The organism is Acidimicrobiales bacterium (assembly GCA_033344915.1).
Taxonomy (GTDB): domain Bacteria; phylum Actinomycetota; class Acidimicrobiia; order Acidimicrobiales; family Aldehydirespiratoraceae; genus JAJRXC01.
On the sequence record JAWPML010000001.1, the window covers coordinates 398,840 to 510,104 of the forward strand.

117 protein-coding genes (2 of these 117 cut by a window edge) are annotated in these 111,265 nt (G+C 70.0%); 62 read left to right on the plus strand and 55 right to left on the minus strand.

The window, feature by feature from the left end:
- The 6 genes in view from R8F63_01850 to R8F63_01875 are tightly spaced (at most 13 nt apart) and all read right to left on the minus strand, a layout consistent with a single transcriptional unit that may run on beyond the window.
- Positions 1-477, minus strand: the 5' end (the start) of a protein-coding gene (locus tag R8F63_01850) for an MBL fold metallo-hydrolase (protein ID MDW3217331.1). Its footprint begins 519 nt before the window's first position; 477 of the gene's 996 nt are visible here — the first part of the coding sequence; the start codon lies at positions 475-477; its stop codon lies beyond the left edge, outside the window.
- Positions 478-1,053: a DUF4202 domain-containing protein gene (locus R8F63_01855; protein MDW3217332.1), complete on the minus strand. Its 576-nt coding sequence runs from the start codon at positions 1,051-1,053 to the stop codon at positions 478-480.
- Between the two features lie 13 nt (positions 1,054-1,066).
- A complete protein-coding gene (locus R8F63_01860) occupies positions 1,067-2,857 on the minus strand; it encodes a nitrite/sulfite reductase (protein MDW3217333.1) in 1,791 nt (596 codons plus the stop codon).
- Positions 2,854-3,624, minus strand: coding sequence for a uroporphyrinogen-III C-methyltransferase (gene cobA, locus R8F63_01865; protein ID MDW3217334.1), 771 nt, complete (start codon positions 3,622-3,624; stop codon positions 2,854-2,856). The genes R8F63_01860 and cobA overlap by 4 nt, the downstream gene beginning before the upstream one ends.
- A complete protein-coding gene (locus R8F63_01870; GenBank protein ID MDW3217335.1) occupies positions 3,621-4,268 on the minus strand; it encodes a bifunctional precorrin-2 dehydrogenase/sirohydrochlorin ferrochelatase in 648 nt (215 codons plus the stop codon). The genes cobA and R8F63_01870 overlap by 4 nt, the downstream gene beginning before the upstream one ends.
- Positions 4,265-4,972 carry a phosphoadenylyl-sulfate reductase gene (locus tag R8F63_01875; protein ID MDW3217336.1) on the minus strand — a complete coding sequence of 236 codons (708 nt, stop codon included), beginning with the start codon at positions 4,970-4,972 and terminating at the stop codon, positions 4,265-4,267. Before R8F63_01875 ends, R8F63_01870 begins: the two co-directional genes overlap by 4 nt.
- A 223-nt stretch (positions 4,973-5,195) precedes the next feature.
- Here R8F63_01875 and R8F63_01880 point away from each other — a divergent pair, with 223 nt between their 5' ends.
- Positions 5,196-5,456 carry a hypothetical protein gene (locus R8F63_01880; protein MDW3217337.1) on the plus strand — a complete coding sequence of 87 codons (261 nt, stop codon included), beginning with the start codon at positions 5,196-5,198 and terminating at the stop codon, positions 5,454-5,456.
- Positions 5,457-5,459: 3 nt separating this feature from the next.
- Here R8F63_01880 and R8F63_01885 read toward each other — a convergent pair whose 3' ends face one another.
- On the minus strand, positions 5,460-5,726 hold the full coding sequence (locus R8F63_01885; protein MDW3217338.1) for a hypothetical protein: 267 nt from the start codon (positions 5,724-5,726) through the stop codon (positions 5,460-5,462).
- Positions 5,726-6,514, minus strand: coding sequence for an SDR family oxidoreductase (locus tag R8F63_01890; protein ID MDW3217339.1), 789 nt, complete (start codon positions 6,512-6,514; stop codon positions 5,726-5,728). The genes R8F63_01885 and R8F63_01890 overlap by 1 nt, the downstream gene beginning before the upstream one ends.
- Positions 6,515-6,616: 102 nt before the next feature.
- Between R8F63_01890 and R8F63_01895 the strand changes: the two genes are divergently transcribed.
- From R8F63_01895 to R8F63_01910, 4 genes are read left to right on the plus strand one after another with little or no spacing between them, the layout of a single operon-like run.
- On the plus strand, positions 6,617-7,480 hold the full coding sequence (locus R8F63_01895; GenBank protein ID MDW3217340.1) for a CoA-transferase: 864 nt from the start codon (positions 6,617-6,619) through the stop codon (positions 7,478-7,480).
- The gene (locus R8F63_01900) at positions 7,477-8,232 is read left to right on the plus strand and encodes a CoA-transferase (GenBank protein MDW3217341.1); all 756 of its coding nucleotides are present in this window, start codon (positions 7,477-7,479) and stop codon (positions 8,230-8,232) included. Before R8F63_01895 ends, R8F63_01900 begins: the two co-directional genes overlap by 4 nt.
- Positions 8,232-9,377: an acyl-CoA dehydrogenase family protein gene (locus tag R8F63_01905; protein MDW3217342.1), complete on the plus strand. Its 1,146-nt coding sequence runs from the start codon at positions 8,232-8,234 to the stop codon at positions 9,375-9,377. The genes R8F63_01900 and R8F63_01905 overlap by 1 nt, the downstream gene beginning before the upstream one ends.
- A 4-nt stretch (positions 9,378-9,381) precedes the next feature.
- The gene (locus tag R8F63_01910) at positions 9,382-10,380 is read left to right on the plus strand and encodes an acyl-CoA dehydrogenase family protein (protein MDW3217343.1); all 999 of its coding nucleotides are present in this window, start codon (positions 9,382-9,384) and stop codon (positions 10,378-10,380) included.
- Between the two features lies 1 nt (position 10,381).
- Here R8F63_01910 and R8F63_01915 read toward each other — a convergent pair whose 3' ends face one another.
- The gene (locus R8F63_01915; GenBank protein ID MDW3217344.1) at positions 10,382-10,570 is read right to left on the minus strand and encodes a hypothetical protein; all 189 of its coding nucleotides are present in this window, start codon (positions 10,568-10,570) and stop codon (positions 10,382-10,384) included.
- Between the two features lie 138 nt (positions 10,571-10,708).
- On the opposite strand from R8F63_01915, the gene R8F63_01920 reads away from it, so the two are divergent.
- Positions 10,709-12,031, plus strand: coding sequence for an ABC transporter substrate-binding protein (locus tag R8F63_01920; GenBank protein ID MDW3217345.1), 1,323 nt, complete (start codon positions 10,709-10,711; stop codon positions 12,029-12,031).
- 12 nt (positions 12,032-12,043) lie between these two features.
- On the opposite strand, the gene R8F63_01925 is transcribed toward R8F63_01920, so the two are convergent.
- Positions 12,044-12,919 (minus strand): S-layer homology domain-containing protein, encoded by an 876-nt coding sequence (locus tag R8F63_01925; protein MDW3217346.1) that lies wholly within the window; start codon positions 12,917-12,919, stop codon positions 12,044-12,046.
- 172 nt (positions 12,920-13,091) lie between these two features.
- On the opposite strand from R8F63_01925, the gene R8F63_01930 reads away from it, so the two are divergent.
- Genes R8F63_01930 through murA form a run of 6 tightly spaced genes read left to right on the plus strand, consistent with a single transcriptional unit; the run spans position 13,092 to position 17,390 of the window.
- Entirely contained in the window at positions 13,092-13,847 is a 756-nt protein-coding gene (locus R8F63_01930; GenBank protein ID MDW3217347.1) for a hypothetical protein, read from the plus strand.
- 4 nt (positions 13,848-13,851) lie between these two features.
- Complete coding sequence (locus R8F63_01935; protein MDW3217348.1) at positions 13,852-14,565, plus strand: PaaI family thioesterase; 714 nt, start codon at positions 13,852-13,854, stop codon at positions 14,563-14,565.
- Positions 14,562-15,128, plus strand: coding sequence for a hypothetical protein (locus R8F63_01940; GenBank protein MDW3217349.1), 567 nt, complete (start codon positions 14,562-14,564; stop codon positions 15,126-15,128). The genes R8F63_01935 and R8F63_01940 overlap by 4 nt, the downstream gene beginning before the upstream one ends.
- Before the next feature lie 2 nt (positions 15,129-15,130).
- A complete protein-coding gene (locus R8F63_01945; GenBank protein ID MDW3217350.1) occupies positions 15,131-15,793 on the plus strand; it encodes an AzlC family ABC transporter permease in 663 nt (220 codons plus the stop codon).
- A complete protein-coding gene (locus tag R8F63_01950; GenBank protein MDW3217351.1) occupies positions 15,790-16,122 on the plus strand; it encodes an AzlD domain-containing protein in 333 nt (110 codons plus the stop codon). The genes R8F63_01945 and R8F63_01950 overlap by 4 nt, the downstream gene beginning before the upstream one ends.
- A complete protein-coding gene (murA, locus tag R8F63_01955; GenBank protein ID MDW3217352.1) occupies positions 16,122-17,390 on the plus strand; it encodes a UDP-N-acetylglucosamine 1-carboxyvinyltransferase in 1,269 nt (422 codons plus the stop codon). Before R8F63_01950 ends, murA begins: the two co-directional genes overlap by 1 nt.
- Here murA and R8F63_01960 read toward each other — a convergent pair.
- On the minus strand, positions 17,355-17,513 hold the full coding sequence (locus R8F63_01960; GenBank protein MDW3217353.1) for a hypothetical protein: 159 nt from the start codon (positions 17,511-17,513) through the stop codon (positions 17,355-17,357). The genes murA and R8F63_01960 overlap by 36 nt on opposite strands.
- A gap of 97 nt (positions 17,514-17,610) precedes the next feature.
- On the opposite strand from R8F63_01960, the gene R8F63_01965 reads away from it, so the two are divergent.
- Entirely contained in the window at positions 17,611-17,871 is a 261-nt protein-coding gene (locus R8F63_01965) for a NifU family protein (protein ID MDW3217354.1), read from the plus strand.
- On the opposite strand, the gene otsB is transcribed toward R8F63_01965, so the two are convergent.
- Positions 17,868-20,426, minus strand: a complete 2,559-nt coding sequence (gene otsB, locus R8F63_01970) for a trehalose-phosphatase (GenBank protein ID MDW3217355.1) — start codon at positions 20,424-20,426, stop codon at positions 17,868-17,870. The genes R8F63_01965 and otsB overlap by 4 nt on opposite strands.
- 106 nt (positions 20,427-20,532) lie before the next feature.
- Here otsB and R8F63_01975 point away from each other — a divergent pair, with 106 nt between their 5' ends.
- Positions 20,533-21,372 (plus strand): rhomboid family intramembrane serine protease, encoded by an 840-nt coding sequence (locus R8F63_01975; protein ID MDW3217356.1) that lies wholly within the window; start codon positions 20,533-20,535, stop codon positions 21,370-21,372.
- Between the two features lie 5 nt (positions 21,373-21,377).
- Here R8F63_01975 and R8F63_01980 read toward each other — a convergent pair whose 3' ends face one another.
- Positions 21,378-21,812, minus strand: coding sequence for an SRPBCC family protein (locus R8F63_01980; GenBank protein MDW3217357.1), 435 nt, complete (start codon positions 21,810-21,812; stop codon positions 21,378-21,380).
- Positions 21,813-21,902: 90 nt separating this feature from the next.
- Here R8F63_01980 and R8F63_01985 point away from each other — a divergent pair, with 90 nt between their 5' ends.
- Positions 21,903-22,409 (plus strand): hypothetical protein, encoded by a 507-nt coding sequence (locus R8F63_01985; GenBank protein ID MDW3217358.1) that lies wholly within the window; start codon positions 21,903-21,905, stop codon positions 22,407-22,409.
- A 5-nt stretch (positions 22,410-22,414) separates the two neighbouring features.
- Here R8F63_01985 and R8F63_01990 read toward each other — a convergent pair whose 3' ends face one another.
- Positions 22,415-23,155, minus strand: coding sequence for a class I SAM-dependent methyltransferase (locus R8F63_01990; GenBank protein ID MDW3217359.1), 741 nt, complete (start codon positions 23,153-23,155; stop codon positions 22,415-22,417).
- A 44-nt stretch (positions 23,156-23,199) separates the two neighbouring features.
- Here R8F63_01990 and R8F63_01995 point away from each other — a divergent pair, with 44 nt between their 5' ends.
- The gene (locus R8F63_01995) at positions 23,200-24,372 is read left to right on the plus strand and encodes an aminotransferase class V-fold PLP-dependent enzyme (protein ID MDW3217360.1); all 1,173 of its coding nucleotides are present in this window, start codon (positions 23,200-23,202) and stop codon (positions 24,370-24,372) included.
- A 6-nt stretch (positions 24,373-24,378) separates the two neighbouring features.
- On the opposite strand, the gene R8F63_02000 is transcribed toward R8F63_01995, so the two are convergent.
- A complete protein-coding gene (locus R8F63_02000; protein ID MDW3217361.1) occupies positions 24,379-25,401 on the minus strand; it encodes a beta-ketoacyl-ACP synthase III in 1,023 nt (340 codons plus the stop codon).
- 23 nt (positions 25,402-25,424) lie between these two features.
- Between R8F63_02000 and mnmA the strand changes: the two genes are divergently transcribed.
- Positions 25,425-26,492, plus strand: coding sequence for a tRNA 2-thiouridine(34) synthase MnmA (gene mnmA / locus R8F63_02005; GenBank protein ID MDW3217362.1), 1,068 nt, complete (start codon positions 25,425-25,427; stop codon positions 26,490-26,492).
- Between the two features lie 97 nt (positions 26,493-26,589).
- Here mnmA and R8F63_02010 read toward each other — a convergent pair whose 3' ends face one another.
- On the minus strand, positions 26,590-27,519 hold the full coding sequence (locus tag R8F63_02010) for a hypothetical protein (GenBank protein MDW3217363.1): 930 nt from the start codon (positions 27,517-27,519) through the stop codon (positions 26,590-26,592).
- A 68-nt stretch (positions 27,520-27,587) separates the two neighbouring features.
- Here R8F63_02010 and ligA point away from each other — a divergent pair, with 68 nt between their 5' ends.
- Genes ligA through R8F63_02030 form a run of 4 tightly spaced genes read left to right on the plus strand, consistent with a single transcriptional unit; the run spans position 27,588 to position 32,073 of the window.
- Positions 27,588-29,660: an NAD-dependent DNA ligase LigA gene (gene ligA, locus R8F63_02015; GenBank protein ID MDW3217364.1), complete on the plus strand. Its 2,073-nt coding sequence runs from the start codon at positions 27,588-27,590 to the stop codon at positions 29,658-29,660.
- Entirely contained in the window at positions 29,657-30,052 is a 396-nt protein-coding gene (locus R8F63_02020) for a hypothetical protein (GenBank protein ID MDW3217365.1), read from the plus strand. Before ligA ends, R8F63_02020 begins: the two co-directional genes overlap by 4 nt.
- A 2-nt stretch (positions 30,053-30,054) precedes the next feature.
- Positions 30,055-31,377, plus strand: a complete 1,323-nt coding sequence (locus R8F63_02025; GenBank protein MDW3217366.1) for an FAD-dependent oxidoreductase — start codon at positions 30,055-30,057, stop codon at positions 31,375-31,377.
- Positions 31,378-31,428: 51 nt separating this feature from the next.
- On the plus strand, positions 31,429-32,073 hold the full coding sequence (locus R8F63_02030; protein ID MDW3217367.1) for an HAD family phosphatase: 645 nt from the start codon (positions 31,429-31,431) through the stop codon (positions 32,071-32,073).
- Here the strand turns inward: R8F63_02030 and R8F63_02035 are convergent.
- The gene (locus R8F63_02035) at positions 32,066-32,491 is read right to left on the minus strand and encodes a hypothetical protein (GenBank protein ID MDW3217368.1); all 426 of its coding nucleotides are present in this window, start codon (positions 32,489-32,491) and stop codon (positions 32,066-32,068) included. The two genes, R8F63_02030 and R8F63_02035, sit on opposite strands and share 8 nt — an antisense overlap.
- 85 nt (positions 32,492-32,576) lie before the next feature.
- Between R8F63_02035 and R8F63_02040 the strand changes: the two genes are divergently transcribed.
- Positions 32,577-34,445 carry a PASTA domain-containing protein gene (locus R8F63_02040; protein MDW3217369.1) on the plus strand — a complete coding sequence of 623 codons (1,869 nt, stop codon included), beginning with the start codon at positions 32,577-32,579 and terminating at the stop codon, positions 34,443-34,445.
- Positions 34,446-34,452: 7 nt separating this feature from the next.
- Here R8F63_02040 and R8F63_02045 read toward each other — a convergent pair whose 3' ends face one another.
- Positions 34,453-34,896 carry a hypothetical protein gene (locus R8F63_02045; GenBank protein MDW3217370.1) on the minus strand — a complete coding sequence of 148 codons (444 nt, stop codon included), beginning with the start codon at positions 34,894-34,896 and terminating at the stop codon, positions 34,453-34,455.
- Positions 34,897-34,953: 57 nt separating this feature from the next.
- Here R8F63_02045 and gatC point away from each other — a divergent pair, with 57 nt between their 5' ends.
- The 3 genes from gatC to gatB are packed head-to-tail and all read left to right on the plus strand — an operon-like array spanning position 34,954 to position 38,164.
- On the plus strand, positions 34,954-35,256 hold the full coding sequence (gatC, locus tag R8F63_02050; protein MDW3217371.1) for an Asp-tRNA(Asn)/Glu-tRNA(Gln) amidotransferase subunit GatC: 303 nt from the start codon (positions 34,954-34,956) through the stop codon (positions 35,254-35,256).
- On the plus strand, positions 35,253-36,695 hold the full coding sequence (gene gatA, locus R8F63_02055; protein ID MDW3217372.1) for an Asp-tRNA(Asn)/Glu-tRNA(Gln) amidotransferase subunit GatA: 1,443 nt from the start codon (positions 35,253-35,255) through the stop codon (positions 36,693-36,695). Before gatC ends, gatA begins: the two co-directional genes overlap by 4 nt.
- A complete protein-coding gene (gene gatB, locus R8F63_02060; GenBank protein ID MDW3217373.1) occupies positions 36,692-38,164 on the plus strand; it encodes an Asp-tRNA(Asn)/Glu-tRNA(Gln) amidotransferase subunit GatB in 1,473 nt (490 codons plus the stop codon). The genes gatA and gatB overlap by 4 nt, the downstream gene beginning before the upstream one ends.
- Positions 38,165-38,271: 107 nt before the next feature.
- Here gatB and R8F63_02065 read toward each other — a convergent pair whose 3' ends face one another.
- Positions 38,272-39,606: an MATE family efflux transporter gene (locus R8F63_02065; protein ID MDW3217374.1), complete on the minus strand. Its 1,335-nt coding sequence runs from the start codon at positions 39,604-39,606 to the stop codon at positions 38,272-38,274.
- A 95-nt stretch (positions 39,607-39,701) separates the two neighbouring features.
- Here R8F63_02065 and R8F63_02070 point away from each other — a divergent pair, with 95 nt between their 5' ends.
- From R8F63_02070 to R8F63_02080, 3 genes are read left to right on the plus strand one after another with little or no spacing between them, the layout of a single operon-like run.
- The gene (locus R8F63_02070; protein MDW3217375.1) at positions 39,702-41,813 is read left to right on the plus strand and encodes an acyltransferase family protein; all 2,112 of its coding nucleotides are present in this window, start codon (positions 39,702-39,704) and stop codon (positions 41,811-41,813) included.
- Positions 41,810-43,888, plus strand: a complete 2,079-nt coding sequence (locus R8F63_02075; GenBank protein MDW3217376.1) for an acyltransferase family protein — start codon at positions 41,810-41,812, stop codon at positions 43,886-43,888. Before R8F63_02070 ends, R8F63_02075 begins: the two co-directional genes overlap by 4 nt.
- Positions 43,889-43,904: 16 nt before the next feature.
- Positions 43,905-44,864: a methyltransferase gene (locus R8F63_02080; protein ID MDW3217377.1), complete on the plus strand. Its 960-nt coding sequence runs from the start codon at positions 43,905-43,907 to the stop codon at positions 44,862-44,864.
- A 186-nt stretch (positions 44,865-45,050) separates the two neighbouring features.
- Here R8F63_02080 and R8F63_02085 read toward each other — a convergent pair whose 3' ends face one another.
- On the minus strand, positions 45,051-45,569 hold the full coding sequence (locus tag R8F63_02085; protein MDW3217378.1) for a hypothetical protein: 519 nt from the start codon (positions 45,567-45,569) through the stop codon (positions 45,051-45,053).
- A 191-nt stretch (positions 45,570-45,760) separates the two neighbouring features.
- Between R8F63_02085 and R8F63_02090 the strand changes: the two genes are divergently transcribed.
- The 3 genes from R8F63_02090 to ilvC all read left to right on the plus strand — a co-directional run bounded on the left by R8F63_02090 (position 45,761) and on the right by ilvC (position 49,172).
- Entirely contained in the window at positions 45,761-47,554 is a 1,794-nt protein-coding gene (locus R8F63_02090; protein MDW3217379.1) for an acetolactate synthase large subunit, read from the plus strand.
- A 3-nt stretch (positions 47,555-47,557) separates the two neighbouring features.
- The gene (gene ilvN / locus R8F63_02095) at positions 47,558-48,046 is read left to right on the plus strand and encodes an acetolactate synthase small subunit (GenBank protein ID MDW3217380.1); all 489 of its coding nucleotides are present in this window, start codon (positions 47,558-47,560) and stop codon (positions 48,044-48,046) included.
- 91 nt (positions 48,047-48,137) lie between these two features.
- The gene (gene ilvC / locus R8F63_02100) at positions 48,138-49,172 is read left to right on the plus strand and encodes a ketol-acid reductoisomerase (protein ID MDW3217381.1); all 1,035 of its coding nucleotides are present in this window, start codon (positions 48,138-48,140) and stop codon (positions 49,170-49,172) included.
- A gap of 7 nt (positions 49,173-49,179) precedes the next feature.
- On the opposite strand, the gene R8F63_02105 is transcribed toward ilvC, so the two are convergent.
- Positions 49,180-49,572 carry a hypothetical protein gene (locus tag R8F63_02105; protein ID MDW3217382.1) on the minus strand — a complete coding sequence of 131 codons (393 nt, stop codon included), beginning with the start codon at positions 49,570-49,572 and terminating at the stop codon, positions 49,180-49,182.
- A 43-nt stretch (positions 49,573-49,615) separates the two neighbouring features.
- Here R8F63_02105 and R8F63_02110 point away from each other — a divergent pair, with 43 nt between their 5' ends.
- The 3 genes from R8F63_02110 to R8F63_02120 are packed head-to-tail and all read left to right on the plus strand — an operon-like array spanning position 49,616 to position 52,538.
- Complete coding sequence (locus tag R8F63_02110; GenBank protein MDW3217383.1) at positions 49,616-50,527, plus strand: ABC transporter ATP-binding protein; 912 nt, start codon at positions 49,616-49,618, stop codon at positions 50,525-50,527.
- On the plus strand, positions 50,524-51,354 hold the full coding sequence (locus R8F63_02115) for an ABC transporter permease (GenBank protein ID MDW3217384.1): 831 nt from the start codon (positions 50,524-50,526) through the stop codon (positions 51,352-51,354). Before R8F63_02110 ends, R8F63_02115 begins: the two co-directional genes overlap by 4 nt.
- A 38-nt stretch (positions 51,355-51,392) precedes the next feature.
- The gene (locus R8F63_02120; GenBank protein MDW3217385.1) at positions 51,393-52,538 is read left to right on the plus strand and encodes a hypothetical protein; all 1,146 of its coding nucleotides are present in this window, start codon (positions 51,393-51,395) and stop codon (positions 52,536-52,538) included.
- On the opposite strand, the gene R8F63_02125 is transcribed toward R8F63_02120, so the two are convergent.
- Together R8F63_02125 and R8F63_02130 are read right to left on the minus strand one after the other, a co-directional pair.
- The gene (locus R8F63_02125; GenBank protein ID MDW3217386.1) at positions 52,529-52,867 is read right to left on the minus strand and encodes a hypothetical protein; all 339 of its coding nucleotides are present in this window, start codon (positions 52,865-52,867) and stop codon (positions 52,529-52,531) included. The genes R8F63_02120 and R8F63_02125 overlap by 10 nt on opposite strands.
- 2 nt (positions 52,868-52,869) lie before the next feature.
- Positions 52,870-53,667, minus strand: a complete 798-nt coding sequence (locus R8F63_02130; GenBank protein ID MDW3217387.1) for a hypothetical protein — start codon at positions 53,665-53,667, stop codon at positions 52,870-52,872.
- Positions 53,668-53,831: 164 nt separating this feature from the next.
- On the opposite strand from R8F63_02130, the gene R8F63_02135 reads away from it, so the two are divergent.
- The 3 genes from R8F63_02135 to R8F63_02145 all read left to right on the plus strand — a co-directional run bounded on the left by R8F63_02135 (position 53,832) and on the right by R8F63_02145 (position 56,979).
- Complete coding sequence (locus tag R8F63_02135; protein MDW3217388.1) at positions 53,832-54,479, plus strand: hypothetical protein; 648 nt, start codon at positions 53,832-53,834, stop codon at positions 54,477-54,479.
- Between the two features lie 51 nt (positions 54,480-54,530).
- Complete coding sequence (locus R8F63_02140) at positions 54,531-55,433, plus strand: alpha/beta hydrolase (protein ID MDW3217389.1); 903 nt, start codon at positions 54,531-54,533, stop codon at positions 55,431-55,433.
- A 112-nt stretch (positions 55,434-55,545) separates the two neighbouring features.
- Positions 55,546-56,979 (plus strand): aldehyde dehydrogenase family protein, encoded by a 1,434-nt coding sequence (locus R8F63_02145; protein MDW3217390.1) that lies wholly within the window; start codon positions 55,546-55,548, stop codon positions 56,977-56,979.
- Positions 56,980-57,020: 41 nt separating this feature from the next.
- On the opposite strand, the gene R8F63_02150 is transcribed toward R8F63_02145, so the two are convergent.
- The 5 genes from R8F63_02150 to cofC form a co-directional block, all read right to left on the minus strand.
- Positions 57,021-57,746: a mechanosensitive ion channel family protein gene (locus tag R8F63_02150; GenBank protein MDW3217391.1), complete on the minus strand. Its 726-nt coding sequence runs from the start codon at positions 57,744-57,746 to the stop codon at positions 57,021-57,023.
- Complete coding sequence (locus R8F63_02155; protein ID MDW3217392.1) at positions 57,743-58,051, minus strand: hypothetical protein; 309 nt, start codon at positions 58,049-58,051, stop codon at positions 57,743-57,745. The genes R8F63_02150 and R8F63_02155 overlap by 4 nt, the downstream gene beginning before the upstream one ends.
- A complete protein-coding gene (locus R8F63_02160; GenBank protein ID MDW3217393.1) occupies positions 58,048-58,707 on the minus strand; it encodes an RNA polymerase sigma factor in 660 nt (219 codons plus the stop codon). The genes R8F63_02155 and R8F63_02160 overlap by 4 nt, the downstream gene beginning before the upstream one ends.
- A 215-nt stretch (positions 58,708-58,922) precedes the next feature.
- Positions 58,923-59,654, minus strand: coding sequence for a PIG-L family deacetylase (locus tag R8F63_02165; protein MDW3217394.1), 732 nt, complete (start codon positions 59,652-59,654; stop codon positions 58,923-58,925).
- Positions 59,654-60,247: a 2-phospho-L-lactate guanylyltransferase gene (gene cofC / locus R8F63_02170; GenBank protein MDW3217395.1), complete on the minus strand. Its 594-nt coding sequence runs from the start codon at positions 60,245-60,247 to the stop codon at positions 59,654-59,656. Before cofC ends, R8F63_02165 begins: the two co-directional genes overlap by 1 nt.
- Before the next feature lie 197 nt (positions 60,248-60,444).
- Here cofC and R8F63_02175 point away from each other — a divergent pair, with 197 nt between their 5' ends.
- Positions 60,445-61,446 carry an NAD(P)H-dependent glycerol-3-phosphate dehydrogenase gene (locus tag R8F63_02175; protein MDW3217396.1) on the plus strand — a complete coding sequence of 334 codons (1,002 nt, stop codon included), beginning with the start codon at positions 60,445-60,447 and terminating at the stop codon, positions 61,444-61,446.
- Complete coding sequence (locus R8F63_02180; protein ID MDW3217397.1) at positions 61,446-62,861, plus strand: hypothetical protein; 1,416 nt, start codon at positions 61,446-61,448, stop codon at positions 62,859-62,861. The genes R8F63_02175 and R8F63_02180 overlap by 1 nt, the downstream gene beginning before the upstream one ends.
- Positions 62,862-62,872: 11 nt before the next feature.
- Here R8F63_02180 and R8F63_02185 read toward each other — a convergent pair whose 3' ends face one another.
- The gene (locus tag R8F63_02185) at positions 62,873-63,199 is read right to left on the minus strand and encodes a hypothetical protein (GenBank protein ID MDW3217398.1); all 327 of its coding nucleotides are present in this window, start codon (positions 63,197-63,199) and stop codon (positions 62,873-62,875) included.
- Positions 63,200-63,244: 45 nt separating this feature from the next.
- Between R8F63_02185 and R8F63_02190 the strand changes: the two genes are divergently transcribed.
- From R8F63_02190 to R8F63_02200, 3 genes are read left to right on the plus strand one after another with little or no spacing between them, the layout of a single operon-like run.
- Positions 63,245-63,946, plus strand: coding sequence for a ribonuclease HII (locus R8F63_02190; protein ID MDW3217399.1), 702 nt, complete (start codon positions 63,245-63,247; stop codon positions 63,944-63,946).
- 22 nt (positions 63,947-63,968) lie between these two features.
- The gene (locus tag R8F63_02195; GenBank protein ID MDW3217400.1) at positions 63,969-64,325 is read left to right on the plus strand and encodes a hypothetical protein; all 357 of its coding nucleotides are present in this window, start codon (positions 63,969-63,971) and stop codon (positions 64,323-64,325) included.
- A gap of 13 nt (positions 64,326-64,338) precedes the next feature.
- Complete coding sequence (locus R8F63_02200; protein ID MDW3217401.1) at positions 64,339-64,668, plus strand: hypothetical protein; 330 nt, start codon at positions 64,339-64,341, stop codon at positions 64,666-64,668.
- Positions 64,669-64,777: 109 nt separating this feature from the next.
- On the opposite strand, the gene R8F63_02205 is transcribed toward R8F63_02200, so the two are convergent.
- Positions 64,778-65,152 carry a hypothetical protein gene (locus R8F63_02205; GenBank protein ID MDW3217402.1) on the minus strand — a complete coding sequence of 125 codons (375 nt, stop codon included), beginning with the start codon at positions 65,150-65,152 and terminating at the stop codon, positions 64,778-64,780.
- Between the two features lie 722 nt (positions 65,153-65,874).
- On the opposite strand from R8F63_02205, the gene R8F63_02210 reads away from it, so the two are divergent.
- Complete coding sequence (locus R8F63_02210; GenBank protein MDW3217403.1) at positions 65,875-66,243, plus strand: cupin domain-containing protein; 369 nt, start codon at positions 65,875-65,877, stop codon at positions 66,241-66,243.
- A 42-nt stretch (positions 66,244-66,285) separates the two neighbouring features.
- On the opposite strand, the gene R8F63_02215 is transcribed toward R8F63_02210, so the two are convergent.
- On the minus strand, positions 66,286-66,936 hold the full coding sequence (locus R8F63_02215; GenBank protein ID MDW3217404.1) for a dihydrofolate reductase family protein: 651 nt from the start codon (positions 66,934-66,936) through the stop codon (positions 66,286-66,288).
- Positions 66,937-67,011: 75 nt separating this feature from the next.
- Between R8F63_02215 and R8F63_02220 the strand changes: the two genes are divergently transcribed.
- Positions 67,012-67,557, plus strand: coding sequence for a helix-turn-helix domain-containing protein (locus R8F63_02220; GenBank protein ID MDW3217405.1), 546 nt, complete (start codon positions 67,012-67,014; stop codon positions 67,555-67,557).
- Here R8F63_02220 and R8F63_02225 read toward each other — a convergent pair.
- From R8F63_02225 to R8F63_02235, 3 genes are all read right to left on the minus strand, one after another.
- A complete protein-coding gene (locus tag R8F63_02225; GenBank protein ID MDW3217406.1) occupies positions 67,529-68,389 on the minus strand; it encodes an SDR family oxidoreductase in 861 nt (286 codons plus the stop codon). The two genes, R8F63_02220 and R8F63_02225, sit on opposite strands and share 29 nt — an antisense overlap.
- A 94-nt stretch (positions 68,390-68,483) precedes the next feature.
- On the minus strand, positions 68,484-69,128 hold the full coding sequence (locus tag R8F63_02230; protein ID MDW3217407.1) for an RNA methyltransferase: 645 nt from the start codon (positions 69,126-69,128) through the stop codon (positions 68,484-68,486).
- On the minus strand, positions 69,125-70,453 hold the full coding sequence (locus R8F63_02235; GenBank protein MDW3217408.1) for a M48 family metalloprotease: 1,329 nt from the start codon (positions 70,451-70,453) through the stop codon (positions 69,125-69,127). Before R8F63_02235 ends, R8F63_02230 begins: the two co-directional genes overlap by 4 nt.
- 80 nt (positions 70,454-70,533) lie before the next feature.
- Between R8F63_02235 and R8F63_02240 the strand changes: the two genes are divergently transcribed.
- The 5 genes from R8F63_02240 (at position 70,534) to R8F63_02260 (ending at position 74,066) form a co-directional block, all read left to right on the plus strand.
- Positions 70,534-71,082, plus strand: a complete 549-nt coding sequence (locus tag R8F63_02240; protein ID MDW3217409.1) for a hypothetical protein — start codon at positions 70,534-70,536, stop codon at positions 71,080-71,082.
- Positions 71,079-72,242, plus strand: a complete 1,164-nt coding sequence (locus tag R8F63_02245) for an S-layer homology domain-containing protein (GenBank protein ID MDW3217410.1) — start codon at positions 71,079-71,081, stop codon at positions 72,240-72,242. Before R8F63_02240 ends, R8F63_02245 begins: the two co-directional genes overlap by 4 nt.
- Entirely contained in the window at positions 72,239-72,934 is a 696-nt protein-coding gene (locus R8F63_02250) for a hypothetical protein (GenBank protein ID MDW3217411.1), read from the plus strand. Before R8F63_02245 ends, R8F63_02250 begins: the two co-directional genes overlap by 4 nt.
- 74 nt (positions 72,935-73,008) lie before the next feature.
- A complete protein-coding gene (locus R8F63_02255) occupies positions 73,009-73,614 on the plus strand; it encodes a hypothetical protein (GenBank protein MDW3217412.1) in 606 nt (201 codons plus the stop codon).
- Entirely contained in the window at positions 73,614-74,066 is a 453-nt protein-coding gene (locus tag R8F63_02260; GenBank protein ID MDW3217413.1) for a hypothetical protein, read from the plus strand. The genes R8F63_02255 and R8F63_02260 overlap by 1 nt, the downstream gene beginning before the upstream one ends.
- Here the strand turns inward: R8F63_02260 and mutM are convergent, their stop codons facing one another.
- Complete coding sequence (mutM, locus tag R8F63_02265) at positions 74,067-74,888, minus strand: bifunctional DNA-formamidopyrimidine glycosylase/DNA-(apurinic or apyrimidinic site) lyase (protein ID MDW3217414.1); 822 nt, start codon at positions 74,886-74,888, stop codon at positions 74,067-74,069.
- 25 nt (positions 74,889-74,913) lie between these two features.
- Here mutM and R8F63_02270 point away from each other — a divergent pair, with 25 nt between their 5' ends.
- The 3 genes from R8F63_02270 to R8F63_02280 all read left to right on the plus strand — a co-directional run bounded on the left by R8F63_02270 (position 74,914) and on the right by R8F63_02280 (position 80,908).
- Positions 74,914-76,062 carry a hypothetical protein gene (locus R8F63_02270; GenBank protein MDW3217415.1) on the plus strand — a complete coding sequence of 383 codons (1,149 nt, stop codon included), beginning with the start codon at positions 74,914-74,916 and terminating at the stop codon, positions 76,060-76,062.
- 36 nt (positions 76,063-76,098) lie between these two features.
- The gene (locus tag R8F63_02275; GenBank protein ID MDW3217416.1) at positions 76,099-78,519 is read left to right on the plus strand and encodes a DNA topoisomerase (ATP-hydrolyzing); all 2,421 of its coding nucleotides are present in this window, start codon (positions 76,099-76,101) and stop codon (positions 78,517-78,519) included.
- Positions 78,520-78,598: 79 nt separating this feature from the next.
- Positions 78,599-80,908, plus strand: coding sequence for a DUF2157 domain-containing protein (locus tag R8F63_02280; GenBank protein MDW3217417.1), 2,310 nt, complete (start codon positions 78,599-78,601; stop codon positions 80,906-80,908).
- A 1-nt stretch (position 80,909) separates the two neighbouring features.
- Here R8F63_02280 and R8F63_02285 read toward each other — a convergent pair whose 3' ends face one another.
- Complete coding sequence (locus R8F63_02285) at positions 80,910-82,148, minus strand: aminotransferase class III-fold pyridoxal phosphate-dependent enzyme (GenBank protein MDW3217418.1); 1,239 nt, start codon at positions 82,146-82,148, stop codon at positions 80,910-80,912.
- Entirely contained in the window at positions 82,145-82,813 is a 669-nt protein-coding gene (locus R8F63_02290) for a GNAT family N-acetyltransferase (protein MDW3217419.1), read from the minus strand. Before R8F63_02290 ends, R8F63_02285 begins: the two co-directional genes overlap by 4 nt.
- Before the next feature lie 26 nt (positions 82,814-82,839).
- Here R8F63_02290 and R8F63_02295 point away from each other — a divergent pair, with 26 nt between their 5' ends.
- Positions 82,840-84,216 carry an FAD-binding oxidoreductase gene (locus tag R8F63_02295; GenBank protein MDW3217420.1) on the plus strand — a complete coding sequence of 459 codons (1,377 nt, stop codon included), beginning with the start codon at positions 82,840-82,842 and terminating at the stop codon, positions 84,214-84,216.
- A gap of 112 nt (positions 84,217-84,328) precedes the next feature.
- On the opposite strand, the gene speB is transcribed toward R8F63_02295, so the two are convergent.
- The 8 genes from speB to R8F63_02335 form a co-directional block, all read right to left on the minus strand.
- Entirely contained in the window at positions 84,329-85,297 is a 969-nt protein-coding gene (speB, locus tag R8F63_02300; GenBank protein MDW3217421.1) for an agmatinase, read from the minus strand.
- A gap of 28 nt (positions 85,298-85,325) precedes the next feature.
- Entirely contained in the window at positions 85,326-86,429 is a 1,104-nt protein-coding gene (locus tag R8F63_02305; GenBank protein MDW3217422.1) for a spermidine/putrescine ABC transporter substrate-binding protein, read from the minus strand.
- Positions 86,430-86,493: 64 nt separating this feature from the next.
- Entirely contained in the window at positions 86,494-87,336 is an 843-nt protein-coding gene (locus tag R8F63_02310) for an ABC transporter permease (protein ID MDW3217423.1), read from the minus strand.
- Positions 87,333-88,259, minus strand: a complete 927-nt coding sequence (locus R8F63_02315; protein ID MDW3217424.1) for an ABC transporter permease — start codon at positions 88,257-88,259, stop codon at positions 87,333-87,335. Before R8F63_02315 ends, R8F63_02310 begins: the two co-directional genes overlap by 4 nt.
- A gap of 4 nt (positions 88,260-88,263) precedes the next feature.
- Entirely contained in the window at positions 88,264-89,337 is a 1,074-nt protein-coding gene (locus R8F63_02320) for an ABC transporter ATP-binding protein (protein MDW3217425.1), read from the minus strand.
- Positions 89,334-90,428, minus strand: a complete 1,095-nt coding sequence (locus R8F63_02325) for a C45 family peptidase (GenBank protein ID MDW3217426.1) — start codon at positions 90,426-90,428, stop codon at positions 89,334-89,336. Before R8F63_02325 ends, R8F63_02320 begins: the two co-directional genes overlap by 4 nt.
- A gap of 53 nt (positions 90,429-90,481) precedes the next feature.
- Positions 90,482-90,646: a hypothetical protein gene (locus R8F63_02330; GenBank protein ID MDW3217427.1), complete on the minus strand. Its 165-nt coding sequence runs from the start codon at positions 90,644-90,646 to the stop codon at positions 90,482-90,484.
- A 144-nt stretch (positions 90,647-90,790) separates the two neighbouring features.
- A complete protein-coding gene (locus R8F63_02335; protein MDW3217428.1) occupies positions 90,791-91,240 on the minus strand; it encodes a hypothetical protein in 450 nt (149 codons plus the stop codon).
- 139 nt (positions 91,241-91,379) lie between these two features.
- On the opposite strand from R8F63_02335, the gene R8F63_02340 reads away from it, so the two are divergent.
- Positions 91,380-92,036 carry a peroxiredoxin gene (locus R8F63_02340; protein ID MDW3217429.1) on the plus strand — a complete coding sequence of 219 codons (657 nt, stop codon included), beginning with the start codon at positions 91,380-91,382 and terminating at the stop codon, positions 92,034-92,036.
- Between the two features lie 79 nt (positions 92,037-92,115).
- The gene (locus R8F63_02345; GenBank protein MDW3217430.1) at positions 92,116-94,176 is read left to right on the plus strand and encodes a DNA topoisomerase IV subunit B; all 2,061 of its coding nucleotides are present in this window, start codon (positions 92,116-92,118) and stop codon (positions 94,174-94,176) included.
- A gap of 7 nt (positions 94,177-94,183) precedes the next feature.
- On the opposite strand, the gene R8F63_02350 is transcribed toward R8F63_02345, so the two are convergent.
- The gene (locus R8F63_02350; protein ID MDW3217431.1) at positions 94,184-95,578 is read right to left on the minus strand and encodes a YhjD/YihY/BrkB family envelope integrity protein; all 1,395 of its coding nucleotides are present in this window, start codon (positions 95,576-95,578) and stop codon (positions 94,184-94,186) included.
- Positions 95,579-95,633: 55 nt separating this feature from the next.
- Here R8F63_02350 and R8F63_02355 point away from each other — a divergent pair, with 55 nt between their 5' ends.
- On the plus strand, positions 95,634-96,542 hold the full coding sequence (locus R8F63_02355; GenBank protein MDW3217432.1) for a PD-(D/E)XK nuclease family protein: 909 nt from the start codon (positions 95,634-95,636) through the stop codon (positions 96,540-96,542).
- 22 nt (positions 96,543-96,564) lie between these two features.
- On the opposite strand, the gene R8F63_02360 is transcribed toward R8F63_02355, so the two are convergent.
- Positions 96,565-96,867: a hypothetical protein gene (locus R8F63_02360; protein MDW3217433.1), complete on the minus strand. Its 303-nt coding sequence runs from the start codon at positions 96,865-96,867 to the stop codon at positions 96,565-96,567.
- Positions 96,857-97,726 carry a ParA family protein gene (locus R8F63_02365; GenBank protein MDW3217434.1) on the minus strand — a complete coding sequence of 290 codons (870 nt, stop codon included), beginning with the start codon at positions 97,724-97,726 and terminating at the stop codon, positions 96,857-96,859. The genes R8F63_02360 and R8F63_02365 overlap by 11 nt, the downstream gene beginning before the upstream one ends.
- Before the next feature lie 160 nt (positions 97,727-97,886).
- On the opposite strand from R8F63_02365, the gene R8F63_02370 reads away from it, so the two are divergent.
- Entirely contained in the window at positions 97,887-99,365 is a 1,479-nt protein-coding gene (locus R8F63_02370; GenBank protein MDW3217435.1) for an MFS transporter, read from the plus strand.
- 22 nt (positions 99,366-99,387) lie between these two features.
- Here R8F63_02370 and R8F63_02375 read toward each other — a convergent pair whose 3' ends face one another.
- On the minus strand, positions 99,388-99,696 hold the full coding sequence (locus R8F63_02375) for a hypothetical protein (GenBank protein ID MDW3217436.1): 309 nt from the start codon (positions 99,694-99,696) through the stop codon (positions 99,388-99,390).
- A 95-nt stretch (positions 99,697-99,791) separates the two neighbouring features.
- The gene (locus R8F63_02380) at positions 99,792-100,784 is read right to left on the minus strand and encodes a ferrochelatase (GenBank protein ID MDW3217437.1); all 993 of its coding nucleotides are present in this window, start codon (positions 100,782-100,784) and stop codon (positions 99,792-99,794) included.
- A gap of 132 nt (positions 100,785-100,916) precedes the next feature.
- Here R8F63_02380 and R8F63_02385 point away from each other — a divergent pair, with 132 nt between their 5' ends.
- Positions 100,917-101,810 carry a transglycosylase family protein gene (locus tag R8F63_02385; protein MDW3217438.1) on the plus strand — a complete coding sequence of 298 codons (894 nt, stop codon included), beginning with the start codon at positions 100,917-100,919 and terminating at the stop codon, positions 101,808-101,810.
- A gap of 1 nt (position 101,811) precedes the next feature.
- Here the strand turns inward: R8F63_02385 and R8F63_02390 are convergent, their stop codons facing one another.
- The 3 genes from R8F63_02390 to R8F63_02400 are packed head-to-tail and all read right to left on the minus strand — an operon-like array spanning position 101,812 to position 103,675.
- A complete protein-coding gene (locus tag R8F63_02390) occupies positions 101,812-102,144 on the minus strand; it encodes a glutaredoxin domain-containing protein (GenBank protein MDW3217439.1) in 333 nt (110 codons plus the stop codon).
- A gap of 12 nt (positions 102,145-102,156) precedes the next feature.
- On the minus strand, positions 102,157-102,855 hold the full coding sequence (locus R8F63_02395) for a crotonase/enoyl-CoA hydratase family protein (GenBank protein MDW3217440.1): 699 nt from the start codon (positions 102,853-102,855) through the stop codon (positions 102,157-102,159).
- Between the two features lie 10 nt (positions 102,856-102,865).
- The gene (locus R8F63_02400) at positions 102,866-103,675 is read right to left on the minus strand and encodes an SGNH/GDSL hydrolase family protein (GenBank protein MDW3217441.1); all 810 of its coding nucleotides are present in this window, start codon (positions 103,673-103,675) and stop codon (positions 102,866-102,868) included.
- Between R8F63_02400 and R8F63_02405 the strand changes: the two genes are divergently transcribed.
- Positions 103,676-105,436: an ABC-F family ATP-binding cassette domain-containing protein gene (locus tag R8F63_02405; protein ID MDW3217442.1), complete on the plus strand. Its 1,761-nt coding sequence runs from the start codon at positions 103,676-103,678 to the stop codon at positions 105,434-105,436.
- A gap of 63 nt (positions 105,437-105,499) precedes the next feature.
- Positions 105,500-106,141 carry a NifU family protein gene (locus tag R8F63_02410; protein MDW3217443.1) on the plus strand — a complete coding sequence of 214 codons (642 nt, stop codon included), beginning with the start codon at positions 105,500-105,502 and terminating at the stop codon, positions 106,139-106,141.
- A gap of 13 nt (positions 106,142-106,154) precedes the next feature.
- Here the strand turns inward: R8F63_02410 and dxs are convergent, their stop codons facing one another.
- Positions 106,155-107,999, minus strand: a complete 1,845-nt coding sequence (gene dxs, locus R8F63_02415) for a 1-deoxy-D-xylulose-5-phosphate synthase (protein MDW3217444.1) — start codon at positions 107,997-107,999, stop codon at positions 106,155-106,157.
- A 39-nt stretch (positions 108,000-108,038) separates the two neighbouring features.
- Positions 108,039-108,875, minus strand: coding sequence for a phosphatase PAP2 family protein (locus R8F63_02420; GenBank protein ID MDW3217445.1), 837 nt, complete (start codon positions 108,873-108,875; stop codon positions 108,039-108,041).
- A gap of 87 nt (positions 108,876-108,962) precedes the next feature.
- On the opposite strand from R8F63_02420, the gene R8F63_02425 reads away from it, so the two are divergent.
- Together R8F63_02425 and R8F63_02430 are read left to right on the plus strand one after the other, a co-directional pair.
- Positions 108,963-110,354, plus strand: coding sequence for a TldD/PmbA family protein (locus R8F63_02425; protein ID MDW3217446.1), 1,392 nt, complete (start codon positions 108,963-108,965; stop codon positions 110,352-110,354).
- Positions 110,355-110,360: 6 nt separating this feature from the next.
- Positions 110,361-111,265, plus strand: the 5' portion of a protein-coding gene (locus R8F63_02430) for a TldD/PmbA family protein (protein MDW3217447.1). The gene runs 439 nt beyond the window's last position; only the first 905 of its 1,344 coding nucleotides appear in the window; the start codon lies at positions 110,361-110,363; its stop codon lies off the right edge, out of view.

Below are 111,265 nucleotides of genomic sequence, written 5' to 3' on the forward strand. Positions count from 1 at the left end.
CTGGTCCGGTACGAAGTCGACGTCCGGGAGGTGTTTCTCGTGGTCGGCCCTGGCCTTCGCCTTCTCCTCGTCGGTCAGCTCCTTGCGTTCTTCGCCGGTGTCCCAGTCGGCGTCGTCCGCCACGTCCTCGTCACCCTCGCTGGTGGCGACCGACGGATGCGGCCCGAAGCCGAGGATCGGTGCGCCGGTTGCGTCCTTCACCGCAGCCGCGGCCGGAGAGTGATCGCCGTGGGTGTGCGTGATCAGGATCGAGTGAACCCGCTCGCCGTCGAGGGCGGCGAGCAGGGCGGCGACATGCTCGTCGTCGCGCGGGCCCGGGTCCACGATGGCGACGTCGCCGTGGCCGATCACGTAGGTGCCGGTGCCGTGGAAGGTGAACTTCGACGGGTTGTTGCACACGATGCGGCGCAGGAGGGGAGAGACCTCGACGAGCTCGCCGTGGTTCGGCTCGAAGTCCGTGTCGAAGAGCGGCGGCATCTACTCGGTGGCCCGATCGACGGCTCGGCGCAACAGGTCGGCCGAGCGGTCATCGAGTGCGATGGTGGCCGCGGCGGCGTGACCGGACGGGCTCATCTTCCGGAGTGTCTTGGCGACGACGTCGACCATCTTCTGGTCGTCGCCGAGCTTGTCGGCGGTGGCCAGGAACTGGGTCTCGATGAAGGTCAGACACACGGCGTCCTCGAACACCTGCACCTCGGGGTCGGACCCGAGTCCCCGCTTCTGGACGATCGCCGCCGCCCGCTCGACGAGCGCGGCGTCGGCTCCCGCCAGGAGCGTGCCGAGTCGCGCCGCGTGCGCCTTCTTCTGGTCCCGCCGCCAGCGGAGGTAGCCGTCACGGCCTTCGGGATAGTCGGACCGGGGCATCTCCCAGCGGCGGAGATGGTGCGCCCGCGCCGCGACGCGCAGGGCGTCGGCTGCGGCGGGGTCGAGCCGGGTGACCCACGCGTCGGCCATCTGCCCCTGTGCCTGCGCAAGGGGTCGGCCGTCGAAGGTGTTGGGATCGTCGGCGTTGTCCGCGTCGATCGCGGCGAGGAGGTCGGCGAGCGCGGTCACCCTCGCAGGCTACTCAGGTGGCGCACTCCGACTCGCCGATCTCGGCCGAGTAGGGGCCGGTCTCGTCGAAGTCGACGTAGAAGTCCGGGTTGTCGTCGTAAGCCGGGAACTCGTCGAGATCCTTGAGGCCCTTGCCGACCTCGGCGGCGCCGCCGGCCCGCTCGAGCCAGCCGCGGAAGGACTCGCCCGCCGTGCGCTCGTCGTTGAACTGACGCACGACCCGCACCGCGGCCTGGGCGGCAGCCTTGGCCGGAAGGCGGGTCGCCTTCTCGCCGAAGTGCATCCGCTCCTGGCCGACATAGCCGCCGAGCAGCATCTGGTAGCCCGGCGCCGATCGGCCGTTGGCCCGCCGCTCGGCCCCGAAGAAGCCGATGTCGGACGCATGGTGCTGGCCACACGAGTTGGTGCAACCGGAGATGTTGATCCGCAGGCCACCGATGGTGCCGAGGCCCTCGGCGTCGAGCGCATCACCGATCGCCTTGGCGAGGCCCCGGCTCTGGGTGACGGCCAGGTTGCACGTGTCGGCGCCCGGGCAGGCGACGACGTCACGCACCAGCTCGGCGCCCTCCTCGGCCATGCCGATGTCGGAGAGCAGCTCGTAGAGGCGGGGGAGATCGGACCCGTCGAGACCGCGGATGATCAGGTTCTGGCGGTTCGTGAGCCGGATGTCGGCCTCGAACTCGCGCTGGATCGCCGCGATGCCGCGGAACTGGTCGGCCGTGATGTCGCCCAGCTGGGCCCAGGCGTAGGCCGAGACCTGCCCGGAGGCGATGCCGCGCACAACGTTGGCCTCGAACCAGCGGTCGTACGGCGAGGCGCCACCGATGCTGACCGGCGTGCCCTGACCCATCTGGGTGACGACGGCACCGTTGCCGATCCCGGCCGGCGCGTCGCCCGCGACCCGCACCTCGGTGGGGAGACCGCCGGGGTACGACGACGAGGCGAGCAGGAACTTGCGGGTGTTGAGGATGCGCCGCTGGACCTCTTCGAAGCCGAGGTTCTCGACGACCCACTTCAGGCGGGCCCGCAGCTTGTTGTCGCGGTTGCCGGTCTGCTCGAAGATGCGCAGGATCGCCTCGAGCGTGGGGAGCAGCTCTTCCTTCGGTGTGAAGTCCTCGAGCGCCATGGCGGGGAACGGTGTGGTGCCGAGCCCGCCGGCGATGAAGACGCGGAAGCCGGCCTCCACGGTGCCGTCGTCGAGCGTGCGGGTGGTCGCGATCACGCCGGCGTCGTTGAACATCGCCTGGCCGCAGTCCGTCTCGCAGCCCGAGAAGTTGATCTTGAACTTCCGGGGGAGTCGCTGCCCCAGGGGGTTGCGTACGAAGTGCTGATACGCCGCCTCGGCCCACGGTGTGATGTCGAGGTTCTCGTGGGGGCAGGCGCCGGCCAGGTGGCAGCCCTGGATGTTGCGCACCGTGTCGCCGCACGCTTCGCGGGTGGTCAGACCGACGTTGGCGAGGTGCTGCATCACGTCCGGGATCTGATCCAGCTGGACGTAGTGGAACTGGAGGTTCTGACGCGTCGTGATGTGGCCCCACCCGCGGCTGTAGCGCTCCACGAGGTTCGCGATCATGTCGAACTGCTCGGGCGTCATCGAGCCGTAGGGCACCTTGACGCGCACCATCTGGTTGGTGCCGCCCTGGCGCTGCCCGTAGATGCCGTTGGTGAGACGGAAAACGCGGAACACGTCCTCGCTCACGTCGCCCGACTGATAGCCGGCGAGGACCTCGCGGAACTTGTCGATGTCGGCCTGGATGTCCGGGTCGATGTCGGGGGTGGTGACGTCGGGTTCGAGAAGGGTCATCGGATCGTGCCTTCCTGGGTGAGTTCGGTGGGCTGGGCGGTGGTGGCGTGGGTGGCGATTTCGAGGACGGATTCGGCGGCCACGGCGCCGACGACGAGCGTCGACGGGTTGGTGACGGTGCGTTCCGGCAGGCCGGCGAGCGTCGTGCGCTGCACGTCCTGCGTGGTGGTCGTGGCCGCGTGGACGACGGCGACCGGCGTGGTCGGGGCGAGCCCGCCCGCGATGAGTCGTTCGCTGATCATCGCGGTGCGGCTCGCGCCCATGAGGATGACGAGCGTCGTGCCGGTCTGCGCGAGGGCGTCCCAGTCGAGCCAGCGGTCGGCGTAGGGGTCCTGGTGGGCGGTGATCACGGTGAAGCCGCTGCTGATCCCGCGCATGGTGACCGGGATGCCGGCGGCTGCCGGTGCGGCGATGGCGGAGGTGATGCCGGGGACCTCGGTGACCTCGATGCCGGCGGCTCGCAGCTCCAGTGCTTCCTCACCGCCCCGCCCGAAGACGAACGGATCGCCGCCCTTCAGGCGCACGACACAGTCGAAACGGCGGCCGCGGTCGAGGAGGATGTCGTTGATCCGGGCCTGGGCGTCAGAGGGAGCGCCGGGGCGCTTACCGACGTCGACCATCTCGGCCCACGGTGCGGCCAGTGCGAGAATCCGCGGGTCGACCAGTCGGTCGTAGACCACGACGTCGGCTCGCTCGAGCAGCTTCAGTGCCTTGACGGTGAGGAGATCCGGATCGCCGGGGCCGGCGCCGACCAGATGCACGGTCACGATGCCACCTCCGTGCGCTCGGCGTCCGTGATGCCGAGCGAGTCGAGCAGGACCAGACGCGCCTCGTGGATCCGGCCGCTGCGCACGAGCCCGAGCACGTCGGCGTCGAGGGCGTCGTCCCAGCCGGGGATCTCCGAGGTGCCCCGGATCGCACGGACCTCGGCGCGGACCTCGGCGAGGAGGTCGAGCAGTTGGTCGTAGCCCGCGCTCAGCTCCCGCTCGTGGCGCTTGCGGAGCCAGCGGGCCAGGGCGGGGCTGCGTCCGTTGGTCGAGATCGCCACCTGGACGTCGCCATGGCGGGCGACCGCGGGGAGGGTGAACGAGCAGTTGGCGGGGTCGTCGGCGGAGTTGACGAACACGCCCGCGGTGTCGGCATCGTCGGCGACCTGTGCGTTGACGTCGGCATCGTCCGTCGCCGTGATGGCCAGGCGATACGAGGCGACCTCGCCGCGCTGGTAGGGACGGGCGTACCAGCGCACGTCGGGGTCCTCCGCGATCTCGGGGATCGCGTCGGGGGCAACCACGGTGACGACCGCGCCGGCCCGGAGCAGCCCGGCGATCTTGCGAGCCGCGACGCGGCCACCGCCGACCACGAGGACGGGCCGACCAGTGAGGTCGAGGTTGACGGCGTAGCCCGCGTTCATGCGTGGAGCCCGCATTCGGTCTTGGCCGAGCCCGACCAACGGCCGGCCCGGGGATCGGCGGGGTCGGCGGGGTCCGTGCACGGCCAGCACCCGATCGAGGGATAGCCCTCGAAGGCGAGCGGGTTGATGAGCACGTCGTTCGCGAGGACGTAGCGCTCGACGTCGGCGGTGTCCCAGCCGGCGAGCGGGTTGATCTTCACGAGGCCCCGCAGGTCGAGATCCACGATCGGGGCGTCGGCCCGCCCCGGCGCGTCGTCGCGACGCAGGCCGCTCATCCACGCGTCGGCGTTGGCGACGAGATGACGCTCGAGCGGCGCGACTTTTCGGCTGCCACAGCAGGTGTCGACACCGTGGGTCCAGACGTCGGCCGCCGTGGGCAGCGGCCGCAGGACGGTGAGGTTCAGCGCGTAGCGGGCCATCGCCCGACGCACGGTGGCGAGGGTCTCGGCGAAGTGGAAGCCGGTGTCGATGAACACGACCTCGATGTCGGGGTCGACGTCGACCGCGAGGTCGATGAGCAGCGTGTCGGCGAACGACGCACTGAGTGAGAGGCGGGTCCCGAACTCCTCGACGGCCCAACCGATGATCTCGGACGGGTGGGACCCCTCGAAGGACTCCGACATCGCGGCCACGTCCGTGGCGGTGAAACGGCGGCCGGTGCGCAGGGCGACCGGCGTGTCCAGCGTGGTGTCGAGAAGCGTCATTGGGGCCAATCCAGGAAAAGATGATCAGGACAGTCGGGATTCCGTTCGGCCACCATATGAGCAGCACTGAGGTCAATGCACATAATTCCGATCATTTTTGTCAGGTATTAGTCCGGACATTGTTCCCCTCGAGCAATCTCTGGTCACGAAAGGGTCGAAGAATTCGGTCCCGCCCGCCCGGGATCGACCCTTTCGTGACCAGAGATTGCGATAGGAAGCAGGGATGAAGCGATCGATCGACGACTATCCGGCCACGCCCGATGACATTCCGCCGGGGTGGGAGGACGATCTGGCGCCCGTGTCGTGGGCCATCCAGATCTCCGACGACTACGACGACGCCGAGCCGCGGGTCGTGCTCACGGTCGAGGAGGTCGGCCGTCCGGCCGAAGGGCTGATGACGCACCTGGCCCCGGCGCAGGCGCGCCGATTGCGCGGCGCTATTCGTGATGCGTTGGCCGAGATCGGCGAGGATCCCGGGGTCTGAGGTTCAGGCGCGTTGCGCCGCCGTGGCCCTCGCCGTGCGGACGACGCGCCAGGTGATGAAGCCCATGCCGCCCACCAGCCCGCCGAACAGCAGGAGCTGGGCGTAGCCGCCACGGTCACCGGGGTTCTCGGGCTTCGGACCGGCATCGGCACAGCCGATGATCGTGCGGCACTGGTCGGCGACGTCGTCGGTCTGCGCACCGGCGGCGTTGGTCAGCAGGAGCAGGGCGAAGGCAACGACGGCGACCGCAGTCAGCGTGCGGCGGGTCATCATCCGCCCTGCGTGACTTCGCCGGTCGACGCGCCGAGATACGAGGGCTTGTCGTCGCCGCCGTGGACCGGAATCGTGCAGCCGCTCACCCACCGAGCGAGGGGGGACGCGCAGAACAGGACGACGTCGGCGACCTCCTCGGGCACGCCCATGCGGCCGAGGGCGATGGTCTCGCCGACCGCAGCGATGCCCGCGTCGTCGCCGTAGAAGAGATGGGCTTCTTCGGTGACGATGAGTCCGACGACCGGGGCGACGACACGGATCTTGGGTCCCCACTCGTGGGCCAGCGTCTCGGTGGCGTTGATGAGACCGGCCTTCGCGGCGCCGTAGGCGACACCGGCCGGATTCGGTCGGGTGCCCGACACCGAGGCGATGTTGACGATGACGCCGCCGTCGTCCTGGGACTGCATCTGGTCGTGCACCGCCTGGGCGAACGTCAGCGGTGCCAGCAGGTTCAGCGCCACGATCTTCTCGTTGAAGCGGGGGGAGACCGTGGCGGAGTCCGCGGGTGGGGCGCCGCCGGCGTTGTTGACGAGAACGTCGATGCGGCCGGTGGCCTCGATCGTCGCGGCGACCACGGCCGCGACCTGCTCGGGCTCGCGCACGTCGCAGGCGATGAACCGCGCCGACCGACCCTCCGCCTCCACCGGCGCCTCGGGTTCGCGGCGGGCACAGATCGTCACGTCGGCACCCTGCTGGAGGAACCGTTCGGCGATGACCTTGCCGAGTCCCTTGGTGCCGCCGGTGACGATCACGGAGCGGCCGGTCATGTCGAGCGGATCGGTCATGCGCGAAACCCTACCCGCACGTGTTCGCACGACTCGCAGTCGTGGCCTACCGTTCGAGACGATTTCTGACAGACCGTCAGGTCGCCCGACAGGGGAGGCGCGGTGCCCGACAAACGCATGACCGAGGACGAGGTCGTCGCCGAACTCGAGAGTGGGATGACGCTCGGTATCGGGGGCTGGGGCTCGCGCCGCAAGCCGATGTCGCTGGTGCGCGCCATCCTCCGCAGTGATCTCACGGACCTGCACATCGTGAGCTATGGCGGCCCCGACGTCGGCATCCTCACGGCGGCGGGCAAGGCGAGCAAGGTCACCTACGGCTTCGTCTCCCTGGACTCGATCCCGCTCGAGCCCCACTTCCGCGCCGCCCGTCAGGCCGGCTCGCTCGATGACTTCATGGAGCTCGACGAGGGCGCGTTCTACCTCGGCCTCATGGCCGCCGCCCACCGGGTTCCCTTCTACCCGACCCGGGCCGGACTCGGTACCGCGATGCTCAGCGAGAACCCGAGCCTCAAGACGGTGCGCTCGCCCTACGACGACGGTGAGGAGCTCGTCGCGATCCCCGCCTTCGAGATGGACGCCGTGCTGCTCCACATGAACCGGGCCGACGCCAAGGGGAACGGCCAGTTCCTGGGCCCGGACCTCTACTTCGACGACCTGTTCGCGATGGCCGGGGCGAAGACCTACATGTCGGCCGAGAAGATCATCCCGACGGACGACTTCCTGAAGGAAGGACCGGTCCACACCCTGCGGATCCCCCGGATCCACGTCGACGGTGTGGTGGAGGCGCCCATGGGCGCCCACTTCACCGAGTGCCCGCCGGACTACGACCGCGACGAGGTGTTCCAGAAGGAGTACGCCGCGACCGCCAAGGACCCGGACGCGTGGGCCCAGTTCCGCGCCGATTGGTTGGAGCTCGAGTCACACGAGGCATACCGAGCCAAGCTCGAGGAAAGGGGGAACTCGTGAGCGACGTCACCCTCGACGAGATCTGTGTGGTCGCCATCGCCGAAGCCTTCCGGGGTGATGGCGAGGTGCTCTGCAACCCGATGGGCCCGGTGCCCGTCATCGCGGGTCGTCTCGCCCGCGCCACGTTCGAACCGGACCTCGTGCTGACCGACACGATCGCGTACGCCATCGAGGGCAACCTGCCCTTCGGTGGCGATCCGAGCGACGCGGTCATCGAGTCCTACATGCCGTTCCGATCGATCTTCGACCAGGTGTGGTCGGGCAAGCGGCACGTCGTGATGGGCGCCAGCCAGATCGACCGCCACGGCAACCAGAACTTCGCCGCCATCGGTGAGTACCGCAAGCCCAAGGCGCAACTGCTCGGCATGCGGGGCGCGCCGGGCAACCTCATCAACCACGCGACGACCTATTGGGTGCCGAACCAGGCGCGGGCCTTCTCGGAGACCGTCGACGTCGTGTCCGGCCCCGGCTACAACCGCATTGCGGAGCTCCCCGAGGCGAGCCGTTCGAACTTCGAGATCCGCCGCGTCGTCACCGATCTCGGCGCCTACGACTTCGAGTCGGCGGACCGCACCATGCGGGTGCGGAGCCTGCACCCCGGCGTCACCCTCGAGCAGGCGCAGGAGGCGTCGCCCTTCGAGCTGACGGTGACCGGCGACGTGCCGGAGAGCCGACTGCCGACGGACGAGGAGCTCGCACTGATCCGCGACGTGTTCGACCCGAACGGCGTGCGCAAGGGCGAGTTCCGCTGATGGAACTCGACCTCGCCCCGCGCTACGTCGACTTCCGCGAGCAGTGTCGCAGCTGGCTCGAGGCGAACAACCCGGGTCGTCTCGCGTCGATGGACACCGCAATCGGGTTCGAGGAGCACCGCGAATGGGAACGGGTCCTGTTCGAGGGCGGCTGGTCCGTGCCGGGCTGGCCGAAGGCCTACGGCGGCCGAGACTGCGACCTGATCGAGTGGCTCATCTACGAGGAGGAGTACTGGCTGTCCGGCGTGCCCGGCCGGGTCAGCGCCAACGGGGTGAGCCTCCTCGCGCCGACGATCTTCAACTTCGGCACCCGGGAACAGCAGGACCACTTCCTGCCGAAGATGGCGAGCGGCGAACACATCTGGGCCCAGGGTTGGAGTGAGCCCGAAGCCGGATCGGACCTGGCCGCGATCAAGACCAAGGCGATCCGCGACGGCGACCACTATGTGCTCAACGGGCAGAAGACCTGGTGCAGCCGGGGCGCCTTCGCCGATTGGATCTTCTGCATCGTGCGCACCGATCCCGAGGCCGAGCGGCACGCCGGGCTCACCTACCTGCTCGTGCCCGCCGACGCGCCCGGCTTGGAGCGCCGTCCCATCGGCCGCCTCGACGGCGAGCCCGGCTTCGCCGAACTGTTCTTCGACGACTGTCGCGTCTCGGTGGACCACGTGCTCGGTGAGGAAGGCCAGGGGTGGGCCGTGGCGATGGCGGCGGCCGGCTCCGAGCGCGGCCTGAACCTCCGCAGTCCCGGTCGCTTCATGGCCGCGGCCGAACGCCTCACCGCCCTTGTGCGCGATCTCCAGGCCCAGGGTCGTGACGTCGACGTTCGTCTCCGCGACGAGGTCACCGACGCATGGATCAAGGCGCAGGCGTACCGCTGGCAGACCTACATGCTCGCGGCCGGTCTCATGGACGGCGCCGAGATCGGCTCCGAGGCCAGCCTCGGCAAGGTCTTCTGGTCGGAGCTCGACCTCGAACTCCACGCGACCGCTCTGCGGCTGCTGGGCGACGGCGGCGAGCTCGTGCCGGGCAACGACTGGCTGGACGGTTACGTGTTCGCCCTCTCCGGTCCGATCTACGCCGGGACGAACGAGATCCAGCGCAACATCATCGCCGAGCGCGTGCTCGGCCTGCCGCGGAGGTAGGGACATGCAGTTCGCGTTCACCGAAGAACAGGACATGTTCCGCGACACCGTGCGCGACCTCTTCGCCGACGTGTGCCCCCCGGAGGCCGTGCGGGCGAGCTGGGACAACGACGACGGACGGGTACCCGGACTCTGGGACGCGCTGGCGGAGATGGGTGTGCTCGCGGTCCTCGCCCCGGAGGAAGCCGGAGGTCTCGGCATGGACGAGGTCGACCTCGTGCGCATCCTCGAGGAAGCCGGCTACGCCGGGGTGCCCGAGCCGCTCATGGAACACGCCGCGGTTGCCGTACCGGCCCTCGCACAGGCGGGGAGCCTCCACCTCGACGCGGCGATCGGCGGTGGCTCCCGCTACAGCATCTCGCTGTCGACCGGTGGTGGCCCCGTGCTCGCGGCCGGATCCGTCGATGCGTTGGTCGCGGAGGACGACGGCCTGCTGGCCGAGGTGGCCCGCGAGAGCTACGACGTCGTCCCCGTCGAGTCGATCGACCAGTCCCGGCGGTTGGCCCGCGTCGAGCTCACCGGTGACCCCACCGGGCTGTCCGGTGCCGACGCGGCGCTCGCCAACGATCGCGCCGCGCTCGGCACCGCCGCTCAATGCCTTGGTGTCGCCCGTCGGCTGCTCGACGCGACGGTCGAGTACGTCGGGGAGCGCCACCAGTTCGGCAAGCCGGTCGGCTCCTACCAGGCGGTGAAGCACCATCTGGCCAACGTGCGCATCGCCAACGAGTTCGCGGCGCCGCTCGTCTATCGCGCCGCGTGGTCGGTGGCGCATCCGGAGACGCACGACGAGGTCACCCGGGGGCGCGATGTCTCCATGGCGAAGGCCACCGCATCCGACGCGGTGGATCTCGCCTGCCGGGCGGCCCTCCAGTGCCACGGCGCGATCGGTTACACGTTCGAGTACGACCTGCAGCTCTGGTTGAAGCGGGGCTGGGCACTGGCCGCGGCCTATGGCGACGCGCGCCGACACCGCGACCGGGTGGCCGCGGCCCTGGAAATCTGACTCAGCCGACGAGGGCGGCGGCCGGTCGCACGACCTTGCTGCTCGCGTAGCCGAGGTTCGTCTTCACGAGGTGTGATCCCTTGCGCGCCTCGCAGTCGTCGCACGTCACGGCGTAGCGGCCGAGCCGGCCGTCGCGTCGTCGGGCGTGGCGGTCGCCGCACAGGTTGCAGGTGGTGTGGTGGCTCGTCATGGTCGTGCTCCGTCGTGAGTTCCCTTCCATGCGTCGGACCGATTGCGGCGTCGGTGAATGGGTCGCTCGGCCCGCTTTGTCCCGGAACGGGAGGTGGCCATGAGCCGTTTGGCCCAGCCGATGTGGTAGCTCCAGGGGATGCGCAGCCTCTCGATCGTCGTTCTCGCTGCGCTCCTGGCGGTCGGGTGCAGTGCCGACGACGGTGCTCCGGCGGCCGAGCCGGGACCAGCGACGGACGAAACGTCGTCCTCGGTGGGGGCCTCGACCACGACCACGACCACGACACTGCGTCCACCCGTCCCCACCGATCCGCCCCGGCCGCCGGCCGAGATGATCGGTGACCTGGTGCTGCCCTGTTCACCGACCGACCTCACCCCGATCGTCGACGCGGTCGGCATCACCGACGCGAGCATCACGATCGGCACCGGCTCTGATCGAGGCGGCATCGGCACGCCGGGTGCCGGCGTCGGCATCATCGAGATGATCGAGGCGCTCGCGGACCACTGCAACGCCCACGGCGGCCTCCACGGTCGGGACATCCGGGTTATCGAGTACGACGCGGCCGCGGTGGAGACCGTCGACCGGGTTCGCCGGGCGTGCGAGGAGGTGTCCGCCCTCGTCGGGCACGCCTTCCTCCAGTTGATCGAGGAGGCACTCACCGCGATCGACTGCGGGCTCGCCCGCTACCCGACCGGCCCCGGCCTGCTGCCGCCCACGCCGGTACGGCTCCACGGCCACCTCACGGCGGCGTTCGCCGACCCTGCGGCGAGCCGAATCGTGCTGGTCGGGCCCGACACCCCCGTCGAGGCTGCCGCTCGTGTCGCCCATGAAGCCGCGGTGACGGCCGCCGGCGGGGTGCTGGAGGTCGTGGGGACGGTCCCGTATCCGATCGACCGGGTGCCGGACTGGGACCGCCTCGTCGGCGAAGCCCGGGCGACCGGCGCCGGGCAGGTCGTGATCGTCGGCGGCTGCGATCAGGCGGTCGTCCCGTTCATCGAGGTGGCCGATCGGGCCGGCTGGGCCCCCATGATCCTGGCCTCGGCCGCGGCCTACGAGGCGGGATGTCTCGGTGTGGCGACGCCGGAGCGTCTCCTGCTGGAGTTGCCGTTCCTGCCGTTCGAGGACGGCGACGCGGCCCCGGCGGCCGCGGCCCACGAGGAGCTGCTCGCGTTGACGGCGGCGCCGCGCACCGGCACCGGGCTGCTGGCAGCCTCGGCGTTCTGGCGGTGGGCCGTCGACACCGCGGCCTGTCCGACCTCCGTCGGCGAGGAGTGTGCGTCGCCGCTGGCGGGACTCGACTGGAGCGCCGGCGGGCTGCACCCTCCGGTGTCGCCGGACGGCACGTCACCCGGTTGCGCGGTGGTCATGGGCATCGAAGACGGCGCGTTCGTGCGCCGGCTCCCGGTCGAGCCCGGCACCTACGAGTGCGAGCCGGTGTTCAGCGCGCCGTTGCCCGGCTGACCGGGACCGGGATCAGAGGAAGATGCGGCTGAGGTCGGCGACGCGGTCCGGCGTGAGGCACGCCTCGCCGACGGCGGCGGCGGCGATGATCAGGCCGATCGAGGCCGTGGCCCGGTCCTCGGCGACGGCGAGCAGGTAGTCGACCTCGAAGCCCACCAGGAACGGCACGGCGCAACGGGACTCGGTGCCCGTCAGCCCCGCCGCCTCGAGCGTGAGTCGGAGCTCGCGGGTGCAGTCCACGCTGGCGACGGCCGGCGGGATCTCGTCGGGGTCGACATAGCGGAACAGGAAGGTGGCGGCCTCGGCGCGGGAGACGACGGCATTCGGCGAGAACGTGGTCGCGCTCGTTCCGGTCGTGATCAGGTTCTCCGACATCCAGGAGATGGCTTCCTGCTGGTAGCTGCGGGTGACATCACGGAACGGATGCCGGGTCACGGCGTCGGGTTCGCCGGCGTAGCGCCACAGCATCACGGCGAAATCGCCGCGGGTGATCGAGGCATCGGGGTCGTACGTCCTCGCCGAGACGCCGGTGGTCAGCCCGGTGGCGTACAGCCAGCCGACGGGCTCCTGCTGATACGACGCCGTGACGTCGACGAACGGGTGCGGGCCGCTCTGGGGGTTGTTCCCCAGGCTGCGGTCGAGCCGATGGAGGAAGGCGGCGACCTGGCCGCGGGTCACATCGACGTCGGGGCCGAAGCAACCGATCTCGATGCCCTCGGTGATGTCCTCACCGACCATCCACTGGACGGCTTCGGTGTAGAAACGATCCGACTCGACATCGCCGAACCCGGCGGCGGCGCCGGCGGTGCCGGTCTGCGTGGCCAGGATGCCGATCACGAACGTGATCAGGACGATGAGGCGGGAGCGCGTGCGCGTGTGACTTCGCATGATGGGGGGAACATCCTTGGTCGAGGAGGCCGTCGGCACATCGGACCCCGCCCGCAGGAGTGCGGACCCGGGGAGTGCCGAACGGTGGACACTGGTCGATTCGACCGCCAAGGGTACCGGTAGGACCCGATTCGACTCCCGACGCGTGACCAACGTCACCTACGCTCCCGGCGTGCCGTCCCCGCCCGTCCCCGTTCCCGTGCGCCGTGTGCTCATCGTGATGGCGATGGAGATCGAGGCCGCCCCGCTGCGAGAGGCCCTCGGCGCGGCCCCTGTGGCCTCGCCGGACTGGGCGGACGCCCTCCCGTGCCGCCTCGCGACCTCGCCGGCGACGGCGTCTCGTCCCGAGGTGCTGCTCGCCGTCAACGGTGCTGATCCGCTGACGGGTGTGCCGTGCATCGGCACCACCGCGGCCGCGCTGACGACCCAGGTGGCGTTGACGGCCGGTCCGCCGCCGGACCTGGTGCTCTCCATCGGCACGTGTGGCGGATGGGCCCGTTCCGGCGCATCGATCGGCACCACGTATCTCGCCTGGCCCCACTTCTCCTGCCACGATCGGCGCATCGCCCTGCCGGGGATGCAGGCGTTCGCCGACGGTGACCTCGCGGCGGCCGACCTGCGGGTCCACGCCGCGCCCCTCGGCTGCGAACTGGGCATCGTCACCACCGGCGACAGCCTTGACGAATCGCCGACCGACCGCGAGCGCATCCTCGCGAACGGTGGTGTCGCCAAGGAGATGGAGGCCGCGGCGGTGGCATGGATCGCCCATCTCCACGGGATCCCGGTGAGCGGGGTCAAGACCGTGACGGATTTCGTGGACGCCGACGAGCCGACCGCCGAGCAGTTCACGGCGAACCTCGCGGCGGCGTCGTCGGCGCTGCAATCCACCACCCTCGCGTTGCTCGGCCGTCTCGCCGGTCCAGAATGATCCGATGCCCGATCCCGAGGTGACTGACGAGCAGATCGTGGAGACGCTGCGCGGCATCGGCCGGTCGATCCACGCCCGCGAGCCCGACGCCGACGCATGTGCGGCGATCGCCGGCCACCTCGCGGCCGTGCAGGCCCTGCTCGACGACGGCGAGCCTCGACGGCGCTGGTACGAGATGCCTCCCGAGGATCGCGACAACCGCCGGTTCTACCGCCAGCTCTCGACGTTCTCGGGGCGCCTCAACACGATCGCGCCGCCGATCGTCATCACGTCCGGCTCGATGCCGGACGGCGCGCCGGCGCTCATCGGGGCGGTGCGGCTCGACCGCCGCTACGAGGGTCCTCCGCGCGCGGTCCACGGTGGGATCCTCGCCGGGCTGTTCGACGAGCTGCTGGGTGGCGGCCAACGCCTCACGGGTGGGCCACCCGGGATGACGGGACGCCTCACGGTGCGCTATCGGCGCCCGACGCCGCTCGACACGGACCTGCAGTTCCGCGCCTGGATCGCGGACGAGCGCGAGCGCCGGGTCACCGTCAAGGCCGACTGCCGGGTGCTGACCCACGGTGCGCGCGACGGAGAGGCCGACGATGCCGCGCCGCCCACGGCCGAAGCCGAGGCGATCTTCCTGCGGGTCGACTATGACGGTCTCGAGCGGGTTCTGCGCGAACGCGAGGACGGCGCCGCGCCGGCGCCCGCACCCCGCGTGGAGCCGTCATGACGGATCACGTGGTCCTCGAGGCGCCCCGACCCGACGACGACCCGACACGGCCGCTCGTGTACTTCCTGTGCACGGGGAACGCCGCCCGCTCCGTGATGGGGTCCGCCATGCTGCGACTCCGCCTCGGGGCGGAGCCGCCGGTGTCCGTGGCGAGTGGCGGCACCCATGTGCTGCCGGGGCAGGTCATGAGCGTGCGCACCCGCACGGCGCTGGAGCGACATGGCATCCGCGACCCCCACCATCGCAGTCACCAGATCACCAGGTCCGACATCGAGCGGGCGACCGTCATCCTCTCGATGGAGCCCGACCATCTCCGGTGGATCCGCCGCATGCACCCCGAGGCGGCGCCGACGACCGGCAGCCTGAAACGGATCGTCCGTGATCTGGGTGGGCCGGCGGACGGCCCGCTCGAGGCACGCGTTGCCGCTTTGGGCCTGGCGACCGTCGAGTTCGAACCCTGGGAGGAAGTCGTCGATCCGGGCGGGGGTGAGCAGCCGGACTTCGACGTGGCCGCCGACGAGATCGCCGACCTCGTCGACCGACTCCACCGACTCCTGGTCTGACGATGCCGGAGCATCGTCGGCAGGGCCTGACGCTCGCGATCGCGGTCGGGGTCGTGGCGATGACGTTCGGTGTCCTCGCCGACGCGGCCGGACTGTCGCTCCCGCAGATCCTCGTGATGTCCGCGCTCGTCTTCACCGGCGCGTCGCAGTTCGCCGCCGTCTCGGTGATCGACGGCGGCGGTTCGGGTGGAGCGGCCGTCGGCTCGGCGATGCTGCTCGCCGCCCGCAACGCCCTGTACGGCCCGGTGCTCGCGAAGATCCTGCCGGGCCGGGGGCTGTCCCGGATGGCCGCTGCGCACCTGACGATCGACGAGACGACCGCGATGGCAACGGTGCAGGACGACGCGGAGACGGCGGCCGACGCCTTCTGGTGGACCGGGATCTGGCTGTGGTCGCTGTGGGTCCTCGGTTCGCTCGGTGGGGCGCTGATCGGCGCCGCGATCGGCGAGCCGGAGACGTGGGGACTCGATGCGGCGTTCCCCGCCGCGTTCATCTCGCTGCTCGCGCCCCATGTGCGCACCGCGCCCGGCCGCGTCGCCGCGATCCTCGGCGCCGGCCTCGCCATCGCGATGGTACCGATCTCGCCCGCCGGCGTACCGCTGCTCGTGGCGGCACTCGCCGTCGGGCCGGCGCTCGCCTGGAAGGTCAGGGAGGAAGACCGGTGAGCTGGTCGGCGATCATCGTCCTGGTGGCGGGGAGCTTCGGGTTCAAGCTCTTCGGACACGTCGTGCTGGCGAGGTTCGCCGTCGACGAGGGCTCCCGGAGCGGGGTCCTGCGCTGGTTCCCCGACCTCGCCGGCCTCATCCCGGCCGCGCTCTTCGCCGCCCTCATCGCCGTGCAGACCTTCAGCCTCGACGAGTCGCTCACGATCGACGCCCGGGCCGCCGGCCTCGTCGCCGGCGCCATCGCGGTCTGGCGTCGGGCCCCGTTCGTGCTCGTCGTGATCCTGGCGATGACCGTCACGGCCGCGATTCGCTGGCAGACTTCTGGGTGATGACCGAGCCCCAGCGCATCGTCGTGACCGGTGGCCACCGCTTGGAGGGGACCATCCGGGTCGGTGGCGCCAAGAACAGCGCGCTCAAGCTCATGGCTGCCACGCTGTTGGCCGAGGGCACGTACCGCTTCGGCAATGTTCCCCGCATCACGGACGTCGCGCTGATGTCCGATCTGCTGCGGGCCACCGGTACCGAGGTCGGGTGGGACGAGTCGGGTGACGAGCCGATCCTCGAGATCACCGTCCCGGGCACCATCGAACCGGTGGCGCCCTACGAGCTCGTCGAGCAGTTCCGAGCCTCGATCGTGGTGCTCGGGCCGATGCTCGCTCGCTGCGGCGAGGCACGGGTGGCCCTGCCCGGCGGCGACGACTTCGGCCCGCGGCCGATCGACATGCACATGCGGGGGCTCGCCGAGCTCGGCGCGGACTTCGAGACCCGCCACGGCTACATCCACGCGAGCGCGCCCAACCTCCTCGGCGCCCGTGTCCTGCTCGAGTACCCGAGCGTCGGCGCCACCGAGAACCTGCTGATGGCCGCCGTGCTCGCAAAGGGGACGACGGTTGTCGACAACGCGGCCCGTGAGCCGGAGATCGCGGACCTCTGCGAGCTGTTGAACAAGATGGGCGCCCGCATCGAAGGGTCGGGGTCCTCGACGCTGGTGATCGAAGGCGTCGAGACGCTGCATTCGTCCGACCACACGGTGATCCCGGACCGTATCGAGGCCGCGACGTACCTGGCCGCGCTCGGGATCGCCGGCGGCGAGGTCACCGTGGCCGGGGCCCGCCACGACCACATGGCCATGCTGTGTCAGAAGTTCGGCGAGATGGGCATGCGCATCTCGCCCGACTCCGGCGGCATCTGGGCGTTCGCCGGCACTCGGCTGCGGTCGAGCGACTGCTCGACCCTGCCGTATCCGGGGCTCGCGACCGACTTCAAGCCCTTCCTCGTCGCGGCGCTGGCCACCGCCGACGGCGTCGGCATCGTGACCGAGAACGTCTTCTCCGGTCGCTTCCGCTATGTCGACGAACTCCGACGCATGGGTGCCGACATCCGCACCGACAGCCACCACGCCGTGGTGCGCGGGGTCGAGCGCCTGTCGGGCGCGCCGGTGAAGGCCCACGACATCCGCGCCGGCGCCGCGCTCGTGATCGCAGGATTGGCGGCGGAGGGAGAGACGGTGGTGGCCGAGGCGCACCATGTCGCCCGCGGCTACGACGACATCGCCGGGAAGCTAAACGCGCTCGGAGCCGACGTCCGGGTCATCTGACGCCTGGGCGAGGGCGCGGCGGCGGGCGACCCAGAGCAACAGGGCGAAGACGGAGACCGGCCCGGCGACGAGGATGATCTCGTCCCATCCGCCCTGGTGGGCCAGCAGCAGTCCCGTCGCCATACCGCCACCCTACGGAATACCGTGCCGATGTCGGTGTTGAGGAAGGTGGCTGCCACACTTGGAGGCGTCCACCCCCGTTCGGATCCGGAGTGCTGCGTTGCGCGAGCAGGTCGAGAAGGTCATCACCGCCATCCGTCCGGCCATTCAGGCGGACGAGGGCGACATCGAGTTGATCGAGGTCGACGAGGCCTCCGGCGTCGTGACCGTCGAACTCAAGGGCGCGTGCGTCACCTGCCCGGCCTCGACCCAGACACTGAAAGCCGGCATCGAGCGGATCATGAAGGACCGCGTGGACGGCGTCACCGAGGTCGTCGAGATCAACGCCCTCGGAATGAGCGAGAGCGCGGTCTCGCTCTAGCGGGAGCGCACCGCGGCGAGATTGCAGGCGTTGTTGATCAGACCGAGGTGGCTGTAGGCCTGCGGATGGTTCCCGAGCCCGCGACCGCTCACCGGGTCGACCTCCTCGGGAATCAGGCCGGTGGGCCCGGCGAGCTCCACATAGGCGGCGAAGAGCTCCTCGGCGCCGTCGACGTCGCCGATCAGGAGCTTGGCGTCGATCAACCAGCTGGTCATGAGGTTGAAGCCGCCCTCCTCACCGGGCAGGCCGTCCTCGTGCTTGTAGCGGTAGACGGTGTGGCCGCTGCGCAGCCAGGTCTCGACGGCGTCGACGGTCGCCCGGAAGCGGGAATCGTCGGCATCGACGAGCCCGAACAGGCCGATGGCGAGCACCGAGGCGTCGAGGTCGGTGCCGTCGTACGCGGTGGTGAACGAACCCACCTCGTCGTTCCAGCCGTTGGTGAGGATGTCCTTCTCGATCTGGTCGCGCAGCGTGATCCACTCCGGCCGCTCCCGGCCGAACACGGTCTCGGCGATGCCGATCGCCCGGTCGACCGTGACCCAGCACATCACCTTCGAGTTGGTGTGGTGGCGCGGCGCCGAACGCACTTCCCAGATCCCCTGGTCGGGCTCCATCCAGCGCTGGTTCACCGCGGCGACGAGATCCTCGACGAGACGCCAGTGTCTCGTGGAGAGCGGGGCGTTGATCTCGCCGAGCTGGTGGATGAGTTCGAGCACCGGGCCGAACACGTCGAGCTGTACCTGGTGGTCGGCCGCGTTGCCGACCCGGACCGGTCGGGAACCGGCATAGCCGGCCAGCTCCTCGATCGAGGCCTCGGGAGGCAGCGACTGACCGTTGACGGTGTAGAGCGGTGACAGCCGCTCCGGGCCGACATCGCTCGTCTCGATGACGCGGAGGAGCCAGTCGAGCAGGTCCATCGCCTCGTCGATCGAGCCGAGACGCACGAGCGCGCCGGCCGACATGGACGCGTCGCGGATCCAGCAGTAGCGGTAGTCCCATTGGCGCACGCCGCCGATGTGCTCGGGCAGGCTGGTCGTGGCGGCCGCGAGGATGGCACCCGTCGGGCCGTAGCAGAGCGCCTTGAGCGTGAGCGCGGAACGGCGGACGAGGTCGGGTTCGACGACGGGGAGGTCGAGCCGGGCGGCCCACTCGGCCCAGAACGCGATCGTGCGATCGCGCCGGTCCGCCTCATCGCTGCGATCCGGCCGCATCGATGCCGTGCCACACCGCAGCTCGAGGATGACCGGCCCGTTCGCCAGGTCGACCTCGGCCGTCGCCGTCTGGTGCATGCCATGGTCGATGACCTGCCAGTCGACGCCCGGCGCTCGGAGCACGACGAGGTCCTGCGCGTTCGTGACCTCCAGGCCGCCGTCCCGCAGTTCGAGCTGGGTGGGGAACCGCCCGAAATCGAGCCGAGGGGCGAACTCGACGATCGCCGTGCCCGTGCCCTCGATGACCCGGACGAGATCGGTGCGGCCGGAGATCCGATGCGGCCGGCCGTCCGAACAGTCGAGATAGTCGGTGACGGACATGGACTCCCAGGACGTGCGCAGGACGAGCGAGTCGTCGTCGTAGACCTGGACGGGATCGCCGTCCGGTGTCGACGGGCGCACCGAGAAGTGACCCGCCGGCGGACCCCCGAGCAGTTCGGCGAAGATCGCGCTCGAGTCGATGCGGGGGACACAGAGCCAGGTGATGCGGGCGTCCGGGGTGACGAGGGCCACGGTGCGCTGATCCGAGAGGATCGAGTGGTCCTCGATGGCGGTGATGCCGGCGCCGGCCAACCACTCGGACCGCCGGGTGAACAGGGCCGCGAGGAGGACGGCGACGTCGTCGGGGGTGTCGACCCGGAAGCCGGCGGAGGTCTCGCCCTCGCCGACCTTCACCCCGACGTCGGGTCCGGCGAGCGTCGCGAACGCGTCCTCGTCGGTGACGTCGTCGCCGAGGAACAACACCGCGCCGGCGCCCACGCTCTGACGCACGGTGGTCAGCGCCAGGCCCTTGTCGGTCGGCACGAGCAGCAGCTCGCACACCATCTTCCCGTGGCGGACGGTCAGCTCGCCGACACGCCCCGCGATCTCGTCGAGCTCGGCCAGCACCCCATCGATCGCGGCCTCGTCGACGTTGCGATAGTGCACCGCCACGGAGGCGGGCTTCTTCTCGAGCGACAGGCCGTCATGGCGGTCGACGAGGGCGCGGAGATCGTCGAGGAGCGCCGAACGGCGCGCCCGGAGATCGGGATCCAGGTCGAGGGCGAAGTCGATGTCGAACTCCGTGCCGTGCGAGCCGACCAGATGGACTTCGGCCGGAAGCCGCGAGAGTGCGGCCAGATCGCGCAGTGAGCGGCCGGAGATCACCGCCACCTCGGTCTGGGGCAGCGCCGCGAGGTTGCGGAGGGCGACGCTGGTCTCCCGCAACGGGAGCGCCTTCATCGGATCGTTCACGATCGGGGCGACCGTGCCGTCGTAGTCCGAGGCGATCAGGAGCACCGGCTGCTGGGCGAGCTGGTCCAGTCGGGCGACCAGATCGGGGTTGGTCATGAGATCGCCGGCCACGGGCTCAGACGCTACCGGCGCGGCGCCGTCGTTCGTGGTGATCCGGCGGTGGTTCCGGCGCCGCACGCGCCCGGTAGCCCCACCGGCACCCGGTACCGTGGGGCCAGTGAGCGATTCGTCCCCCGACACTGACGTCACCAGTTGCTATCGGCACAAGAACACGCCGGCGGGAGTGATCTGCCAGCGTTGTGACCGGCCGATCTGCACCCAGTGCATGCATCAGGCCTCGGTCGGGTTCCACTGCCCGGAATGCGTGAAGGGTGGCAAGCAGCAGATTCTGCGGGGTGCGCCCACGTTCGACCCGATCGTGACGAAGATCCTGATCGGGCTGAACGTCGTGATCTTCGTCCTGGCCCAGGGCCGGGCCGGCGCCGACCTCGATTTCGGGCTCATCGGCCGGGGGTTCGTGTCCGGCGAGGGCTTCATCGGGGTGGCCGAGGGCGAGTACTACCGCCTCGTGACCTCGGGTTTCATGCACGCCGGTCTGATGCACCTCGCCTTCAACATGTACGCCCTGTGGATCCTCGGCCCCCAACTCGAACGGGTCTTCGATCGGCCCCGCTTCATCGCGCTCTACATGGTGTCGCTCTTCGGCGGGGCGGCCGGCGTGATGCTGCTCGACCCCAACGCGATCACGGTCGGCGCGTCCGGCGCGATCTTCGGCCTGTTCGGTGCCATCGCGGTGATCCAGCGATCGATAGGGATGAACATCTGGGCGAGCGGCCTCGGCCCGATCCTGGCGCTCAACCTCTTCATCACCTTCGCCATTCCCCGCATCTCGGTGGGTGGTCATCTGGGCGGCCTGGTGGCGGGCGGTCTCGTGGGGCTGCTCTACATCGCCGCCATCCGCGCCCGCCAGAGCCCGTGGGTCGCGCTGGGTGCGGCCACGGTTTTCGGCCTCGCGCTCGCCGCGGTGTCGATCCAGCTCGCGCTGAACCCGATCTGATCGCGTCAGGCGAAGCGCTCGGCCAGCAGTCGCAGGTTGCGCTTCCAGACGAGCTTGAGGATGCGCCCGCCGACGATTCCGCCGAGTGGACCCCCCATCCACCACGGGAAGCGCAGCTCCTCCTCCCAGACGAACGACGTGTGGTCGTCGCCGAGTGGGGTGAGGGTGAAGTGGCCGGTGCCCTCGACGAGGCCGACATGGCGGACGCCCATGACCTCACCCGGCTGCCAGTCCGTGATCTCCATCTTGTCCATCAGCCGGATCGGGCCGATCTTCGTGGCGCAGTCGAACGTCGTGCCGACCCCGGCCGTCGTGTCGGAGGTGAACGTGATGGCTTCCGCGTCGTGCATCCACTCGACATGGGTCGAGATGTCCTCCACGTCCGCCCACACGGCGTCGGGTGGGGCGGCGATATCGGTCTCGACTCGGATTCTGGCCATTGTCGAACCCTACGATCCCGCACCCCTCGGCGGATGCACGAGCAGGTGCCCACTTGTGGGGTGCCGCGCCCGGGCGGCGACACTGGGTGGGTGAAACGCAACGAACCCGCTCGCAAGGTGCTCGCCAAGGAGATCCCCGCAACCGACCTGTTGGTCGTCCTCCCGCTCTCGCAGAAGGTGGGTGTCGCCGGCGCGAGTTCCGACGGTGCGGCGCGGTCGGGCTCGACGGTCTACTCGTTGCCCTACGCCAGGGGGCTTGGAATCGACCACACGACGCGCGGGCACCGTCTCGACCTCGTCGACTCGTGGCTCGTGGTGACGCCCACCGAACTGCGGTTCTACGGCATCAACCAGTGGTCGCTGACGGGCAAGCCGAAGGGCCACCGCGAGACGATCGCGCGCGACGGCGTCTCTCTCGGATGGTTCGACACCAACGCGCTCACGATGGTCAACCGGGTGCTCCACTTCCACTTCCCCGACGGCACCCACCTCCTCTCGGCGACGATGTTGCGAGCCGGGTCGAGCAAGAAGACGTACAACGACGAACCACAGCTGCTCGTCGAGCAGTTCGGTGACGCGGCGACCGAGGTCGGCTGAGCCGTTCAGTCGATCGAGCGGCGATACACCGTCACGTGGACGTCCGCGTCGGCGGTGAACGGCTCGCCCCGCCAGCCGCCGTCACGCCGCTCGACCGTGAAGCCCGCCGCCGTGAACAGGTCGTCGAGCTGGTCGGGCGTGCGGTAGTGGAGCTCCCAGGGACGCATCCGCACTCCGGCCCCGGTGACGTCGATGTGTTGGCCGCGGATCACCTGGGCGTCGGCGTCGTGCTGTGAGGCGCTGATCACCGCCCGGTCCGTGGTGATCTCGCGCACGGACACCCCGCCGTCGGTGAGCCCGTCGGCCGGCGGGACGAAGCCCTCGATGACCACGCAGCCACCCGGCTGGACCGCCGTGGCGAGAACCGCCGCACAGCGCGCCTGGGCGTCGGTCGAGGTGAGGTTGAAGAAGGTGTTGAACGCGGCGAACGCCACGGCGAACGAATCGGGCTCTACCGGCGGATCCGCCATGTCGGCTTCGAGGACCGTGATCGCGTCGGCGCCCGGCTTGGCCCGGAGTCGGTCGAGCATCGCCCGTGACGCGTCGATTCCGGTCACCGCCAGCCCGGCCGCGGCGAGCGGCAGGGCGAGTCGGCCGGTGCCGACGCCGAGTTCGAGCACGGGACCGCCGTCGGCGAGCGCGGTGATCCCGGCCACGGTCGCGGCGACATCGCTGACGTCGCCGTACCAGTCGTCGTACACGTCGGCGAAGCTCTCGCCGTAGGTCTCCGGTCCGTACCTCTGCACGCTCGCAGTCTGCCGTGGCCGGGCCGAGTCCGTAGGCTGAGGCGATGGACACCGGCGGCGCCACGCCCGAGATCTACCTCGACCATGCTGCGTCCACGCCGGTGCGCCCCGAGGCTCGGGACGCCTGGCTCGCGGCGACCGACACCCACCACGCCAACCCGACCGGGTCCCACAAGGCGGCGCGCGCCGCCCGCCGGGCCCTCGACGACGCCCGCGACGCAGTCGCCGCGGCGTTGGGTCGTCCGCCCGCCGAGTTGATCTTCACCAGCGGCGGCTCGGAGGCCGACAATCTGGCGGTGCGGGGCGTCCTGGCCGCGCGTGGCGGTGTGGCGGTGTGCTCGGCGGGGGAGCACCATGCCGTGCTCGAACCGGTCGAACACGCGGGCGGCGTGACGGTCGGTCTCGACGAGACCGGGCGGGTCGCGCCGGACGACCTGGCCGACCTGCTCGACGGGCGCGACGACGTGTCGATCGTGTCGCTCATCGCGGTCAACAACGAGACCGGCGCGGTCAACGACCTGCCGGCGCTCGCCGCGGTCGTGCGCGACCACGCGCCCGGTGCGCTGATCCACACCGACGCGGTGCAGGCGTTGAGCTGGGTCGACGTCGCGGAGGTGGCGGCCGACGCCGACCTCGTGTCGATCACCGGCCACAAGGTGGGAGGCCCGATCGGCACCGGCGCTCTGTTCGTGCGCCAGGGCGTGGAACTCGGGGCCCAGATCCTCGGCGGCGGTCAGGAACGGGGGCGGCGGGCGGGCACCCCCGACGTGGCCGGTGCCGCGGCGTTCGCGGCCGCCGTGGAGGCCACCGTCGAGCGGCGTGAGTCCGAGGTCGCCCGGCTGGGTGCGCTCCGCGACCGTCTGATCGCGGGGCTGGTCGACGAGCTGGGCGACGTCGTCACCCCCACCATCGCCCGACCGGGTGACGTCGCGCGGGTCGCCGCGGGGATCGCCCACGTGATCCTCGCGGACATCGAAGCCGAGGCCCTGCTGTTCCTGCTCGACCAGCAGGGCATCCGCGCGTCGGCCGCCTCGTCGTGTTCGTCCGGCGCGCAGGACCCGTCGCACGTGCTCGCCGCAATGGGCGTGCCCCGGGAGGTCGCCCAGGGATCGCTACGGCTGTCGCTCGGGTGGACGTCCACCGAGGCCGACGTCGACGCGGCGCTCGCGATCATCCCCGACGCGGTGCATCACCTCCGCGCCCACGGCGGCGGCTGACGGGGCTCAGCCCCAGCGGACCAGCGAACTCGCCCAGGTGAACCCGGCGCCGAACGCGGCGATGCAGACGAGCATCCCCGGTTCGAGCTTGCCGGCCTTCAGCGCCTCGTCGAGCCCGATCGGAATCGTCGCGGCCGTCGTGTTGCCGAACCGCTGGATCGTGTTGAAGACCTTGTCGTCGTCCTCGATACCGAGCTGCTTGGCGGCGAAGTAGTTGATGCGCATGTTGGCCTGGTGGAAGATCCAGAGGTCGACGTCGTCGACCGTGAACCCGTTGGTGTCGAGCGCCTCCATGGCCACCTCGGGCATCCGGGTGACGGCGTGCTTGAACACGGTCTTGCCGTTCATGCGGGGGTACTGGGCCTTGCGTTCGAGCCAGTCGTTGTCCCACCGGTTGGGCGCGAACGTCATCGACGGACCCTCGGTCCACAGCTCCTTGGCGTAGCTGCCGTCGGCGTGGAGGTGCGACGAGTAGATGTGGGGCTGCGTCGCGGGGTCGTCGACCTCGGTCGCCCGGAGAACCGCGGCGCCGGCACCGTCACCGAACAGCACCGTGATGTCGCGGCCCTCGGTGGAGACATCGAGGCCCTTGGAATGGATCTCGGCGCCGACGAGCAGGATCGTGTCGGCCATGCCGCCACGGATGAACATGTCCGCCTGGGCCATGCCGTAGACGAAGCCGCTGCACTGCTGGCGGACGTCGATGGCGGGGATTTTCGGGCAGTCGAGCTTCGCCTGGAGGAAGCAGGCGGTGCCGGGGAACTCGTGGTCGGGTGAGAGCGTCGCGAAGAGGATCATGTCGAGGTCGGCCGGGGTGATGCCGGCCGCGGCCATCGCCTTGTTCGCCGCCTCCAGGCCGAGGTCGCTCGTCGTGGTGTTGTCCGGCTCGACCCAGTGGCGTTCCTCGATGCCCGAGCGGCTCTGGATCCACTCGTCCGAAGTGTCCATCCATTGCGTCAGGTCGTCGTTCGTCACCACACGATCGGGAACGAACGAACCGACTCCGGCGATGCGAGTGCGTCGAGTCATGGTCGAGAACTTACGCTGGTCATGTGCCTTCTGACCGCATCGCCCCCGCCGGGGTTACCGACGACGGACCCGTCATGGTGATGATGTCCGGCGGCGTCGACTCGTCCGTCGCCGCGGCGCTGCTCCAGCAGGCCGGCCACGAGGTCGTCGGGGTCACGATGAAGCTGTGGGGCGGGCCGAGCGACACCGGGTGTTGCGCGGTGAGCGACGTCGACGACGCCCGCCGGGTCGCGGATCGGCTGGGGATCGAGCACCACGTGTTCAACTTCGGCGACGACTTCGAACGCGACGTGGTCGGGCCGTATGTCGCCGATCACGCGGCGGGGCGCACGCCCAATCCGTGCATCGAGTGCAACCGGCATCTCAAGTTCGACCGGCTCCTGCGCCGGGCGGACGCGCTCGGCTTCACCCGGGTCGCCACCGGGCATCACGCCCGCGTTGTGGCGACCCCCGACGGGCCCCGGCTCGGGCGGGGCGCGGACGCGGCCAAGGACCAGTCCTACGTCCTCCATGTGCTCGACCAGGACGTGCTCGGGCGGCTCGTGCTGCCGCTCGGGGGGATGACGAAGGCGGACGTGCGGGCGCTCGCCGCGGACCTGGATCTGCGGACTGCACACAAGCCCGAGAGCCAGGACGTCTGCTTCATCACGAACGAGCACGGCCGGGAGACGTTCCTCGGTGATCGGATCCCGCTGCGGCGAGGTCGTGTCGTCGATCGGGACGGCGTGGAGGTCGGGACGGTGCCGGCGATCGAGATGGTCACGATCGGACAGCGCAAGCGCCTCGGGCTCGCCGGCGGCACGGACCCCCGCTATGTCGTCGACGTGGACCCCGCGAGCAGCACGGTGACCGTGGGCGAGAAGGCCGACCTGACGGTGGACCACACGCCGCTGGACAGCTGGACGTGGATCGGGCGCCCCATCGACGGTGAGGTGATGCTCCAGTGCAGCGCCCACGGTCGCGCCGAGCCCGGCCGGGTCGTCGACGGTCGGGTCGAGTGGACGGCCGGCCACCGCAGGATCGCCCCCGGCCAGAGCGTCGTCGCCTACGTCGATGACCTCGTCACCGGCGGCGGCATCGCCACTCGCTGAAGTGAAGCGGGGGTCAGACCCCTGCTTCACCCGGGAGAAAGTACGGGGGTCTGACCCCAGAAAGTACGTAATGGGGTCTGACCCCAGAAGGTATGGGTCAGGTGATGGGGAAGCCGCGGGTCTGGGCGACGCGGAGGACGGATGCGGGGCGGGTGGGGGAGATGAGGATCGATCGAAGGGTCTGTTCCTCGGTCGTCGTGCGGCCGGTCACGACCGGCAGCTCGATCGGCGTGCCGAACTTCAGTTCGACGGCGAGGCCGAGCGCGGCGCTGGTCATGTCGGCCGCCGTCGTGTGGGCGAGGGCCGGTGCGATGCCGGCGATCTCGCGCTTCTGGAAGAGCACGGGCTCGCGCATCACGGTGAGGTCGTGGACGACGAGGCCATTCGGCACGAACACGAGGAAGCGCCGCGTGAGGTTGTCGAGCGTCCGGCCGGCGAAGAAGGCGATCGTCCACCCGAGCGCGGTGACGACGCTGCCGAGGACCCACTGTTCGTCGCCGAGCAGCAACGGTCCCGCAAGGGCACCGGCGACGGTGACCATCCAGGTGGGTACGACGAGTCCGATCAGGACCGGCCCGGGCGGCCGGAGCGCGAATCGGCGTTCGTCGCCGTAGCTGGCCCCGTCGATGAAGCGATCGCCGAACGCCGAACTCAGGACGAGCCCGCTGACGACGACGGCGGCGACGAGACCGATGACCGTCGCCGTGGTGTCGTCGGACTGGGTCGCGGCCCACAGCGCCACCGGGATCGTGCCCGGCACCGCGATGCGAGCCGCGGTGAGCGTCACGGGCGCCGGGAGGGTCAGCGAGGTCAGCACGCCGACGAACCAGACGCCCTGTACCGCGAGGTCGATCACCAGCGTGTTGTGGTCCCAGTCGGCGAGTCCGTCGTCCAGGGCCGCCCCGAGGACGAAGAACGTCACGATCCAGGCCGCGATCGCAGCCCAGTGGACGAGCCGCTCGGGCTCCGTTCGGAGACGGTCCAGCATCGCCGGAAACGCTCCCACACCGGCCCGATCCGTGCCCACCCGTGAAACGGTACGGAGCGGTCGCTCGGCGCGGCCCGGTGTCAGTGGGTCGCACTAGGGTCGCGCCGATGGCTGCCCCGACTCCCGCCGAACGGATCGCCGAGCTCCGCGAGGTGATCAACCGACACGCCGAGGCGTACTACGAGCAGGACACGTCCGAGATCCCGGATGCGGACTACGACCGCCTCCTGCGCGAGCTCTTCGAACTCGAGGAAGCGCATCCCGAGCTCGCCACGGGCGACTCGCCCACCCGCCGGATCGGTGGCCAGGTCAACACCGCGTTCGCGCCGGTCGTCCACGAGGTGCGGATGATGTCGCTGCACAACGCGTTCGACCTCGACGAGCTGGCGGCCTGGAGCCAACGCGTCGAGCGGCGCCTGGAGGGCAAGCCGGTGCCCGCCTACTCGGTGGAGCTGAAGTTCGACGGGCTCGCCATCAGCCTGCGCTACGAGAACGGCGCACTGGTGCGCGGCGCAACCCGGGGCGACGGCGCCGTCGGGGAGGACGTCACCCACAATGTGCGCACGATCGGCGACATCCCGACCGAGCTCCCGAAAAGCGCGCCGCCGGTGCTGGAGGTGCGGGGCGAGGTGTACATGAAGTTGTCGAGCTTCGCCGCGCTCAACGAACGCCAGCGGGCCGAGGCGGAGGCCGCCGGGCGGGAGCCGAAGCTCTACGTCAATCCTCGCAACACCGCGGCCGGCTCCCTCCGTCAGATCGACGCGGGGATCACCGCCGATCGCGAGCTGTCCTTCTTCTCGTACCAACTCGGTCTCGTCGACGGCGGCCCGGACCTGCCGACCCACACGGCAACGCTCGACTGGCTCGGCTCGCTCGGTTTCCCGGTCAACGAGCACACCGTCACGTGTTCGACCATCGACGAGGTCAGCGCCCGGGTCGAGGCGCTCAACGCGATGCGCCACGACCTGGACTACGAGTTCGACGGCGTGGTCGTGAAGGTGGACGATCTCCGACTCCAGCGCGAGCTCGGCGCCGATGCGAAGGCGCCCCGGTGGGCGATCGCCTACAAGCTGCCTCCTGAGGAGCGAACAACGACCCTGCTCGACATCGAGGTGTCGATCGGGCCCTCCGGGCAGGCGACGCCGTTCGCCGTGCTCGATCCCGTGTTCGTCGGTGGCGTCACCGTCGGCACGGCCACGTTGCACAACCAGGATCAGGTGGCGGAGAAGGACGTGCGCCCCGGCGACCGGGTCATCGTGCGCCGCGCCGGTGACGTCATCCCCGAAGTCGTCGGCCCCGTCCTCAGCGAGCGGCCCAAGGGCTCCAAGCCGTGGGTCTTCCCCAAGAACTGTCCGGTGTGCGGTCAGGCGCTGGTGCGGCCGGCCGGTGTCGCCGCCACCCATTGTGTGAACTTCGCGTGCCCGCGGCAGGTGCGCGGGCGCATCGAACACTGGGCCGGCCGCTACGCGATGGACATCGAGTTCCTCGGCGAGAAGAACGTGGACCGGTTCGTGACGGCCGGGCTGCTCGAGGACGTGGCCGGGCTCTACTCGCTCGACTTCGACGCGATCCTGGCGATGGAGGGATTCAAGGAGAAGTCCGTCGACAACCTTCGGGGCGCCATCGAGGCGTCGAAGGAGAAACCGCTCGGCAACGTCCTGTTCGGTCTGCGGATCCCCGAGATCGGCCAGGTGAACGCCCAGACCCTCGCCTCGGCGTTCGGCACGATCGATCGGATCATGGACGCGTCGGTCGAGGAGATCGCCGCCGTCGACGGCTTCGGCACCGTGATCGCGGAGGCGGTCCACGCCTGGTTCGCCCAGGACGCGGCCCGCGACCTCGTCGACCGGCTCCGCGCCGCGGGACTCACCCTCGAGGCCGCCCGGGTCGACGACTCGCTCGAGAAGACGCTCGACGGCCACGCGGTGGTGGTCAGCGGCACGTTGGAGGGCTTCACCCGCGACGGCGCCAAGGAGGCCGTGGTGGCCCGGGGCGGGAAGTCGCCCGGCAGCGTCTCGAAGAAGACGCTCGCGCTCGTCGTCGGGGCCGAACCGGGCGCGTCCAAGGTCACCAAGGCCGAGGAGGCCGGCGTGCCGGTGATCGACGAGGCGGCGTTCGTCGCGCTGCTCGAGACGGGGCAGCTGCCCGAGGAGTTCCGATCCGACGAAGGAGAAGCATGACCTACACCACCTCCGTCAAGGAGTTCAGCGATGCGTGCAACGACGGCACCAATCCGAGGACGCCGCAGCTGATGGACGCCACGGCGGTCGAGTTCATCGCCGAGATGGTGAACGACGAGCTCGACGAGCTGCGAGAGGCGACCGACCACGCCGAACAGGCCGACGCGCTCGTCGATGCGATCTACTACATCTGTGACACCGCGGTCCGTCACGGTCTCAACCTCGATCGCGTCTTCGCCATCGTCCACGGGGCCAACATGCAGAAGGTCGTCGACGGTCGTGTCATCCGTCGCGACGACGGCAAGATCCTGAAACCCGAGGGCTGGCAGGATCCGGGTCCGCTGTTGATCGACGAGATGGCGCGTCAGACGCGCGACGGAAGTTGGAGCTGACGATGTCCGACACAGCACCCACCGAATCCGCCGATGTCGTCATCATCGGCGCCGGAGTCATCGGTTGCGCCCTTGCGCTCGAGCTCTCGCGTCGTGGTCACGCCACCGTCAACGTGGACAAGGCCGCCGCGGCCGGCAGCGGGTCGACCATCAACTCCTGCGCCATCATCCGCTTCAGCTACTCCACCGAGGAGGGCGTGAACTTCGCGTGGGAAGGGGGCCAGTACTGGCCGAACTGGGCGGACCACATCGGCACGGACGACGAGCTCGGGCTGATCGAGTACCACGAATGCGGCCAGCTCGTCATGACCTCGGAGACCGATCCCCGGGCCGAGCGAGTGGCGGAGTTGTGGGCGAAGCTCGACATCCCCTTCGAACGGCTCGACCTCGACCAACTGTCGACACGGTTCCCGTGGCTCGACCACGGTATGTACGGGCCACCGAAGCGGCCCGAGGACCCCACGTTCTGGGACGACCCGAAAGCGACGATCACCGGCGCGATCTACACCCCCAACGGCGGCTACGTCTCCGACCCGCAGCTGTCGTGCCACAACCTCCAGCGGGGAGCCGAGGCCCATGGCGCGCGCTTCCTGTTCAACCGCGAGGTCGTGTCGGTCGACCGCACCGACGGGCGGGTCAGTGGCGTCACGTTCGCCGATGGGGGTCGAGTGGCGGCCCCCGTCGTCGTCAACGTCGCGGGGCCCCACAGCGCGGTGATCAACCGGATGGCCGGTGTCCTCGACGAGATGAACATCAAGACCGCAGCGTTGCGCCACGAGGTGCACCACGTGCCGTCACCGCCGGGGATCGACTTCGAGGCGAGCGGTGTGGTCGTGGCCGACGACGACGTCGGGTTCTACTGCCGACCCGAGGTCGGCAACCATGTGCTGCTCGGCAGCGTGGACGCGGCCTGCGATCCCCGCGAGTTCGTCGATCCCGACGACTACGACCGTTCGATCGGCGAGGAGCAGTGGCACATGCAGGTGCTGCGGGCCAACCGGCGCATCAACGATCTGGGTGTTCCCCACGAGCGCAAGGGCATCGTGGACCTCTACGACGTGAGCGACGACTGGCTGCCGATCTACGACCGCACCGCGCTCGACGGCTTCTACGTGGCGATCGGCACCAGCGGCAACCAGTACAAGAACGCCGGGGTCGCCGGTCAGGTCATGGCAGACCTCATCGAGGCCGTCGAGGCGGGTCACGACCACGACCACGATCCGGTCGTCAGCGTCGGTCGCTACACGGGTCGGGATCTGAACGTCGGGTTCTTCAGCCGCAACCGCGAGATCAACGCCGACTCGTCCATGTCGGTCCACGGCTGACGGATCGTCCGCCGATTTGTCTGCGTCGCCGAGGCCCGCCAACCTGCCGCCATGATCGAAGCGGTGTGTTGGGACGTCGGCGGCGTGTTCTCGGGTCGGCCGGTCGATGCCGTCGCCCACCTCGCCGCAGAGCACGCCCTCGACCCGGACGAGGTGTTCACCGCGGTGTTCGGGCCGTATCACCTCGACGGCGACCACACCTGGCATCGGGTCGAGCGGGGTGAGATCCCGCTGAAGGAGGCGTGGGCCGAAGTGGAGGCGGCGGTCGCCGCGCTCGGCGTCGAGTTCACCCTGATGGACTTCTTCGCCCGGTTCGGCAACGACCCGGCTGATCGAACGGTGGTGACCGACACCGTCCGGCGTCTCCACGGACGGGGGATCGCCCAGGCGATCATCACGAACAACGTGCGGGAGTTCTCGCAGTCCGACACCGGCGGATGGCACAGCATCGTGCCGATGGATCTGATGTCCGTCGTGATCGACAGTTCGGCGGTCGGGATGCGCAAGCCCGACCCCGCGATCTATCACCACACGCTCGGCGAGTTGGGCGTTGCGCCGGAGCGGGCGGTGTTCCTCGACGACATGGACGCCAACGTGGCGGCCGCTCGCGGCATCGGCATGCACGGCATCGTCGTCGGTGCGGATCCTGCGACGGCGATGGACGAGTTGGTGGCCCTCGTCGACCGGCTCAGTTGACGGTGAACGACCACTCCACGTCGAGCAGTTCGCCCGGACGTTGGAGGTCCTCGAAGATGATCTGGACGCAGTTGGCGTCAGGCGCCAGCTGGGTGACGGGCTTGCCTTCGTCCGGCTGATAGACGAAGAGGTTGAGGCCCTCGGTGTAGCGGCCGAAGTCGACGACCTCGACCGGCGTGGTGCAGCGAGCATCGGACGAGATCGTCATCGACCGGACGACGTAACCCGGTTCGAGGTCGATGCCGACCCGTTGTTGCTGGAGCACTTCGTCGCCCCGTTCGGGGATGAGCCCCTCGATGCCGGGGATCCGCAGCGCCGCGTCCGGCGGGTCGCTGCGGCCGATCAGCCCCGCCACCACGAAGAACCCGATGCCGGTCAGGACCATCGCCGCGAAGATGAGCTGCTGTTTGCGCTGCACGGCGACAATCCTCGCAGATCCGGCCGGACAATCTCGTGCCGGGGGGAGCCACCGTCCGTGGTCGGGCGGCTTGTACGTTGTCGCGATGGTCTCCGCCGCTTCGCCTTCCTCCGACGGTTCCGTCGGTCGCGTGCTCGGCGGGCGCTATCGCATCATCTCGCCGATCGGGGTCGGCGCCTCCGCCCAGGTGTTCCTGGCGGACGACATCACCCTGCGACGCCGCGTCGCCGTCAAGGTGCTCCACGAGGCACTCGCCGCGGATGACGGGTTCCTGCGGCGGTTCCGCGCCGAGGCGCAGGCCGCCGCCTCGCTGAACCATCCGCACGTCCTCGGCGTGTACGACTGGGGCAACGACGACGTGCCCTATCTCGTCAGCGAGTACCTGGGCGGCGGTTCGCTCGAGTCGATGATCCGGGCGGGGCACCGTCTCACCACGTCGCAGGGACTGCTCGTCGGGCTGGAGGCCGCCCGCGGTCTCGAATACGCCCACGGCGAAGGTCTCGTCCATCGCGACATCAAGCCGGCCAACCTCCTGTTCGGCGAGGGCGGACGCCTCCGCATCGCGGACTTCGGCCTGGCCCGTGCCTTGGCCGAGGCGGGGTGGACCGAGCCCGACGGGTCGATGGTCGGCACCGCGCGCTATGCCGCACCCGAGCAGGCCCGGGGCGAGAAGGTCGGTCCCGCGGCGGATGTCTACGCATTGGCGCTGACTGTCAACGAGGCCGTGAGCGGTGAGCTTCCGTTCGTGGCGGACACCGCGATCGCGACGCTGATGGCGCGGGCGGACACCCCGTTCGAACCGCATCCGGATGTCGGTCCGCTCGGCGCGACGCTGCGGCGAGCGGGCGCGATCGACCCGGACGACCGGCCGACCGCGGCTGAGTTCGTGCGGGGATTCCTCGAGGCGGCGGAGGACCTTCCCCGCCCCGGGATGCTCCCGCTCGTCGGCCCGACGATCGACCCCTCGGCCGGGGACCGGACACAGCTCGTCGCCGATCCCGTCGCCACGTCGACCCCGCCGGAGCCGGTGCCCGCGCTTCCTGCGGAGGACGACGACAGCGATCGGCGGTGGCCGCTGATCGTGGTCGCCGTCCTCGCGCTCATCGCGGGCGTGGTCGGCGCCGTGTTCGCCATCCGGGACAACCAGACGCCGGCGATGGCCGTGCCCGATCTGGTCGGCGGCACCGCGGAGGACGCCTCCAGCGCCGCGCTCGAGGGCGGTTGGGTGCTCAGCCTCGAGGACGGGCGACAGGACGGCAGCACGGCCGGCGAGGTGCTGCGGGTCGACCCGCCGCCGGGCACGGAGCTCGAAGAAGGCGAGATCCTCACCGTCGTGGTCTCGAAGGGTGAGGAGCTCGTGCGCGTCCCCGAGCTGATCGGCGAGACCGAGGTCTCGGCCGAGGCCCTGCTCGAGAGCGTCGGGCTCTCCGTCGGCCGTGTGATCGCCGAGGAGAGCGAGACCGTCGAGAGTGGCCTCGTGTTGGAGGTCCGGCTCGAACCCGGACAGACCGAGGTCGAGCCGGGCTCCAGCGTCGACATCGTCGTGTCGGCCGGACCGTCACAGCGTCAGGTGCCGGCCGTCCCCGAGTCGCTCGACCTCGAGGAGGCCCGTCAGGTGCTCGCCGACCGCCGTCTGGTCGCCGAAGTCGTGGAGGAGCCCTCCGAGGACGTGCCCGTGGGCGCGGTCGTCGAGTTCCGTCCGGGGCCCAGTGCCTGGGTCGACGCCGACTCGGTGGTCGAGGTCGTCGTCTCCACCGGACCTCCGCCCCGGCCGGTCCCCAACGTGATCGGTCTGACCGTCGGCGAGGCGACCGAGGAGCTGAAGGCGAGCGGCTTCGAGGTCCCGGGAGTGATCGGTGATCCGGCCCTGCCCGTGCTGGCCACGGATCCGCCGGCGGGTGAGGTGCACGACTTCGGCACGCCGGTCCGGATCGCCACCGAGCTCATCGGCTGAGGCCGAGTCAGTCCTCGGGCTTGGCGGTGATGTCGTCGATCCGGCGCACGACCTCGCGGGCGAGCGACGTGGACTCGGACTCGGGATCCGGCGGCGCCGCCATGCCGGCGAGGCCGAGGATCTTCGACGAGTCACCGGTGAGCTTCACCTGACCACCCACGAGGATCGTCATCAGTTGTTGCGGGTCGCGATCGACGAAGATCTGGTGGGCGACCTCGTAGGTGGCCTCGAGCGCGAAGTCGCCGTCGTCGAGATGGCCGAGCTCCAGGGTGATGGCGCCGCCGCTCGTGTCGATGTGCCCGACGATGGTCGATTCGGCGAACGGCGCGTCGGTGATGGTGACGTTGGCCCTGATCGGGAAGTCCGACGACGGGATCCGGTCGCGGTACTCGTCGCGGATCTCGGTGACGGCCTCGATCCAGGCGGGGCTCAGAAACGGGTGGGGTGACACGAAGGGCACGATAACCCCCCGGGGCGTCCGGGCATCTGCTGCGTATCCTCTGTCTCCATGTCTGAACGAATCACCCGCGGCGACGTGGAGCACGTCGCCCGGTTGGCCCGCCTGGAGCTCACCGACGAGGAGATCGACCTCTTCACCGGCCAGCTCGGCGACATCCTCGAGCACGCGGCCGACATCGAGGCGCTCGACGTCGGCGACATCGCGCCGACCTCGCACCCGTTGCCGATCGTGAACGTGCTGCGCCCCGACGAACTCGTGCCGTCACTCGACCGTGACGAGGTGCTCGACCAGGCCCCGCTCGCGGAGTCCGGGCAGTTCCGGGTGCCGCCGGTGCTGGGGGAGGAGCCGTGAGCGCGCTCGACATCGCGGCCGCAGTGCGGGCCGGCGAGCGCCGCGCGGTCGATGTCCTCGACGAACACCTCGCCCGCATCGAAGCCGGCGACGGCGCCATCCACGCGTTCAACCTCGTGACCCCGGATGCGGCCCGCACGGAGGCCGAAGCGGTCGACGCGGCCGTCGCCCGGGGCGACGACCCGGGCCCGCTCGCCGGGGTGCCCGTCGCTCTGAAGGACAACATGTGCACGCGGGGCATCCCCACCACGTGTTCGTCGAAGATCCTGGAAGGCTGGCAGCCGCCCTACGACGCCACGGTCGTGACTCGACTCCGGGCGGCCGGCGCGGTCGCCGTCGGCAAGACGAACCTCGACGAGTTCGCGATGGGCTCGTCCACCGAGAACTCCGCCTTCGGCCCCACGCACAACCCGCGGGATCTCACCCGCGTGCCCGGCGGGTCGAGCGGGGGCACGGCGGCATCGGTCGCCGCCGACTTCACGCCCCTCGGGATCGGGAGCGACACGGGTGGATCGATCCGCCAGCCCGCCGCGTTCTGCGGTGTCGTCGGCATGAAGCCGACCTATGGCGCCGTCAGCCGCTACGGACTGATCGCCTTCGCCTCGTCGCTCGACCAGATCGGCCCGTTCGCGAACTCGGTGGCCGACGCCGCCGCGATGTTCGACGTGATCGCCGGGCCCGACCCGCTCGATTCCACGTCCATCCGGGACTACTCGCCGGGCGCGTCGAACGCGCTCGAGCGGGGCGTCGACGGCCTGCGGGTCGGCATCATCCGCGAGCTGTCCGGCGGGGCCGGCACCGTCGACGGCCTGTCGCCCGATGTGCTCGCCCGGACCCGGGAAGCGGTCGAGGCCCTCGCCGCGGCCGGCGCCACGGTCGAGGAGATCTCGGTGCCCTCCGCCACGCTCGGTCTCAGCGCCTACTACCTGGTCGCGCCGGCCGAAGCGTCCAGCAACCTCGCCCGCTACGACGGTGTGCGCTACGGCCTGCGGGTCGACGCGCCGACGACCGGGGAGATGAACACCGCCAGCCGCACCGCCGGGTTCGGACCCGAGGTGAAGCGGCGCATCATGCTCGGCACCTACGCCCTGTCGGCGGGCTACTACGACGCGTTCTACGGCAAGGCGCTGAAGGTGCGCACGATGATGCTGCGCGAGTTCGCCGAGGCCTACGAGAAGGTCGACGTGCTCGTCACGCCGACGGCGCCGACCACGGCGTTCCCGCTGGGGGAGCGGACGGCGGATCCGATGATGATGTACGTCAACGACGTCTGCACCATCCCCTCGAACCTCACCGGCCACCCCGGGATCTCGGTGCCGTACGGCGTCGGCGACGATGGTCTGCCGGTCGGCGTGCAGGTGCTCGCCCCGGCGCTCGGCGACGAACTGACGTTCCAGGTCGCCGCGGTGCTCGAAGCCGCCGCGGGAGGTGCGTCGTGACCGATTTCTTCGCCGATGCCGCCACGGACGACACGCCGATCGAACCGGCGCTGCCCGATGGATGGGAGCTGGTCGTCGGCCTCGAGGTGCACGTCGAGCTCGACACGGCCACCAAGCTGTTCTGCGGGTGTGCGAACCGCTTCGGGTCCGAGCCCAACACGAACGTCTGCCCGACCTGTCTCGGTCTGCCCGGCTCGCTGCCGGTCATGAACGAGCATGCCGTCGAGCTGGCGATGCGTCTCGGCCGTGCCCTCGGGTGCGACGTGAACCGTTCTGTCATGGCCAGGAAGAACTACTTCTACCCGGACATGCCGAAGGACTTCCAGACAACCCAGTACGACCAGCCGACCAACACGGACGGCCGCGTCGTGCTCGGTGACGGCTTCGTCGTCGGCATCGAGCGGGCTCACATCGAAGAGGACACCGGCAAGTCCACTCATGTCGGCGGTGGCGGTCGGATCAACGACGCCGAGTACTCGCTCGTGGACTACAACCGGGCCGGCGTCCCCCTCGTCGAGATCGTGAGCCGCCCGGATGTGCGGACGATCGAGCACGCCAAGGCCTATGTCGAGGAGTTGCGGGGAATCCTGCTCGCCACCGGCGTGTCCGACGCGCGGATGGAGGAAGGGTCGATGCGGGTCGACGCGAACGTGTCGGTGCGGCCCCACGGGTCCGCCGAACTGCGCACCCGCTGCGAGATCAAGAACATCAACTCGGTGCGTTCGCTCGGCCGCGCCATCGAATACGAGGCGCGCCGCCACATCGATCTGTGGACGAACGACGGCGCCCCCGATCAGGAGACCCGGCACTGGGACGAGGAGGGCGGACGCACCACGTCCGGTCGTTCGAAGGAGGACGCGGACGACTACCGCTACTTCCAGGAGCCCGATCTCGTTCCCCTCGAGCCGAGTGCCGAGACCATCGCCGCCATCGACGCGGCGATGCCACCGCTTCCGGCGGCTCGACGGGCCGCGCTCGTCGAGGCGTCGGGGGTCGACGCCAGCGCGGTCGGGATCGTGGTCGAACGCGGGCAGGACGGGTTGGCCCTGGCGGCCATCGAGGCAGGTGCGGACCCGGAGAAGGTCGTCACCCGACTCGTGAACGATCTCGCCGTCGAGGACTGGTCGAAGGTCGAGGGTGAGGCGTTCGCCGAGCTGATCCGCATGGAGTCCGCCGGCGAGCTGAGCGCCACGCAGGCCAAGCAGATCCTCGGCGACCTCGTCGAACAGGGCGGAAGTCCGGCCGATCACGCGGCCGCCCGTGGCTTCGAGGCGATGGACACCGGCGAGCTCGAGTCCCTCGTCGACCAGCTCATCGCCGACCATCCCGACGAATGGGCCCGTTTCACCGGCGCCGACGACGGCGACCGCAAGAAGATGCAGGGCTTCTTCACCGGCCAGATCATGAAGGCCACGAAGGGTCAGGCCGACGGCAAGGCCGTCGCCCAACTCCTCGCCCAGAAGTCCTAAAACCGGGAATCTCTGGTCACGAAAGGGTCGTTCCCAGGGGCCCTGGGCCGGCGATTTCGACCCTTTCGTGACCAGAGATTGCTCGGGGGTCAGAGATTCCTCGGGGGTCAGTGGCGGGTTGCGCCGGTGATCTGCCAGGCGGGGGTGCGGAAACGGAGGACGAGGGTGATCGCGCGGACGGTGATCCAGGCGTGGAGGCAGACCCAGAGCCAGCCGATGCCGGCGTCGACGGCAAGGACGAGGAGGGCGCCGCCGATCAGGACGACGGCCGCCGTCCACATCGCCCAGGCGAGGTAGCGGAGGTCACCGGCGCCGATGAGGACGCCGTCGAGCGCGAACACGACACCGGCGACCGGCTGGGCGAGCGCGACATGGATGAGCAGGAACGTCGTGAGCCCGAGCACGGCTGGGTCCTCGGTGAACACGTGGGGGAGCACGGGCGACGTCACCAGGACCAGGGCACCGAGCGCGGCACCGCAGGTGAGCCCCCACTGCGTCATGCGCCGCCCGAGGGCGCGGGCCCGTCGCGGGTCGCCGGCACCGAGTTCGCGGCCGATCATCGCCTGCGCGGCGATCGCCACAGCGTCGAGCGTCAGCGCCATGAGGTTCCAGATCTCGAACGCGATCTGGTGCGCCGCTAGGTCGTCGTCACCGATACGGGCGGCGACGGCGAGGGTGATGGTGAGCGACCCGCGCAGCGCCGCCGTGCGCAGGAACAGGTCGACGCCGTCTCCCGCGACCTCACGGATGACGGCCGCGTCCGGGCGCAGGCCGACGCCCTGTCGTGCGACGGCCTGACGGATCCACCAGACGAACACCCCGGCCGCCACCCACTGGGCGACGACGGTCGAGAGCGCGGAGGCGCCGATTCCCTGGTCGAACCCGTAGATCAGCACGAGTTCGAGCACGAGGTTGAGCAGGGCGGTCGCGAGCGCGACGTAGAACGGGCGGGCGGTGTCCTGGAGCCCGCGTAGGTACCCCACGCCGGCGAGGCCGATGAGCATCGCGGGCACGCCGAACAGGCTGATCCGGAGATAGACCTCCGCGTTCGCGGCGACCTCCCCCGTGCCGCCCATCGCCGAGATCAGCGACGGCCCGGCGGCCAGTCCGGCGAGGAGGAGGCCGACACCTACGAGGCCGGCGAGCCACAGCGACTGCACGGCCTGATGGGCGGCTCGGCGGTGCTCGCCGGCGCCGAGCAGGCGGGCGACCGCCGAGGTCGTCCCGTACGCGAGGAAGATGAAGACGGCGTGGCCGATCAGCAGCAGCGACGACGCGAGGGCGAGCCCGCCGAGTTGGGCGGTGCCGAGCCGACCGACGACCGCCGTGTCCGCGAGGATGTAGAGCGGTTCGGCGACCAGGGCTCCCAGAGCGGGGAAGGCGAGACGTAGAATCTCGCGGTCGTCGGGGGTCCACCACGCTCGACGACTCGGGGAGGCCATGGGGTCGCAGGGTATTGCCGTCTGGTTCGTAGCGGCGCCCGGGCCACTAGCGTCCCCACGACCCGGACCATGTTCGCCGCCGAGAGTGCCCTGCCGTGACCGACTCGCCCACCCAGACCGCGCCTGACGCGGCCGCGGCGCGCAAGCGGTTCAAGTACATCCCCGCGCTCGACGGCATGCGGGGGTTCTGGGTCGTCTTCGGGCCGCTGCTCTACCACGCCCGTCCCGAGAGCGTGCAGGGCGGTCCGGACATCCTGCCCGGCGGCATCCTCGGCGTGGACATGTTCTTCGTCCTCTCGAGCTACCTGATCACCGGGATCGCGCTCAACGAGATCGAGTCGACGGACCGGATCGACCTCGTCGCCTACGCGGGGCGACGGGTCCGGCGACTCTTCCCGGCGCTGTTCACGCTCATCGCCTTCCTCGCCCTGTACCTGGCGCTGAGCGATCCCGATCTCGTTCCCCGTTGGACGGGTGCGATGGTGTCGGCGCTGCTCTACGTCGCCAACTGGTACGAGATCGGCAGTGGCGTCGACTACTTCGAGCAGTGGACCAACCCGTCGCCGCTGAAGCACGTCTGGTCGTTCTCGATCGAGGAACAGTTCTATCTCTTCGCGCCCCTGTTCATCATCGCCCTGCACCGCTGGTTCCCCAGCCGGTTCCGGCAGGCCCTGCTGATCACCTCGGTAGCGGGCGCCCTGCTCTCGGCCTGGTGGATGTCACGGGTCCACACCGACGTCGACTCGATCAGTCGGGCGTACTACGGCACCGACACCCGGGCCCAGGCGTTCTTCGTGGGCATCGCGATGGCCGTCATGGTGCGCATGTGGGGACCCGTCCGCAGCGCGCTCAACAGCAGGCTCGTCGCCGTCCTCGCCTACCCCGCGACGATCTGGTTCTTCTGGGCGGTCACGAACGTGTCGGAGCGCGATGCGTGGATGTTCGACCAGGGCGGATTCCTGCTCGCCGCGGTGATGTCGGCGATCATCCTCCACGGACTGTCGCAGGACGCGCCGTGGAGCCCGCTGCACCGGATCTTCGAGTCGCGGCCGTTCATCTACGTCGGCCGGATCAGCTACGGGCTGTACCTGTACCACTGGCCGGTGTACCTGCTCGTCACCCGCGAGCGGGCGAGCCGGTGGACGGGCATCGAGGATCCGAGCGGCTACGTCCTGCTCGCGATCCATCTGGTGATCACCTTCATGGTGGCCATCGCGTCGTTCCACCTGATCGAGCAGCCGTTCACGAAACGGCGGTTCCCCTGGACCGGCGTCTCGCTCGACATGCGCAATGGCGCGCTGGCCGGCGCGATCGCCATCATCGCCATCCTCGGCGGACTGCTCTGGGCGAACAGCGACCGTCCGAACGACATCGAGCAGGTGATCATCGAGGTGCCGGTCGAAGCCGACGACGAGGTCGACTTCGGACGCGACGACATCGCGGGCGCGGACGTCGGCGAAGGGATCGACAACGACGCCGCGCTGAACGCGGACGACACCGACGCGCCCCGGATCCTCGTCGTGGGCGATTCGGTGATGGCGCAGATCGGCTGGGCGCTGCACCTCTACGGCGAGGACACGGACGCCGATGTCGTCGTGTTCAACGAGAGCCACCTCGGCTGTGGCGTCGTGCGCTACGGCGACAAGCGGGTGAACGAGACGGACGAGGGTCCCGTGGGCGACGTCTGTTCGAACTGGAACGTGCCGGTCGCTCCGCACGAGGTCGCGGCCGCCGAGGTCATCTCCTGGCCGACCGCCATCGAGCTGTTCCGCCCCGATGTCGTGCTCGCCCATGTGTCGTCGTGGGACGTCGCCGACCGCATCGTGCCGGGCGTGGCGGAGGACTGGGTGTCCATCGGCGACCCGGCCTACGACGCCTACGTGCTCGACGAGTACACGCTCGCCAACGAGGTGCTGACGGCCTCGGGCGCGGACGTCTACTGGATGATGTCGCCGTACCTGAACCGGGGACTGCTCCCCGAGGACCACCGGGACCGGGTCGACGGGATCAATGCCCTCGTCACCGAGTCGATCGAGGCCGTCGTCGCCGAGACCGGGGCGTCCATCACGCAGATCGACTATCCGGGTTGGATCGGCCCCGTCGGCGAGGCGCGCGACGCCGACCTGCGCGATGACGGTGTGCACCTCACCCAGGCCGGGCTCGACGAGATCGCGCCGTGGCTCCTCGCGGCGATGGGTCTCACGTGACGGCACCCGAGCGGCCCCGCTTCCGCTACATCCCAACCTTCGACGGGATGCGGGGCTTCTGGGTGATCATGGGGCCGCTGCTGTACCACGCCCGTCCGTCGTCGATCCAGGGCGGCCCCGACATCGTGCCGGGTGGCATCCTCAGCCTCGACCTCTTCTTCGTGCTGTCGAGCTACCTCATCGTGAGCATCGCGCTGAGGGAGTGGGACGGCACCGGCGGCATCGATCTGGGGGCCTACGCCGGCCGCCGGGTGCGACGACTGTTCCCCGCACTGTTCCTCGTGCTGGGGTTCCTCAGCATCTATCTCGCGATCGTGAGCGATCCCGAGATCGTGGATCGCTGGACGGGGGCGATCGTGTCGGCGCTGACCTACAGCGCGAACTGGCACGAGATCGCCGCCGATGTCTCGTACTTCGAGCAGTTCGGCGCGCCGTCGCCGTTGAAGCACGTCTGGTCGTTCGCGATCGAGGAGCAGTTCTACCTGTTCGCGCCCCTGTTCATCATCGCCGGACTGCGGTGGGGCGGCCGTCGCGGCCGGGAGATCCTGCTGGCGTTGTCGGTCGCCGGCGCGCTCGCGTCCGCCTGGTGGATGACCCGCGTCCATGTCGAGGGAGAGGACCCGAGCCGCGCCTACTACGGCACCGACACCCGGGCCCAGGCGCTGTTCGTCGGCATCGCGATGGCGCTGGCGATCAATCTGTACGGGTCGCCCCGCACCCGACTCGGCACGCGGCTCGCCGCGCTGCTGGCGTATCCCGCCACCGCGCTGCACCTCTGGGCCGTGCTCACCGTGAGCGAGCGCGACGCGTGGCTCTTCGAGAACGGCGGGTTCCTGCTGATCGCGGTGGCCGCCGGTGTGGCGATGTTCGGCATGGCCCAGGACGCACCGTGGAGCCCGCTACACCGACTGTTCGCGTCGCTGCCGTTCCGCTACGCCGGGCGGATCAGCTACGGCCTGTACCTCTATCACTGGCCGATCTACCTGTTGGTGACGCCGGGGCGGGCCGGCGCCCTGTTCGGCGTGGACAATGTCACCGGCTACCCGCTCCTCGCCTTCCACCTCACGCTCACCGTGCTGGTGTCGGTGGCGTCCTTCCACCTGATCGAGCAGCCCTTCGTCAAGCGCACGTGGCCGTTCTCGTTCCGGCCGCTCGTGCCGTCGACCGCCTGGTTCGCCGGGGCCGGCGCCGTGGTGGTGATCCTCGGTGGGCTCCTCCTCGCCTACACGCGGGTGCCGCCGGAGATCGTCGAACGCATCGTGATCGTCGACGAGGCCGCCGCGGAGCCCGTGGACGGGCTGGGCGCGTCGCCCGCCGAATCCGACATCGGTGCCGAGGTCGACGGCGTGCCCGACGAGGGTGACGGCACGGTGCGCATCCTGACGGTCGGCGACTCGGTCGTCGACCAGATCGGGGTCGCCCTCGTCGACTGGACGCTCGAGAACCCGGACGCCGGCATCGTGGCGTTCAACGAAGCCCACATCGGTTGCGGAACCATCCGGGAGGGCCTGAAGCGGGTGCCCGAAGGGCTCGAGGGGCCGGTGGGGGACATCTGCTCGGACTGGGCCGACCCGGTCGATCCCGCTGTGGTGACCGAGTACAACGTCGTCTCGTGGCCGACGATCCTCGAGGAGTTCCGACCTCACATCGTGATCACCCACGTGTCGCCGTGGGACGTGACGGATCGGCTCGTGCCCGGACTCAACGACGACCAGTGGACCCACGTCGGCGAGCCGGTCTTCGACGACTACGCGCGATCGGAGTTCACCGAGGCGATCGATCTGCTCACCAGCACCGGTGCGTCGCTCTACATCCTCGAAGGGGCAGCGCTGAACCGCGAGGTCACGCCGCAGAACGACCCCGCCCGCATCGAGTCGCTCAACGCGCTGGTGGGGGACGTGGCCGATGCCGCCGGAGATGACGTCCTCATGCTGGACTATCCGTCCTTCATCGGGCCGGTCGGGAGCGATCAGGAACTCTCCCGCCGCGACGACGGGGTGCACCTGAGCGACCGGGGCATCGACGAGGTCCTGCCGTGGCTCTTCGAGCAGATCGGTGTGGACGCGTCGGGCTGACCTACGCTCGACGGCCATGGACGTCGCCGCGGCAGCCCGCTCGCTGAACGAAGTCGCCTACGGCTACATCGGCTCGTGGTCGTTGCTCACCGCGAGCAACCTCGGACTGTTCGACCGGTTGCCGGCCCGCGTCGACGATCTGGTCGACGAGTATCCCGATCGCGGGCTCACCGCGACCTGGCTGACCGTGCTCGCGGACAACGACGTCGTGGTCGAGGACGACGGTGTGTGGTCGCTGGCCCCGGGAATGGACGTCCTGCTCACGGGCGAGGGCTCCTACGCGGAATACCTCGGCGGACAGATCATCGATCAGGTGGCGCCTCGTCTTCTGCTCGGCCGCCCGGGGATCAACGAACTCGCCACCGTGCTGCGGGACCCGACCGGCCGCGGGGGCTACGAGGCGTGGTTCGCGGACGATGCGGAGGCTCGTGCCTATCAGGCGTCGCAGTTCGCCGGGTCGGTGCTGCCCGGGCGGGGGATCGCCCGAGCGATTGAACCGACGGGCCCGGTGCTCGACCTGGGTGGCGGCTGGGGCGCGGTGGCGGCCGCCATCGCGGCGCGTCACGACGTGGCGGTCGACGTCGTCGATCTCGAACCCGTGGTCGCGTCGGCTCCGCCGCAGGACGGTGTGCGGTACCTGCCCGGCAGCGCCCTCGACGCGTCGACCTGGCCGGACGGCGACTACGACGGCGTCGTGCTCAGCTACCTGCTGTCCTCGGTGCCCGGCGAGTTCCACCAGCCGCTCTTCGACCAGCTCGCCGCGCGCGGCGTCCGTTGGGTCGCCGTCCACGACTTCCTGCTCGGCGGGGGCGCACTCGCCGCCGCCTGGTCACTGCAGCATGCGGTCTTCGTCCCCGACCATGTCAGCCGCACCATCGACGAGGTCGGCGCCATGCTCACGTCCTGCGGCTTCACCGTCGCCGACCGCCGGCCGCTCGTCGACGACATGACGACCCTCGTCCTCGCCTCCACCTGACCGGCTCCAGGGGAATCTCTGGTCACCAAAGGGTCGAGTTCCGGGCCGAAACCCTGGAATCTCTGGTCACGAAAGGGTCGTACCTGGCGCCCGTGGTCGCGCCTTTCGTGCACAGAGATTGCTCGTGGGGCCCGATGTCGGGCTGATCGCCGCGCCTTTGGTGCCCAGAGATTGCTCGGAGGTGGGTCACCAGTGGCCGGAGGCGCGGGCGGCGTCGGTCATCCACTCGGTGCGGCCCGCCCGGGCTGCGGACGAGCTGATCGCGAGGAGGTCGTCGGCCACGGGCAGTCGATGTTCGTCGGGGATCTCGTGGGGCGGACGGGGCGCCAGTGCGAGACGGGGAAGGCGGGCGAGTGCGGCGTCGCGAGCTGTGTCGTCGTCGCCGTACCACGCGGGGTCGTTGACCTGGGCCCACTTGTCGGCCCCCATCACCACGACGTCGTAGCCGCGGGAGATGTCGGCGATCAGTTGCGCCTCGGTGACGACGACGCCGAGTCCGTCGATCTCCTCGATCGACGCCCGAATCACATGGATGCGCTGAGCCAGCGTGGGACGGGCGACATCATCCTTGCCGAGGGCGACCGCGCTGATCGCGAGATCGACGCGGCTCAGCCCGTGGGTGTCGCGCGCCGCGAGGGCGATCTCGACGTGGGCCCGGGTCGGCGGGTTGAACGAGCCGGGATAGACGCCGATCCGGGAGGACATCGAACCACCCTATTTCCAACCGCGTTGCCATTCGCCCGCCCAGTGGTCATACTCGTGCCCGTGAACACGTCGCTCGCCCCCGTCCTCGTAGTAGGCCTCGGCTAGCGCACGTTCGCGACCAGAATTTCTCCGGAATCGTGCGCCTCGACCTCCCCAAGGGAGGTCGTTTCGTTTTTTCCGACCATACTTCCGTGTCCAAGCAAGCAATGAGCACAGCCATGAGCGACAACCAGCAGATCTCGGGCGGCGAGGCCCTCGTCAAGAGCCTCGAGCACGAAGGCGTCTCCTCCATCTTCGGCTACCCGGGCGGCGCGATCCTTCCCGTCTACGACCCGATCATCGACAGCTCGATCCGTCACATCCTCGTGCGCCACGAGCAGGGCGCCGGCCACATGGCCGAGGGCTACGCGCACGCCACCGGAGAGCCGGGCGTCGCCATGGTCACGTCCGGCCCGGGCGCGACGAACGTCGTCACGCCGCTGGCCGACGCGTTCCTCGACTCGGTCCCGATGGTCTGCATCACCGGCCAGGTGCCGTACGCGGCGATCGGCACCGACGCCTTCCAGGAGTGCGACACCACCGGCATCACGATGGCGGTCACGAAGCACAACTTCCTCGTGACCGAGGCGCAGGACATCCCTCGCATCATCCACGAGGCGTTCCACATCGCGACGACCGGGCGCCCGGGGCCCGTGCTCGTCGACATCCCGAAGGACATCGTCGACCCGACGAACCCCCGCTCGGCGATGAACTGGTACACGGCCACCGATGCCGACATGGAACTGCCCGGCTACTCCCCCCAGATGGAGGGCGATCGGGAGCTGATCCGCCAGGCCGCCGAACTCATTCGCGATGCCGAGCGCCCGGTGCTCTATGTCGGTGGCGGCGTTCTCAAGGCCCGCGCCGCGGAAGCTCTCATGGAGCTGGCGGAGATGGTGCAGATCCCGGTCGTCACGACGTTGATGGCCCGCGGTGCCTTCCCCGACAGCCACGAACTCTGCCTGGGCATGCCCGGCATGCACGGCAACTACACCGCCGTCACCGCGATGCAGCAGAGCGATCTGCTGATCTCGCTCGGCGCCCGCTTCGACGACCGCGTCACCGGCAAGCTGGACGGATTCGCGCCCGACGCCAAGATCATCCACGTCGACATCGACGCAGCCGAGCTCGGCAAGGTCCGTCAGTACAACGTCGGCATCCAGGGCGACTGCCGCGTCGTCATCGAGGGCATCAACCATGCCCTGCGCGATCTCGGCGGCACCGAGGCGCAGGCCGACCGCAGCGCCTGGCGGTCGACGGTGTCGGGCTGGCAGGAGAAGTTCCCGCTCACCTACGAGCAGTCGGCCGCGGGCGACAAGCTCAAGCCCCAGTACGTCATCGAGGAGCTGCGCGACGGCAACCCGGCCGACACGATCGTTGCGTCAGGCGTCGGTCAGCACCAGATGTACGCCAGCCAGTGGTGGAAGTTCGATCACCCGTACACGTGGGTGAACTCCGGGGGCCTCGGCACCATGGGGTTCTCCATCCCCGCCGCCATCGGGGCCAAGGTCGGCAAGCCCGACAGCCGGGTCTGGGCGGTCGATGGTGACGGGTGCTTCCAGATGACCGCGCAGGAGCTCGTCACCGCCTCGGTCGAGAACATCCCGATCAAGGTGGCCCTGCTCAACAACTCGTATCTCGGCATGGTCCGCCAGTGGCAGGAGATGTTCTACGAGGAGCGCTACAGCGAGGTCTACCTCCAGGAGCGGGTGCCGGACTACGTGAAGTGGGCCGAAGCCATGGGCTGCGCCGCGATCCGCGTCGAGGCGCCCGAAGAGGTCGCTCCGGCGATCGCCAAGGCGAACGAGATCAATGACCGTCCGGTCGTCGTCGAGTTCGTCACCGATGCAGGGGAGAACGTGTTCCCGATGGTGCCGGCCGGCAAGTCGAACAGCGAGGTCGTCGTCGACCCGACCCAGCAGCACCTGCTCGGCGGGGAGGGCTGACCAATGGCGGAGCGTTTCCACACCATCGTCACGACGGTCGAGAACAAGCCGGGCGTCCTCGCCCGCGTCGCCGGGCTCTTCAGCCGGCGCGGCTTCAACATCGAGTCACTCGCCGTCGCTCCCACCGACGACGACCGGTTCAGCCGCATCACCTTCACGGTCGACGTCGAATCGGCGCCGCTCGAACAGGTGGTGAAGCAGCTCAACAAGTTGATCAACGTCGTCGAGATCCGCGAGCTCGACCCGGAGAAGTCCGTGTCGCGCGAACTCATGCTGGTGACGGTCTCGGCCGACGCCACCCATCGCAAGGAGCTCATGGAGCTCATCGACGACTGGCGGGCCTACGTCCTCAACGAGAACACCGAGCAGATCATGCTGTCGTTCTCCGCTCGCCCGGCCCGCCTCGAAGAATTCGAAGAGAAGTTGCGCCCGTTCGGCATCGCCGAGATCCAGCGCACCGGCCGAGTGGCCCTCCAGTCCCTCGCCGACTAGTCCCAGTCCATGCTTCTGTGAGTAGAACCCAGCACCAGGTGCTGACTTCTACTCACAGAACGAAATCCACCAACGAGAAGAAGGTTCTGCTGTGGCGAACATCTACTACGAGAAGGACGTCGACCGTTCCGCGATCGCCGACCGCAAGGTCGCGATTCTCGGCTACGGCTCACAGGGCCATGCCCACGCCCTCAACCTGAAGGAGTCGGGCATCGACGTGCGCGTCGGCCTGCGTGAGGGCTCCGGCTCGGTCGCCAAGGCCGAGGCCGCCGGCCTCACCGTGCGCTCGATCGCCGACGCGACGGCCGAGGCCGACGTCGTCATGATGCTCATGCCCGACACCGAGATGGCGGAGATCTACGAACAGCACGTGGCCCCGAACCTCCAGGAGGGTGACGCCCTCTTCTTCGCCCACGGCTTCAACATCCGCTTCGACCTGATCGACCCGGCCGACAACCTCGACGTGTGCATGGTCGCCCCGAAGGGTCCGGGCCACCTCGTGCGTCGCACCTACACCGAGGGCGGCGGCGTGCCGGCGCTCATCGCGGTGGAGCAGGACGCCTCCGGCGGCGCCAAGGCGCTCGCCCTCGCCTACGCGGACGCCATCGGCGGCGCCCGCGCGGGCGTGATCGAGACCACCTTCACCGAGGAGACCGAGACGGATCTCTTCGGCGAGCAGGCCGTGCTCTGCGGTGGCACCACCCGCCTCGTGCAGGCCGGATTCGAGACGCTCATCGAGGCCGGCTACCAGCCCGAGGTCGCGTACTTCGAGTGCCTCCACGAGCTGAAGCTCATCGTCGATCTCATGTACGAGGAGGGCATCGCCGGGATGCGCTACTCGGTGTCCGACACCGCGGAGTGGGGCGATCTCACCAGCGGTCCCCGCGTCGTCACCGACGACACCAAGGCGACCATGAAGCAGCTGCTCACCGAGATCCAGGACGGCACGTTCGCCGCCAACTGGGTCGCCGAGAGCCGCTCCGGTCGCGAGACGTTCCACGCCCTCGAGCAGGCTGGTCACGACCACCCGATCGAGAAGGTCGGCAAGGAGCTGCGCGCGATGATGCCGTGGATCTCCGCGGGCAAGCAGTCCGTCGCCGAGACGTCCGGCGGCCAGGGAATGTAGGTCGGGCCTACGGGAACAGCCCGCGGGTCAGCCAGAGCAGGTGGAGGAACGCGGCGATCGCGATCGGACCGACGAAGGTGACGAGCAGCAGGATCGTGGTGCGCCGGATCCACAACGGCCGGTCGACGAATCGACGCTGGTGGAACGCGGCGTCGAGCGCCTCGGCCTCGTGATCCGGTGGCCGGTCGTCCGACAGCACGGCTCGGGCGTGGTCGACGATCTCGTCCATCACGACCAGCTGGAAGACCCGCTCGGTGACGTGATGGGGGGCGACCGACGCCGCCGGGTCGCCCATCACGACCGACTCGAGACCGGCGTCCGCGAGCCGGGCCTTGGCCAGGTCCGCGTCGAACTGCGCACCGAATTCGGCGACGATCGACCTTCCCGGGAGTGGGCGCATGCCACAACAGTAGGGTGACCCGGATGCCAACGAGCGACGAGCCATGAGCGCGGTGATCGAGGTCCGTGACCTCGTGAAGACCTACGGCGACACGCGGGCGGTCGACGGGCTGTCGTTCTCGGTCGAGGAGGGTGAGGTCTTCGCCATCCTCGGGCCGAACGGGGCCGGAAAGTCCACGACGGTCGAGGTGCTCGAAGGGCATCGGACCCGCACGTCCGGAGAGGTCACCGTGCTCGGGGTGGACCCCGGCACCGCCGGATCGAGCTTCCGCGATCGGCTCGGCATCGTGCTCCAGTCCGCCGGTATCGACCGCGAACTCACGGTGCGGGAGGTGCTCGAGTACTACCGCACGGCCTACAGCCGTCCCCGCGAGGTCGACGAGCTCATCGACCTCGTCGAGCTCGGCGAGAAGGCGGACGACCGGGTCGGCACCCTCTCGGGTGGACAGCAGCGCCGGGTCGATCTCGCGCTCGGCCTCATCGGCGACCCGGACCTGATCTTCCTCGACGAGCCGACGACGGGATTCGACCCGGCGGCCCGGCGTCGCAGCTGGGAGCTCATCCGCAACCTGACCTCGCTCGGCCGCACCGTCGTGCTCACCACGCACTATCTCGACGAGGCCGAGAACCTCGCCGATCGCGTCGCCGTGCTCGCCGGCGGTCGGATCGTCGCGGCGGGCACGCCGGCCGCGCTGCGTGATTCCCTCGGCGAGGGCACCCGCATCAGCTTCGAACTCCCCGCCGTTGACGGTTCGCTCAGCTCGTTGCTCGACCCGCTCCAGGGCACGAGTCGGGGACGGGACCGCCGCATCGAGATCACGACCAACGCGCCGACGGCCGACCTCGCCCACGTCACTGCCTGGGCCGTCTCGCGGGGGGTCGAGCTCGGCGGGCTGCAGGTCACGTCCACCGAGCTGGAGGACGTCTATCTCCAGCTGGTGGGGGAGGGCGCATGAGCCGGAACCTCCGACTGCTCGTCCAGCAGGTGCGCGCCCAGAACCGCTTCTTCTGGCGGGTGCCGGTGGGCGCGTTCTTCACCCTGATCCTGCCCATCATCATGCTCGTCCTCTTCGTCGCCCTGTTCGGCAACGACATCGACTTCGACGGCCCCACCGGGGCGTCGGTGAGCGCCGCCCAGTTCTACACACCGGCCCTGGCCGTCTTCGCCGTCGGCTCCGCGACCTACACGAACATCGCGATCAACCTCTCCACCCGCCGCGAGGACGGCATCCTGCGGCGGGTGCGGGGCACGCCGCTGCCCCCGTGGGTCTACATGGCCGGCGCGATCCTCTCCGCGGTGTGGATAGCCCTGGTGTCGGCGACGATCATGGTCCTGCTCGGCGTCGTCGCCTACGACGTCAACATCGAGCTGGCGAAGGTGCCGGCGATGGTCGTCGCGTTCGCCGTCGGATCGGCCACGTTCGCCACTCTCGGCGTGGCACTCGCCGGCGTGGCCCGGTCGGCGTCGTCGGCATCCGCGCTCGCCAACGCGACGATCCTCCCGATGGCGTTCATCTCCAACATCTTCATCGACCTCGGTTCGGACCCGCCCCGCTGGCTGCGCATCGCGGCCGACCTGCTGCCGCTCAAGCACTTCGGGGTCGCCTTCTCCGAGGCGATGAACCCGTGGTCGGAGGCGCCCGCGTTCGTCTGGGACCGTCTCGGCGTCCTGGCGCTCTGGCTCGTCGTCGGTGCGCTGGTCGCCCGCCGGCGGTTCCGCTGGGACCCCCTTCCCGGATCCACCGGACGCTCGACCAGGCGCACGCGGCGCGTCGACGCCTGAGCTGGCGCCGCCCGGAACGAACTGCGAACCTGCCGGACATGGTCCTCAGCAAGTTCGACGATTTCCCGATCCATCAGACACCCGATCCGATCGCGCATCCGGCGAGCAGCGACAAGGACGTCTACGAGCGCTACTGGTTCAACGGCTACTCCCGCGCCGGTGACATGTACCTCGGCATCGGCACCGCGCTCTACCCGCACCTCGGGATCCAGGACTGTGGCATCTCGGTCGTCTGGGAGGGCCGCCAGTACGCGTTCCACGCGTCCGCCCGCGCCACGCCCGAGCCGAGCGAACTCCGAGTCGGTCCGTTCAACATCGACATCTTCGAGCCCATGAAATCCCTCCGCGTCACGCTCGATGCGAACGAGACGGACTGGACGTGTGACCTCCTCTGGGAAGGCCGCACCGGCAACGTCGAGGAACCCCGCCACCACTTCGGCAGCGGCGGGCTCCGCAAGACGATGGACACGACGCGGTTCGCCCAGCTCGGCCACTGGTCGGGCTGGATCGAGTTCGAGGGCAACCGGCTCGAGCTCGACCGGGCGCAGACGTGGGGCACCAAGGACCGCTCGTGGGGGATCCGTCCACTCGTCGGCGGCGACACTCGCGGGGCGCCGAGTCCGCCGAACCCCAACGGTGGCCTCTTCTTCCTGTGGGCACCGATCAACTTCGACGATCTGTGCCTGCACTACCAGCTGTTCGAGGACTGGAAGGGCCGGCCGCTCTTCAACGTCGGCGCGAAGCTGCCGGTCTACGACTCGGTCGACGACCTTCCCGGCGTCGAGGACGAGGCGGCCGAACACATGCGGGCGCTCGAGCACCAACTGTCGTTCAAGTCCGGCAGCCGGATGGTGAAGGAGGCGACGATCGCGATGACGTCGATCGACAGTGGTGAGCGCCACGAGGTGCATCTCGAACCGATCTTCACCTACCGGATGAAGGGCATCGGCTACATGCACCCGACGTGGGTCCACGGCCAGTGGCACGGCGAGCTCGCGATGGAAAGTGAATCGTGGGCGCTCGCCGACGTCGACGAGACGGTGTACGAGAACCAGCACGTGCAGCATCTCGTGCGGGCGACCTACGGGGATCGTGTCGGCATCGGCGTGCTCGAACAGGTCATGCTCGGGCCGTACCGGCCCTACGGCCTCGAGGGCGCGTTCAGCGCCCCGAGCTACGACTGATCGAGCAGCCGGTCGGGCACCGGCAGGTTCGTGATCCAACGGTCGAACGGACCGTCGTCGAACTCGATCACGCTTCCGGGCGCCTTGCCCCGCACGATCACGAACGACTTCGATCCTCGCTTGCGCCAGGTGCCGAGCAGGAGTCGACGGGGCACGCCGGTGCCCGGCGCCCGCAGCCCCCGCACCTCGGCGTAGGCATTGTCGACGGCGCGTGCCGCGCGGATCGCCGAGATCGGCATCCGCAGCTCGCCGAAATGGAACGCGCCCAGCCGTTCGCCGCGGGTGAGCTCCAGCACGATCGAGTCGCCGTCGAAGTGGTACGCCGCCATGGTCAGCTCGTCGGGTAGTCGGGCGGGCGGGTCGTGGTGGTCGGCACGACCACCGGATAGGTCGGCCCGCTGCGCAGGAAGTCGCGGATCTCGGCCGACCCCTCGATGCCCTCGCCGGAGACGGCGTCGAGTCCGAGAACGCCGGGGATCGTGTCGACGTCGACCACGTAGGCGAACACCTGCACGTCGGTGGGGCCGTCGAGCAACGGGACCGAGGTCTGGCTTCCGTCGCCGTGCTCGATCGTGAGACGGATCACGCTCGCGTCGGCTCGGCCCCACAGGTAGCCGATCGTCTTGTCGCCGTCGACGGTGCCGACATCGACGCTGAGGCCGCTGTCCATGTCGTCCAGTCCGCCGGATGGGGAGAGACAGGACGTGAGCCCCTCGCCGAGTGCGGCCGCCTCGTCCGGATCGGCATGGGTGAGCTCGGCATCGAAGCAGAGGGACGCGCCGTCGCTGGAGAGCTCCCAGGTCGCGGTGAGGCCGGCCGCCGTGGTGACGGTGCCGTCGGCGAGCACGCCCGTGGGGCCGGCCGGTGGCTGGGTGGTCGACGGTGCCGCGGTCGTCGTGGTGGGGTTCGCTGGCGCGCCGCCGGTCGTGGTCGTGGTGGGGGCGTCGTCCTCGCCGGCATCGTCTTCGCCGGCATCGTCGCCGGTGTCGTCCTCGCCCCCGTCGTCGGCCGGACCCGCCGTGGTGGTCGTGGACGACGGGTCGTCCTCGGGGTCGGCGCCGGAGTCGTCGCCGCACGCTGCGAGCAGCAGGGCAGCGGTGAGCAGGGGGATCAGGAGTCGGGTCCGCACGGACGTCACGATACGCACCGTTTCTTCCCGTGCGCTGTCATAGATCGGCGGTCGTGCGGCGTCGTAGGGGTGTCGGCTCGCTGCGGTGGGCTGATCCGGTGCCCGGACGATCCGGGGTGGGCGTTCACCGGTCTCGAGTCATCACCCAGGAGTCCACCCCGTTCATGCGACGTTTCCTCGTCTTCCTCTGCATCCTCTCGACTGCCGCCGTCGGCGCGTGGGCGCTGCCCGCGGGTCATGCCGACACCTCGCTCGACGCGGCGGCCGCCGGGGGCGACGCTCCCGCCACGCTGGATCCGCTCGAGGAGCCGCGTCTGTCGGCTTCGTCGGCCGCGCGCGAGCTGCCGCCACTCGAGGCGCACCCGATCGATCCGGTCGTCGCCCCGCAGGAGACCGCGCCCGCGTCGGAGCCGGTCGTGCCGGCGAGCGACGGACCGCAGCACCTGAGCCACGAGGTGACACCGGCCGCCGACAGCGACCCAGCCCCGATCGTCACCACGACCACCGCGGCACCGACCACGACGACCGCGGCGCCGGTGGTGACCGTCGCCTTCACGGCCGGCCAGGCGTACGGCTCGTGCGGTGAGAACGTGCCGTACGACATCTTCAGTGGCGCCGCCAGCCCCGGATCGACCATCACCATCTCGTCGCCGTACGGCTCCGGGACGACGACTGCCGACGGCCACGGCCACTGGGAGCGCACGGTCGAGTTCCCGTCGGCGCCCCGCGGCGAGACGTTCTCGGTGTCGGTGAGCGGTCTCGGTGGCTCGAAGACGTTCAGCTTCACCGCGACGGGCGGCTCGCACGGCTGAGCGGGGCCGGGCTTCTGGTCCGGTCCGACCGGGCCGGGTACGGTCCCGGCCGTGAGCGAGACCCCGGCCTACGACGAGTTCGGCCTGTTCCACGAGAACGCGGCCGAGTACGACCTTCCCTTCGATTCGGCTCCCGTCGTGCGGCGGGAGACGATCGCGCTGGAGCGGGGCATCGACCTCTCGGCGCTCGTGTGGGGCGACGCCGACCCGGAGCTCGTCCTCATCCACGGCGGCGCCCAGAACGCGCACACGTGGGACACCGTCGCCATGAAGCTCGGGCGCCCACTGGTGGCGATCGACCTCCCCGGCCACGGTCACAGCGACCACCGTCCCGAACACGACTACCTGCCGACCACGATGGCTGATGACGTTGCCCAGGCGGTCCGCCGGCTGGCGCCGAACGCCGAGGCCGTCATCGGGATGTCGCTCGGCGGCATGACCGCGATCTGTCTCGCGGCGGACCATCCCGAGCTCGTCAAGCGTCTCGGGGTCGTGGACGTCACGCCGGGAACGGATCACGCGAAGGCCGAGCCGATCATCACGTTCGTGGACGGACCCGAGTACTTCGCCGACTTCGCCGAGATCCTCGCCCGCACCGTCGAGTACAACCCGGGGCGCAGCGAGTCGTCCCTGCGTCGCGGCATCCTCCACAACGCCTACGAGATGGACGACGGCCGTTGGACCTGGCGCTACGACCGGATGCGGGACTGGAAGATCGGCGGCGACGACGCACCGTCGTTCGATGACCTGTGGGACAAGGTCGACCAGGTCAAGGTGCCGATCACCCTCTGGCAGGGCGGCAAGTGGAGCGTCATCGGTGACGAGGACGTCGAGGAATGGCTGAAGCGGCGCCCCGACACGATCCACATCGTCGTCGACGGAGCGGGTCACTCGATCCAGGGCGACAAGCCCATGGAAATGGCCGCCCTCATCGAGGATCTCCTGGCGAGATGAGACGGCGGGGTCAGAGTCCCGTCCCACCTTCGACCGGCGGTCCGACCTTCCCACGAACGCGTCGCGGGCGGTAGCGTCGCATCAGCCCGCCATCCCAGCAACGGAGCACATCGTGATCAGCGAGAACACCGGCAAGTTCTACATCGACGGAGCCTGGGTGGAGCCCAGTACCGACACCACGCTCGAGGTGATCAACCCGGCGACCGAGGAGCCCATCGCGTCGATCGCGATGGGAGGGGCCGCAGACGTCGACGCGGCCGTTGCCGCGGCGAAGGCCGCCTTCGACACCTGGTCGCTGAGCACCAAGGAGGAGCGGTTGACGATCCTCAACAAGGTGGTGGAGCTCATCGGGGCCCGGGCCGAGGACCTCGCCAACGTGATCAGCGCCGAGATGGGCGCGCCCGGCTTCCTCGCGAAGGCGGCCCAGGCACCGACCGGCCTGATGCACTTCCTCACGACCGCCGGAATCCTGGAGAACTTCGAGTTCGAGGAAGAACTCGGCACGACGCTGCTCGTGAAGGAGCCGGTCGGCGTGGTCGGGATGATCACGCCGTGGAACTGGCCGCTGAACCAGATCGCCTGCAAGGTGGCCCCGGCCCTGGCCGCCGGTTGCACCATGGTCCTGAAGCCGTCGGAGGTCGCCCCGCTCAACGCCCTGTTGCTCGCGGAGATCCTCGATGAAGCCGGTGTGCCGGCCGGCGTGTTCAACCTGGTGAACGGGGACGGGCCTACCGTCGGCTCGCATCTCTCCGCGCACCCGGATGTCGACATGATGTCGTTCACCGGCTCGACCCGCGCCGGGATCGAAGTCGCCCGCAACGCCGCCGACACCGTGAAGCGGGTGGCCCAGGAGCTCGGCGGCAAGTCCGCCAACATCATCCTCGACGACGCCGACTTCGCCACCGCAGTCGCCCGCGATGCCGGCGGCATGTGCGTGAACTCCGGTCAGTCCTGCAACGCCGCGACCCGGATGCTGGTGCCGATGGCTCGCATGGACGAGGCGAAGGAGATCGCGCGGGCCGCGATGGAGGGCATCGTCGTGGGCGATCCGTCGAGCGATGCCACCACGATCGGTCCTGTCGTGTCGGAGCTGCAGTGGAACCGCATCCAGTCGCTCATCCAGGTCGGCATCGACGAGGGTGCGACCCTCGTCACGGGTGGCCTGGGTCGTCCCGACGGCCTCGAGAAGGGCTATTACGTGCGGCCCACGCTGTTCGCAGATGTCACGAACGACATGCGGATCGCGCAGGAGGAGATCTTCGGCCCAGTGCTCGTCCTGATCGGCTACGAGGACGAGGATCATGCGGTCCAGATCGCCAACGACACGGTCTACGGCTTGTCCGGCTACATCTCCGGCAGCCCCGAACGGGCGCTCGCCGTCGCCAAGCGGATCCGTACGGGGATGATGCACGTCAACGGTGCCCAGCTGGACTTCAACGCACCGTTCGGCGGCTACAAGCGCTCGGGCAACGGACGCGAATGGGGCCTGCTCGGGCTCGAGGACTTCCTCGAGACCAAGGCCATCATGGGCGCCGTCGCCGGCTGACCGAGCGAGGTGGGACGGGACTCTGACCCCGGCGTCTCAACTCAGGGATCGGCGCGGGTGATGCCGATGACGGCGTCGAGGAGCGCGGTGTAGGGGACGAGGACGCGGCGGCCGTCGGCCGTCTCGATCTCGGCCTTCACCGTGTGGAGCTCGACGATGGTGCCGGTCGCAGCCTCGGTGTCGACGGCGTCGCCGACGGCGAGCACTCGACGCAGGGCGCGGCTCGCGGCGACCTCGGAGGCCACCGGGCCCGAGCCCGAGTAGGCCACCAGGGCGACCGTGAGGGCGATCCCGAAGAACAGCGCGGCCGCCGCGATCGTGAGGATCTGGGTGTCGACGCCGAGTTGGTTGGCGGCGATCAGCGCGCCCATGAACAGGATCGCGCCCCGCACCGTCGGTGGGACCCGTCGGCGCACCGCCGGCGAGACGTGACCGAGTGAGCGCTCGAGCGCCGCGACGATGAACGTCGCCGCGATGTTGGCGACGATCAACACGATCGCCGCGGACAGCGCGCGGGGCACATAGTCGATGAAGTCGTTGGGGAGATCGTCGACGGCGGCGTCATCGACGAAGCCGAGCGCCGTGATCAGGCCGACGATCACCGCGGCGGCGAAGAACAGGCTCGCGATCGCGCCCGCCGCCTCTCGCACCGGCTCCGGTCGACGTTCGCGGCTGAGCACGCCGCGGACGATCCGGGCGAGGATGCTGCCGACGACGATCCCCGCGGCCGCGGCGATGGCGGCGCCGATCCAGTTCGGGTCGTTCATGCGTCGTCCTCCATCATCAGTGACCGCACCGTACCCAGCGGAACCCCCATCAGCTCGAGGAGGAGCTGCAGGTCTTCGCGAGCACGCATGGTCTCGGTCATTCGGGCGCCGAGGCGTTGGACGAGGTCGTCCGGGGCTCGCAGCGAGCGGTTGAGCGCCTGCGTCAGGTCCGGCAGGGGCGCGGCGAGCTCCTCGAGTCGGTTGGCGCACCGGTCGCATCCGGCGACGTGGGCGTCGACGTCGTCCGGATCGCCGTCGTCGAGCCAGCGCTGGAGCGAGCGGGCGGACGGATGGAACCACCTCATGGCTTCCACCCCTCGAGCGCGGCGGCGAGGACTCGGCGGGCCCGGAGCAGGCGCGTCTTCACCGTGGGGAGAGGCACCTCGAGCACCTGCGAGATCTCCTCGTAGGACAGGCCCTCGACTTCGCGGAGCACGACGACGCTTCGGCTCAGCTCGTCGAGCTCGCCGAGCGCATCCTGGAACGCTCCGGCCGAGACGCGATCCTCGACCCGTGCTTCCACCGTGAGGTGGTCGGGTACCGGCGCTTCGGGGAGGTCCATCGGGTCGAGGTGGACGTCGCGGCGCCGACGCAATGCCGAGATGGCGGTGTTGTGGGCGATCCGCAGCAACCAGTTCTTCAGCGGGGCGTCGCCGCGGAACGTCGGGAGCGCCTGCCACGCCTTCAGCAGGGCGTCCTGGGCGACGTCCTCGGCCAGCTCGTGGTTGCGGGTGACGGACAGCGCGACGCGATAGACGGCGTCGGCGTGGCGCCGGCTCAACGCCGCCAAGGCCTCGGCCGGCTCCATGGCGAGGATGTCCGCGTCGGGACGGTTCGATCGGCGGGGCGGCGGCGCGCCGGACCCCGACGCCGGGGACGGTGCCGCGACAGGGTCGAGCGAGCTCGCGAGCGACAGCAGCGAGTCCCACCAGGCTCGGTGTGGGAGCAGTGCTGCCGTCATGGCGTTCCCGACGCACGACGCGGGTGCCGGGTCGCGAAAGAAATCCCGCGACCAACGGCCGGGTCCGGGCGTCGGGACGGACGCGGGGCGAGGCCGGAACACTGATCGCAACCCGGCCATCGTCGCAGAGAACGTCGGCTGCGGCACCACCCAACCCGCCAACGCAGCCGATCAGTCGGTGGGGTGTCTCTCCGGAGGCACCCCACTGGCGCTCTTCAACCGGCGGGGTCGAGGCGGCGGAACGCCTCGGCCAGGGCGACGCCGGCCGCACGACCGTGGCGGCGGGCCTTCGCCCGGGTGCGTTGGCGGAACGCGTCGGCTTGCGAGCCGTCGTCGTCGGCGTCGACCTTCATCGTGGTCTCGAACTGACTCTCGTGGGCCAGCAGGGCCTGGACCTTCGCTTCGAGGTGCGCGTCGTCGATCCGCTCGCAGACGTCGGGTTCCTCGCACTCGAACAGCAGCAGGTGGTCCGGCCGGTGATGGGGCACGTCGTGTTCGCGGTGGTAGTGCGGGTCGCGGGCCGCGACCACGGCGTCGACGGTGAGGAAGCCCGCGTTTCGATGATCCGGGTGCATCCGCCACCGACGCCACGGGTCGTGACCGAGGACGACGGAAGGTCGGAGTTCGCGCACGATTCGGGCCACGGCGCTGCGGTTGTCGACGGTGTTGGCCAGTTCGCCGTCCTCCACGCCGAGGAACCGAACCTCGCCGGTGATGCCCAGCCGACGGGCGGCCTCGTGTTGCTCGCGCTGGCGGCGGGCGATCAGCGCGTCGGTGTCGGCGTCGACGTCCCAGGTGCCCTTGCGGCCGTCGGTGCAGACGAGCATGTGGCACGTCGCGCCGGCCGCTGACCACTTGGCGAGGGTGGCGCCACACTCGAACTCGATGTCGTCGGGGTGCGCCGCGATCGCGAGGGCGCCGGCGGGGACGGGGAGGTCGACGCGCATCAGCGCGCCTCCTGCTCGACGACGGCGCGCCACTCCGCGGGGAGATCGGCGGGATCGTCGACGTCCCAGGCGAGATCAGGGTCGTCGACGACCGTGAGCCCGAGGCCGCACCGTTCGGCCTCCGCCTGATGGGCCGCGAACGAGCCGGGGCCGTACTGGAAGACGAAACCGGCGCGGGTGGGCACGCTCAGGACGTTGGACCCGTCCCGCGCCCGGTCGGGGGCGATCAGTACACCGTCGCCGTCGAGCGGGGCGAGTGATGCGGCCGCGGGGAGGTCGGCGTGGGCGATGATCGCCCGCTCGTGGCCGTCGGCGGCAACCGCGGCGACCGCGGCGGTGACACACGGGTTGAGCCCGCGGACGCCGGGGTCGAGCACGCCGGCCCGCGTCGCCTGGGCCCACTCGGCCACCTCGAGGTCGTCCGTGACGATCATCGTCGGGAACGGATCGGCTGCGGCCACGACCCGCTCCGCCATCCAGATCGCGAGGCGGCGGCGCTGGTCGAGGTCGAGCGCCCCGGCGAGACGAGTCTTCATGTCGTCGAACGACCGAATCGGAATGAGGACGATCGTGCCCAGCGACGCGTTGCTCACGGTGCGACGAGTCTAGGGCCGGGCCGCGTCAGCGGAACTCGTCGATCACGGTGGCGAACGTCTCCAGCGCGCCCGGGTGACCGACGTCGTGGAGGCGAATCCGGGCCAGTTCGGGGGCCAGTGCGGAGTCGGTCACGGCGCCAGGATCGCACGCCTCGCCTGAGCCTGCGTGAGCACGCAGGTCTAGGGTGACCGCCATGGACATCAACGTCGCGGTGATCGGAGCGGGATCGTGGGGAACCACGGTCGCGCACCTGTGTGCGCACAACACGCCGACGGTGATCCACAGCCGGCGCGACGACGTGGCGGAGGCGATCAACGAACGCAACGAGAACCCCCGGTATCTCGAGGGATTCAGCTTGCATCCGGACCTCCGGGCGTTGACCGATCTGGCCGCCGTCGTGCGGGCCGCCGACGTGCTCGTCATGGGCGTGCCGTCCGCCGGTTTCCGCGCGACCCTCGAAGAGCTACGTCCGTTCGTCCGGCCTTGGGTGCCCGTCGTGTCGCTCGCCAAGGGCCTCGAGCTCGGCACCATGAAACGGATGACGGAGGTGGTCGAGGAGGAGCTCCCCGGGCATCCGGTCGGCGTGCTCACCGGCCCGAACCTCGCGAAGGAGATCCTCGCCGGCAGCGCGGCCGCGGCGGTCGTCGCGTTCGAGGACCTCACGATCGCCAAGCGACTGCAGGAGGTCTTCTCCTCCTCGTTGTTCCGCGTCTACACGAACAATGACGTCATCGGGTGCGAGATCGGCGGCGCGTTGAAGAACGTCATCGCCCTCGCCGCCGGCATGGCGGACGGACTCGGCACTGGCGACAACACCCGCGCCGCCGTCATGACCCGCGGTCTGGCCGAACTCACCCGGCTCGGCGTGGCCATGGGTGGCGATCCGGCCACCTTCGCCGGTCTTGCCGGCATGGGTGACCTGCTCGCCACCTGCATGAGCCCGCAGAGCCGCAATCGCTACGTCGGCGAGCAGCTCGGCAAGGGCCGCCCCCTCGACGAGATCATCGAAGAGATGAACCAGGTCGCCGAGGGCGTGAAGACCGCCAGGATCGTGCTCGATCTGGCGGAGCGCTACGACGTCCAGATGCCGATCGCCGCCGAGATGCGGGCCTGTGTGACCGAGGGTCGCTCCGCCACCCAGGCGTATCGCGGTCTCGTGCAGCGGCCGGCGACCAGCGAGTCCGCCCCCGACTGATGCGTCGCTGGTGGCAGGACCGCGCCCGACGGTCGGACGCCGAGCCGACGCCCGCGCTCGACGGAGCGGTGATCGGCGACCTCGACGGGCCCACGGCCGTCGTCGACGCCAAGGGCCGGGTCGGCGCGATCGACGGCAGCTGGTGGCTCGAGTGGGGGGTCGGGGCCGAGGACCGTTGGCGGGTGGCGCACGACGAAGTGGCGGTTCGGCAGTCCCGGGTGAGCGATGCCCCGGTCTACGAGACATGGCTGCGGGTGCCCGGTGGTGACGTGGTGCAGCGGGTGGCCGCGGCCAACGACGGCCTCGGCCGGGTGTTGGTCGTGGAGTTCGAGAACGCGTCCGCCACCGCGGTCGCGATCGCGCTGGCCGGACGGGTGAACGGCCCGGGTGCCGTCGATGCGGACGTGGATGCCATCACGCTCGACGCCACGGAATGGATCCGCGCGGAACGGCCGGCCGGTGCCGTCTTCGCCGGCCGCGGGGATCCCTGGGGTGACGTGACCGCGGGCGTGGAGGAGGCCCGCGGCAAGGTCGACGGCGTCGACCCGACGGGCGCACTCGTCGTGGCGCTCCCGCATCGCCAGCGGGTGCGATTCGAGGTCCTGGTGGAGGGCGCCTTCCCAACCCGACCGTCGACGCCGGAGGATGTCGCGGCCGGCTGGCGGGCGGTGACCGCTGATGCGCTGACGATCGACGTCCCGAACGCGGACCTCGGGGAGGCCTGGAGCCGCATCGTCCCCGACCTCGTCGTGTTGGCCGGGAGTGACGATCCCCGCGCCGCGGCGGAAGCGGCGATGGTGCTCGACGTCGCCGGGCTGCTCACCGAAGCGGACCGCGCCCGGGCCACGGTCGCCGCGGCGACCGAAGCCGGCCGGCTCCGTGGCGCCGATGCCGTGGCGGCGATGCGGGCGTTCGCGTCGCGGGAGCTGCTCGCCGGCCAGGAGTCCGGCCTGGCGGTGTTCGCCGACGTGCTCGCGGCCGCGGCCGGCGATGCGATCGATGGGGCCACCCTCGAACAGGTGGCCCGTGTCCTCGACGCGACGGCGCCCCGAGCGGCCGACGACGCCCGCCGCGCCGCCGGCGTCGCCACGGGCGCCTTCGAGCCTGTGACGTCCGCGGCGCGGGCCGCGGCCACGGTCCTGGACCATGTGATCGACGCGTCGTCGACCGGGGCCATCGCCGTGCTGCCGGACGTGCCGACGGCTTGGCGGGGCAACAACATCGACGTCCGCAACTGCGGCACGGCGAACGGTCGGGTGTCGTTCAGCGTGCGCTGGCACGGCCCCCGTCCGGCGCTGCTGTGGGAACGCCATGGCGGAAGTGACGCCATCGAGATGCGCTGCCCGGGCCTCGACCCTTCGTGGTCGACCCTCGAGCGTGCCGGCGAGGCGTTGCTGGCCGAACCCGGCGACTGAAGCGCGCCGTCTCAGCGCGGGTCGCGCCATGCGGCGAGCACCGCGACGGCGGCGAGCACGCCGGCGATCCGGTCCGGCGGCGTTGCGGTGCGGCCGCCGATCGCCCCGCGTCCCCCGATGGTGCCGATCGATCCGGACGAGCCGACCGAGAGGATCGAGCCGCTCGACCCGCTCGAGAGGATGGAGCCTGCGGACCCGATCGACAGGACCGAGCCGCTCGATCCGATGGAGGCGAACGAGAGCACGCTGAGCAGCGAGTGCGCGGATGCGACGCTCGCCGCGCTGCGATGGCTGACGATCGACCAGCGCGACCGGTTCGATCGGATCGGATCGCTCATGGTGGGCACCGTACCGGTCCGGTCGCTGGGCTACCGTCCGAACCGATGGCAACGACCGCACCGAAGCTGCGCAAGTCGATCAGGGGCAAGGCCCCGGGACTGCGCCTCGAGCGCGCCCTCTGGGACGACGGCTGCATCCACGTGGCCGGGATCGACGAGGTCGGGCGCGGCTCGTGGGCGGGTCCGCTGACCCTCGCCGCGGTGGTCGTCCCCCGCGACAAGCGGCTCACCAAGGTGCGCGATTCGAAGATGTTGACCGAGTCCGAACGCGAGGTGATGCACGACCGCATCGTCGACTGGGCCGACCATGTCGCCGTCGCCCACGCCACCCAGGACGAGTGCGACGAGCTCGGCATGTCGGCCGCGCAGAAGCTCGCCGCCCAGCGGGCGTTGGCGGACCTCGGCGTCCCTGTCGACCATGTGCTGGTGGACGGCAACTGGGACTTCATCGAGACCCACCCGACCACCAAGATCGTGAAAGGCGACGCCATCAGCCTGTCGATCGCGGCGGCGTCGATCGTGGCGAAGGTGACGCGGGATCGCATCATGCGCGAATGGGACGCCCATCATCCGGCCTACGGCTTCGTCGGCAACAAGGGGTACCCGTGCCCCCGGCACAAGGCGGCCCTCGCCGCGTATGGACCCAGTGCGGTGCACCGGCGCCGGTGGGCGTTCATGGACGACCTGCGGTGGACGGCGCTGCCCCGCATCGTCGACGAGGACGAGGCCCAGCTCGGCCTGTTCTGAGCGGCGGCCGTAGCCTGCGCGCGTGACCCGTCGTCTTCCGCTGCTCGCGTTCGTGATCTGGACCGTGCTCGTCTGGACGAGCCGGACCCGCAATGTGCTCGCCGACGACGATCTGTCCTCCGGCGGCATGACCTGGCGGATCGCGGCGGCCGCCGCGTTCGTCCTCCTCGGCGTCGCGGTCGCGGTGCAGTGGCGACGGGGCGGGCGACTCGATCGGATCCTCGCCGTGCTCGTGCTGTGGACCGTGGTCTGGTGGTCCGTCCGGGGGATCGGGATCATCATCGACGACCACGAGGTCGGGTTCACGGTGGTCCACACCGTCCTGGGCGTCGTGTCGATCGGTCTGGCGATGTGGGCCTGGGCTCGCCGGGCCGGATAACGTTCTCCTCGATATGGGACAGCCGGTCACCTTCCTCCGCACCAGCTCACCGAAGCCGGGCGTCGTCCGCTTCGAGCTCAACCGCACCCTCACGGGCATGGGCCACGAGCGCTACCGGGCCGGTGAGGAGATCATCGACACCCGTCCGCCCGACGTGCTCGCCAAGCGGATCTTCGCGTGCGGGAACGTCGAATCCATCCACATGTACGGCTCGATGGTGACGGTCTCGCTCGCCACGACCGATCCGGCCGATCTCGAGTCGGTCGTGCAGGAGCTCTACACGTACTACGTGCCGGGCGTGGAGATCCCCAGCGATGAGGAACTCATCGCGATGGTGGAGTAGTCGGCGTTCCACACCGCGTCGCCGCGGGGACGCTCCACGTCCACGCTTTCAAGGACTCCGCAGAGTCGTCTGGGCTCAGTCCCGCTCGGGAATGCCGGATACGGGCGGCTCAGAGCTTGGCGAGGATCTTTCGGAGAGCCGGCATTGTGTACTTCTCCACCGGGTCGACTTCCGCACCGTCACCCCGATGGTGGTATTCGCCAGCATCGATGGCGTCGTAGATCGAAAACGCAGGTTCAGGTAGTGATGCGCCGTCCACCAACGCAGCGGTGATGTACGACCAAACCCAGTTCATGACCCCATCTGCCCCGTGGAAGTCGAGTTCCCCGTCGACGAGCCGCTCGGCGGGCCGAACGCTCAGCCTGTTGCAGGCATCGTCGAAGCCGTCTCCTCGCTGCGCGATCGCGAAGATCACAGGGTTCGACAGATCCTCGACATCATCGGCGACGAGGTCGATGGCGGAATCTAACGAGTCGCTGGACACGCCTGGCAGTGTGACAGATAGGTGGATCCGCGCCGTCGGCGGTGGCGCTGAGGCCTCTCGGCCGAGGAAGACGAGCAGGACGATGCAGGGTTTCTCTCGCGAGCGTTGGTCGTCAGTTTTGCTTGACAAGCCGTCGCCGTTGTCAACCAAAACTGACGGCCGACCCACCGCCTCGTCCGAGAGTCGCCAGTTGTGTCACATCGGCGACACAAATATGTCCCCGCGGGGACGCCAGCTCGAACCGGCGCGAAGTCTCAGAGCGGCTCGATCGGGCAAGCGGCGCCGTTGAGGCCGCGGCTGTCGCCGCAGCGACGCACCGCAGCCGTGCGATCATCTCGTGATGAGTGGAATCTCGCACGATCCGGATGACGCGCCCTCGGCGGCCGGCGGGTACAGCCAGGGTGTGGAGGTCACGACACCGGGCCGTCTGCTCTCGATCAGCGGCCAGATTCCGGCTGACCGCGACGGCACCGTCCCGTCCGGCTTCGAGGAGCAGTGCCGCCAGGTCTGGCGCAACGTCAAGGCGGTTCTCGCGAGCGTCGCGCGAGCACCGAGAGCTCAACTCCGACATCAGGCAGGAGGAGTTGGCGGGGGCAACCCCGGCGCTCACGGTCGTCATCGTCGACATCTACGACCACGAGTGGCTCCTCGAGATCGAAGCAACCGCCTTTCAGCAGTGATCGTCGGCGCAGGCTGGCGCGGGGCTGTGCAACACTTCGCCGATGGCTGATCACGATGGACCGAAAGCCGTGAACCTCGCGGCGAAGCTGGCGCAGTTCGACGAACACTGGTCGCCGCGAACCGTTGCCGAGTTCAACGGTCACGACGTGATGGTCGTGAAGGTCAAGGGCGAGTTCGTCTGGCATCACCACGACGACACCGACGACTTCTTCCTCGTGCTGAGCGGTCGCATCACGATCCGGATGAGCGAGGGCGATGTCGACCTGGGACCCGGCGAGTTGTTCGTCGTGCCGGTCGGCGTGGAGCACCAGCCCTACGCGGCCGAGGAGGCAGAGCTGCTGCTCATCGAGCCGTCCGGCACCGCCAACACCGGCGACCCCGCGACCGCCGCTCGCCGCGTCGTCATCTGACGTCCCCGCGGGGTTCGGGGCATCGTGTGTTCGGTTCGTCGTTCAGGTGTCGCGTCGCCACAGGAGGTGGTGGGTGACGCCGCTCGGGCTCGGGATGGTGTCGTGGTGGAACCGGTCGTCGAACTCGGACGGGTCGTCCCAGAGCCGGACGCCGGCGCCGAGCGTGATCGGGGCGACGGCAATGTGCAGGTCGTCGACCACATCGGCGTCGAGGAACGAGCGGATCGTGCTCGGCCCACCCCCGAGCCGCACGTCGAGCCCGCCCGCGGCGTCGGCGGCGCGTTCGACCGCCTCCTGTGGCGTGGCGTCGAGGAAGTGAAACGTGGTGTCGGCGAGTGGGAACGACGGACGTTCGTGGTGGGTGAGCACGAACACCGGCGTGTGGAACGGCGGCGTGTCGCCCCACCAGCCGAGCCAGTCGTGGTTTTCCCAGGGTCCGCGTTGGGGACCGAACTTGTTTCGACCCATGATCTCCGCTCCGATCCCGTGATCGAAGTCGCGACACAGGTGGTCGTCGATGCCCCGCGATCCTCCCTCGTCGGTTCGACCGGGCCAGCTCGCCGTCGCCAACGCCCACTCCATCAGCGTCGTCGGGTCGGCGTGCCCGAACGGCTGCTCGAGCGACTGCCCGTCGCCGGTTCCGTACCCGTCCGCCGACACCGTGAAGTTCTGCACCCTCACCCGTTGCGTCACTTGCTGTTCCTCCGACGTCTACCGGTTGCAGGTCGCAATCGGTGCTGAGGGGCCCACGATAGCTAGACTGATTGCATGGCGCAATCGGTTGACCGAGGGCTGCTCGATGTGAGCGACGGGAGGTCGGGCTGTCCGATCAACATGACCATGGAGCTCCTCGGGGACCGATGGAGCTTCATCGTGTTGCGCGACGTGATGTTCGGCGGCTCCACTCGGTTCCGCGAACTCCTCAACAACTCGGTGGAGGGCATCGCCAGCAACGTCCTGGCCTCGCGTCTCGCCAAACTCACGGACGCGGGACTGCTGACCCGCAGCGCCGTACCCGGGCATCGTCAGAAGATCGACTATCACCTCACCGAGCCGGCCATCCAACTGGTCCCACTCATCGTCGAGCTCGGTGACTGGGGATCGCGCTGGCTGCCCACGACTCCGGAACTTGCCGTCCGGGCCCGCCTCTTGGCCGACGGAGGACCCGACCTGAGCGATCGCTTCATGGACGAACTCCGCGCCGTTCATCTCGATCGCGAACCGCGACCCGACGACGGCGTGCTCGCCGAACTCGACGCGAGTCGGGATCGTCAGCGTCGACGGATCAGCGAAGGCGGAGGATGTTGCCGGTGACGAGTCGGCCCGCGCCAGAGCAAAGCCAGCCGATCACGTCGGCCACCTCGGATGGTTCCGCGATGTGATGGTGGTCGCCGTCGTTCGCCACGAACTCGCGTACCTCATCGGTGATCCAGCCGGTATCGGTGACCGGCGGATACAGGACGTTGGCCGTGACCCCGTCGTCGGCCATCTCGGCCGCAGCGGACAGCGTGTAGCTGATCAGTGCCGCTTTGCCCGCGCCGTAGGACACCTCGCCGGGAAACTGACGTCCCGTGCCCGATGTCAGCGTGACGATTCGTCCCCATGTCGCCGCTCGTGCACGGTGTCGGGTGATGAACTCGGCCATCAACAGCGCACCCGCGCGAGCGTCGACGTGCAGTTGAGCGTCGATCGTGACCCGATCGACCATGGCGCTCGTGCGGCCGACGACATCTGCTCGTTGCGGTGCGTAGCTGTCCTTGCGCCAGCCGCTGGCGTTGTGAACCAGGATCGAGATCGGACCGAGCTCCGACTCGACCCTCTCGAACAGCGACCCTGGAGCGTCTGGGTCGGAGAGGTCCGCCTCGACAGCAAGTCCGCGCCGACCGTGCGATTCGATCGACGCGATGGTCTGCGAGCCGTCGGCGGCTCGAGCCGTGTTGTAGTCGTCGGACCGGTCGGGATCGCCGGTACGGAGGTAGCTGACGGCGACGTCGGCGCCGAGCTCAGCGAGCGCAGTTGCGGTCGCGGCGCCGATCCCGTGATTGGCTCCGGTGACGAGGGCGTTCCGACCTGCGAGCGGCGGCGTGGAGCAGTTGGGCTCGAGGTCCTCGTCGTAGACCCGGTCGAGTGCCTCCTCCGCGCTCATGGGACGCAACCTAGGCGATCGCTTGCTCGTGGTTCTCGCGGACCGCTGCATCCGGACGACATCGATGTCGAGTGCCGGATCACGTCCGCTCGGGTCAGTGTTGACCGAGGCCCCAGCGACGGATCCAGGTGTGCATGGCGATCCCGGCGGCGACGCCGGCGTTGATCGAGCGGGTCGATCCGAACTGGGCGATGGAACACGTCATCGTGGCGGCCTGGCGCGCCTCCGGTGAGAGGCCCGGGCCCTCCTGGCCGAAGAGGAGCACGCCGTGTTCGGGAAGCTCCACCGTCTCGATCGGCACGGATCCGGCCACATTGTCGACGCCGACGATCGGGAGGCCGGCGGCGGTGGTCCAGTCGACCAGATCGGCGATGGTCGGGTGGTGGTCGATGTGCTGGTAGGCGTCGGTCATCATGGCGCCGCGGCGGTTCCACTTCCGGCGGCCGACGATGTGCACCCGGGCCGCAAGGAAGGCGTTGGCCGTGCGCACGACGGTGCCGATGTTGCGGTCGTGCTCCCAGTTCTCGATGGCGACGTGGAACGGGTGGCGACGCTCGTCGAGGTCGGCGACGATCGCCTCGACCGTCCAGTAGCGATATCGATCGAGCACGTTGCGCCGGTCACCCTCGGCCAGCAGCGTCGGATCGAGCCGGGGATCGTCAGGCCACGGCTCGGGATGCGGCCCGACGCCCACCTCGGCCGCATCGCCGGGAAGCGACTCCGGCCCGGGCGGTGTCACCGACCCGCTCGTCCCGATCGCCGGGGCGGGCGGGGGAGTCGGCTACGGCGGGCGTTGGTCGGCGCCATCCGATTGCGATCCGGGATGTGGTGGCGGTGTTCGGTCCAGCGCCTGCCGTCCCAGTAGCGCAGGGCCCCGTCGTCGCTCTCGGGGTCGTGGTACCAGCCGGCCGGTGCGTGGTCCGGGTCGTCGTCCTCCTCCGCGACCTCACCCATTCCCGGGAAGACGGCGGCGAGATCGACTGTGGCCAGCGCCGAGTCCGCACTCCCGGCGAGCGATGCGCTCACCCCGCGGGGTACGCCGCTGACGGCCCGATCGTCCTGCATCGTGCGCAACGACTCCGCCACGACGGGGTCGGGGCCCTCGTACGGCGGCAGGCCCTCCATCTGGCGCAGGATGTCGATGCGCTCGCTGAGCGGCGGGTGAGTGCTGAACATCTCGTTGAACTTGCGGCCGCGGGCACCGGTCTCCTGGTCGTCGGGCGACTCGATCCACAGATGCGAGGTGGCATGCGAGGTGCGTCGCACGACCGTGATGTCCGCATCGAGCTTCTCCAGGGCCTGGCGCAGTCCGCCCGGGTAGCGGGTGATCTCGACGGCGGTGGCGTCCGCCAGCGACTCGCGCGAACGGCTGACCGCAGCCCGGAGGAGGGCGGCGGCGAGCGGCGCCAGCACGGCCACCACGATCATGCCGATGAAAATGATCGGGTTGGGACCGTTGTTCCCGTCGTTGCTGCGGCGCCGGTGCGAGGCGCCGCCGCCGGTCAGCGCGCCCCAGTAGAGCATCCGCCAGAAGATGTCGGCGATCAGGGCGATCGCTCCCGCGGTGGCGACGGCGACCGTCATCACCAGGATGTCGCCGTTGCGGATGTGGGCGATCTCGTGGGCGATCACGCCCTCGAGCTCCGCGCGGTTCATCTTGTCCATCAGTCCGGTGGTGACGGCGACCGCCGCGGTCTCGGGCTTGCGCCCCGTGGCGAAGGCGTTGGGGGACGGGTCGTGCACGACGAACACGCGGGGCTGCGGGACGCCGGCGGCGAGCGAGACCTCGGCGACCAGATTGTGGAGTCGGGAGTATTCGGAGGGGTCGGCCTCCACCGCGCGGGTGGCCCGCAACGCGATGGTGTCGCTCTGGAAATAGCTGGCGAAGGTGAGGCCGAACGACGCGCCGACACCGATGATCACGCCCACGATGCCACCGCCGAGCGAGAGCGAGATCACCGCGCCGACCACGCCGAGCAGCACGAAGAAGGCGAACAGGAGCACCCAGGTGCGGCGCCGGTTGCGCGCGATCAGGTCGTAGAAGTCGGGGCGGTCGCCGGCCATGGCGCAACCGTACCGGTGGCGAAGGCCCGGCCAGCGCCGGTCCGTCGCGAAGCATTGCGATCGCGTTACGTTCAGGGGTGATGGACGTCCTCGTCGCCCTCCACAGCGCTGCCGCGCTCCTGCTGCTGGTCGCGGGGGTGGCCAAGATCGTGCGGCCCGCGCCGACCGGTGACCTTCTCGCCACCCTGGGTCTGCCCGGCTCCGACGCCGTCGCGGTCGGCGTCGGTGGGGTGGAGACGGTCGTCGGCGTCGTCGCCCTCGCCGTCGGTGGACCACTCACAGCCGCCCTCGTCGGCGCGTTCTACGTCGCGTTCGCCGGGATCGTCGTGCGGGCGATGCGGGCCGGCGCCGCGTCCTGCGGTTGCTTCGGTCGCGTCGACGCGCCGCCGTCGTGGATCCACGTGATCGGCAATGCCGCCCTCGCCGCGGTCTCGTTCGCCGCCATCGCCGGCGACGCGCCGGTCGAGGTCATGGAGGACCAACCGGCCGGCGGCGTGGGATTCGTCCTGGTCGTCGGTGTGCTCGCCGGCCTCGCCCTCGTCGCGTTCACCGCCCTCCCCGAGGCGATGGGTGCTCGGCGGCCCGGTCCGGCCCGTCCGGAGTTCCGCATCGACGGCGACGCGTCATGAGCCGCCGTCTGGTCGGTGCCCTCAGCCGCGTCGTCGACGGCCGCTCGTCGCGACGGGGCTTTCTCTCGAAGTCCGCCCTGGGCGCGACGGCCATGGCGGTGGCGCCGTCCGCCTACGTGTTGCGGCCCACCACGGCGCACGCCGCGATCTGCTCGTGCGCGGGCAGCGACTGTGACTGCGGGAGTCGGTGCTGCGATGGCTACACCGACTTCTGCTGCCAGGTCACGGGGGAGAACCTCTGCCCGCCCGGCACCATCGTCGCCGGCTGGTGGAAGGCCGACGGCAGCGGGTTCTGCGACGTCGACGGCGATCCGCGGCCCCGCTACTACCTGGACTGCAACCTGCCCTGCGACGACGGCTGTGGATGCTCCGGCTCCGGCGTCTGCGCGTCGGCGTGCACCTCCGCCGACTGCCGTTGCCTCGAGGGCTGCGGCTCCCGGGCCGTCGAGTGCACCCGATTCCGCTACGGCCAGTGCAACCAGGACGTGGAGTGCGTCGGGCCGATCGCGTGCCGGATCGTCACCTGTGTCGTGCCGTGGCAGTGGGATCCGTCCTGTGACGACACGCCGGCCACCGACAACCAGACCGCGTTCCACGACCGTGCCTGTCTGCACGAGGGCTTCACCGACGTCGCGCCGAACAGCTGGTACACCGAGGCCGTCGGCTGGGCGTCCGAGAACGAGATCACCACCGGCTACAACAACGACATCTTCGGGCCCAACGAGCCGGCGCTGCGGTCCCACCTCGCCACGTTCCTGTGGCGCTACCAGGGGAACCCGCAGGCGACGTCCGCGCCCTCGTTCGTGGATGTGCCCGCGGACAGCTGGTATGCCGACGCTGTCGCGTGGATGGCCGAGGAGGAGATCACCACCGGCACCGCGCCGGGCCGCTTCTCGCCGGATCAGGTCGTCACCCGGGCCGAGGCGGTCACGTTCCTGTGGCGCCTCGCCGGTCGTCCCCATTCGTCGGTCGAGCTCCCGTTCGTCGACGTGCCCGCCAACAGTTTCTACCGGCGGCCGGTGCAGTGGGCGTTCGAGCACGGGCTCACCGAGGGCATCAACGGCTGGCTGTTCGGCGGTCTGCTCGATGTCGACCGGGCCCAGGCCGTCACCTTCCTGTACCGCTACGACCAGGCGTTCGGCGTGGTGGTGCCGACATGATCGTGCTCGTCATCGTGCAGACGATCGCGATCGCCGTGCTGGCCGTGATCGTCTTCGGCCTGCTTCGCACCCACGCCGACATCCTCCGGGCGCTCGATCGTGCCGGCGTCCCGCTCGAGGACGGCCCGGCGGCGGGCGGCGTCGGCCCGGTCCCGGTCGCGGACCCGCGGGCGAAGCCGACCGTGAGCGACGTGGTCGGGACGGTCCCCGGCGGCGGACCCGTCTCCGTCTCGGTCGGCGGCGAGGGTCACACGCTGCTCGCCTTTCTGTCGTCCGGCTGCCGGACCTGTCAGACCTTCTGGTCCGAGTTCACCGCGCCGACGCTGGAGTTGCCGGGCACCGACACCCGGCTCGTGATCGTCGCGCAGGACCCCGCCCACGACAGCGAGTCGAAGCTCGCCGAACTCGCGCCGGCCGGGGTGCGGACCGTTTGCTCCTCCGCGGCGTGGCACGCCTACGAGGTGCCCGGCTCGCCGTACTTCGTGCTGGTCGACGGCGACGAGGGCCGCATCGTCGGATCCGGCACGGCGACCGGCTGGCCCCAGGTCCACGCCCTTCTCGAGCAGGCCCTGGGTGACGAGGCCCTCGACGGATCCGCTGACGCCGCGCTCACGGCATCCGGCATCGGCCCGGGGCACCCGTCGCTGTATCCGGACGAGTCCGGCCCCGCGCTCCCCGAGGACGTCGACTGATGGTTGCCGTGCTCGTGGTCATGGTGGCGGTCACGGCCGCTGTTCGGGCGGCCTGGTCGCCTTGAGGCACGTCGATGCTGACCAGCATCACTCCGCTCGGTGAGCGGGGACGGGGAAATCGATGGCGGATCACCGCCGCGTGGTTGGTCGCCGGCCATCTCGTGGGCGGTGCGGCGCTCGGCGGTGTGCTCGCCGGCCTCGGCGCGCTGGCTGCGCTCGCCGCGCCGGATCTGTTCTCCGGCGGTGGCGACGACACGACCGTCGTCGCGGTCGTCGCCGCGGTCGCCGGTCTGGGCGTCGCCTTCGACCTGGCCGGAGGGCGCATCCCGGGGCGGCGCCAGGTCGACGAGCGCTGGCTGAACACCTACCGCGGTTGGGTCTACGGCTTCGGCTTCGGCGTCCAGCTCGGGGTCGGCATGGTCACGGTCGTCAACACGGCCCTGTTCGCGGCCGTGCTCGTCGCCGGCCTGTTGCTGTCGCCGCCAGCGGCCTTCGGGCTGAGCGTGCTCTACGCCGGCACGCGGGGGATCGCCGCGGTCGCCAGCGGGCGGGTCCGTTCGGTGGCCGACCTCCATCGCCTCCATCAGGCCCTGGACCGCAGCGAACGGGTCGTCCAGCGTTCGCTGCTCGCCGCCGTCGCCACGGTCGCCTCGGTCGCTGTCGTGGCGGTGACCCTCTGATGGCCAACGCACTCGCGGCCAACGGCATCGAGGTCTCGGTGCGCTCCGGGTGGGAGGTCGAGTTCGGCGAGCTCCACGCCGAGGGTGGAGGGCCGCCGCGCTCGCTGGTCCATCTCGCCAACTTCGCGCTGCCGGTCAACCGGGGCGACTACGGGTCCGGTGCGGTCGAGGAGATGGACGGCGGTGGCATTCTCGCGATCCTCATGGAGTTCGCACCCGAGAAGGCGTCGACCGCGATGTTCTCCGGTGCCGGCCTCCCGACCACGCTCGACCCGGCCGACTTCTCGCCCCAGGCGCTACAGCGGCGCATCCCCGGCCAGGCCGGCGTACAGCGGTTCTTCGTGGCCGCCGGCCGGCCCTTCGGGCTCTATGTCGTGCTCGGATCGGCTCGGATGTCCGCGGTGCTGGTGCCCGAGGTGAACCGGTCGCTCGAGGCGATCACCATCAGCTGATCAGCGGGCCTGGCAGACCGGGCACCAGGTGGTCGTGCGAGCGTCGAGGTCGCGCCGGCGCAGTTCGGTGCCGCATCGTTCGCAGGGTTCACCGCCCCGCCCGTAGCAATGGAGCTCGTGCTGGTTCTCGCCCGCGTCACCGGCGGGGTCGACATAGTCCCGCAGGGTGGTGCCGCCGTGGTCGAGGCCGGACTGGAGGGCGGCCCGGATGGTGTCGACCAGCCGGTCGGCCCGCTCGACGCCGAGGCGGCGGATCGCCGGGTTGATCTCGGCCATCCACAGCGCCTCGTCGGCGTAGATGTTGCCGACGCCCGCCACCGCCCGTTGGCCGAGGAGCACGGTCTTGAGGTGGCGGTTGCTCCGCTTCACGAACGCCGCCAGGTGCCGACCGGTGAACGCCTCGTCGAAGGGCTCGGGACCCAGCGCGTGCAGCGTCGGGATGCCTTCGTGGCGCCCGCGGGGCACGACATGGATCCGGCCGAACCGGCGGGCATCGTGGAACGTCAGGTGGCGGTCGTCGTCCAGCAGCCACCACGCGCGCAGGTGGGGATGGTCGAGGTCCGGGTCGGTCTCCACCGCCAGCCGGCCCGTCATGCCGAGGTGGATGATCAACTCCCGGCGGATCTCCGGGTCGGCACGATCCGTCAGGTCGGCCAGGAGGTACTTGCCTCGCCGCCGCAGTCCGTCGATGCGGTGATCCACGGCATCGAGGGCCGGGGTGAACTTGTCGGACCAGTGGCTGCCCGCGTCGACGACACCGGCACCGTCGAGCGACGGCTCGAGTTGACGGCGGATCGTCTCGACCTCGGGGAGTTCGGGCACGGCCGGACTCTAGACTCGGCGGCCCGTGACCGACCGCCCCGATTCCGATCCCGACCCGCTCGACGAGCTGGTGGCCGAGGTCCTTGCCCAGGCACCGGACGTCGCCCGGCTCGGCGCGGCCCAGGCCGAGGCCTGGGGGAGCGATGTGTTGGCGCTCGCGATCGAAACGCTCGGTGAGAGTGGCCCGCTCCTCGCGGCCCTGTCGGCGCAGGCACCGGAGGACGAGGACGCCGCTCTCGCCCTGGCCGCGGTGGCCGCCGTCGCTGTCCCGGACGTCCTCCGGGACGTGGCGGTGCCGGGGGATGGCGCCACCGCCGCGTTCGGCGGTGCGCTCGGCACCGCCCGCTGCGAGGGGGCATGGCTGCTTCGGTCGGGGGCTCAGCTCTCCGCCGCGTTCCGGTTCGTCGACGCGATCGATGAACGCCACGTCCTGACCGTCGACCTCGTGCCGGGTGAGGACGGCGAGATGGTCGGCGAGGTCGGCGTCGGGCCCGGCGACCTGCTCGACGCGCTGGAGGAGGAGGACGCCCAGATCGACGTCGACGAGCACGTCGGTGGTCCCGGAGGGCTCGCGCGGCGGGTGGCCGACGCGCTCGCGTCCACCGAGCGTCCCCGGTCGAGCGCGGTCGTCAACGGACACCTGCTCGCGGCTCGCCTGCGTTCCATGCTCGGCGAGGACGTCGCCGTGCCGGTCGCCGCGGCCGAGGACGTGCCGGCGGCCCCCACCCGCGACCCCGAGGACGACGCCTACGCCCGCTCCGTCCTCTTCCAGGCGCTGCCGGGGGTGACCGAGTCGGTGGACGCCGAGCCGATCGAAGTCGCGGAACTGGCGGAGCTCGTGGCGCCGTCCACGCTCGCGCCGCTGACGCCGGCCGAACGGGACGCGGTGGTGATCCTGGAGTGGGCGGACTGGCTCGGCGCCGTCATCGGGCTCGTGCGCGCCGGCCCCGGCACCGCCGTCGACGGGTCGGTGCTGGTCGACCTCGTGAACCGGTGTCCGGAGGTCACGAGCACGATCCCGAAGGCCGACCGCGCCCGCATCGAGTGGGCGTTCGCCGTCGTCGCCGAGACGTGGGAGCGGCTCGGCGTGACCGTCGATGGTGCGTTGACGGAGCGTGGCGCCACGATGCTCCCGGCGGCGCTCGCCCACGCCTGGCGCGACCGCCTGGGGTAACCCCGCCTGTCACTCGGCGCCGCTACGGTCGACGCCATGTCCCGACAGCTCGAATTCGAGCCCAATTACGCCCGCGAAGTGGTCAATGTGCCGGTCGCGGAGGAGATGAGCGAGTCGTTCCTCGCCTACTCGCTCTCGGTCATCACCTCCCGTGCCATCCCGGATGTGCGCGACGGCCTGAAGCCCGTGCAGCGGCGCATCCTGTGGTCGATGCTCCAGATGGGCGTGCGGCCCGACACGCCGTTTCGCAAGTCCGCCCGCATCGTGGGCGACACCATGGGCCGCTATCACCCCCACGGCGACGGCGCGATCTACGACACGCTCGTGCGCATGGGGCAGGACTTCTCCCGGATGGTCCCGTTCATCGACCCGCAGGGCAACTTCGGTTCGCTCGACGATCCGCCCGCCGCGGCCCGCTACACCGAGTGTCGGCTGTCCGAGGCCGCGATGGACATGGTCCGGGAGCTCGACGAGGACACGGTCGACTTCCGGCCGACCTACGACGGCGAGGGCGAGGAGCCGGTCGTGCTGCCGGCCGCGCTCCCCAGCATCATCGTCAACGGCACGAGCGGTATCGCCGTCGGCATGGCGACCAACATGGCGCCGCACAACCTGCGCGAGGTCGAGAAGGCGATCAAGCTCGTGATGACCCAGCGGCGGCCGAAGCCGACGGTGGACGAGCTCATGAAGGTGCTCCCCGCGCCGGACTTCCCGACCGGCGGCATCGTCGTGGACGAAGGACTGCGTGACGCCTACGAGACCGGGCGCGGCTCGTTTCGCATCCGGGCGAAGGCCCACGTCGAGCAGGTCACCCGCTCGCGCCAGGCGATCGTGGTCACCGAGCTGCCCTACCTCGTCGGCCCCGAGCGCGTCATCGGCAAGGTGCAGGAGCTCGCGAACTCGGGGAAGGTCGTCGGGATCTCCGGCATCGCGGATCTCAGCGACATGAACGGGTTGCGGATCCAGATCGACATCAAGCCGGCGGTCAACCCGCAGGCGGTCCTCCAGGAGCTCTACCGGTTGAGTCCGCTGGAGGAGACCTTCGGCGTCAACAATGTCGTGCTGGTCGACGGCGTGCCCACCACGCTCGGCATCTACGACCTGTGCCGGCACTACATCGACCATCGCCTCGAGGTGATCGTCCGCCGCACCGAGTACCGGCTGGCGAAAGCCCAGGATCGCCTCCACATCCTCGAGGGACTACTCATCGCACTCGACGCGATCGACGAGGTCGTGCAGATCATCCGCAGTTCGCAGGACGCCGCCGAGGCGCGCACCCGGCTCATCGAACGGTTCGACCTCAGCGAGGTCCAAGCCGCCCACATCCTCGACATGCCGCTGCGGCGGTTGACTGCGCTCGCCAAGCTCGAGCTCGAGGAGGAGGCGGCCGGGCTGCGGGCCGACATCGAGGGCTACAACGCCCTGCTGAAGTCGGAGGCCCGGCGGCGCACCCTGGTGCTGAAGGAGCTCGCCGATCTCGTGAAGAAGCACGGTGTCGATCGTCGTTCCGAGGTCATCTCCGCCGACGAGATCCCGGTGTTCGAGAAGCCGACGGAGATCGCCGACACGTTCGACCCCGACTCCGACGAGCCCTGCGTCGTGACGCTCTCGACGTCGGGAAACATCGGCCGGGCGGCACCGGACGGCGCGAAGCGGGCCACGGCCGGGCGCCACGACCTGCTGGTGGCGCAGGTCGTCACCTCCACCGGGTCACCGATCGCGGCGATCACCTCCGAAGGACGGGTGTTCATCGTCCGCGGCGGCGAGGTGGCCGAGGCCGACGGTCGCACCCGGGGCGGCCCGGCCGCCCAGTTGTTGGGCCTCAACAAGGGCGAAGAGGTGCTCGAGCTGGTCACATCCGGCGGTGACCCGATCACCATCGTGACGGCCCGGGGTGTGGCGAAGCGGGTCACGGCCGACGAGGTGATGGGCACGAAGAGCGGCAAGACGGTGATCTCCCTGAAGGCCAACGATCGCGTCGTCTCGGCCTTCGTCACGCCCGACGGCTGCGATGTCGCCGTCGTCGCCTCCGACGCCCAGGTGCTGCGCATGCCGGCCGACGCGATCTCGGTGCAGGGACGCGGGGCGGGCGGTGTGGCCGGCATGAAGTTGAAGGGCGACGCCGTGGTCGTCGGTGCCGGGGCGCTGATCGGCGACGGCGCGGCGATCATCGTGACCGACGAAGCCGGGCTGAAGGCCACGCCCTACGAGGAGCTCCCCTCGAAGGGCCGGGGTGGGCAGGGCGTCCGGCTGGCCAAGCTGTCCGACGGGGAGTCGGCCACCCTCGCCTGGTTCGGGGCGATGCCGGCCGACCTGCTCGCCCAGATGGCCGACGACGCCGATCCGAGGAAGATCGACCCGAATCCCGAGGCCCTCGATCCCGAGCCGTCCGGCCGTGATCTCGTGCCCGCCCGCACCGAACGCCAGATCAAGGTTCTGGCGCCCGGTCGCTGGTAGGCGTCTCGGGCGCACCCCCAGGCCGCGTTGGGGGGTTCCCCGGATGGTCGTGCCCCCGCTCCGGGCGCACGCTCGGGGTATGCAGATCAACCCACCCCCGTCGTCTTCATCCGCCGCGTCGGGCTGGCCGACGGTGCTGCGCCCGGCGCCCGTCCTGGCCGGTCTCGGAACGTTCCTACTCACCGCCGCGTCCATCAGCTTCGTGGCTGCCCGCTGGGACCGGTTCGGTCCGGGCGGACGATTCGCCGCTCTGCTCGGCTTCTCCGTGTTGGTGTTCGGCTGCGGCTTCGCCCTGCGCCGCGTGGCGCCGACGACCGCTCGCTCGTTGGACGTCCTGATTGCCGCGCTCGTGCCGGTGGACGTCGCCGCGCTGGCGGTCGTGGGTGGCGCGTCCTGGCCGGCGGTCCTGCTGGTCAGCGGGCCGGTCACACTCCTGGCCGCCGAGGTCCTCCGGTCGCGGGACCGGCGACTCGCCCCGGTCACGGCGCTCGGGACCGTGTCCGGCGGTGTCCTGCTTCTCGCCGGCGTCGCCGCCGGCTACGACATCGCCATGCCGCCGTTGGTCGCGGCACTCGGTCTGGTGGGGTGCGTCGTCGTTCCGTGGAGCCGGGAGCGCATCGCCGGCCCGATCTGGGCCGTCCTCGCGGGACTCGCTCCGGCCCTTCGCGTCCTCGACGACGTTGCGTTCACCGGCAGTGGCACGATGCGCCGACTCGGGCTGCTCGACGCCACCGCCTGGGAGGCGACGCTCCTCTCCGGGACGGTCGCGGCGACCGCATTGGTGATCGCCGCGGTGCGCAGGCGCAGCCTGCCGATCGGATTGCTGGGCAGTGCCGTGATGGTCACCACCGCCGCCGCGATGTGGGCCGAGCACCAGCCTCCCCGGTCACTGCTGATCGTCGCCGCTGCGATCGTGATCGCGCTGGCCGAGATCGCGCTCTCGGATCGCCGGGTCGCCGCGTTCCGACTGGACGACGCCGTCGCGGTGATCAGTGGCGCCGTGTCCGCGGGGGTCGCGGCGATGGCGATGTCCGTCGTTCTTCCCGAGGGAATCGTTCCCGGAATCGAGTGGGCGTATGCCGGTGGAACGCTGGCGTTCGCGTGGATCGTGCGAGACATCCGGACGGCCCGCCGTCCGGGCACGTCGTGGCTCGAGATGGTCGTGGCCGGCCCGCCGTCGGCCGTCACGAGTTGGGCGATCGCCGTGACGACCCTCGCCACCGTGACCCTCGCGACCTCGCCGACGTCCGCGGGGATCGTCGCGGTCTCCCTCGCCGTCGCCGCGGTCGGCTCCCGGCGCATGCATCGCCACGAGCTGGGATGGTCCCTCGCGGTCGCCGCCGGCGCGCTGGTTGCCGGCGCGACGCCCGTGATCGCCATCCTCGCGGTGGCGGTGGCGGTCGTCGTCATCGCCGTGGTGACCGTCGCCGCCGGCCGGCAGGACCGGCTGCTCGGTCGTCAGGTGGTCCTCGGGGCGTTGGTGCCGGTCGCGGTTGCCGGCGGGGCGGCGGCGGAAGCGTTGTCGCCGTTCGTGGCCGGCCTCGTGGTCGCCGGTGGTCTCTGGCTCCTCGCTCTGATCGTCGATGCGGAGGACCCGGCCATCGCCCACGTCGCTCGTGGGGCGGGTGTGGCCTCGCTCGTCGCCGTCACGCCCGATGATCCGGTCCTCGTGGCCTGGTCGCTGGCCGTCGTCTGCCTGCTCTTCGTCGCCCACCATGCCGCGAGCCGCCAACACTCGAGCGCCGTCATGGCGGCCGCATCTGCAGCGGTGGCGCTCGGACTGGTGACCACCGATCGACTCGAGACACGGCTCGTGGTGTTCTCGCTCGTCGTCGCGACAGGCGGTGTCGCGCTGACGGCCCTCGGCGTCGACCGGGTGCTCGTCTCGGACCGGGCCGCCCGCGCCGCGTTCGCGGGAACCGGCGGGTTCATCGTGTGGTGGGCCTCGCTGGTCGGTCTCGCCGCGGCCGGCGTCGTGAGCCCCGAGCCGTACGTCTACCCGGTGCTGATCGGCGTTGGCGTGGCGATCCGTGCCTCGCACCCCGGTACTCGACCCGAATCGGCACAGTGGTTCGCGGTCGGAGTTCCGGTTGCACTCGCCGGCGCGCTGGCGTTCGCGATGCGGGTGTCCACGGGGAACGCGCCGCATCTGTTGGTGTTCGGCGGCGTGGCCCTTGCCCTGACGATCGTGGGTGGATGGCGAGGACACCACCCGGCGCTGGTGCTCGGGGCCGGGGCGACGGTCGCCGTGGGCACGTATGCCGCCCTCGACACGGTCGTGGGCATCGAGAGCTGGAGCTGGTTGGTCATCAGCGGCGCGATCGCGCTGACGGTCGCGGCCCTGCTGGAGATCGTCGAGCCGGCCGAGGCTGCGGAGGCGAGCGGCTGAGTCAGCGGGCCGCGTCGGCCATCACGTCGACGATCCGATCGATGTCGGCGTCGTCGATGACGAGTGGGGGACACAGGGCGAGCCAGTCGTCGACCCCCCGCAGGATCACGCCGGCGTCGAACATGCGGTCCCGCACGGTGGTGGCGTCGCGGCCCGCCGGCAGCACCGCGGCGTAGACGGCGCCGACCCCGCGATAGCCGGCGAGTACGCCATCGCTCACGAGGGCGTCGAACCCGTGCCGGAACCGTTCGCCGATCGCCAGGGCGCGGGCGACCAGACCCTCACGCTCCATGATCTCGATGTTGGCGAGCGCGGCGGCCGAGGACGCGGGGTGACCGCTGTAGGTGTAGCCGTGCCGGAAGAGGAAGGCGGGATCGGCTTCGAGCACGTCGCAGACCGCCCGTGAACAGATCACGCCGCCGAACGGGAGATAGCCGCTCGTCACGCCCTTGGCGAAGGTGATCAGATCCGGGGTGACGTCGTAGGTCTGGCTCGCGAACCAGGATCCGGTGCGTCCGAACCCGCTGATCACCTCGTCGAACACGAGCAGTGCGCCATGGTCGTCGCACAGGCGACGAAGGCCCTCGAGATACCCGTCCGGCGGAGGGAACACGCCGCCTGCGCCCTGGACCGGTTCGGTGATGACGGCGGCGATCCGGTCGCCGTGCTCGGCGAAGAGTCGGGCGGCGGACTCGATGTCGTCGCCGTCCATCTGCTCGAAGCCGGACACCATCTCGCCCCAACCCTTGCGGTTGAGCGGGAGGCCCTGCGCGCTGGTGCCGCCGAAGTTGACCCCGTGGTAGGCGCGGTCGCGGCGGATGATGATCTGGCGGTCACTTCCCTCGTCGCCCTCGCTCCCCGGCGATCCGGCCCGGAGCTGGGCCACCAGCCGGCTGATCTTGAGCGCCGAGTCGACCGACTCGGAGCCCGAACTGCAGAGGAACACGCGTCCATCGGGGTGCGGCGACAGCGAGCGAATGCGGTCGGCGGCGGCCTCCGCCGGACCGTTCGTGAAGGGATCGAAGGTGCTGTAGGTGTCGAGCTGGCGCATCTGGGCGCTGATCGCGTCGATGATCTCTGTCCGCCCGTGGCCCACGTTGCAGTACCAGAGCGACGCCAGCGCATCGATGTAGTCGTTGCCCTCGTCGTCGTAGACGCGCACGCCCTCGGCCCGCACGAGCATGCGGAACTGTTCCTTCGCGGGCGGTGCGAAGGGGTGCAGGAGCGGGGGTGTGGTCATGGGGAAACCTCCGCGTCGGCGGATCGGTAGTCGGGGTTGTGCCAGACGATCATGGACGCCCAGTTGTCCACTGCGGGGTCGGTCAGGTAGTCGGCGAGCACGCCGATCGCCTCGAAACCCGCGGCGAGCTGGAAGGTGAGGGTCGGGTCGGTGAGCTCGCCGGCCTTCACCTTCTCGACATAGTCCGCCGCGGACATGTCGTGCTTGTGGTCGGCATAGCCGGGCAGCACGCCCCCCGCGATGATGCCGCGCAGGTTCAGATCGCGACACACCTGCTTGCGCAGCTCGTAGAGCCGAGCACCGATACCCCGGCGCCGGTAGTCGGGATGGACCGAGATGTCGGTGCCGTAGTACCACTCGCCATCGGGGTCGTCGCCGGATCCCTCACCGTGGGGAAACAGCTCCTCGAACGTGTGCTGGTAGTTGGCCAGATCGAAGTTCACCCGCACCCCGCAGCCCATCGCGACGGGCCGCTCCCCGTCGAGGACGACGAAGCTGCCCTCCGGGAAGTCGGTCGCCAACTCGCGGAGTTCGTCGGCGTCGTAGAGGTCCTCGGGGTCGGTCGACGGGAACGATGCGAGCTCGATCGCCTCGAGCTCTTCGGCCCAGCGGGGTTCGATCGGCACGAAGCGCAGCGTGTCCGGAGTGCGGTCAACGGTGCTCACACGGTGATCGTATGATCTGGTCCCTGATGGCGCCTGCATACTCCGATCTGTCGCTCTGGCTCGCGAACCCGGCGCTGGACCTCGCCCCGCGCGCCTCGCTCGACGGCGACACCGACGTCGACATCGCGATCGTCGGTGGCGGCTTCACCGGCCTGTGGACCGCCTACTACCTGACCGAACGGGACCCGTCCCTGCGGATCATGGTGATCGAGCGCGACATCTGCGGATTCGGCGCGTCGGGTCGCAACGGCGGGTGGATCGTCGGCGAACTCCCGGCCGGCGTTTCCACCTATGCCGCGCACGCCTCGCACGACGAGGCGATGCGGCAGGCCCGCACCCTCTTCGCCGCGGTGGACGAGGTCGGTCGGGTCGCCGAGGCCGAGGGCATCGCCTGCGGCTACGCGAAGGGCGGCGTGATCCGCTGGGCCCGCAACGCGCCGCAGGCAGCGCGCCAGAAGGCCGAGGTGGCCCACGACCATGAGCAGGGCTTCACCGAGGACGAGGTCCGCCTCCTGACCCCCGACGAGGCTCGCGCCTACGGCAATGCGTCCGACATCCGATCGGGCGTGTACTTCGCCGCGTGCGCGGCCCACGACCCGGCGCGGCTGGTGCGGGGGCTCGCCGCGGTGGTGGAGTCCCGCGGCGTCACGATCGTCGAGCAGACCGCGGCGTCGTCGGTCGTTCCCGGCCGCGTCGTGACCGATCACGGTACGGTCACCGCCACCAACGTGATCCGGGCGACCGAGGCCTACACCCGTGACCTCGCCGGCGAGAAGCGGACGCTGATCCCGATCTACTCGCTCATGATCGCCACCGAGCCACTCGACGCGGCGACCCTCGCGGCGGTCGGGCTCGCCGATCGACCGACCTTCGCGGACGATCGCTACATGGTCGTCTACGGCCAACGGACCGAGGACGACCGGATCGCCTTCGGCGGACGGGGCGTGCCCTACGCCTTCGGATCGGGAATCGACCCGAAGATCGAGAAGGACCGGACCGCCCACGACCTGATCCATCGCACGCTCGTCGAGATCCTGCCCGATCTGGCCGACGTGGCGATCACCCATCGGTGGGGCGGCGTGCTCGGTGCGCCCCGCAACTGGACGCCGTCGCTGTGGCTCGACCGCGCGACCGGCTTCGGCACCGCCGGCGGCTACGTCGGCGAGGGTGTCGCCGCCGCGAACCTGGCCGGGCGGACCATGGCGGACCTGATCACCGAGACCGACTCCGACCTCGTCTCGTTGCCGTGGGTCGGCATGCGCAGCCGCAAGTGGGAGCCCGAGCCGCTTCGTTGGCTCGGCGTGCGCGGCACCCGCATGGTGATGGACCGTGCCGACGCCCACGAGTACGCGTCCGACACCCCCTCTCGCGCCGGCCGCATCGCCCACGGCCTCCTCCGCTGACCCGCCAGGGCCTCAGCCCTACCCCCCCCGGCCAAGGGAATCTCTGGTCATGAAAGGGTCGAGATCGCGGGATCTCAAGGCCTCCGTTCGACCCTTTCATGACCAGAGATTCTTATCGAGGGGAGGCGGTGCGGCGCTGGTCGGCGAGGAGACAGAGCATGTCGTGGGCGATGGTGGCGGCCGCGAGGGCGGTGATCTCGGCATGGTCGTAGGCGGGCGCGACCTCGACGACGTCGAAGCCGACGAGGTTGCACTCGCCGAGGGACCGCAGGATCGCGAGCGCCTGGGCGGTCGACAGGCCGCCGACGACCGGCGTGCCGGTGCCCGGCGCGAAGGACGGGTCGAGGCAGTCGATGTCGAAGGTGACATACGCCTTGTGGTCGCCGATCACGGAGCGGATGTCGTGCACCACGGCAGCCGGCCCGTGCTCGTGGATCCAGGGCGCGGTGCGGACCGTGAACCCGTGGTCGTCGGGATTGACGGTGCGGATGCCGATCTGGATCGACCGGGCCGGATCGACGATGCCCTCGCGGGCGGCCCGCAGGAACATCGATCCGTGGTCGAGACGTTCGCCGTCGTCGGGCCAGGTGTCGCTGTGGGCGTCGAAGTGGATCAGGGCGAGCGGCCCGTGCACCTTCGCGTGCGCCTTGAGCAGGGGATAGGTGACGAAGTGGTCGCCGCCCAGCGTGAGCATCGTCGTGTCGGTCGCCAGGATCGCGTCGGCGTGGGCCTCGATCACCTCGACGGCGTGGTGCTGGTACCCGAAGTCGAACTGGCAGTCGCCGTAGTCGACGACCTCGAGATGATCGAAGGGGTCGAATCCCCAGGGAAACCCGTCGAGCTCCGCCACCATCGAACTGGCGGCGCGTACGGCACGGGGGCCGAGTCGCGCCCCGGCCCGATTGCTCGTCGCCGAGTCGAAGGGGATGCCCGAGACGGCGACGTCGACGCCGTCCAACTCCCGGGAGTAGCGCCGCCGCAGAAACGACAGCGCGCCGCCGTAGGGCATCTCGGGGAACTTCGGCTCCCCGGGACGGCCCCGGAAGGCGAAGTCGCCCTCCGGCGGCGTGCTGTCGCTCACGTTCCGATCGTCTCGACGCTCGCCCGGCTCAGCCCTTCGCCTCGATGAACGCGTCCGAGAAGTTGGTCTCGAAGTCGCCCGTGTCGGCGATGAACTCCAGGGTGCTGGTGTCCGTCGGGTACACGATCGGATCCGACAGCACGTCCGGATCGATGAACTCGACGGCAGCTGCGTTCGGGCTGGCGTAGTAGTTCCAGTTGGTCAGCGCCGCCCCATTCTCGGCATCCAGCAGGAAGTCGATGAAGGCGTGGGCCGTGCACGGATGCGGCGCGTCGGCCACGACGGACATGTTGTCGACCCAGCGGGTGCCGCCCTCCTCGGGAACGAAGTAGGCGTACTGGTCGGGATCGTCGGCCTCGTCGAACTGGACGATGAAGTTGCCGGAGTACCCGTGGGCCACCGCCGAGTTGCCGGCGACGAGCAACTCGTCGTACTGGTCGGAGTCGTACGCGGCCAGCGCACCGGTGGCCTCGGCGACCAGCGCCTTCGCCTCGTCGAGCTCGCTCTCGCTCGTGGTGTTGAGCGAGTAGCCCAGGTACTTCAGCGCCGCGCCCATGGTCTCGCGGGGATCGTTCAGCAGCGTGATGGCACCGTCGAGCCCGTACTGCTCGCGCAGCTCCGGGTCGAAGACGAGGCCCCACGTCTCGGGGACGTCCTCGCCGGTGACCGCGAGGTCCACCCCGAGACCCGTGGTACCCCACTGGTAGGGCACCGAGTACTCGCCGTCGGGATCGAACGGCAGGCCCGAGGCGAAGTCCGGATCGAGGTTGTCGATGTTCGACAGGGCATCGCGCTGGATCGGGGCGATGTCGCCGAGGTCGATCAGGATCGACACCATGTAGTCCGACGGCACGATGAGGTCGTAGCCACTGTTGCCGGCCGAGATGATCGGCTGCATCGCCTCGTTGGAGTCGTAGTTGTCCTCGTTGACGGACACGCCGTACTCGGCCTCGAACGCGGACTTCAGATCGGGGTCGATGTACTCGGCCCAGTTGTAGAGGTTGAGGTCGCCGTCGGTCTGACCGACCTCGCAGGTGGTCGAGGCGGAGTCGCTGTCGTCGCCGCACGCGCCGGCGAGCAGGGCGAAGGCGAGGAGTCCGGCGCAGAGCCGGATCAGGGTTCGCAGGGTCATGGAAGCTCCTTGGGATGCCCAGTCGACGGTGGGCGGCGGGTTTGCGCCAGAGCGTAGTGCCGAGTCAATCCGCCGTGCTGGAGCGCACCCGCTGGGCGAGGAGACTCAACAGCACGAGAACGATCGAGGCTCCGAGCATCACGACGGACACGGCGTTGATCACCGGTGTCACGCCCTTGCGGATCAGCGAGAACACGCGGACGGGCAGCGTCGTGGCGTTGGGGCCGGCGACGAACTGGGTGATGACGACGTCGTCGAGCGAGAGGGTCAGCGCGAGCAGGGCGCCACCCGCGATGCCCGGCGCGATCTGGGGCAGGGTGACATGGCGGAACGTGCGCCAGCGGGAGGCGTAGAGGTCCAGCGCCGCCTCCTCCAACTCGGTGCTCATCCCCGCGAGCCGGGCCCGCACGACCACGGAGACGAAGCTGATGTTGAACGCGATGTGGCTCAGCGTGATCGTGCCGAAACCCTTGCTGTAGGAGGTGCCGAACAGGTCGTTGGTGACGTCGATCGCCTCGCTGAAGAACAGCAGCATCATCACAGCCATCGTCACGTCGGGAATGATGATCGGGAGATAGAGCAGACCGTCGAAGAAGCCACGTCCCCGGAATCGGAAGCGCTCGAGCGCGAGGGCGGCGAGCGTGCCGAGGATGACGGAGACGACCGTGGACCAGAGGGCGACGCGGATCGAGACCCACAGAGAGTCGGTGAGCTGCTCGTCGGCCCAGAAGTCGCCGTACCAGTGCGTCGTGAAGCCGCCCCAGCGGCCGACGAGCCGGTCGTCGCTGAACGAGAAGATCGTGAGGATGACGATCGGCGCGTAGAAGAAGCCGTACACGAGCGCGGCGTTGACGGTGAGGCCGGCGCGGGTCAGGCCGCGGGGCTTGGCGGTGTCGCTGACGCTCACAGGTTCTTCCCGCCGGATCGGAAGTAGACGCGCGTCGCCAGGAGCATGACGCCGAGCAGGACGACGGAGAGCGCCGCGCCGAAGGGCCCGTTCCGGGCCGTCAGGAACTGCACGACGATGTAGCTGCCGAGCAGGACCTCCTTGTCGCCACCCAGGATCGCCGGGGTGACGTAGGCACCCATGCTCGGCACGAAGACCAGGATCGAGCCGGCGATGATGCCGGGCATCGACAGGGGGATGAGGACGCGGCGCAGCGTCTGCCACCCGGACGCGTAGAGATCGCGGCTTGCCTCCACGAGGCGGAGGTCGATGCGCTCGATGGACGCGTAGAGGGGGAGGATCATGAACGGCAGGAAGCCGTAGACCATGCCGATCACCACCGCCCGCTGGGTGAACAGCAGGTCGAACTGGCCGAGGCCGAGGGCGCTCGTGGTGTCGTCGAACACGCCGTCGTTCTCGAGGATCAGGCGCCACGCGTAGTTGCGGACCAGGAAGTTCGTCCAGAACGGGATCATCACGAACACGAGCATCAGGTTGCGGACGATCGGCTTGCGGGTGGCGAGGAAATAGGCGAACGGGTAGGCGACCAGCAGGCAGATGACGGTCGTGATCAGCGCCAGGAAGACCGACCGGTACAGGATCGTCCGCACGATCGGCTCGCCGAGCTTCTCGTACGAGTCGAGGTTCCAATCGCGCCACTCGGTGGTGCCACCGCGGCTGCGGGTCGCGAACGAATTGATCACCACGATGATGAAGGGGACGACGAAGAACAGCAGCAGGTAGGCGTAGGCCGGCACGGCCAGGAAGAACCCTCGCCAGGAGTCGGCTCGGGCGGCCGCCTTCTCGAACTCCGGCGTCACCGCCGGCGGTTCCGGGTCCGCCCCGGCCTCCGGCGCCGGCCCCGGATCGTCGACGAGGGTCACGCCCTCAGTCCTCCACCACGGAACCGGCGTCCGGTTCCCACGACACCGCGACCTCGCTCCCGATCTCCGGCAGTGCGGTGTCGGCCCGCTTCTCGATCCGCACGTCGAGGCGCATCCAGTCGAGCGCCACGGTGAGGATCACGGCATTGCCGAGATACGTCATCTGGTCGAGGCGTCCGCCGACGCTCGGCCTTCCGGCCGGTACTGCCTCCGGCGGGTGGATCTCCGCTCGTTCGGGCCGCAGGCTGATCGCCACGGTGGTACCGACGGCGGTCGCGCCGGTGTCCACCGGCACGCGCGTGCCGTTGGCGAGACACACGGTGCCCGCCGCCTCGACGGTGCCGTCGAGCAGGTTGGTCTGGCCGATGAAGTCGGCGACGAAGCGGTTGGCCGGCCGCTCGTAGATCTCCTCGGGCGACCCGACCTGGAGCAGCTTCCCCTCGTTCATCACGCCGATCCGGTCGCTCATCGTGAGCGCCTCCTCCTGATCGTGGGTGACGAACACGAAGGTGATCCCCACCTCGCGCTGCAGGGTCTTCAGCTCGCGTTGCATCTCCTGGCGCAGCTTCAGGTCGAGCGCCCCGAGGGGCTCGTCGAGCAGGAGCACCTTCGGGCTGTTGACGAGGGCCCGGGCCAGGGCGACCCGCTGCTGTTGGCCGCCCGAGAGCTGGTCGGGGCGCCGCTGTTCCATCCCGTCCATGTGGACGAGCCGGATCGCCTCCTCGGCCCGGTTCGCCGCCTCGGCCTTGGCGACCTTCTGCATCTTCAGGCCGAAGGCGACGTTCTGGAGCACGTTCATGTGCGGGAAGAGGGCGTAGCTCTGGAAGACCGTGTTGACCGGCCGTTTGTTGGGCGGAAGCGTGCCGACCTCGTCGCCGAAGATGCGCAGGCTGCCCTCGGTCGGGAACTCGAGGCCGGCAATCATCCGCAGTGTCGTCGTCTTGCCGCATCCGGACGGCCCGAGGAGGGCGAAGAACTCGCCGTCGGCGATGTCGAGACGGACGTCGTCGACCGCGACCACGTCGTCGAACCGTTTGGTGATGCCCCCGAGGGCGACGGCGGCGGCCGTGTCGTTCACGAAGCCACTCCGGCGAATGCCACCTTCTGGTAGTCGTTCTCGCGGGGCAGACCCCAGCAGGCCCAGAACTCCTTCGTGCGGGGCCGCATGATGGCCGCCCCACTCGACTCGATGTGGCTCGGCTCGGTGGAGATCTGGCACACCGCGCCGGCGGTGAGCGCCATGAGGTCGTCCGCCGTGATGCCGTCGCGGTCGAGCTCGGCCGTGGCGGTCTCGAGCCGGAAGCGCGAACTGGCCTGGAGAGCGTCCGCCCGCAGCCCCTCGACCGCCTGTGTCTCCGGAGTGGTCGTGTGGTTCGTGTGGGAGAGCGCGGCGTCGGCGAGGGGCGTGACGGGGCGCGCCGTCGGCATCGCCTCGATGTTGTATCCCTCGCCCGCGGCGTCGAACACCATGAAGTTGTGGCCGCCGGCGAGATCGGCGCCGAGGATCACGTCACGCGCCGCGCCGGCGCTTTCCTGATGGAGGGCTTCGCGCACGACGGACGGCCAGGTGACGCCGATGCCCCCGTCGGCCGCCGTGAGGTTGTTGATGCCGACGCAGACGCCGAGTTCGTTCATCCCGATCTGACCGAGGCATCCCGTGGTGGTGAAGACGAGGGCCGCCGGTGCGTCGTCGGGCCGGGTGCGCAGCAGCACGACATAGTCGGTCGCCGAATCGTGCATGTCCCAGGTCTGGCCGAAGAACCCGGCGCCGTCGGCGCGATGGTCGGGCACGATGAACGAGGTGCAGTCGTCCTCCGCGACCTCGGGTGGATGTGGCCCGCCGAGGTTGGCTCGGACCGTGTCGACGAAGTCGGTGAAGCCGCCGACGACGATCGCCTCCGCGGGGGTGATGCCGGCCCCGTCGGCCATGGCGAGCATCTCCTCGTGGAGCCGCGGGGAGAACGCGGCATGGGCGGGCAGGCACTGCTCGGCGAGGTCGAGCACCGTGGCGCGATCGACGGGGCCGCCGCTCCATGAGCCCGCGGCGACGAGGCGGACCCGTTCGTCGGTGTAGGCCCTGATCTCGTCGGCGTGGCGAGTGCCGTGGGTGTGGCCCATCGCGGCCGGTGAACCGGCCACGTCGAGCACGCGAATCGGCGGACGTTGCACCCTCGTTCTCCCCTCGAGCGCAGGCGGATGCCGCACTTTAGCCCCGAGCCGGTTCAGCTGAAGGTGGGGATCGCCTCGATGATCTGCTGCTGCTCGTCGGCCCCGAATCCGTAGAAGAGTTCGGTGCCGGTGGTGAGGTCCGGCGACATGACCTTCATCTGGCTGTTCACGCGGACGCCGAAGGTCTGCCACGTCACGAACGACGGGTCCCACAGCATCTCGGGCGTCTCGACGCCGGTGTCGGCCAGGAAGTCGAGGGCGTACTCGAAGTCGTCCTGGGCGCCGACGCCGAGGACCTGGATCTCACCTTCGTGCTCTCGAGCGAACTGCTCGATGGCGGGGCCCTCACGCCGGCACGTGGGTCAATGGGGCGCCCAGAACCAGAGCAGCACGGGACGGTCGCCGGTCACCGCGTCCGCGATCGTGGTCGGTTCACCGGTCTTGACGTCGAGGACCTCGAGGGTGCGGACGTCGTCGCTCGGCTCGAGATCGTCGATGTTCGTCTCGGCGGCGGCCGCGGCGTCGACCGGTGCGGTGGCGTCGCCCTCATCGGCAGGATCGGTCCCGTCCTCGACGGCCGGATCGGTCCCGTCCTCGACGGCCGGATCGGTCCCGGTCTCGGTATCGGTCTCGGTGGGTTCGGGTCCGTCGACGTCGGTGTCATCCGATCCGGCGTTCACGCTTCCCGTGCTCGTTCCGGTGCCCGTGTCCGCCTCGGGGGCGGTGGTCGTCGCGGGGTCGGAGCCGCATGCCGACGCCGTCAACACCAGCGCGATGACGACGGCGAGCAGCCCTGCGGGGGACGAGGGCATCGGTGACCACGGTAGCGAACGCCGTTCGCCCCGGTGCGCCGACCGGTCGTCAACTGTCGCCACCCGGGCAATCCGGCCGAATGACGATCGCGTGCCCCCGGACTGGAATGGCCGGTGGCTTACTGCGTTGAATGGGGACATGGCACTACGTATCAACGACATCGCTCCTGACTTCAAAGCAACAACGACGGAGGGCACCATCGAGTTCCACGATTGGATCGGCGATGGCTGGGCCCTGCTGTTCTCCCACCCGAAGGACTTCACGCCGGTGTGCACCACCGAGCTGGGCACCGTCGCCGGCATGAAGGACGACTTCGCGGCTCGGAACTGCAAGCTCATCGGCATCAGCGTCGACGGGGTGGACGACCACGAGGGCTGGGCGGCCGACATCCAGACGGCCACCGGCCACGCGCTCAACTACCCGCTGATCGGCGATCCGAACCTCGAGATCGTGAAGGCCTACGACATGCTTCCCGCGGATGCGGGCGAGACCTCCGAAGGTCGCAGCGCGGGCGACAACGCGACCGCCCGCACCGTGTTCATCATCGGTCCCGACAAGCGCATCAAGGCGCAGCTCACCTACCCGATGACGACGGGCCGCAACTTCGACGAGATCCTCCGGATGCTCGATTCGATCCAACTGACGGCGCAGGAGCAGGTCGCCACGCCGGCGAACTGGAAGGACGGCGACGACGTCATCGTCGTGCCCTCCGTCTCGGACGACGACGCCCGGGCCAAGCACGGCGAGTTCCGTGCCCCGGTGCCCTACCTGCGCTACGTCCCCGACCCCCGCTGAGTCCCGGCCGAGGTGAAGCGGGGTCAGACCCCGCTTCACCTGGCACCGCGGCGTCACACGGTGGCGCTACGGTCGCTCCGTGGCCACCAAGAAGACCAGCGCCAAGTCCAGCGGCTACGACGCCGACGCGATCCAGACCCTCGAGGGTCTCGAAGCCGTGCGCAAACGGCCGGGCATGTACATCGGGGGCACCGGGTCCGAGGGCCTGATGCATCTCGTGTGGGAGCTGATCGACAACGCGGTCGACGAGGCCGCCGCCGGGTTCGCCGACAAGGTCGACGTCACCCTCCACCGCGACAAGTCGATCGAGGTGGCCGACAACGGCCGCGGCATCCCGATCGACAAGCACCAGAAACGCAAGGTCAGCGCCCTCGAGGTGGTGTTCACCGAGCTCCACGCCGGCGGCAAGTTCGGAGGCGGTGCCTACTCGTCCTCGGGCGGACTCCACGGCGTGGGCGCGTCGGTCGTGAACGCGCTCGCGTCGAAGCTCGTCGCCGAGGTCGACCGCGACGGCGCCACCCACCTGTTGGCGTTCAACGAGCGGGTCGCCGGCCAGTTCACGGGGACGACGTTCAAGGCAGGCCACACCCTCGCCAAGATCAAGAAGATCTCGAAGAACAAGACCGGCACCCGGGTGCGGTTCTGGCCGGACTTCGACATCTTCGATCCGGAGGCCACGATCGACGTCGAGGAGATCTGCCGCCGCGCCACCCAGGCCTGCTTCCTCGTGCCGGGGATGAAGGTCAGCGTCACCGACAAGCGCACCGGGGGACGCACGGAGCCGTTCACGTTCGTGTCGCGCGGCGGACTGGCCGACCTCGTCGACCATCTGGCGATCGGTGAGAACGTCAGCCAGGTCATCACCTGCAACGGCATCGACACGTTCACCGAGAAGGTGCCGGTGAACGGCAAGATGACCGATGTCGAGCGGGAGTGCACCGTCGACGTCGCCATGCGGTGGGTGAAGGGCTACGACACGGACGTCGTCACCTTCGTCAACACGATCCCCACCAGCCAGGGCGGCACCCATCGCGCCGGCTTCGACAAGGCGCTCACCCGTGTGATCAACAATGTCGTCCTGAAGGACAACCGCAAGCTGGCCAAGCTGGCGAAGCAGGACAAGCACAAGGCGACCAAGGACGACGTGCAGGAGGGCCTGGTCGCCGCGATCAAGGTCACCTTCCCGGAGCCCCAGTTCCGCGGTCAGACCAAACAGGAGCTCGGCACCCCGGCGATCGAAGGCATCGTGTCGCGCCTCGTCTACGAGCAGCTCAAGGAGTGGTTCGAGCCCGGCGGCGGGCCCCGGAGCCATGTGAAGGCGATCGCCGACAAGCTGGCGGCCGCGATCCAGAACCGCGTCGACTCCAAGACCCTCCTGGAGAACAAGCGCAAGGCCGCCTCCCTCGGCTCCACCGGCATGCCGGAGAAGCTGGCGGACTGTCGGGTCCACGGGCCCGATGCCGAGCTGATCCTGGTCGAGGGCGATTCGGCGGCCGGACCGGCCAAACGGGGTCGGGACTCCGAGACGATGGCGATCCTCCCGCTGCGCGGCAAGGTCGTGAACGCGGCCAAGGCGAGCCAGAAGCAGGTGCTCGACAACGCCGAGGCCCAGGCCCTGTTCACGGCGATGGGCGCCGGCGCGGGCACGGAGTTCAACCTGGACGACGCCCGCTACGGGCGGATCGTGATCCTGTGCGACGCGGATGTCGACGGGAGCCACATCCGCTGTCTCCTGCTCACCCTGATCCACCAGTACATGCTGCCGATGCTCGAGGCCGGCAACGTCTTCGCCGCCCAGCCGCCCCTGTTCACCACGAAGGTCGGCGACGAGACCTACCGCGTCTACTCCGACGAGGAGAAGGAGGCGGTCACCGACGAGCTCTGCAAGGGGAAGCGCAAGCGCGAGAACGTGAAGTGGCAACGCTTCAAGGGGCTCGGTGAGATGAACGTGGACGAGCTGCGCCACTGCGCCCTCGACCCGCAGACCCGTACGCTGCGGCGGCTCACGATGGACGACGCCGAGGAGGCGAAGGACGCGGCGCGGATGGTCGATGTGCTGATGGGCAACGACGTCAGCGTGCGCCGCGACTTCCTGGTGAAGAACTCCGCCCTCGTCGACTCCTCGATGCTGGACATCTGAGGTCTGGTCACTCCTGTGGCGCCGCCCGATCGGGTCGGAGCCGGGTGATCAGATTGGCGACGCCCTGTTTGACGCGAGCGCTCGCCGAACGGTCCCCGGGCCGAAAGCCCAGCTGTTCCACCAGCGCCGCGGTGTCGAACAGCTCCTCGACGTCGACGATGAACCCGTCGTCGAGCCGCAGGAACGCCACCGAGGTGAGGTCCAGCTCACGGCCGTTCGGCTCGACGCCGCGCCAGGCGGTGCCGGTGAACGTGCCGACGAGGCGGTGCCGGACGGTCGCGGTGTCCCCGGTCGCCGTGATGTCCTCGACGACGACGGACAGATCCGGGAAGGCGGCGAGCAGGTCGTCGAGGTGCCGGCGGAGTTCGTCCGGCACCGCGAGGCGCCCGAAGAGCGGGTGGTGATGGACGCCGCGACGGTGCCAGCCGGCGAGGATCGCCTCGACATCGTGCTCGCCGAGGGCCGTGATCCAACGATCGGCCGCGGCGTGGGCATCGCCCGCGGCGGCCTCCGGCAGCTCGAGGCCGGTTCGGGCCCGCCACTCGCGGTCGGCCAGCTCCGCGTCGAGTTCGGCGCCGACGATCACCGACAGGGCGGACAACTGGAACCACACGAGCAGCACGATGATCGTGGCGAGCGGTCCGTAGGTCTCGCCGTAGCTCCCGAGGTTGGCGGTGTAATAGCTGAACAGGGCGGAGAGCGAGACGAACAGCCCCGTTGCCAACAGGCCACCGGCCGTGAAGAGCCGGGGGGACAGGGGGCGATCGTTGCCGCCGTGGTCCGGGCCGAGGCGGTAGAGCAGCGACAGGGTCGCGGCCATCACGAGGGCGAGGATCGGATAGCGGCCGATGTTCAACGCCCAGCGCAGCCCGTCGCCGGCATCTCGCAGGACGGTCGGTAGCGCGGCCATGAGGAACACGACGACGCCGAGCACGGCGATCGCCCCGATCGTGAGCAGCAGGGAGACGCCCCGGAGGGTCCACGGCTTGCGGGTCTCTTCGATCTCGTAGGCGACGTTCAGCGCCTTGACGAGGTTGGCGGTCGCCCCCGACGCGCTGAACAGGGCGAACAGGAGACCGATGCCGACGCTCGCGCCGAGCGCGCCCGAGCTTCCGGCGGCGATCTCGCTCATCTGGTCGACGAGGAACGTGCGGGTGGTCTCCGGCGCACCGGAGAGCGATTCGGAGATCTGGCGGGTGACCTCGTCCGGATCGGCGACGAGTCCGTAGACACCGATCAGGGCGGTGAGGGCGGGAATCAGGGCCAGGAAGGCGAAGAAGGCGACCGCGGCGGCGAAGATCGGCGCATGGTGGTCGCTGATGCGCTGCTTCAGGGCGAGCGCGACCGACGTGATGGTCGCGAACGTCGATGACGTGGGGGAGGAATCGGGGGTGGGGGACATGGGGTCGCGTGAGCGTACGCGGCGAGTGTCATACCCGCCTGGTAGAACTACAAACATGGAACTTGACCCCGATGCCATCGGCCTGGCGGATCCCGTCGATCCGGCATCGCTCGATCTCGAGGGCGAGATCCGCGAGGTCGGCGTGCCCACACCGCCGCCCCGCCTCTCGCCGTCCGGCGCGAGCACCTTCGAGCAGTGCCCTCGGCGCTGGCGGCACCGCTATGTCGATCGGCTCCCCGACCCTCCGGGGGAAGCCGCCCTGGCCGGCAGCTTCGCCCATCGGGTGCTGGAGCTCCTGATGCAGCGCGCCCCCGAGGAGCGGACCCCCGACGAGGCGAAGACGATCGCCCGCCAGGAATGGCCCGAGACCGAAGCTCAGCCCGACTACGCGGCGCTCGACTACGACGACGAGAAGGGCCGCCACTTCCGCTGGAAGGCGTGGCAGGCGATCGAGGGCCTGTGGAAGCTGGAGGATCCGGCGACGGTCGACGTGGCCGCGACCGAGCAGGACATCGAGGCGGTGATCGGTGGCGTCCCGTTCCGCGGCATCGTCGACCGGCTCGAACGCGAAGGCGACGGCCTGGTCGTCACCGACTACAAGTCTGGCAAGGCGCCCTCACCGCGTTATCGACGCGGCCGGCTCGATCAGGTGCTGCTCTACGCGGCGGCCGTCGAGGCCGACACCGGCGAGATGCCGGTGCGGGCCCGCCTGCTCTACCTCGGCCAGCGTCCCGTGGGCATCGATGTCACCCGCAAGGAGCTGGACGACGTCACCGAGAAGCTCGCGGCCACCTGGGCGGGCATCAACACCGCCTGTGAGACCGATGAGTTCGAACCCCGCACGGGGCCACTGTGCGGCTGGTGTCCCTACATCGACCGGTGCCCCGAGGGCGCCAAAGAGGCCGAGAAGCGCGACCGCCGCCGCGCCGCCCAGGACGCGGCGATGCTCGAAGCGGCAGGCTGATCGAGGCCGCCGGGGCGGGCCGTCAGAACTCGTCGACGGCGGTGTCCGGTGCGTCAGAACGGCGATGACGACGCCACAGGTGACGCAGCGTCAGCAGGGCGATCAGGCCGCCGATGGCACCGGCCACACCGGTGCTGATGAGGAGCTTGTCCGAGGGCGGGTCGGCCGGTTCGGGCGTGACCGCGACACTCGGCGGTGGATCGTCGGCGACCTCGGGCTCGGGACGCCCGACCGAGCGGGCCGAGCCGAGGATCGCGTCGACCGGGGCCGGATCCTCCACGGCCGGGCGGGGGCGGCGCCGGTTCGCCTGCGGGTCATACGCCATGGACGGCCTCCACGGCGTCGTCATCGCTGACCGGCACGGTCGGCGTCACGGCGGTGACCGGCTCGGCGTCCAGCTCGATGACCGGGGCGAGGGACGGGAGCACGAGATCGAAGAGGTGGTCGAATTCGGCTGCCGCCTCCTGCGCTCCGGGCCGGGTGCCCAGCGCGTGGATCGGCAACGAACCGGCCGACGCCTCGGGGACCGCGGCGCGCTGGTGGATGGGCGGGAGCACGATGTCGCCATGGTCGGCGCGGAGCTGCTCGTCCCAGTAGCGGGCGTCGCGGGTGCGACCGAGGCGGTTCACCGCGACGCCGGCGACGGTCAGCGGCGAAGTGCGACGGCTGGCGATTCGCTGCACGGTGCGGAGGATCTGGCCGACGCCGTCGGATGCCCAGGCGCCCGGCTCGGTCACGATCAGCGCCCGGTCGGCGGCGAAGAGCCCGTTCACCGTGAGCAGGCCGAGCGACGGAGGACAGTCGATGATCACGAGCTCGTGGTCGACCCCCTCGAGGGCGACGGCGAGTCGGTCGTTGGCCCCGATGGGGTCGGTGAGAAGCTGCGGCTCCCGGGCCGCGAGCGCGGCTGTGGCGGGGACGACGGAGGGCGGACGGCCTCCGTCCTCGGGCCATCCGGAGGCCACGCGCAGGCCCGCGATGGCACCCGGCCGTTCCTCGGCCAGCGCCTGATCGACACTGAACGGCGGATCCCAGACGCCGAGCCCGGTCGACGCATTGCCCTGCGGGTCGAGATCGATCACGAGTGCGTCGAGACCGCGCGACCAGGCGGTTGCCGCGAGGCCCAGGGCAACGGTGGTCTTGCCGACGCCACCCTTCTGATTGACGACCGCGAGAACTGGCACGCCGACAACGTAGCGAACAGGCGGCCATCCCGGCCATGCGACCGCGGATGCGACACGGTTTCGACGCGCCGGGGCCCGCCGGAGGACGCGTCGCGGCGTGCGATGTGGTGCACTCGTCGCGTGACCCTGCTTCGCCAGCCCTCGACCTGATCGCGCCACCGTGAACAATCGCGTACTCGCCGGGCTGATCCTGGCCATGGCGCTTCCGGCACTGGACCTGATGGCGCTCGGCGCGGCGGCGCCCGAGGTGGCCGGTGACCTCGGACAGCTCGACCAGGTCGCCTGGCTCTTCGTCGGCTACCAGCTCGCGCTGGTCGTCACCGTGCCCCTCTACGGCAAGCTCGGAGATCTGCGCGGTCGCCGCGTCGTCTTCCTGTTCTCGGTCTCGGTCTTCACGGCGTCGTCGCTGGTGGCCGGCCTGGCGTGGTCGTTCCCGGTGCTCGTCGTCGCCCGCATCGCACAAGGGGTGGGGGGTGGCGGGATCATCAGCCAGACCCACGCCGTCATCGCCGACCTCGTCCCGCCCCGCGAGCGGGGCCGCTACTCGTGGGTGACGCCGACCGTCTGGACGATCGCCTCGTTCCTCGGCCCGGTCTTCGGTGGTGCCCTCGCCGAGCATGTCGACTGGCGGTGGATCTTCCTGCTGAACCTGCCGTTCGGCGCCCTGTCGATCTGGTTCGTGCGCGGCGCGTTCCCCGCCCGCGTCAACCGGGAGCGACGTTCGTTCGACGTTGCGGGCGCCGTGATGCTCGTCGTCAGCTATGGCGGGCTCGTCTTCGCCCTGTCGGTCGGTGGCGACCTGTTCGCCTGGTCGCATCCGGCGATCGTGGCCACCGCGCTCGTTGGTCTCGTCGCGCTGGTCGCGTTCGTCCTGCAGCAGTTCCGCTCGGCCGACCCGGTCATGCCGCTGCGTCTCGTTCGCGTACCGGTCGTCCGGGCCACCGCCGCGACGACGTTCCTGATCGGGCTCGTCAGCTTCTTCGCTCTCGCGTTCCTCCCGCTGATGCTCCAGGTGGTGAACGGCGTCGGCGCGACCGAAGCGGGCCTGGCGATCCTCCCGACGACGGCGGGGATCGCCGTCTCCAGCACGATCACGGGCCGCATCGTCGTACGGACCGGGTTGTATCGCCCGTGGCCGATCCTCGGCTCGGCCGCCTTCGCGAGTGGGTACTGGGTGCTCTCGTCGATCGGCTCGAGCCCGACCATGTGGGTCGTGTGGTGCGGCACCGGCCTCCTGGGCATCGGCATGGGTATGGGATCACCCGTGTTCATGTTGGCGATGCAGAACGCCGTGCCGCACCGCGATGTCGGCGTCGTGTCCGCAATGGCGATGTTCGCCAGGAACACGGGTCAGGTCTTCGGGATCGCCGCGGCGGGCACGTTCTTCGTCTCGCGGCTCGGTCACCATCTCGATCGGCTGGTCACGCCGGCCCAGCTCGGCGGGGTCGGCGTCGACGAGGTGCGCGGCGACGTGGACGTGATCCGCGAGCTCCCGGCGGCGGTCGAGCCGCTCGTCGCCGATGCGTATCGACTGGCCGTCACGGACGTCTTCACCGTCGGCATCTGGGGCGGCGTGCTGGCGCTGTTGGCGGCGCTGGCGATCCCACAGTTGCCCCTGCGCGAGACGATCGACGACTGACCGCCGCTCGGTGAAGTGACGGTCAGGCGGCGAGTGATCGGGTGGCGACCCGCACGATGTCGTCGAGCGCGTCGACGAGTTCGGGATGGTCCGCGAACAGGGAGTCCACACCGATGCCGCTCCAGGGCACACAGAGTTCCTCCGGCGGCAACCCGGCGCGGACCCAGGCCGTGGCCAGGCGACGGATCGCACTGTCCACCCGCGGATCGGCGGCGGTCACCGACCGGCTGGCCATCTGTTCGAGGTCCCAGTCGGCGTCGTCCACGAGGGGGCTGCGCACGAGGTTCAGGCGATAGCGCAGGGCCTCGGCTGCGATCCTCGTGTGGTTCACCGTGGGTGCCCTCCCCGCGTCCCCTGTGGATAACTCGAGCACAAATGTAGAAAGCGGCGCGCGCCCAGCGGTGGATCCCCCCGCGGAGCGCGCGATCACGCGCGCGGACAGCAGTCCTGGGCGCACGGCATCGGTCGCGGTCCGTCGGGGCCGAGCGCGACGGGGGTGGCGCCGAATCGTCGTTCGTCGATGAGCGCTCGCCACATGTCGATGAACCGCGGATCGGGGCCCGTCCCGGGCGCCTCGACGAGGTGGAAGTCGAGGCCGAGGGCCGTCGCCGTCTGGCGGGCTTCATGGTCGAGGTCCCACGCGACCTCGACATGGTCGGACACGAAGCCGACCGGCACCACGACGGCATCGGTCACGCCGTCGTCGGTCAACCCGGCCAGATGGTCGTTGACGTCCGGCTCGAGCCACGGCACCGAGGGCGGCCCGCTGCGCGACTGCCACACCAGCGACCACGGCACACCGGGCGCCGCCTCGGCGACGAGGCCGGCGGCGTGTCCGAGCTGGCGCTCGTTGTCGCAGGTGGCGGCCAGGGCCGAGGGGATCGAGTGGGCGGTGAAGACGATCGCCGGGCGCGCCCCGGTGCGGTCGAGCGCCGCCCGTAGCCCGTCACGGAACGGCTCGATGAAGCCCGGATGGTCGAAGTAGGGCCGGATCTTGTCGATCGACGGCGCGGTCGGGCCCACCGTCGCGCGCGCCGCTTCGATGTCGTCGAGGTACTGACGGCACGCGGAGTAGGAGCTGTACGCCGAGGTGACGATGGCCAACGCCCGGCGCACGCCGTCCTCGGCCATCTCGGCCACCGTGTCGGTGAGATAGGGCGACCAGTTCCGGTTGCCCCAGTAGACGGGCAGGGGGGTGCCTGCGTGCGCCATCGCCTGTTCGAGTGCGGCGCGCTGGCGACGGCACTGCTCGTTGAGCGGACTCACGCCACCGAAATGGGCGTAGTGGGCGCCCACCTCGACCAGGCGCTCCCGTGGGATCCCGCGGCCGCGGGTGACGTTCTCGAGGAACGGCACCACGTCGTCGGGGCCCTCGGGGCCGCCGAACGAGACGAGGACGACGGCGTCGTAGTCGTGCACCCGCCCGAGGCTACGCGGTGTGGCGCGAGTTTCGTTTCGAGCAGGCCGCTGGCTAGTGTCCCGTCGTCCACCGGGTGGAGTACGGGTGTGCGCCGCCGCGCGCACGCACCGCCGGTCGGTGGGTGATCTGCGATGCGTTCCCGACCCACCTTCTCCGCCTTCTCCGCTGCCCTCGTGGCCGCCAGCGTCCTCGCCTTCGCGCTTCTCGGGCCCTGGGCGCCGTGGGCGGCCGCCGACGAGATCGAGGAGTTGCGGGCCGGGGTGCCGACGGGCGAGGAGGTCAGAAACGACATCGCCGACCTCTCGGCTCGGCGCGACGCGTTGTTCGCCGCTCTCAACACCGCCGAAGCCGATCTGACCCGCACCCTCGAAGCCCGCAACGGCTTCGACGACGAGCAGCGTCGCCTGGCCGCCCAGATCGAGGCCGCGACCAACCATCTCCGCAGCGTCGCCGTGCGCGCCTTCGTCAGCGGTGGGTCGACGGGCGAGCTGAAGTATCTGGCGAACGTGTCCGACGTGTCGGATCTCTCCTGGCGCCAATCGCTCCTGCACAACCACGCCGGGTCCTCGCAGGTGGCGTTGCAGCGACTCGAGGAACTGGAGGCGCAGGCGAGCGACGAGGTGCGGGCCAGCATCGAGCGGGCCGAGCGACTCCGGCGCGAGATCGCGTCGTTGGAGATCGACGTCGAGGCCATCGAGCCCCAGATCGCCGAGTTGCGGGAGCTGCAGCCGCTGGCGGACGCCTGGGATCGGGCCGCCATCGCGATCGAGGAAGGCCGCTACGGCATCGCGCCGTTGGAGAAGTGGGAGCGGATGCGCTTCTGCGAGTCGACCGACAACTATCAGGCCATCTCACCCACGGGGAAGTACCGCGGCGCCTACCAGTTCGACCGTCCGACGTGGCAGTCCGTCGGCGGCACGGGCGACCCGGCCGCCGCACCGCCGGAGGAACAGGACGCCCGGGCGCGCGAGCTCTACGCCCGACGGGGCGCCCAACCGTGGGAGTGCGGCTACCACCTCGAGTAGGTCAGCCGCCGAGCAGCCGGCGGGCGGCCCCGGCGATCCGTCCCGGCTGCGGCGGCTCCCAGCCCTCGGGCACGAGGTGGGGCGCCTTGTGGCTCAGGACGCCGATCACCTCGTCCGCCGACGGGTTCACGAGGCTGACGTCGCCGATCACGACCGTGGGCACCGTCTCGTTGCCGTTCGCGAGTTCGCGGACCCGGGCCGCATGGGCCGGGTCGTCCCAGATGTTGTGCTTGTCCAGCGGCACGCCGGCCCTCGAGAGGCTGCGGTCGAGCATCGAGCAGAAGCCGCAGCCCGGTCGCCAGTAGAACTCCACACTCTGCAACGGCTCCGTCATCGCGCGATGTCCTCAGCCGTCGACGGTGAACTGGCCCATGTCCGCGTCGAGCGTCGCGAGAACATGGTCGATGGTCGCCTGACGGGTGTTGACCCGCGTCTTCGCGAAGCCGCCGGGGCTGATCGCGTCGGCGTAGGCCGTGGCCCGGCCGATCACTGTGGACTCGAGTTCCGCGACCGGCACGATCTCGTCGACATAGCCGACGTCGAGCGCCTCGGCCGGGCTGTAGGTCGAGCCGAGCAGCGTGGCCCGGGTGTAGTGGCGCCGCGAGAGCCGATCGCGGGCGAGTTCGGTGGCGAACACCGGCAACGGCATCCCGATGGTGGTCTCGGGAAGGCCGATCTTGCCCGGGGAGTCGCTGGCGATCCGGATGTCGCACGAGAGGAGCACGAGGGCGCCCGCAGCCAACGCATGGCCGTCGGAGCCGGCGAGCACCGGTGCCTTGTGGCCGTAGAGCCGCATACAGAACTCGGCACCTCGCTTGGTGAGGGCCTGGGCCGCTTCGATGCCCTCCTTCATCACGGAGAGGTCGAAGCCGGCCGAGAACTTGCCCGGTCGCCCGAACAGCACGAGCGCCTTGGCATCGGTGGCGTCGTCGACGGCCGTGTTGAGGCGGTCGAGCACGTCGTGGCTCAGCGCATTGGCCTTGCCGTCGTCGATGCGGATGACGGCAATGTCGCCGTCGGATTCGAGGGTCACCGGTTCGGACATGGGTCCGACGCTATCGGTACCGCCGGACGTCCTCGCCATCGAGTGGGTCCCACTCGTCGGGTAAGGCCGCCGGATCCAGGTCGAGCGCGGCGGCGTAGGCATCGACCCATGCGCCGTAGCCATGGTCGTTCGGATGGAACCGGTCGGACGCGGAGCCGCGTCGCGGACCGCGCAGGTGGGGAACGACGTCCACGACATGGAGGCCCCGTCGAACCGCGGTCCGGGTGACCGAACGGTTGATCCAGCGGGCCGACGGCGAGACCGCCGGCGCCGGCAGGGTGGAGATGATCGTCTGCGGGGGGAGTTCGTCGATCAGTTCGTTGACCCGGGCCGAGACGGACGGCGGGTGGGGGTTGCGCATCAGATCGTTCGAGCCGACGCCGCAGGTGATGAGCGCGGCGCGTCGGTCCACCAACTCGACCAGCGGCAGCTGGTCCTCCCGGACGTGCAGACTGCGGGCGCCGCTGCGGCTGAGGTTCACGATGCCGTGCGGACGGCCGTCCGCAGCGAGCGCGCCGCCGATCCGGGCCACCCAGCTGCGGGAGATGTGGCTCGCCCCGACGCCCTGGGCGATGGAATCACCGAGCACGATCCAGAGCGGGTGGTCACCGGCCAGCGCCCGCGCCGTGACCTCGCGCCACGCCAACTCGCGCTCCTCGACCTGCGACGCGATCGCCCGCGTGCCCGGGCTGACCCGACTCAGGGCCCGGGTGAACGGCCGGGGCGACCAGGGGGCCCGGAGGTGCAACGCTTCGAGCACCGGATGGTGCGGATTCGCCGGAGCGGTGGGCTCGGGAATGGGGGACCTAGTCTGCGCCACGTGATCCTCGTCGACGTCGAGCGTGTGAACATGAGCCGCCCGAATCGGCCGGTCTTCAGCGATGTGTCGGTCACGATCGCCGCCGGCGACCGGCTGGGGGTCGTCGGTATCAACGGTACCGGCAAGTCCACGCTGCTCTCGGTCATCGCGGGAACGCGGGAGCCGGAGGGCGGCACGATCCGCCGAGGCCGCGACGTGTCGATCGCCGTCGTCGACCAGGTGACCAAGCTGCCGCCGGGCACCGTGCGCGACGCCGTCGGGGCCGGGTGGCGGGGTGAAGCGGCCCTGGACCGACTCGGCGTCGGCGACCTGATGGACCGGTCGACGGCTGAACTGTCGGGTGGGCAGGAGAAGCGGGTCGCCCTGGCCCAGGCGGTCGTCGCCGACGCCGACCTCCTCGTGCTCGACGAGCCGACGAACCATCTCGACGTCGACGCGATCGAGTGGCTCGAAGTCGAGCTCGCCGCGTTCAAAGGCGGGCTCGTCCTCGTGACCCACGATCGTCATGTCCTCGACGCCCTGACCACCCGCATCCTGGAGCTCGACCGCGGGACGTCGTACCTGCACGACGGAGGCTACGCGGGCTATCTCGAGGGCCGTGCCGCCCGCGAGGAACGAGCGGCCGCGTCCGAGTCCACGCGCCGGAACCTCGCCCGCCGCGAGCTGGCGTGGCTGCGGCGCGGAGCGAAGGCGCGGACCCGCAAGAGCCGGTCCCGCGTCGAGCGGGCCCACGAGCTGATCGACGGTGGGCCCCAGGCCGCCGCCCGTGAGGGGGATCTCGATCTCGCCCAGCTCCACAAGGGCACGCCCCGGCTCGGCGACCAGGTCATCGAGCTCCACGACGTCACGGTCGGTTTCGAGGACCACGAGCCGCTCGTGACCGGGCTCGACCTCCTCCTCGACCGGCGCGAACGGCTGGGAATCGTCGGGGCGAACGGGAGCGGGAAATCGACGCTCCTCGACGTGATCGCCGGACGGCGTCCGCCCCTCGACGGTCGAGTGGTGTTCGGTCCCACGGCCCAGGTCGCCCTGCACGACCAGCGCGGTCGCGACCTCCCGCCACAGAGCAGGGTCCGCGACCTGATGGCCGGCGACGGCGCGGAGCCGGACTGGTGGGACATCGCCCTCCTCGAGCGCTTCTGGTTCGACCGCGACACCCAGCATTCGCCGGTGGAGCTCCTGTCGGGTGGCGAACGGCGCCGGATCCAGCTCGTCCTGACCCTCGCGTCGAAGCCCAACGTGCTCCTGCTCGACGAGCCCACGAACGATCTCGATCTCGACACACTGCGGGCGCTCGAGGACTTTCTCGACGACTGGCCGGGTGCCGTGATCGTCGTGAGTCACGACCGCACGTTCCTCGATCGCACCGTCGACGACGTGCTGGTGATCGACGGCGGCCGGGCCCAGCGCTGGCCCGGCGGCTACGCCCAGTGGCTCGAGGACCGGCGCACCTCCGGCCTCCGGGGGAGTGTCGCGACCACCGAGGAGCGCCCGAAGCCCGCGTCGGTGGCCGACGCGGGCCGAGTCGCGGACCGGGGCGGACGCTCCCGCAGCACGATCCGCCACGAGTTGAAGACCGCCGAGAAGGCGATGGCGCAGGCGCAGCGTCGGCGGGAGGCGCTCGACGACGAACTGGCCTCGGCCGGTACCGATCACGTCCGTCTCGCCGACGTCGGTCGGGAGATCGCGGAAGCGGACGAGGAACTCGCCGCCGCCGAGGAGCGCTGGCTCGAACTGTCCGAGGAGCTGGACGGGCAGTGACGTCGGCGCAGGTCGGGCGCGGGCGGAGATGTACATCGCCGGTCGGTCGCTACCCTGATCGTCATGACCGACACGGCCACCCCTGAGACGGAATCCGGCCCCGGCGAGGTGCTCATCGTCACCGACGCCGCCCGCGCCACGGTGATGGACATCCGGGCCCAGGAAGACGATGCCGACGCGCTCGGCCTGCGGGTCGAGGTCACCGGCGCCTCCGGCGTCGACTACACCTACGACCTCTCGCTCGAGGCGATCGCCGAGGCGGCCGAGGGCGACTACGTCCGCGAGCACGAGGGCCTCACCGTCATCGTTCCCGCCGACAGCGTCAGCGCGCTCACCGGCGCGACGCTCGACCTCCCATCGATCGCCGGCCAGGGCGGTCTCGTGATCCGCAACCCGAACCGCCCCAACCCGCTGGGGGATCTCGGCCAGCTGGAGCTGGTGGGCGACGCGGCGGAGAAGGTCACGATCCTGCTCGCCGAGCGCATCAACCCGGCGCTGGCGTCACACGGCGGGTTCGCCGAGCTCGTCGGGGTCGAGGGCGACAAGGCGTTCGTCACGATGGGCGGCGGCTGCCAGGGCTGCGCCATGAGCGCGGCCACGCTGCGCGAGGGAATCACCAAGGCGATTCTCGAGGCGATCCCCGAGATCACCGAAGTGGTCGACACCACCGACCATGACCAGGGCGAGAACCCCTACTACAGCTAGCGCAGCTCGCGAGTCAGAGCAGGTCGCGAACGCTGGCGGCGATGCCGTCGGCATCGAGGCCGAAGCCCGCGTGGATGCTGTCCGCATCGCCGTGGGGCACGTATTCCGTCGGCACGCCGAGCACTCGCACCCGGCAGTCGGCATCGCGCTCGCCGAGCGCATCACGCACACCGGCGCCGGCCCCGCCGATGCGTAGACCGTCCTCGACGGTCACCACGACGCGGTGGCCGGCGATGTCGTCGATCATCGCCGGATCGAGCGGGGTGACGAGGCGGGGGTCGTAGACGGTCGCGTCGATGCCGTCGGCGGCGAGCAGGTCCGCCGCGCCCTGGACTGCCGGAAGCATCTGTCCGAAGCCGAGCAGGGCGACCGAACCGTCGCCGGTGGTGAGCTTGCGGGCGCCGAGTCCGGCACCGATCTCGTTGTCCGCGACGTGGGCGGCCTTGCCCCGCGACCAGCGGATGGCGACCGGGCCGTCGGTGAGCCCCATCGCGTCCTCCATCATCTGCTGGAGTTCCTGGTAGCTCGACGGCGCGAACACCGTCATGCCCGGGACCTTGGTGAGGAGGACGAGGTCGAGGATGCCGTGATGCGATGCGCCGTCGGGCCCGGTGATGCCGGCCCGGTCGAGGCAGAAGATCACCGGCTGGCCGTGCAGGCCGACGTCCAGGTTGACCTGATCGAACGCCCGGGTGAGGAAGGTGGCGTAGACCGCGATCAGTGGACGGAGCCCGCCCATCGCCATGCCGGTGGCGGCCGTGACGGCGTGCTGCTCCGCGATGCCGACGTCGATGCAGCGATCGGGGAACCGTTCACGGAAGGGGAGCAGACCGGTGGAATCGGGCATCGCGGCGGTGATCGCGACGAGCTCGGGGTGTTGGTCGCCGAGCTTGACGAGCGTCTCGGAGAAGGCGGCGGTGTAGGAGCCTTCCTTCATCGACGGGGTGTCGGCGAGACCCGGCTTCGCGTCGTGCATGTTCTTGACGTCGTCCTGCTCCGCCGGCGCGTAGCCGCGGCCCTTCTGGGTGAGGACGTGGACGACGACGGGGCCCTCGAACTCCTTCGCGTTCTGGAGCGCCTCCTCGACCGATGCGATGTCGTGGCCGTCGAAGGGACCCATGTAGCGCACGCCGAGATCCTCGAAGAACGCCGACGGCTCCCACATCTCGCGCACGGCCGCCTTCGACATCTTGAGGCCGCGACCGATCTGCTCGCCGACCCACGGGATGCGCTCGGCGATCTCCTCGATCTTGGCCTGACGCCGCATGTAGGTGGGGTTGTTGCGGATCTTGACGAGGCTCTCCGACAGCTTCGAGACCGTCGGGGCGTAGGACCGGCCGTTGTCGTTCAGGACGATGACGACGTCGTTCTCACTGTGACCGAGGTTGTTGAGCCCCTCGAACGCCATGCCCCCGGTCATGGCGCCGTCGCCGATCACCGCGACGACTTCACGGCGGGCGTCGTTCGCCTGGAATGCAGTGGCGAGCCCGTGGGCGTAGGAGAGCACCGTGGAGGCGTGGCTGTTCTCGATCCAGTCGTGGGCCGACTCGCTGCGCGACGGGTAGCCCGAGAGCCCTCCGGTCTCGCGAAGACTGCGGAAGTCGCCGAGCCGTCCGGTCAGGATCTTGTGGGCGTAAGCCTGATGGCCGGTGTCCCACAGGATCGCGTCGTGGGGCGAGCGGAACACCCGGTGCAGGGCGATGGTGAGCTCCACGGCGCCGAGGTTCGAGCCGAGATGGCCACCGTGTACGTTGACCGATTCGATGATGGCGTGGCGGATCTGATCGGCGAGGTCGTCGAGCTCGTCGTAGGAGCGCCCCTGGAGGTCCTCGGGACCGGTGATTGCGTCGAGCAGCATGAGCCTTGCCTCGGGGATGGCGCGGTGATCGCCGTGTCCCTATCCGTCGTCGAGCGTATCGCTCGACGACGCCGGAACGAGGACGCGGCCGGGAAGGAGCCGGGACAGCGGGCGAGCCAGCACGAGTCCGGCGGCGAGCGCCATGAGGCCGCCGATCGCGTCGAACCAGTAGTGGTTCGCGGTCACGACGATCGCGAAGAGGGTCAGGAACGGGTACGACACGATCGAGATGCGGGCCCAGCGCCGGCGCAGCACCGGATACAGCGCCAGCGCACACCAGGTGGCCCAGGCGATGTGCAACGACGGCATGGCCGCGTACTGGTTCGAGATCGACTCCATCGGACCGTTCTCGAAGTTCCAGAGCCCTCCGGGGTCCACGAGGGTGTCGACGTACTCGTGCTCCAGGGCGCAGGCGCCGTATTCCGAGGTGCAGGCGGCGAGCAGGCGCGGCGGCATGAGCGGGAAGAAGGCGAATCCGATGAGGGCGACGCCGGTGGTGGCGGCGAGCGCCGACCGCATGAAGATGTAGCGCTGGGGGAACTTCAGGAACAACCAGACCATCGCGAAGATGGTCACGCCGAAGTGGAAGCTCCCGTAGAAGGCGTTCCAGAACACGATGAAGGCGTCCGCGTCGAGGAATGTCCGCTGGATCCACTCCTCGTGGTACAGCCCCATCGCCTTCTCGATGTCGATGATGCGGATGGCGTTGTCGAACGATTCCTCGAGGATGTCGCCGCCGAGGGCCGACCCGAACTGGTTCCGGACCATCGAGTAGACGATGTAGAAGGCGATCGTGATCCCGCCCTCGACCCACCACTTGAGACCGGCATCAGCGGGGCTGCCGCCATCGGTGTCGGGGTCGGTGGGAGGGATCATCGTCTGCGTCGTCACCGTCGCTCCGCGGTGCGCTCGTCGAACCGGTCGGCGGTACCATAGCCAACCCCCGGCCCAGGAGGTCCCCACGTGCTCGACCACGAACTCATCAACCGCACACTCGGCGCCGCCTTGCGGACCGGAGGTGAGTTCGCGGAGGTGTTCGTGGAGGACAAGCGCTCGTCGTCAGCCACGCTGGACGACGGCCGGGTCGAGGAACTCACGAGCGGTCGTGACCGGGGTGCGGGCATCCGTGTCGTCGTCGGCGACACCACCGGTTTCGCCCACACGGCCGACCTGTCCGAGACGGGGCTGCGCAACGCCGCCGATGCCGCAGCGGCCGCCGCTCGTGGCGGTGGCGGCGGCGTGCGGGAGGTCGCGGTCACGCCGGTCGACACGCCCCGCACCAACGGCGCTCGTATCGCGCCGGAGGACGTCGCCAAGGCCACGAAGGTCGAGCTGCTGTCCCTCGCAGACGCCGCGGCCCGGGGCGAGGGCAACGCGATCACCCAGGTGTCGGCCCGCTACGGCGACAGTCGGCGCCGGATCCTCGTCGCGAACAGCGACGGGCTCCTCGCCGAGGACGACCAGGTCCGCACCCTCTTCTCGGTGTCGTGCGTGGCGACGGGCGACACCGGTCTCCAGACCGGCCGGGAGTCCACCGGCCGCACGATCGGTTTCGAGCTCTTCGACGAAGCCGACGTGGAGGACATGGCCCGGCGAGCCGCCGGTCGAGCCATCACGAAGCTCGCCGCCCGACCAGCGCCCTCGGGCGCGATGCCGGTGGTGGTCGGTCCCGGTGGCGGTGGCGTGCTGTTCCACGAGGCCTGCGGCCACGGCCTCGAAGCCGACCTCGTCGCGAAGGCGGCGTCGGTCTTCGCCGGCCGGGTCGGTGAAGAGGTGGCGACGCCACTGGTGACGCTCGTCGACGACGGCACGATGGCCGGCGAGTGGGGGCACTTCACGATCGACGACGAGGGTCGGCCGGCCCACCACAACGTGCTGATCCAGGACGGGGTGCTCACCGACTACATGTGGGACCACCTGCGGGCCCGCAAGGAGGGTCGCCCGAGCAGCGGCAACGGGCGCCGGCAGAGCTATCAGCACCTCCCGATGGTGCGGATGACCAACACCTACATCGAGAACGGGTCCGACGATCCGGCCGACATCGTGAGCAGCACCGACAACGGGATCTATGTCGCCCAACTCGGCGGGGGCCAGGTCAACACGGCCACCGGCGACTTCGTCTTCGGCATGACCGAGGCGTACCTGATCGAGAACGGCGAGATCACCGAACCGATCCGCGAGGGGAACCTCATCGGCAACGGCCCGGAGGTCCTCACCCGCATCGATGCGCTCGGCGACGACTTCGCGATGGGGTCGCCCGGCACCTGCGGCAAGGACGGCCAGGGCGTGCCGGTGGGCGACGGCACCCCCACCCTGCGGGTCACCAGCCTCACCATCGGCGGCACCGCCGCCTGATGATCGATGCCTGAACTGATCGACATCGCGACCCGCGTCGTGGGCTGGGCCGAGGCCGGTGAGCAGGTCGAGGCCTACGTCGTCCACGAACGCGAGACCGAGATCCGCGCCTACGAGGGCGAGGTCGAGTCCCTGACTTCGGCCGAGAGTCAGGGGGTCGGCGTCCGGGTCGTGGTCGACGGTCGCCAGGGCTACGCCTACGCCGGCACGCTCGACGAGACGGTGCTGCGCGAGACCATCCAGGAAGCCCGCGACAACGCGGCCTTCGCCGAGGCGGACGAGTTCAACGGCGTCGCCGCCGCCGACGGTGTGGCTCCGGCGGCGCTCGACCTGTACGACCACGACCTCGCGGCGTTCCCCACGGATGCGAAGGTCGCGTTGGCGATCGAACTCGAGCGAGCGACGCGGGCCGCCGATCCGAGGATCTCCGGCATCGAGTCCGCCGAATACGTCGACAGCATCGGTGAGGCCGCGGTGGCCAACTCCGAAGGCGTCGTCGCGTCCGCCGCCGAAACCGGCTGCTACCTCTCCGCCTACTCGCTGGCCGAGGCGGACGGCGAGACCCAGACGGGTTTCGGGTTCTCGATCGGACGGGGGGCGGCCGAGCTCGACTCGGCGGCCGCCGCCGACGACGCGGCGGAGCGGGCGACCCGACTCCTGGGTGCGGTGAAGCCGCCGACGCAGCGCCTCACCGTCGTCCTCGATCCGTGGGTCACCGCCCAGATGCTCGGCATCATCGGCCACACGCTCACCGGCGAGGCCGTGCAGCGGGGCCGTTCCCTGTTCGCCGACCGGATGGGGGAGCAGGTGGGCGTCGCCGAGTTGACCCTGCTCGACGACGCGACGAACCCCGACGCGTTCACCGCCACGATCGTCGACGGGGAGGGGCTGGCGACCCGGCCGACACCGCT

Excerpts from the sequence above, each read along its gene's own strand:
- R8F63_01875 (MDW3217336.1), bottom strand. The coding sequence starts at position 4,972 with ATGACGCTTCTCGACACCACGCTGGACACGCCGGTCGCCCTGCGCACC.
- R8F63_01880 (MDW3217337.1), top strand. The coding sequence starts at position 5,196 with ATGAAGCGATCGATCGACGACTATCCGGCCACGCCCGATGACATTCCG.
- R8F63_02245 (MDW3217410.1), top strand. The coding sequence starts at position 71,079 with ATGAGCCGCCGTCTGGTCGGTGCCCTCAGCCGCGTCGTCGACGGCCGC.
- murA (MDW3217352.1), top strand. The coding sequence starts at position 16,122 with ATGACCGAGCCCCAGCGCATCGTCGTGACCGGTGGCCACCGCTTGGAG.
- R8F63_02390 (MDW3217439.1), bottom strand. The coding sequence starts at position 102,144 with ATGACGGAGCCGTTGCAGAGTGTGGAGTTCTACTGGCGACCGGGCTGC.
- R8F63_02110 (MDW3217383.1), top strand. The coding sequence starts at position 49,616 with ATGAGCGCGGTGATCGAGGTCCGTGACCTCGTGAAGACCTACGGCGAC.
- R8F63_02115 (MDW3217384.1), top strand. The coding sequence starts at position 50,524 with ATGAGCCGGAACCTCCGACTGCTCGTCCAGCAGGTGCGCGCCCAGAAC.
- R8F63_02210 (MDW3217403.1), top strand. The coding sequence starts at position 65,875 with ATGGCTGATCACGATGGACCGAAAGCCGTGAACCTCGCGGCGAAGCTG.
- R8F63_02275 (MDW3217416.1), top strand. The coding sequence starts at position 76,099 with ATGTCCCGACAGCTCGAATTCGAGCCCAATTACGCCCGCGAAGTGGTC.
- R8F63_01935 (MDW3217348.1), top strand. The coding sequence starts at position 13,852 with ATGCCCGATCCCGAGGTGACTGACGAGCAGATCGTGGAGACGCTGCGC.
- R8F63_02360 (MDW3217433.1), bottom strand. The coding sequence starts at position 96,867 with ATGGCGTATGACCCGCAGGCGAACCGGCGCCGCCCCCGCCCGGCCGTG.
- ilvN (MDW3217380.1), top strand. The coding sequence starts at position 47,558 with ATGGCGGAGCGTTTCCACACCATCGTCACGACGGTCGAGAACAAGCCG.
- R8F63_02295 (MDW3217420.1), top strand. The coding sequence starts at position 82,840 with ATGGCGCCTGCATACTCCGATCTGTCGCTCTGGCTCGCGAACCCGGCG.
- R8F63_02080 (MDW3217377.1), top strand. The coding sequence starts at position 43,905 with ATGGACGTCGCCGCGGCAGCCCGCTCGCTGAACGAAGTCGCCTACGGC.
- R8F63_02350 (MDW3217431.1), bottom strand. The coding sequence starts at position 95,578 with ATGTCCCCCACCCCCGATTCCTCCCCCACGTCATCGACGTTCGCGACC.
- R8F63_02220 (MDW3217405.1), top strand. The coding sequence starts at position 67,012 with ATGGCGCAATCGGTTGACCGAGGGCTGCTCGATGTGAGCGACGGGAGG.
- R8F63_02255 (MDW3217412.1), top strand. The coding sequence starts at position 73,009 with ATGCTGACCAGCATCACTCCGCTCGGTGAGCGGGGACGGGGAAATCGA.
- R8F63_02395 (MDW3217440.1), bottom strand. The coding sequence starts at position 102,855 with ATGTCCGAACCGGTGACCCTCGAATCCGACGGCGACATTGCCGTCATC.
- R8F63_02240 (MDW3217409.1), top strand. The coding sequence starts at position 70,534 with ATGGACGTCCTCGTCGCCCTCCACAGCGCTGCCGCGCTCCTGCTGCTG.
- gatC (MDW3217371.1), top strand. The coding sequence starts at position 34,954 with ATGTCTGAACGAATCACCCGCGGCGACGTGGAGCACGTCGCCCGGTTG.
- ligA (MDW3217364.1), top strand. The coding sequence starts at position 27,588 with ATGGCTGCCCCGACTCCCGCCGAACGGATCGCCGAGCTCCGCGAGGTG.
- R8F63_02410 (MDW3217443.1), top strand. The coding sequence starts at position 105,500 with ATGACCGACACGGCCACCCCTGAGACGGAATCCGGCCCCGGCGAGGTG.
- dxs (MDW3217444.1), bottom strand. The coding sequence starts at position 107,999 with ATGCTGCTCGACGCAATCACCGGTCCCGAGGACCTCCAGGGGCGCTCC.
- R8F63_02105 (MDW3217382.1), bottom strand. The coding sequence starts at position 49,572 with ATGCGCCCACTCCCGGGAAGGTCGATCGTCGCCGAATTCGGTGCGCAG.
- R8F63_01920 (MDW3217345.1), top strand. The coding sequence starts at position 10,709 with ATGCGCAGCCTCTCGATCGTCGTTCTCGCTGCGCTCCTGGCGGTCGGG.
- R8F63_01980 (MDW3217357.1), bottom strand. The coding sequence starts at position 21,812 with ATGGCCAGAATCCGAGTCGAGACCGATATCGCCGCCCCACCCGACGCC.
- R8F63_02120 (MDW3217385.1), top strand. The coding sequence starts at position 51,393 with ATGGTCCTCAGCAAGTTCGACGATTTCCCGATCCATCAGACACCCGAT.
- R8F63_02020 (MDW3217365.1), top strand. The coding sequence starts at position 29,657 with ATGACCTACACCACCTCCGTCAAGGAGTTCAGCGATGCGTGCAACGAC.
- R8F63_01870 (MDW3217335.1), bottom strand. The coding sequence starts at position 4,268 with ATGAACGCGGGCTACGCCGTCAACCTCGACCTCACTGGTCGGCCCGTC.
- R8F63_01940 (MDW3217349.1), top strand. The coding sequence starts at position 14,562 with ATGACGGATCACGTGGTCCTCGAGGCGCCCCGACCCGACGACGACCCG.
- R8F63_01960 (MDW3217353.1), bottom strand. The coding sequence starts at position 17,513 with ATGGCGACGGGACTGCTGCTGGCCCACCAGGGCGGATGGGACGAGATC.
- R8F63_02335 (MDW3217428.1), bottom strand. The coding sequence starts at position 91,240 with ATGCCCTCGTCCCCCGCAGGGCTGCTCGCCGTCGTCATCGCGCTGGTG.
- R8F63_02225 (MDW3217406.1), bottom strand. The coding sequence starts at position 68,389 with ATGAGCGCGGAGGAGGCACTCGACCGGGTCTACGACGAGGACCTCGAG.
- R8F63_02185 (MDW3217398.1), bottom strand. The coding sequence starts at position 63,199 with ATGAGCGATCCGATCCGATCGAACCGGTCGCGCTGGTCGATCGTCAGC.
- R8F63_02260 (MDW3217413.1), top strand. The coding sequence starts at position 73,614 with ATGGCCAACGCACTCGCGGCCAACGGCATCGAGGTCTCGGTGCGCTCC.
- R8F63_02040 (MDW3217369.1), top strand. The coding sequence starts at position 32,577 with ATGGTCTCCGCCGCTTCGCCTTCCTCCGACGGTTCCGTCGGTCGCGTG.
- R8F63_02330 (MDW3217427.1), bottom strand. The coding sequence starts at position 90,646 with ATGCTGTGGGACCCGTCGTTCGTGACGTGGCAGACCTTCGGCGTCCGC.
- R8F63_01860 (MDW3217333.1), bottom strand. The coding sequence starts at position 2,857 with ATGACCCTTCTCGAACCCGACGTCACCACCCCCGACATCGACCCGGAC.
- R8F63_02420 (MDW3217445.1), bottom strand. The coding sequence starts at position 108,875 with ATGATCCCTCCCACCGACCCCGACACCGATGGCGGCAGCCCCGCTGAT.
- R8F63_02180 (MDW3217397.1), top strand. The coding sequence starts at position 61,446 with ATGCGTCGCTGGTGGCAGGACCGCGCCCGACGGTCGGACGCCGAGCCG.
- R8F63_02150 (MDW3217391.1), bottom strand. The coding sequence starts at position 57,746 with ATGAACGACCCGAACTGGATCGGCGCCGCCATCGCCGCGGCCGCGGGG.
- R8F63_02305 (MDW3217422.1), bottom strand. The coding sequence starts at position 86,429 with ATGACCCTGCGAACCCTGATCCGGCTCTGCGCCGGACTCCTCGCCTTC.
- R8F63_02285 (MDW3217418.1), bottom strand. The coding sequence starts at position 82,148 with ATGACCACACCCCCGCTCCTGCACCCCTTCGCACCGCCCGCGAAGGAA.
- R8F63_02280 (MDW3217417.1), top strand. The coding sequence starts at position 78,599 with ATGCAGATCAACCCACCCCCGTCGTCTTCATCCGCCGCGTCGGGCTGG.
- R8F63_01915 (MDW3217344.1), bottom strand. The coding sequence starts at position 10,570 with ATGACGAGCCACCACACCACCTGCAACCTGTGCGGCGACCGCCACGCC.
- R8F63_01905 (MDW3217342.1), top strand. The coding sequence starts at position 8,232 with ATGGAACTCGACCTCGCCCCGCGCTACGTCGACTTCCGCGAGCAGTGT.
- R8F63_02155 (MDW3217392.1), bottom strand. The coding sequence starts at position 58,051 with ATGAGGTGGTTCCATCCGTCCGCCCGCTCGCTCCAGCGCTGGCTCGAC.
- R8F63_02355 (MDW3217432.1), top strand. The coding sequence starts at position 95,634 with ATGGAACTTGACCCCGATGCCATCGGCCTGGCGGATCCCGTCGATCCG.
- R8F63_02030 (MDW3217367.1), top strand. The coding sequence starts at position 31,429 with ATGATCGAAGCGGTGTGTTGGGACGTCGGCGGCGTGTTCTCGGGTCGG.
- R8F63_02065 (MDW3217374.1), bottom strand. The coding sequence starts at position 39,606 with ATGGCCTCCCCGAGTCGTCGAGCGTGGTGGACCCCCGACGACCGCGAG.
- R8F63_01885 (MDW3217338.1), bottom strand. The coding sequence starts at position 5,726 with ATGACCCGCCGCACGCTGACTGCGGTCGCCGTCGTTGCCTTCGCCCTG.
- R8F63_02165 (MDW3217394.1), bottom strand. The coding sequence starts at position 59,654 with ATGCGCGTCGACCTCCCCGTCCCCGCCGGCGCCCTCGCGATCGCGGCG.
- R8F63_02200 (MDW3217401.1), top strand. The coding sequence starts at position 64,339 with ATGGGACAGCCGGTCACCTTCCTCCGCACCAGCTCACCGAAGCCGGGC.
- R8F63_01925 (MDW3217346.1), bottom strand. The coding sequence starts at position 12,919 with ATGCGAAGTCACACGCGCACGCGCTCCCGCCTCATCGTCCTGATCACG.
- R8F63_02190 (MDW3217399.1), top strand. The coding sequence starts at position 63,245 with ATGGCAACGACCGCACCGAAGCTGCGCAAGTCGATCAGGGGCAAGGCC.
- R8F63_02135 (MDW3217388.1), top strand. The coding sequence starts at position 53,832 with ATGCGACGTTTCCTCGTCTTCCTCTGCATCCTCTCGACTGCCGCCGTC.
- R8F63_02085 (MDW3217378.1), bottom strand. The coding sequence starts at position 45,569 with ATGTCCTCCCGGATCGGCGTCTATCCCGGCTCGTTCAACCCGCCGACC.
- R8F63_01945 (MDW3217350.1), top strand. The coding sequence starts at position 15,131 with ATGCCGGAGCATCGTCGGCAGGGCCTGACGCTCGCGATCGCGGTCGGG.
- R8F63_02025 (MDW3217366.1), top strand. The coding sequence starts at position 30,055 with ATGTCCGACACAGCACCCACCGAATCCGCCGATGTCGTCATCATCGGC.
- R8F63_02250 (MDW3217411.1), top strand. The coding sequence starts at position 72,239 with ATGATCGTGCTCGTCATCGTGCAGACGATCGCGATCGCCGTGCTGGCC.
- R8F63_02175 (MDW3217396.1), top strand. The coding sequence starts at position 60,445 with ATGGACATCAACGTCGCGGTGATCGGAGCGGGATCGTGGGGAACCACG.
- R8F63_02340 (MDW3217429.1), top strand. The coding sequence starts at position 91,380 with ATGGCACTACGTATCAACGACATCGCTCCTGACTTCAAAGCAACAACG.
- R8F63_02000 (MDW3217361.1), bottom strand. The coding sequence starts at position 25,401 with ATGACTCGACGCACTCGCATCGCCGGAGTCGGTTCGTTCGTTCCCGAT.
- R8F63_02385 (MDW3217438.1), top strand. The coding sequence starts at position 100,917 with ATGCGTTCCCGACCCACCTTCTCCGCCTTCTCCGCTGCCCTCGTGGCC.
- R8F63_01995 (MDW3217360.1), top strand. The coding sequence starts at position 23,200 with ATGGACACCGGCGGCGCCACGCCCGAGATCTACCTCGACCATGCTGCG.
- R8F63_02235 (MDW3217408.1), bottom strand. The coding sequence starts at position 70,453 with ATGGCCGGCGACCGCCCCGACTTCTACGACCTGATCGCGCGCAACCGG.
- R8F63_01890 (MDW3217339.1), bottom strand. The coding sequence starts at position 6,514 with ATGACCGATCCGCTCGACATGACCGGCCGCTCCGTGATCGTCACCGGC.
- R8F63_02160 (MDW3217393.1), bottom strand. The coding sequence starts at position 58,707 with ATGACGGCAGCACTGCTCCCACACCGAGCCTGGTGGGACTCGCTGCTG.
- R8F63_01910 (MDW3217343.1), top strand. The coding sequence starts at position 9,382 with ATGCAGTTCGCGTTCACCGAAGAACAGGACATGTTCCGCGACACCGTG.
- R8F63_02125 (MDW3217386.1), bottom strand. The coding sequence starts at position 52,867 with ATGGCGGCGTACCACTTCGACGGCGACTCGATCGTGCTGGAGCTCACC.